The sequence below is a fragment of the Marinomonas transparens genome, assembly GCF_016463975.1.
Taxonomy (GTDB): domain Bacteria; phylum Pseudomonadota; class Gammaproteobacteria; order Pseudomonadales; family Marinomonadaceae; genus Marinomonas; species Marinomonas transparens.
The window spans coordinates 52,721-167,164 of sequence record NZ_JAEMNX010000003.1 but is presented as its reverse complement, the minus strand read 5'-3'; the positions used below and the strand labels follow the sequence as shown (position 1 = coordinate 167,164).

Annotated in this window: 115 protein-coding genes, 1 tRNA gene and 4 pseudogenes (1 of these 120 running past the window's edge); 79 read left to right on the top strand and 41 right to left on the bottom strand. The window is 45.9% G+C overall.

What is annotated here, in order from left to right; all coding sequences use genetic code 11:
- Nucleotides 1–167: 167 nt before the first annotated feature.
- Nucleotides 168–317 carry a type 2 periplasmic-binding domain-containing protein gene (locus tag I8J31_RS21180; protein ID WP_369122882.1) on the bottom strand — a complete coding sequence of 50 codons (150 nt, stop codon included), beginning with the start codon at nt 315–317 and terminating at the stop codon, nt 168–170.
- A gap of 7 nt (nt 318–324) precedes the next feature.
- A complete protein-coding gene (locus tag I8J31_RS05470) occupies nt 325–663 on the bottom strand; it encodes a LysR substrate-binding domain-containing protein (protein WP_199467272.1) in 339 nt (112 codons plus the stop codon).
- A gap of 79 nt (nt 664–742) precedes the next feature.
- Between I8J31_RS05470 and I8J31_RS05465 the strand changes: the two genes are divergently transcribed.
- Nucleotides 743–1,706, top strand: a protein-coding gene (locus I8J31_RS05465) for an IS5 family transposase (RefSeq protein ID WP_233402604.1) whose coding sequence is annotated in 2 segments (ribosomal slippage) — nt 743–1,207 and nt 1,209–1,706 — 963 coding nt in all. Because the reading frame shifts where the segments join, the coding sequence is not laid out codon by codon here.
- A gap of 117 nt (nt 1,707–1,823) precedes the next feature.
- Here I8J31_RS05465 and I8J31_RS05460 read toward each other — a convergent pair.
- The gene (locus I8J31_RS05460) at nt 1,824–2,096 is read right to left on the bottom strand and encodes a LysE family translocator (RefSeq protein ID WP_199467271.1); all 273 of its coding nucleotides are present in this window, start codon (nt 2,094–2,096) and stop codon (nt 1,824–1,826) included.
- A 55-nt stretch (nt 2,097–2,151) separates the two neighbouring features.
- Between I8J31_RS05460 and I8J31_RS05455 the strand changes: the two genes are divergently transcribed.
- The gene (locus I8J31_RS05455) at nt 2,152–2,613 is read left to right on the top strand and encodes an ArdC-like ssDNA-binding domain-containing protein (protein WP_199467440.1); all 462 of its coding nucleotides are present in this window, start codon (nt 2,152–2,154) and stop codon (nt 2,611–2,613) included.
- Here I8J31_RS05455 and I8J31_RS20835 read toward each other — a convergent pair.
- The 4 genes and pseudogenes from I8J31_RS20835 to I8J31_RS05435 form a co-directional block, all read right to left on the bottom strand.
- Nucleotides 2,592–3,089, bottom strand: coding sequence for a hypothetical protein (locus I8J31_RS20835; protein WP_233402623.1), 498 nt, complete (start codon nt 3,087–3,089; stop codon nt 2,592–2,594). The genes I8J31_RS05455 and I8J31_RS20835 overlap by 22 nt on opposite strands.
- A gap of 73 nt (nt 3,090–3,162) precedes the next feature.
- Nucleotides 3,163–3,756, bottom strand: a pseudogene (locus tag I8J31_RS05445) (aldehyde dehydrogenase family protein); the annotation flags it as partial.
- Between the two features lie 167 nt (nt 3,757–3,923).
- A complete protein-coding gene (locus tag I8J31_RS05440) occupies nt 3,924–4,739 on the bottom strand; it encodes an NAD-dependent epimerase/dehydratase family protein (RefSeq protein ID WP_199467269.1) in 816 nt (271 codons plus the stop codon).
- Nucleotides 4,736–5,188, bottom strand: coding sequence for a MarR family winged helix-turn-helix transcriptional regulator (locus I8J31_RS05435; RefSeq protein ID WP_199467268.1), 453 nt, complete (start codon nt 5,186–5,188; stop codon nt 4,736–4,738). Before I8J31_RS05435 ends, I8J31_RS05440 begins: the two co-directional genes overlap by 4 nt.
- Nucleotides 5,189–5,553: 365 nt before the next feature.
- On the opposite strand from I8J31_RS05435, the pseudogene I8J31_RS05430 reads away from it, so the two are divergent.
- A pseudogene (locus I8J31_RS05430) lies at nt 5,554–6,327 on the top strand (SDR family NAD(P)-dependent oxidoreductase).
- Nucleotides 6,328–6,484: 157 nt separating this feature from the next.
- A complete protein-coding gene (locus I8J31_RS05425) occupies nt 6,485–7,060 on the top strand; it encodes an AraC family transcriptional regulator (RefSeq protein WP_199467267.1) in 576 nt (191 codons plus the stop codon).
- 474 nt (nt 7,061–7,534) lie between these two features.
- On the opposite strand, the gene I8J31_RS05420 is transcribed toward I8J31_RS05425, so the two are convergent.
- On the bottom strand, nt 7,535–8,155 hold the full coding sequence (locus I8J31_RS05420) for a LysR substrate-binding domain-containing protein (RefSeq protein WP_199467438.1): 621 nt from the start codon (nt 8,153–8,155) through the stop codon (nt 7,535–7,537).
- Nucleotides 8,156–8,193: 38 nt separating this feature from the next.
- Between I8J31_RS05420 and I8J31_RS20830 the strand changes: the two are divergent.
- Nucleotides 8,194–8,567 (top strand): annotated as a pseudogene (locus I8J31_RS20830) (integrase core domain-containing protein); the annotation flags it as partial.
- Nucleotides 8,568–8,745: 178 nt separating this feature from the next.
- Here the strand turns inward: I8J31_RS20830 and I8J31_RS05410 are convergent.
- The 3 genes from I8J31_RS05410 to I8J31_RS05400 form a co-directional block, all read right to left on the bottom strand.
- The gene (locus I8J31_RS05410; protein WP_199467266.1) at nt 8,746–9,225 is read right to left on the bottom strand and encodes a DUF1097 domain-containing protein; all 480 of its coding nucleotides are present in this window, start codon (nt 9,223–9,225) and stop codon (nt 8,746–8,748) included.
- Nucleotides 9,226–9,607: 382 nt separating this feature from the next.
- On the bottom strand, nt 9,608–10,510 hold the full coding sequence (locus I8J31_RS05405) for an SDR family oxidoreductase (protein WP_199467265.1): 903 nt from the start codon (nt 10,508–10,510) through the stop codon (nt 9,608–9,610).
- 10 nt (nt 10,511–10,520) lie between these two features.
- Nucleotides 10,521–11,258 (bottom strand): SDR family oxidoreductase, encoded by a 738-nt coding sequence (locus tag I8J31_RS05400; protein WP_199467264.1) that lies wholly within the window; start codon nt 11,256–11,258, stop codon nt 10,521–10,523.
- 117 nt (nt 11,259–11,375) lie between these two features.
- Here I8J31_RS05400 and I8J31_RS05395 point away from each other — a divergent pair, with 117 nt between their 5' ends.
- Complete coding sequence (locus I8J31_RS05395) at nt 11,376–12,254, top strand: LysR family transcriptional regulator (RefSeq protein WP_199467263.1); 879 nt, start codon at nt 11,376–11,378, stop codon at nt 12,252–12,254.
- A gap of 375 nt (nt 12,255–12,629) precedes the next feature.
- Here the strand turns inward: I8J31_RS05395 and I8J31_RS05390 are convergent.
- Nucleotides 12,630–13,027, bottom strand: a pseudogene (locus I8J31_RS05390) (transposase); the annotation flags it as partial.
- Nucleotides 13,028–13,270: 243 nt separating this feature from the next.
- On the opposite strand from I8J31_RS05390, the gene mobH reads away from it, so the two are divergent.
- From mobH to I8J31_RS05365, 4 genes are all read left to right on the top strand, one after another.
- Entirely contained in the window at nt 13,271–15,421 is a 2,151-nt protein-coding gene (gene mobH, locus I8J31_RS05380) for a MobH family relaxase (protein WP_199467262.1), read from the top strand.
- A 69-nt stretch (nt 15,422–15,490) separates the two neighbouring features.
- Complete coding sequence (gene traD, locus I8J31_RS05375; protein ID WP_438941487.1) at nt 15,491–17,290, top strand: conjugative transfer system coupling protein TraD; 1,800 nt, start codon at nt 15,491–15,493, stop codon at nt 17,288–17,290.
- 9 nt (nt 17,291–17,299) lie between these two features.
- On the top strand, nt 17,300–17,860 hold the full coding sequence (locus I8J31_RS05370) for a conjugative transfer protein (protein WP_199467260.1): 561 nt from the start codon (nt 17,300–17,302) through the stop codon (nt 17,858–17,860).
- Complete coding sequence (locus tag I8J31_RS05365; RefSeq protein ID WP_199467259.1) at nt 17,847–18,482, top strand: IncC plasmid conjugative DNA transfer DtrJ family protein; 636 nt, start codon at nt 17,847–17,849, stop codon at nt 18,480–18,482. The genes I8J31_RS05370 and I8J31_RS05365 overlap by 14 nt, the downstream gene beginning before the upstream one ends.
- 26 nt (nt 18,483–18,508) lie before the next feature.
- On the opposite strand, the gene I8J31_RS05360 is transcribed toward I8J31_RS05365, so the two are convergent.
- Both I8J31_RS05360 and I8J31_RS05355 read right to left on the bottom strand, forming a co-directional pair.
- The gene (locus tag I8J31_RS05360) at nt 18,509–19,096 is read right to left on the bottom strand and encodes a plasmid-related protein (RefSeq protein WP_199467258.1); all 588 of its coding nucleotides are present in this window, start codon (nt 19,094–19,096) and stop codon (nt 18,509–18,511) included.
- Between the two features lie 13 nt (nt 19,097–19,109).
- A complete protein-coding gene (locus I8J31_RS05355) occupies nt 19,110–19,349 on the bottom strand; it encodes a hypothetical protein (protein ID WP_065870892.1) in 240 nt (79 codons plus the stop codon).
- Nucleotides 19,350–19,384: 35 nt separating this feature from the next.
- Between I8J31_RS05355 and traL the strand changes: the two genes are divergently transcribed.
- From traL to I8J31_RS05270, 17 genes are all read left to right on the top strand, one after another.
- Entirely contained in the window at nt 19,385–19,666 is a 282-nt protein-coding gene (gene traL, locus I8J31_RS05350) for a type IV conjugative transfer system protein TraL (RefSeq protein ID WP_000433889.1), read from the top strand.
- Nucleotides 19,663–20,289 carry a TraE/TraK family type IV conjugative transfer system protein gene (locus tag I8J31_RS05345; RefSeq protein WP_199467257.1) on the top strand — a complete coding sequence of 209 codons (627 nt, stop codon included), beginning with the start codon at nt 19,663–19,665 and terminating at the stop codon, nt 20,287–20,289. The genes traL and I8J31_RS05345 overlap by 4 nt, the downstream gene beginning before the upstream one ends.
- Complete coding sequence (locus I8J31_RS05340; protein ID WP_369122881.1) at nt 20,270–21,169, top strand: TraK domain-containing protein; 900 nt, start codon at nt 20,270–20,272, stop codon at nt 21,167–21,169. Before I8J31_RS05345 ends, I8J31_RS05340 begins: the two co-directional genes overlap by 20 nt.
- A gap of 2 nt (nt 21,170–21,171) precedes the next feature.
- Nucleotides 21,172–22,461 (top strand): TraB/VirB10 family protein, encoded by a 1,290-nt coding sequence (locus tag I8J31_RS05335; RefSeq protein WP_199467256.1) that lies wholly within the window; start codon nt 21,172–21,174, stop codon nt 22,459–22,461.
- Nucleotides 22,462–22,535: 74 nt separating this feature from the next.
- On the top strand, nt 22,536–23,108 hold the full coding sequence (gene traV / locus I8J31_RS05330) for a type IV conjugative transfer system lipoprotein TraV (protein ID WP_199467255.1): 573 nt from the start codon (nt 22,536–22,538) through the stop codon (nt 23,106–23,108).
- The gene (gene traA / locus I8J31_RS05325) at nt 23,105–23,491 is read left to right on the top strand and encodes a TraA family conjugative transfer protein (RefSeq protein ID WP_000180225.1); all 387 of its coding nucleotides are present in this window, start codon (nt 23,105–23,107) and stop codon (nt 23,489–23,491) included. The genes traV and traA overlap by 4 nt, the downstream gene beginning before the upstream one ends.
- 220 nt (nt 23,492–23,711) lie before the next feature.
- Entirely contained in the window at nt 23,712–24,503 is a 792-nt protein-coding gene (locus I8J31_RS05320; protein ID WP_000095577.1) for a type IV toxin-antitoxin system AbiEi family antitoxin, read from the top strand.
- Nucleotides 24,496–25,434 (top strand): nucleotidyl transferase AbiEii/AbiGii toxin family protein, encoded by a 939-nt coding sequence (locus I8J31_RS05315; protein WP_199467254.1) that lies wholly within the window; start codon nt 24,496–24,498, stop codon nt 25,432–25,434. Before I8J31_RS05320 ends, I8J31_RS05315 begins: the two co-directional genes overlap by 8 nt.
- Nucleotides 25,435–25,565: 131 nt before the next feature.
- Nucleotides 25,566–26,258: a DsbC family protein gene (locus I8J31_RS05310; RefSeq protein WP_001228924.1), complete on the top strand. Its 693-nt coding sequence runs from the start codon at nt 25,566–25,568 to the stop codon at nt 26,256–26,258.
- Nucleotides 26,258–28,657 carry a type IV secretion system protein TraC gene (traC, locus tag I8J31_RS05305; RefSeq protein ID WP_199467253.1) on the top strand — a complete coding sequence of 800 codons (2,400 nt, stop codon included), beginning with the start codon at nt 26,258–26,260 and terminating at the stop codon, nt 28,655–28,657. The genes I8J31_RS05310 and traC overlap by 1 nt, the downstream gene beginning before the upstream one ends.
- Complete coding sequence (locus tag I8J31_RS05300; protein WP_011788500.1) at nt 28,650–28,997, top strand: hypothetical protein; 348 nt, start codon at nt 28,650–28,652, stop codon at nt 28,995–28,997. The genes traC and I8J31_RS05300 overlap by 8 nt, the downstream gene beginning before the upstream one ends.
- Nucleotides 28,981–29,493 (top strand): S26 family signal peptidase, encoded by a 513-nt coding sequence (locus I8J31_RS05295; RefSeq protein WP_199467252.1) that lies wholly within the window; start codon nt 28,981–28,983, stop codon nt 29,491–29,493. The genes I8J31_RS05300 and I8J31_RS05295 overlap by 17 nt, the downstream gene beginning before the upstream one ends.
- Before the next feature lie 10 nt (nt 29,494–29,503).
- The gene (locus I8J31_RS05290) at nt 29,504–30,628 is read left to right on the top strand and encodes a TrbC family F-type conjugative pilus assembly protein (protein ID WP_199467251.1); all 1,125 of its coding nucleotides are present in this window, start codon (nt 29,504–29,506) and stop codon (nt 30,626–30,628) included.
- Nucleotides 30,612–31,640, top strand: a complete 1,029-nt coding sequence (locus I8J31_RS05285) for a TraU family protein (protein WP_199467250.1) — start codon at nt 30,612–30,614, stop codon at nt 31,638–31,640. Before I8J31_RS05290 ends, I8J31_RS05285 begins: the two co-directional genes overlap by 17 nt.
- Before the next feature lie 2 nt (nt 31,641–31,642).
- On the top strand, nt 31,643–35,335 hold the full coding sequence (gene traN / locus I8J31_RS05280; protein WP_199467249.1) for a conjugal transfer protein TraN: 3,693 nt from the start codon (nt 31,643–31,645) through the stop codon (nt 35,333–35,335).
- Between the two features lie 265 nt (nt 35,336–35,600).
- Entirely contained in the window at nt 35,601–36,581 is a 981-nt protein-coding gene (locus I8J31_RS05275) for a GlxA family transcriptional regulator (RefSeq protein WP_199467248.1), read from the top strand.
- An 89-nt stretch (nt 36,582–36,670) separates the two neighbouring features.
- Complete coding sequence (locus tag I8J31_RS05270) at nt 36,671–37,816, top strand: epoxide hydrolase family protein (protein ID WP_199467247.1); 1,146 nt, start codon at nt 36,671–36,673, stop codon at nt 37,814–37,816.
- A gap of 137 nt (nt 37,817–37,953) precedes the next feature.
- Here I8J31_RS05270 and I8J31_RS21175 read toward each other — a convergent pair whose 3' ends face one another.
- Nucleotides 37,954–38,091 (bottom strand): helix-turn-helix domain-containing protein, encoded by a 138-nt coding sequence (locus I8J31_RS21175; protein WP_369122884.1) that lies wholly within the window; start codon nt 38,089–38,091, stop codon nt 37,954–37,956.
- Nucleotides 38,092–38,244: 153 nt separating this feature from the next.
- Nucleotides 38,245–39,120 carry a LysR family transcriptional regulator gene (locus tag I8J31_RS05260; protein WP_199467246.1) on the bottom strand — a complete coding sequence of 292 codons (876 nt, stop codon included), beginning with the start codon at nt 39,118–39,120 and terminating at the stop codon, nt 38,245–38,247.
- Nucleotides 39,121–39,248: 128 nt separating this feature from the next.
- On the opposite strand from I8J31_RS05260, the gene I8J31_RS05255 reads away from it, so the two are divergent.
- The 3 genes from I8J31_RS05255 to I8J31_RS05245 all read left to right on the top strand — a co-directional run bounded on the left by I8J31_RS05255 (nt 39,249) and on the right by I8J31_RS05245 (nt 41,278).
- On the top strand, nt 39,249–39,989 hold the full coding sequence (locus I8J31_RS05255; protein WP_199467245.1) for an SDR family oxidoreductase: 741 nt from the start codon (nt 39,249–39,251) through the stop codon (nt 39,987–39,989).
- A gap of 37 nt (nt 39,990–40,026) precedes the next feature.
- Entirely contained in the window at nt 40,027–40,929 is a 903-nt protein-coding gene (locus tag I8J31_RS05250; RefSeq protein WP_199467244.1) for an SDR family oxidoreductase, read from the top strand.
- 94 nt (nt 40,930–41,023) lie between these two features.
- Nucleotides 41,024–41,278, top strand: coding sequence for a hypothetical protein (locus I8J31_RS05245; protein ID WP_199467243.1), 255 nt, complete (start codon nt 41,024–41,026; stop codon nt 41,276–41,278).
- Between the two features lie 30 nt (nt 41,279–41,308).
- Here the strand turns inward: I8J31_RS05245 and tnpC are convergent, their stop codons facing one another.
- The 3 genes from tnpC to tnpA are packed head-to-tail and all read right to left on the bottom strand — an operon-like array spanning nt 41,309 to nt 43,604.
- Nucleotides 41,309–42,844 (bottom strand): IS66 family transposase, encoded by a 1,536-nt coding sequence (gene tnpC / locus I8J31_RS05240; RefSeq protein WP_199467242.1) that lies wholly within the window; start codon nt 42,842–42,844, stop codon nt 41,309–41,311.
- 50 nt (nt 42,845–42,894) lie between these two features.
- Nucleotides 42,895–43,257, bottom strand: a complete 363-nt coding sequence (tnpB, locus tag I8J31_RS05235) for an IS66 family insertion sequence element accessory protein TnpB (protein ID WP_199467241.1) — start codon at nt 43,255–43,257, stop codon at nt 42,895–42,897.
- Entirely contained in the window at nt 43,176–43,604 is a 429-nt protein-coding gene (gene tnpA, locus I8J31_RS21260) for an IS66 family insertion sequence element accessory protein TnpA (RefSeq protein WP_438941486.1), read from the bottom strand. Before tnpA ends, tnpB begins: the two co-directional genes overlap by 82 nt.
- Before the next feature lie 556 nt (nt 43,605–44,160).
- Here tnpA and I8J31_RS05230 point away from each other — a divergent pair.
- Nucleotides 44,161–45,369, top strand: a complete 1,209-nt coding sequence (locus I8J31_RS05230; protein ID WP_199467240.1) for an IS256 family transposase — start codon at nt 44,161–44,163, stop codon at nt 45,367–45,369.
- Between the two features lie 358 nt (nt 45,370–45,727).
- On the opposite strand, the gene I8J31_RS05225 is transcribed toward I8J31_RS05230, so the two are convergent.
- A complete protein-coding gene (locus I8J31_RS05225; RefSeq protein ID WP_199467239.1) occupies nt 45,728–46,696 on the bottom strand; it encodes an MBL fold metallo-hydrolase in 969 nt (322 codons plus the stop codon).
- Between the two features lie 157 nt (nt 46,697–46,853).
- On the opposite strand from I8J31_RS05225, the gene I8J31_RS05220 reads away from it, so the two are divergent.
- On the top strand, nt 46,854–47,750 hold the full coding sequence (locus I8J31_RS05220; protein ID WP_199467238.1) for a LysR family transcriptional regulator: 897 nt from the start codon (nt 46,854–46,856) through the stop codon (nt 47,748–47,750).
- A 169-nt stretch (nt 47,751–47,919) separates the two neighbouring features.
- Here the strand turns inward: I8J31_RS05220 and I8J31_RS05215 are convergent, their stop codons facing one another.
- Both I8J31_RS05215 and I8J31_RS05210 read right to left on the bottom strand, forming a co-directional pair.
- Entirely contained in the window at nt 47,920–48,324 is a 405-nt protein-coding gene (locus I8J31_RS05215; protein ID WP_199467237.1) for a RidA family protein, read from the bottom strand.
- A 55-nt stretch (nt 48,325–48,379) separates the two neighbouring features.
- On the bottom strand, nt 48,380–49,303 hold the full coding sequence (locus I8J31_RS05210; protein ID WP_199467236.1) for an alpha/beta hydrolase: 924 nt from the start codon (nt 49,301–49,303) through the stop codon (nt 48,380–48,382).
- A gap of 70 nt (nt 49,304–49,373) precedes the next feature.
- On the opposite strand from I8J31_RS05210, the gene I8J31_RS05205 reads away from it, so the two are divergent.
- The 3 genes from I8J31_RS05205 to I8J31_RS21170 all read left to right on the top strand — a co-directional run bounded on the left by I8J31_RS05205 (nt 49,374) and on the right by I8J31_RS21170 (nt 51,043).
- On the top strand, nt 49,374–50,318 hold the full coding sequence (locus I8J31_RS05205) for a LysR family transcriptional regulator (RefSeq protein WP_199467235.1): 945 nt from the start codon (nt 49,374–49,376) through the stop codon (nt 50,316–50,318).
- Nucleotides 50,319–50,390: 72 nt separating this feature from the next.
- Complete coding sequence (locus I8J31_RS05200; RefSeq protein ID WP_233402603.1) at nt 50,391–50,717, top strand: antA/AntB antirepressor family protein; 327 nt, start codon at nt 50,391–50,393, stop codon at nt 50,715–50,717.
- Nucleotides 50,718–50,803: 86 nt separating this feature from the next.
- On the top strand, nt 50,804–51,043 hold the full coding sequence (locus I8J31_RS21170) for a trypsin-like serine protease (protein WP_199467234.1): 240 nt from the start codon (nt 50,804–50,806) through the stop codon (nt 51,041–51,043).
- Nucleotides 51,044–51,658: 615 nt separating this feature from the next.
- Here the strand turns inward: I8J31_RS21170 and I8J31_RS05190 are convergent.
- Complete coding sequence (locus I8J31_RS05190) at nt 51,659–52,492, bottom strand: oxidoreductase (RefSeq protein ID WP_199467233.1); 834 nt, start codon at nt 52,490–52,492, stop codon at nt 51,659–51,661.
- A 124-nt stretch (nt 52,493–52,616) separates the two neighbouring features.
- On the opposite strand from I8J31_RS05190, the gene I8J31_RS05185 reads away from it, so the two are divergent.
- Nucleotides 52,617–53,579: an AraC family transcriptional regulator gene (locus tag I8J31_RS05185; RefSeq protein ID WP_233402602.1), complete on the top strand. Its 963-nt coding sequence runs from the start codon at nt 52,617–52,619 to the stop codon at nt 53,577–53,579.
- Between the two features lie 863 nt (nt 53,580–54,442).
- On the opposite strand, the gene I8J31_RS05180 is transcribed toward I8J31_RS05185, so the two are convergent.
- The gene (locus I8J31_RS05180; protein WP_000035787.1) at nt 54,443–55,045 is read right to left on the bottom strand and encodes a hypothetical protein; all 603 of its coding nucleotides are present in this window, start codon (nt 55,043–55,045) and stop codon (nt 54,443–54,445) included.
- A gap of 367 nt (nt 55,046–55,412) precedes the next feature.
- Between I8J31_RS05180 and I8J31_RS05175 the strand changes: the two genes are divergently transcribed.
- The 18 genes from I8J31_RS05175 to I8J31_RS05090 all read left to right on the top strand — a co-directional run bounded on the left by I8J31_RS05175 (nt 55,413) and on the right by I8J31_RS05090 (nt 74,757).
- A complete protein-coding gene (locus tag I8J31_RS05175; protein ID WP_088585952.1) occupies nt 55,413–55,739 on the top strand; it encodes a plasmid-related protein in 327 nt (108 codons plus the stop codon).
- 15 nt (nt 55,740–55,754) lie between these two features.
- Nucleotides 55,755–56,174 carry a single-stranded DNA-binding protein gene (locus I8J31_RS05170; protein ID WP_199467232.1) on the top strand — a complete coding sequence of 140 codons (420 nt, stop codon included), beginning with the start codon at nt 55,755–55,757 and terminating at the stop codon, nt 56,172–56,174.
- Between the two features lie 79 nt (nt 56,175–56,253).
- The gene (gene bet, locus I8J31_RS05165) at nt 56,254–57,072 is read left to right on the top strand and encodes a phage recombination protein Bet (RefSeq protein WP_000414662.1); all 819 of its coding nucleotides are present in this window, start codon (nt 56,254–56,256) and stop codon (nt 57,070–57,072) included.
- Between the two features lie 81 nt (nt 57,073–57,153).
- On the top strand, nt 57,154–57,297 hold the full coding sequence (locus I8J31_RS05160) for a hypothetical protein (RefSeq protein ID WP_199467231.1): 144 nt from the start codon (nt 57,154–57,156) through the stop codon (nt 57,295–57,297).
- 60 nt (nt 57,298–57,357) lie between these two features.
- Entirely contained in the window at nt 57,358–58,374 is a 1,017-nt protein-coding gene (locus I8J31_RS05155; RefSeq protein WP_199467230.1) for a YqaJ viral recombinase family nuclease, read from the top strand.
- A 209-nt stretch (nt 58,375–58,583) separates the two neighbouring features.
- Nucleotides 58,584–59,543, top strand: a complete 960-nt coding sequence (locus I8J31_RS05150) for an AAA family ATPase (RefSeq protein WP_199467229.1) — start codon at nt 58,584–58,586, stop codon at nt 59,541–59,543.
- Nucleotides 59,543–60,310, top strand: coding sequence for a hypothetical protein (locus I8J31_RS05145; RefSeq protein ID WP_199467228.1), 768 nt, complete (start codon nt 59,543–59,545; stop codon nt 60,308–60,310). Before I8J31_RS05150 ends, I8J31_RS05145 begins: the two co-directional genes overlap by 1 nt.
- A gap of 98 nt (nt 60,311–60,408) precedes the next feature.
- A complete protein-coding gene (locus I8J31_RS05140) occupies nt 60,409–61,362 on the top strand; it encodes a DUF3150 domain-containing protein (RefSeq protein WP_000027441.1) in 954 nt (317 codons plus the stop codon).
- 61 nt (nt 61,363–61,423) lie between these two features.
- A complete protein-coding gene (locus I8J31_RS05135) occupies nt 61,424–61,864 on the top strand; it encodes a hypothetical protein (protein WP_022614431.1) in 441 nt (146 codons plus the stop codon).
- A 69-nt stretch (nt 61,865–61,933) separates the two neighbouring features.
- Entirely contained in the window at nt 61,934–63,580 is a 1,647-nt protein-coding gene (locus I8J31_RS05130) for a VWA domain-containing protein (protein ID WP_199467227.1), read from the top strand.
- An 82-nt stretch (nt 63,581–63,662) separates the two neighbouring features.
- A complete protein-coding gene (gene radC, locus I8J31_RS05125) occupies nt 63,663–64,160 on the top strand; it encodes a RadC family protein (protein WP_012368361.1) in 498 nt (165 codons plus the stop codon).
- The gene (locus I8J31_RS05120; protein ID WP_023266667.1) at nt 64,160–64,501 is read left to right on the top strand and encodes a hypothetical protein; all 342 of its coding nucleotides are present in this window, start codon (nt 64,160–64,162) and stop codon (nt 64,499–64,501) included. Before radC ends, I8J31_RS05120 begins: the two co-directional genes overlap by 1 nt.
- Nucleotides 64,502–64,592: 91 nt before the next feature.
- Nucleotides 64,593–65,660 (top strand): DUF7146 domain-containing protein, encoded by a 1,068-nt coding sequence (locus tag I8J31_RS05115; protein WP_199467226.1) that lies wholly within the window; start codon nt 64,593–64,595, stop codon nt 65,658–65,660.
- Nucleotides 65,661–65,749: 89 nt separating this feature from the next.
- Nucleotides 65,750–66,457, top strand: coding sequence for a hypothetical protein (locus tag I8J31_RS05110; protein ID WP_199467225.1), 708 nt, complete (start codon nt 65,750–65,752; stop codon nt 66,455–66,457).
- A gap of 52 nt (nt 66,458–66,509) precedes the next feature.
- Entirely contained in the window at nt 66,510–68,618 is a 2,109-nt protein-coding gene (locus I8J31_RS05105) for an AAA family ATPase (RefSeq protein WP_199467224.1), read from the top strand.
- A gap of 230 nt (nt 68,619–68,848) precedes the next feature.
- Nucleotides 68,849–69,793, top strand: a complete 945-nt coding sequence (locus tag I8J31_RS05100; protein ID WP_024015935.1) for a thioredoxin family protein — start codon at nt 68,849–68,851, stop codon at nt 69,791–69,793.
- Nucleotides 69,794–69,795: 2 nt separating this feature from the next.
- Complete coding sequence (locus tag I8J31_RS05095) at nt 69,796–71,184, top strand: conjugal transfer protein TraH (RefSeq protein ID WP_199467223.1); 1,389 nt, start codon at nt 69,796–69,798, stop codon at nt 71,182–71,184.
- 3 nt (nt 71,185–71,187) lie between these two features.
- Nucleotides 71,188–74,757 (top strand): conjugal transfer protein TraG N-terminal domain-containing protein, encoded by a 3,570-nt coding sequence (locus I8J31_RS05090; protein WP_199467222.1) that lies wholly within the window; start codon nt 71,188–71,190, stop codon nt 74,755–74,757.
- A gap of 30 nt (nt 74,758–74,787) precedes the next feature.
- Here the strand turns inward: I8J31_RS05090 and eexR are convergent, their stop codons facing one another.
- From eexR to I8J31_RS05055, 7 genes are read right to left on the bottom strand one after another with little or no spacing between them, the layout of a single operon-like run.
- Entirely contained in the window at nt 74,788–75,219 is a 432-nt protein-coding gene (gene eexR / locus I8J31_RS05085; protein ID WP_049544963.1) for an entry exclusion protein EexR, read from the bottom strand.
- Between the two features lie 54 nt (nt 75,220–75,273).
- Nucleotides 75,274–75,807, bottom strand: a complete 534-nt coding sequence (locus tag I8J31_RS05080) for a FlhC family transcriptional regulator (protein ID WP_000566753.1) — start codon at nt 75,805–75,807, stop codon at nt 75,274–75,276.
- Nucleotides 75,804–76,103 carry a flagellar transcriptional regulator FlhD gene (locus I8J31_RS05075; protein ID WP_000210563.1) on the bottom strand — a complete coding sequence of 100 codons (300 nt, stop codon included), beginning with the start codon at nt 76,101–76,103 and terminating at the stop codon, nt 75,804–75,806. Before I8J31_RS05075 ends, I8J31_RS05080 begins: the two co-directional genes overlap by 4 nt.
- Entirely contained in the window at nt 76,100–76,648 is a 549-nt protein-coding gene (locus I8J31_RS05070) for a lytic transglycosylase domain-containing protein (RefSeq protein WP_000848909.1), read from the bottom strand. The genes I8J31_RS05075 and I8J31_RS05070 overlap by 4 nt, the downstream gene beginning before the upstream one ends.
- The gene (locus I8J31_RS05065) at nt 76,635–77,297 is read right to left on the bottom strand and encodes a DUF6475 domain-containing protein (RefSeq protein ID WP_001158521.1); all 663 of its coding nucleotides are present in this window, start codon (nt 77,295–77,297) and stop codon (nt 76,635–76,637) included. Before I8J31_RS05065 ends, I8J31_RS05070 begins: the two co-directional genes overlap by 14 nt.
- Nucleotides 77,284–78,153 carry a hypothetical protein gene (locus tag I8J31_RS05060; RefSeq protein WP_031500537.1) on the bottom strand — a complete coding sequence of 290 codons (870 nt, stop codon included), beginning with the start codon at nt 78,151–78,153 and terminating at the stop codon, nt 77,284–77,286. Before I8J31_RS05060 ends, I8J31_RS05065 begins: the two co-directional genes overlap by 14 nt.
- A 55-nt stretch (nt 78,154–78,208) precedes the next feature.
- Nucleotides 78,209–78,460, bottom strand: a complete 252-nt coding sequence (locus tag I8J31_RS05055) for a helix-turn-helix domain-containing protein (RefSeq protein WP_000451746.1) — start codon at nt 78,458–78,460, stop codon at nt 78,209–78,211.
- 117 nt (nt 78,461–78,577) lie between these two features.
- Here I8J31_RS05055 and I8J31_RS05050 point away from each other — a divergent pair, with 117 nt between their 5' ends.
- The 3 genes from I8J31_RS05050 (at nt 78,578) to erpA (ending at nt 81,486) form a co-directional block, all read left to right on the top strand.
- Nucleotides 78,578–79,225, top strand: coding sequence for a LexA family protein (locus tag I8J31_RS05050; RefSeq protein WP_000854920.1), 648 nt, complete (start codon nt 78,578–78,580; stop codon nt 79,223–79,225).
- A 256-nt stretch (nt 79,226–79,481) separates the two neighbouring features.
- Complete coding sequence (locus I8J31_RS05045; protein WP_199467221.1) at nt 79,482–81,068, top strand: peptide chain release factor 3; 1,587 nt, start codon at nt 79,482–79,484, stop codon at nt 81,066–81,068.
- A gap of 70 nt (nt 81,069–81,138) precedes the next feature.
- On the top strand, nt 81,139–81,486 hold the full coding sequence (gene erpA / locus I8J31_RS05040; protein ID WP_199467220.1) for an iron-sulfur cluster insertion protein ErpA: 348 nt from the start codon (nt 81,139–81,141) through the stop codon (nt 81,484–81,486).
- Between the two features lie 73 nt (nt 81,487–81,559).
- Here the strand turns inward: erpA and I8J31_RS05035 are convergent, their stop codons facing one another.
- Both I8J31_RS05035 and I8J31_RS05030 read right to left on the bottom strand, forming a co-directional pair.
- Entirely contained in the window at nt 81,560–82,402 is an 843-nt protein-coding gene (locus I8J31_RS05035) for a hypothetical protein (RefSeq protein WP_199467219.1), read from the bottom strand.
- A 103-nt stretch (nt 82,403–82,505) separates the two neighbouring features.
- Complete coding sequence (locus tag I8J31_RS05030) at nt 82,506–82,808, bottom strand: YhbY family RNA-binding protein (RefSeq protein WP_199467218.1); 303 nt, start codon at nt 82,806–82,808, stop codon at nt 82,506–82,508.
- A 99-nt stretch (nt 82,809–82,907) separates the two neighbouring features.
- On the opposite strand from I8J31_RS05030, the gene rlmE reads away from it, so the two are divergent.
- The 15 genes from rlmE to I8J31_RS04955 all read left to right on the top strand — a co-directional run bounded on the left by rlmE (nt 82,908) and on the right by I8J31_RS04955 (nt 98,737).
- A complete protein-coding gene (rlmE, locus tag I8J31_RS05025) occupies nt 82,908–83,528 on the top strand; it encodes a 23S rRNA (uridine(2552)-2'-O)-methyltransferase RlmE (RefSeq protein ID WP_199467217.1) in 621 nt (206 codons plus the stop codon).
- A gap of 59 nt (nt 83,529–83,587) precedes the next feature.
- Nucleotides 83,588–85,573, top strand: coding sequence for an ATP-dependent zinc metalloprotease FtsH (gene ftsH / locus I8J31_RS05020; RefSeq protein ID WP_199467216.1), 1,986 nt, complete (start codon nt 83,588–83,590; stop codon nt 85,571–85,573).
- A 35-nt stretch (nt 85,574–85,608) separates the two neighbouring features.
- Nucleotides 85,609–86,442 (top strand): dihydropteroate synthase, encoded by an 834-nt coding sequence (gene folP, locus I8J31_RS05015; protein ID WP_199467215.1) that lies wholly within the window; start codon nt 85,609–85,611, stop codon nt 86,440–86,442.
- Nucleotides 86,442–87,785, top strand: coding sequence for a phosphoglucosamine mutase (gene glmM, locus I8J31_RS05010; protein ID WP_199467214.1), 1,344 nt, complete (start codon nt 86,442–86,444; stop codon nt 87,783–87,785). The genes folP and glmM overlap by 1 nt, the downstream gene beginning before the upstream one ends.
- A gap of 94 nt (nt 87,786–87,879) precedes the next feature.
- Nucleotides 87,880–88,629 (top strand): triose-phosphate isomerase, encoded by a 750-nt coding sequence (tpiA, locus tag I8J31_RS05005; protein ID WP_199467213.1) that lies wholly within the window; start codon nt 87,880–87,882, stop codon nt 88,627–88,629.
- A 3-nt stretch (nt 88,630–88,632) separates the two neighbouring features.
- Complete coding sequence (secG, locus tag I8J31_RS05000) at nt 88,633–88,986, top strand: preprotein translocase subunit SecG (RefSeq protein ID WP_199467212.1); 354 nt, start codon at nt 88,633–88,635, stop codon at nt 88,984–88,986.
- 54 nt (nt 88,987–89,040) lie between these two features.
- Nucleotides 89,041–89,126 (top strand) — tRNA-Leu (locus tag I8J31_RS04995).
- 320 nt (nt 89,127–89,446) lie between these two features.
- Nucleotides 89,447–89,908, top strand: a complete 462-nt coding sequence (rimP, locus tag I8J31_RS04990) for a ribosome maturation factor RimP (protein ID WP_199467211.1) — start codon at nt 89,447–89,449, stop codon at nt 89,906–89,908.
- A gap of 28 nt (nt 89,909–89,936) precedes the next feature.
- Entirely contained in the window at nt 89,937–91,427 is a 1,491-nt protein-coding gene (gene nusA, locus I8J31_RS04985; protein ID WP_199467210.1) for a transcription termination factor NusA, read from the top strand.
- Between the two features lie 26 nt (nt 91,428–91,453).
- Nucleotides 91,454–94,006, top strand: coding sequence for a translation initiation factor IF-2 (infB, locus tag I8J31_RS04980; protein WP_199467209.1), 2,553 nt, complete (start codon nt 91,454–91,456; stop codon nt 94,004–94,006).
- Nucleotides 94,007–94,018: 12 nt separating this feature from the next.
- Nucleotides 94,019–94,408, top strand: a complete 390-nt coding sequence (gene rbfA / locus I8J31_RS04975) for a 30S ribosome-binding factor RbfA (RefSeq protein ID WP_199467208.1) — start codon at nt 94,019–94,021, stop codon at nt 94,406–94,408.
- 9 nt (nt 94,409–94,417) lie between these two features.
- Nucleotides 94,418–95,347 (top strand): tRNA pseudouridine(55) synthase TruB, encoded by a 930-nt coding sequence (truB, locus tag I8J31_RS04970; protein ID WP_199467207.1) that lies wholly within the window; start codon nt 94,418–94,420, stop codon nt 95,345–95,347.
- 85 nt (nt 95,348–95,432) lie between these two features.
- Nucleotides 95,433–95,702 (top strand): 30S ribosomal protein S15, encoded by a 270-nt coding sequence (rpsO, locus tag I8J31_RS04965; protein WP_199467206.1) that lies wholly within the window; start codon nt 95,433–95,435, stop codon nt 95,700–95,702.
- Between the two features lie 181 nt (nt 95,703–95,883).
- The gene (gene pnp / locus I8J31_RS04960; protein ID WP_199467205.1) at nt 95,884–97,992 is read left to right on the top strand and encodes a polyribonucleotide nucleotidyltransferase; all 2,109 of its coding nucleotides are present in this window, start codon (nt 95,884–95,886) and stop codon (nt 97,990–97,992) included.
- Between the two features lie 145 nt (nt 97,993–98,137).
- Entirely contained in the window at nt 98,138–98,737 is a 600-nt protein-coding gene (locus I8J31_RS04955) for an LPP20 family lipoprotein (protein ID WP_199467204.1), read from the top strand.
- 79 nt (nt 98,738–98,816) lie between these two features.
- Here I8J31_RS04955 and I8J31_RS04950 read toward each other — a convergent pair whose 3' ends face one another.
- Entirely contained in the window at nt 98,817–99,227 is a 411-nt protein-coding gene (locus I8J31_RS04950) for an acyl-CoA thioesterase (protein ID WP_199467203.1), read from the bottom strand.
- Here I8J31_RS04950 and I8J31_RS04945 point away from each other — a divergent pair.
- Nucleotides 99,226–100,251 (top strand): DUF3080 family protein, encoded by a 1,026-nt coding sequence (locus I8J31_RS04945; protein WP_233402601.1) that lies wholly within the window; start codon nt 99,226–99,228, stop codon nt 100,249–100,251. The genes I8J31_RS04950 and I8J31_RS04945 overlap by 2 nt on opposite strands.
- Nucleotides 100,252–100,254: 3 nt before the next feature.
- Here the strand turns inward: I8J31_RS04945 and I8J31_RS04940 are convergent, their stop codons facing one another.
- Entirely contained in the window at nt 100,255–100,578 is a 324-nt protein-coding gene (locus I8J31_RS04940) for a hypothetical protein (protein ID WP_199467202.1), read from the bottom strand.
- Between the two features lie 316 nt (nt 100,579–100,894).
- Here I8J31_RS04940 and I8J31_RS04935 point away from each other — a divergent pair, with 316 nt between their 5' ends.
- The 4 genes from I8J31_RS04935 (at nt 100,895) to I8J31_RS04920 (ending at nt 105,178) form a co-directional block, all read left to right on the top strand.
- On the top strand, nt 100,895–101,959 hold the full coding sequence (locus I8J31_RS04935) for a GGDEF domain-containing protein (protein WP_199467201.1): 1,065 nt from the start codon (nt 100,895–100,897) through the stop codon (nt 101,957–101,959).
- 101 nt (nt 101,960–102,060) lie between these two features.
- The gene (glk, locus tag I8J31_RS04930; protein WP_199467200.1) at nt 102,061–103,035 is read left to right on the top strand and encodes a glucokinase; all 975 of its coding nucleotides are present in this window, start codon (nt 102,061–102,063) and stop codon (nt 103,033–103,035) included.
- Nucleotides 103,036–103,054: 19 nt separating this feature from the next.
- Nucleotides 103,055–104,530 carry a glucose-6-phosphate dehydrogenase gene (gene zwf / locus I8J31_RS04925; protein WP_199467199.1) on the top strand — a complete coding sequence of 492 codons (1,476 nt, stop codon included), beginning with the start codon at nt 103,055–103,057 and terminating at the stop codon, nt 104,528–104,530.
- Nucleotides 104,531–104,551: 21 nt separating this feature from the next.
- Nucleotides 104,552–105,178 carry a bifunctional 4-hydroxy-2-oxoglutarate aldolase/2-dehydro-3-deoxy-phosphogluconate aldolase gene (locus tag I8J31_RS04920; protein ID WP_199467198.1) on the top strand — a complete coding sequence of 209 codons (627 nt, stop codon included), beginning with the start codon at nt 104,552–104,554 and terminating at the stop codon, nt 105,176–105,178.
- Between the two features lie 131 nt (nt 105,179–105,309).
- Here I8J31_RS04920 and I8J31_RS04915 read toward each other — a convergent pair whose 3' ends face one another.
- The 5 genes from I8J31_RS04915 to rpsU all read right to left on the bottom strand — a co-directional run bounded on the left by I8J31_RS04915 (nt 105,310) and on the right by rpsU (nt 111,769).
- On the bottom strand, nt 105,310–106,716 hold the full coding sequence (locus I8J31_RS04915; protein WP_199467197.1) for a PhoH family protein: 1,407 nt from the start codon (nt 106,714–106,716) through the stop codon (nt 105,310–105,312).
- Between the two features lie 319 nt (nt 106,717–107,035).
- On the bottom strand, nt 107,036–108,871 hold the full coding sequence (gene rpoD / locus I8J31_RS04910; protein WP_199467196.1) for an RNA polymerase sigma factor RpoD: 1,836 nt from the start codon (nt 108,869–108,871) through the stop codon (nt 107,036–107,038).
- A gap of 113 nt (nt 108,872–108,984) precedes the next feature.
- Entirely contained in the window at nt 108,985–110,973 is a 1,989-nt protein-coding gene (gene dnaG, locus I8J31_RS04905; protein ID WP_199467195.1) for a DNA primase, read from the bottom strand.
- Nucleotides 110,974–110,977: 4 nt separating this feature from the next.
- On the bottom strand, nt 110,978–111,424 hold the full coding sequence (locus I8J31_RS04900; protein WP_199467194.1) for a GatB/YqeY domain-containing protein: 447 nt from the start codon (nt 111,422–111,424) through the stop codon (nt 110,978–110,980).
- 129 nt (nt 111,425–111,553) lie between these two features.
- On the bottom strand, nt 111,554–111,769 hold the full coding sequence (gene rpsU / locus I8J31_RS04895; RefSeq protein ID WP_009835737.1) for a 30S ribosomal protein S21: 216 nt from the start codon (nt 111,767–111,769) through the stop codon (nt 111,554–111,556).
- Between the two features lie 390 nt (nt 111,770–112,159).
- Here rpsU and tsaD point away from each other — a divergent pair, with 390 nt between their 5' ends.
- Nucleotides 112,160–113,197, top strand: a complete 1,038-nt coding sequence (tsaD, locus tag I8J31_RS04890) for a tRNA (adenosine(37)-N6)-threonylcarbamoyltransferase complex transferase subunit TsaD (protein ID WP_199467431.1) — start codon at nt 112,160–112,162, stop codon at nt 113,195–113,197.
- Between the two features lie 2 nt (nt 113,198–113,199).
- Nucleotides 113,200–113,565, top strand: a complete 366-nt coding sequence (gene folB, locus I8J31_RS04885) for a dihydroneopterin aldolase (RefSeq protein WP_199467193.1) — start codon at nt 113,200–113,202, stop codon at nt 113,563–113,565.
- A gap of 23 nt (nt 113,566–113,588) precedes the next feature.
- On the opposite strand, the gene I8J31_RS04880 is transcribed toward folB, so the two are convergent.
- A protein-coding gene (locus I8J31_RS04880; RefSeq protein ID WP_199467192.1) for a tRNA nucleotidyltransferase/poly(A) polymerase-related protein crosses the window boundary here: on the bottom strand, nt 113,589–114,444 show its 3' portion. Its footprint extends 239 nt past the window's final position; only the last 856 of its 1,095 coding nucleotides appear in the window; its start codon lies off the right edge, out of view; its stop codon occupies nt 113,589–113,591.

Here is a 114,444-nt window from a genome sequence, read left to right as displayed (position 1 = left end):
AGGTTGAAGCCTCTTGTGGGAGAGTAATAAAGTCTCATACTAGTTGCAACCTAATTGAGCGAGAGTCCGTCCCTCACCATCGTTAAAGCGGTGGTGAGCTATGATCTCACTTCGAGGACTTATTCGAATCTTCTCTTGTAAAAGTGAATATTGGATTTTTTGGTTTATTAATAACGGTCTAAAATAAAATCTAAAAACACTCTTACACATGGGGCATGTTTTTTTTGAGGTTCATAACAAACGTAAAAGCCTGGAAAAGTCCCGCACCATTTATCTAATAGCGGAACAAGGGCACCTGTTGCTATATAGTCTTTCACTGTGTCTTCAACACAAAACGCGATTCCGATACCCTAATGCTGCCTTGAGTGCTGCATTTCTGTCGTTAACGATAAAAGAACCATTAATATTAATCGCAAACCAGAGACCATTAGCATAAAATTCCCATTTATATGGATGAATTGCCTCAGGCCATCGCCAAAGAATACAGTTGTGTTCCAAGAGGTCTTTTGGTTGATTTGGTTTGGTGTACTTTACTAAATATCTCGGCGATGCAACAGCAATCTGACGTAACTCACCACTGAGTTTTACTGCGACCATATCTTTTTCAATGACTTCTCCAATTCGTATCCCAACATCAAAGCCGTTCTGTATGAAGTCTTCCACTTTATCATCTAGGGAAGATGCGAATAAATCCCCCGATGTGAGATCATAGCAGTACAGTAAATCACAGCGTTTAACGTCTATGAGTCACCAGTTAACCTGTGCCGATAGCGAGTTTTCCAGCAAACGCCGCCAGACCCGTAAAGAAATTTTCTTATCCCGGATGGACAATCTGTTGCCGTGGACTCAATTGCTGGGATTGATTGACCCCTTTTATCCCAAAGCAGGCAATGACAGACGCCCGTATGCGCTTGCGACCATGTTTCGCATTCATTGTATGCAGCAATGGTATAGCCTTGGTGATGAAGCAATGGAAGATGCGTTATATGAAATTGCTTCGATGCATCAGTTTGCACAACTTTCACTGGATAAAGCGATTCCAGACCGCACCACCATTATGAACTTCCGGCACTTGCTGGAAAAGCACAAGTGGACTCGCCAATTATTCAAAACGGTCAACCAATGGCTGACGGACTGCGGTGTGATGATGACGCAAGGAACCTTGGTGGATGCCACGATTATTGAAGCGCCAAGCTCCACAAAAAACAAAAAAGAATGAACGTGACCCGGAGATGCATCAGACCAAGAAAGATAACGAGTGGCACTTCGGCATGAAAGCTCATATTGGTGTGGATGCCAAGAGCGGTCTGACTCATACGCTGGTGACCACCGCCGCTTACGAGCATGACCTGAACCAGTTGCACAACGAAGAAGAATTCGCTTCGGGCGATGCCAGTTATCAGGGGGCAGAAAAACGGGAAGAGTTGCAATATGCGAATGTGGACTGGCTGAATGCCGAACGCCCCGGTAAAGTCCGGGCATTGAAAAAACATCCCCGTAAAAACAAAACTGCCATCAACATCGAATACTTAAAAGCCAGCATCAGGGCGAAACATCCGTTTCGGATCATCAAATGTCAGTTTGGCTTTATCAAAGCACGTTATAAAGGGCTGATGAAATATGATTCACAGTTAGCCATGCTATTCACCTTGGCGAACCTGTTTAAAGTAGACCAAATGCTACGACGACAGCCAGGATCTGTCTGAAATCCGGGAATAACCCTGCATAGGGTCGGATTCCGACCGAAATCGGCCGCAAAGTGGTCAAAATTGGAAATTTAGTGTTCAAAAATCAAGCGGGTAGATCTAAGCTTCACTCGATACCTAAATTGTAGGACTTATTCGCAGTTTCCTTAGATAAGCTGCACCTAGATATTTTAAAGCATCGAATGCAGTCGCAGATGTAGTCAGTATAACTCCGAGGCTTGTAGCGGAAGCAGCCGCCACGATAAACGTTCCAGGTGCTATTCCCGCAATGCCGTAAATTGCTTCCTTAGTACCATATTTTACGGTGTTCGAGACAGTCAAAATAACACCATGTTCAGGGCCGAGTACTGCTATACAAGCTCTTGTCAAAAATGCAATGTAGTTAGTCATCCATATGATCCTTAGATTAAGAAATTGTTAAAACTTTTCTGATTTCGCCGTTTTAATCGCCCAGTTTGGTATTTCATCACAGAAAATTTCAGCATCAACATCCTTTGAGAGTTTTGAGTCTAACGCCTCCACCGGCCGGACCTATTCCGGCATCAATATCCTGCTGCTCTGGGGCGCCATCATCGAGTGTGGCATCTCCGGCGAGAGCGGGCTGACCTTCCGCCAGGCGCTCTTTCTCGAGGGAATGTACGCATGGGTGAGCACGGCACCACCGTCGTCTATTCCGACCGCTTCGTGCCGGAAGAGGAAAAGCGCCATGCGGGGTGCATGTCAAACTAATTGCTGTGTACGCAAGCGCGCCGTGCTCCAAGGCGCTCCTATTCCCAGCATTGAGACGCTCTGGGATTTCTGGGGGGCGCCTCTTGGAGGGTGGGAAGGATTTCCGCCAGACGGCAGACGAATCGTTATCCAACGTTCTCAGCGGTTTCTGTGGCGTCAGTTCCCACTTGCGGGCTGAATCACATAGCGCGATTGACGCGAGCGTCCCCATACTTTGGCGATGTCGCTGAGCGGCACTACTTCGTGAGGCGATGCAAATCCCGCTTCCAGTGCCGCAGGCAGAAGCTCTTTGGCAGCAGACACATAGTCGTGCGCAGGAACCGAGCCGATGCCGGACCCCATGAGGATGAGTCCGGAACTTTGCAGTCCGTACCCGGCGATGGGCACCGCCGCACCTCCGATCGTTCCCAGAACGACGTAGCTGCACCGCTGTCTGTCTGCAGGAAATCCGCTGCTGGCTGTTGCCGCCGCAAGAATGCGCTCGGCAATTGGCCCCCAAACGAAGTCCAGCACGATGTCGACGCAGTCATCGAATGCCTTTTTCAGACACTCTGTCCGCATCCGGCGCATCAAGTGCGATGTGGCTTTCGGCTGTGACTCCTTCGAGTTTGTCGATGGAGCGTGCGACTGCAATGGTGCGCCCGGCTGCGCCATTGGCGCCCATGACCAGGACGGTCTGCCCGGCCAGCATGGGGACACTGCGGGTCAACGCGACCCACTGTGCGCCCTCTACACCGAGTTCGACCCCCATTTCGGACTGTTTGGCACCCCGTAGCAATATCGTGGGGTTAATCGCACAGTGCTGGTTGACCCAAACAGTCCCTGTGTCGATGCGCTTTGCGAGGTCAAAGGCTCGTTCGATGTCTTACGACAAGATCGTTCCGGCAAGTCCGTAGATTATATCATTCGCCCGGGCGACGAGGTCATCAAGATCGTCGTATTTCAGAACGGGAAAAGCTGGCCCGAACTGTTCTTCGCGCACCTGAGGTGCGTCGTCGGGCAAGTCGCGAGCGATCGCAGGCGCAACAAAACGTCCAGTGCGCTCTAGGGCCTCTCCGCCAGCGACGATGGTTCCTCTTGCCTTCGAATCCTCGATGAGCTCCAAAACTTTAAAGTACTGATCCTTGCTCTGTATCGGCCCGACCTGGGTGCCTGGTTCAGCGCCATCCCCGACAATCGTCATCTTGGCAAGGCGCGCCATTTCAGCGCAGAATTCATCACACATGGCGGCGGGCACGGGCACATCGGCGGTCTCGCTCCGCCAGGGAGAGGACAGGGCTATCGAAACTGCTGCTTTCGCCAAGCGGGGAGAAAATGACATGATGTACCTCGCAGATGACGGCTGTTCACGGACGAGCGACTTAGTGCCGTGACAACGTGAATCGTCACGAACGCGAGCAGCCGATAATTTTTTTGAAGGAAAAACACAACTTTCCGCTGACGGGCCGCCAGACGACGGCTAAGTCTTAGTAAGCAGTGTCGATAGCTTTACAGAGCGCCTTCTTGCGCGGCCTGCGTGGTCGTCCGTACTTCGGGCCGGAACCCCAGGTCTCGCGCCAACGAGCCGTCCAGAACGCCGGACCATGGGTTTTTCAGCGGCGTTTCGACGGTGTCCATCGGCGAGCCTGCCAATGCGCTCAATTCGAAAATCGTCATGGGCGCTTCATCCACGGTGTTGACGATCCGCTTGTCCATTGCGCCGTTCAGCGCCATGCGAATGCAGGTGGCGATGTCACGATGATGGATCATGCTCAGCCGGTTGGCAGGATGCAACTTGAGCAGCTGTGCGATGTGTGGAATCTGCGCGATATGCCCGTCATCATCGCCATAGACGAAGCCGAAGCGCAGGATTGACCAGTTGAGGCCGCTGTCACGCACCAGCTTCTCAGCTTCCACCTTGCTCGCCGGGTAATCCCGCGTGGGGGCGATGTCGTCATCCTCGCGGGAGGGACGCCGGGCATCGTGATTATAAACGAGACCCGTACTTGCCATGACGAACAGCGCGTCAGGAGCGCTCTTCTTCGCGGCCTCAATCAGATTGCGCGTGCCCTTGACATTGGCCTTCCAGATGTCTTCCGGGTTTTCAGTTCGCAGAACTGCCGCCAGATGAACGATCGCCTCGACACCGTCGAGTGCGGCGGGCAGGGAGGCTGGGTCGAGAATGTCGCCCTTGACGGCGGTCACTCCCTGGGGAACGGGCTTGTCGCCTCGTACCAGCGCGCGGCAGTCGATGCCGGATGCCACGAGGCGGGGAAGAAGGCGGGTGCCGACAAGGCCGGTTGCTCCGGTTACAAGAATTGTCATTTTTGAACTCCTTGAAAAACATGGTTATTGAGACGCTCGGTCGCAGTCCGAAGCACGGTGATGACGGTCTCGAGGGTAGACTCGTCGACACCTTCGAATGCGATATTCAAGATCATGGAAATTGGATCAGGCAGTTCGGCCCACAGTTCTTCGCCGGCCTTAGTCAAGCTCAAGAGACGCTGCCGTCGATCGCTTGCGTCGGCCTCTTGCGTCACGAAGCCCTTGCGGACGAGTGCTGCGATTACATCGCTGAGTGCAGGTCTTTCGATCTGCAAAATCTGCGGGAATTCTCGCTGCAGCGTGGGACCACAATTTGCTAGCTGATAGAGCACATACCACTGAGTCGATCCCAGATCATAGGGACGCAGAATACGTTCAATCATGGCCCTGCTGGCAAGGTGATAGTGTTTCGCCCAAGCGCCTGCGGATGTGTGGTTAGAATTTGCCAAACTAGTCCTCCTTTGTTTCGCTACCAAACGAATAATATACGGTACCGAACTAAATATCAAGGGAAGGCTTGGAGCCGCCAAAGCTGGTTCGTCGGAAAGGCAAAATCCCGCGATTGTCCATGATGTGGCCTGAGGGACCTGGTAGGTATCCTGAAGAATATCGTCGCCGATCTTTCGCTCCGGAAAGCGGTTAGGGTCCCCGGCAAAGCTCGCACCTTACAATTTATGGTGTTCGTTTGCCGGTTCTCATTTACACTGAACTGACAAAAAAGCAGCATTGGGCAAGAAAATACATTTTTTAGGTATTCTCACTCCGTCCCTACAGGTGTAAAAAGACAAGAAACTTATCAACTGGAGACAAAGAGATGGCGGAACAGATTTATACCACCAGAGAACGGAAAATTGCCCTTGTGACTGGCGGCGGACGAGGCCTTGGCCGCAGCACCGCACTCATCCTTGCTAGGCGCGGCATCTCCTCGGTGATCACCTACAAGTCCAACAAAGACGAAGCCGAGAAGGTCGCGGAGTTGATCCGTTAGGCCGGTGCGGCTGTACTTCGACTGGATACCGGGGAAAGCGCCAGTTTTGACGGCTTCGTCGAGGCGGTGAAGGTCGCGTTGACGGAGCTCGGCGCGGACCGCTTCGATTTTCTTATTAACAACGCCGGCAATTCCAGCGGGATGAGCTTCCTCAATGCCACAGAGGAGGCCTTCGACGAGCTCTACAGGATCCATGTTAAGGGCGTTTTCTTCCTCAGTCAGAAGCTCGTGCCGTTGATGAACGACGGCGATCGCATCGTGATGATCTCCTCCGGGCTGACGCGTGTCGTGATGAATAACCGTGCGGCATACGCGACGGTAAAGGGGGCGGTCGAAACGTTGACCAAGTACACGGCCTTCGAACTCGGTGGTCGGGGGATCGCGGTGAACTGCATCGCTCCCGGCGCGATCGCCACTGACTTCAGTGGTGGCGCGGTTCGCGACAATCCAGACGTCGCGAAGGCGATCGGTGACATGACTGCTCTTGGCCGGCCCGGGTTGCCGGACGATATCGGCATGATGGTGGCTGCGCTTGTCAGCGAAGACAATCGCTGGGTCAATGCTCAGCGTATCGAAGTCTCCGGCGGGATGAGGATCTGAACGCTCCTCGTCGGGACACTCCCACACGGGTGAGAATTGGTGGAAGTTGCTACGATCAAGGAGTGGCAGTCCGCCTTGGAAAGAGGATTGAACGATGAAGGATCTTGCAGAAGCGATTGCTGACTGAACCGGGTTGATGCCCGGCCCCAATCCGTGGATGACAGCGATCGATGGGCTCATCCTTCTTCGGTCCGACCACGCAAAACCACCCAGTCACATCATTTCGCGCCCAGCCCTTTGTGTCGTCGCGCAGGGGGCTAAATGGACAAGTTTCCGAGAAGAGCGGCATGGCTATCGCGCGGGTGAAGCCTTAATCGTCACGGTCGAGATGCCCTCCGTCGGCCGCGTTGTCGAAGCTTCTCCCGATCAGCCCTTTCTCGGCGCAGTGATCGAATTCGACCTCGAAATCTTAAGTGGATTACTCGAGGAAATGGGTGCTCTGGCACCGGAACAGATTCGCGGGGACCAGCAAGGTGCCTTCGTGATCGAAATGGACCGCGATGTCACAGATTGCGTCCTGCGCATGGTGCGACTGCTTTCCGATCCGAAGGCAATCCCGATATTGTCACCGATGCTGAAGCGGGAACTTGGCTACCGGCTGCTGACAAGCCCCAGCGGCAGTGCACTGATACAGATGGCTTTTGACAACGGCCATCCCGGCCAGATCCTGCGCTCTATCGGTCTACTGCGCGATCGCTTCTCGAGCCCGCTTCGCATCGCCGACCTCGCTTAAGAGAATCGCTACTAAAGCCTGAAAGCACTAAGTGGATCCGGATTCGGCGGTCTGACGCTTCGAGTCTCTTGAGGCGATACAATCGCCAAATGTCTACAATAACTTTCGCGACGCTCGTGTGTCATGGCGAAAAGTGATAACTTTTTTTTGCGGTATTAAAGATGAGGGGGGCCCTCGGTTTCGGTAGCCAGAATGGGGTCCTTCGGTTTTTGCCCGGCAGATTGCAAAATCCTCTGCAGGTCACGTATGACGGGACCTACATAAGGGAATTAAACTGCTGGTAATGGCCGATAACCAATAATCGGTGCCATCAACTCCTCCAGGTCCGGAAGATCGCCAACCTGCTCCAACGTGTATGTGCCTTTGAAATTGATATTTTCCCAAACTACCGGCGACGGCGTAAGCGTTAAGTGGGATTACCAGGTGCTTACTTACGAACTGTCGTCTATTTATATTTGAAATTATATAAGTCGCTTATAAACGCTGAGCTTTTACTACGTCAAGAAAGGCCCTGAGGCTTCGAAACATATGACGATACTGGGGAAAATACACATGAAGCCCCGGTTCTTCAGGGCACCAATCATCCAATATAACGGTTAACGTACCTGAAGCTATTTGAGCTTTAGCTAAGCTTTCCGGGACGAAAGCAATTCCCAACCCTTGTACAGCGGCCTTAACCATCAGGTTATTATTGTCCAGTGAAATATCGCCTGATACGTCGATTGTCACAGATCCCCCATGCTTGGAAAACTCCCAATGATAGCGCTTGCCACTTGGGAGACGTTGCCGAATACAGTGGTGCTTATGAAGTTCATTTGGCGTTGTTGGGGACGGGTATTGCTTTAAGTATTGAGGTAAGGCCACCGCGATAAAGCGAACTTTGGGACCCATAGGTAGAGCGATCATATCTTTGGGTACAAAGTCTTTGAGACGAATGCCTGCGTCAAACCCGTGTTCAACGATATCACTCAATTTGCCGTCTGAGACAAGGTCTAATTTAATACCCGGATACAGATCTTTTAATGGAGGAACAATAGAGTTCAGTACATACTCTATTGCCGACTCACTCCCATTTATGCGAACCTCACCAAACAGGTGCTCTTCATCGTTACCACTATCAAGCAGTAACTGTTGAACTTAGCAATGAAATGAAAGCGACGGATGTTGTAAAGGCTTTAGATATGGCGATAAGAACACGTCGGTATGGTTGCTCGTGTATCCATCATTCAGATCGCGGGCTTCAATATTTCTCAGGTGTTTATCAAGATAGATTTAAAAAAGCACAATCAAGCAATGAATAACGGATGGTTATGACTGTTTTCAGAATGCGTTAGCAGAAAGAGTAAACGGCATCCTTAAACAAGAATTTTTACTTTATGAGTGTAAGGATATCGTTGAGCTTGAGCAGTTAGTAAAGGAATCAATCAACATCTATAACAATATGAGACCACACCTTAGCCTTGGGATGAGAACCCCGAATGAGCTGCATGAAAAAGCCAACTGCTAACGCAGTTGGCTTAGTGTAAAACTGTCAACGTATTTTAGGACGACACACAACAAGTACAAAGGTTCCTATAGCCACCTTGATATGTAATTTCTTGACCAACACATAGGTTCTGTGGAGGATATTGCTGCCGCTGTGGCTTTTCTCGTTAGTCCACAACCCTTTGTGTCTACATTGCATCCTAGACAGGTGCTTTTACACTCATATGCTTTTGGAGCACACCAGTACAAAATGCCGCGACGACGCCTAATGCGGTTGGCAATATCAACGACACTGTAGCGGAAACTCCTAGTGGCAAATACGCGGCAAAGAACGTGATTAAACCCAGAAAGTAAGCCGGGATATTGTTCAAAACCGGCACCCCACGTAATGATACCACCACCGTAGCCACCACAAAAACCACCGGACTAATCGCCCAGAACCCCGCTTTTGGCGCTAACAGGCCGATACAAATGCCTGCAACATTGCCAAGCACTAAGCCTATCGCCAGACAACCGAATGTTGCCGCCGCACCTGACAAAGAACTTTTGCCGAAGAAAAAGGCCACCCACCCTATAAACATGGCCCATACCGGCCAGCCAAGACCATTGGAAACTGTTGCCGCGATGGTTGCCATAATTGCAGCAACCGCACTGATTAATATGTATTTTCCATCAAACATTACTTTTACCTTCTCTGTAGAATTATTCGCTCATTGGTCAGCTATTTCTTTACCACTGCAGTCCCGTTTCACAGCCAATACATGATGGCCAGAGCCAGGCAAACCGGAGGGAGAAACACTTGTGGGAACACCAACGCCTCTTCGTAAAGCGAGTAGCCTGCGGTGACTACACCTATCCACAGGTTCCAGCCCGAAATACCGAACCACACAGGAATAAATAACTTGAGCATTTTTGCGCTAGGGAATGGCGTCATGTGCCATAACCACCCGAATGACAGGAACACCCCCAGCAGTATCACGCCGCAAACCAAGACGAGTATTGTGTGCATTTTTCACCTCAATGGCGGCTGTCATGATGTCGCAATCACGGCAGCCTGAAAGGTCATGGCTTTGTGCTTGGTACCAGCAAATCAGCCAGTCCTACGCGATGTAGCATCTCTGCTCTGACTCGATCCAGCACCGCAAATCCGATGTCTGCGCCATCTTGCGTAGGGTCGAAATGAATGCGAAACGGTTTGCTGCCGAAAGGTTGCGATACGGCATCGACAATCATGTCGGCAACCGGTGCCGGATCTGCATCATCAGGCACAATCTCAGCAAAAGACGATTTCACCACCTCACCAAAGTTGGCGTAAGGGCCATTCTCGTATTCAGCAACCCGCTGCACATCCTGCGGTTGACCGGCATGGGCGAAGTGATTTGTCCCCTTAGTAAACGCACCGGGCACAACGATAGTGGTTTCAATTCCCCAGCGACTCAGCTCCCTTGCATACTGCACGGCCAAAGAATCCATCGCTGCTTTGGCGGCAAAATAAGGCGCCAGATAGGGTGGCGTGCCACCGGCCGAACTGGAGCTGGAAATCCAGATAAGATAGCCTTCCCCACGTTTACGCATAAAGGGTAATGCCGCCCGGTTCAGTCGTTGCGTGCCCAACACGTTAACATCATACTGCTGGGCAAATTGCTCAGGTGTGAACGCTTCGGCTGGTCCAAACATCATGTGACCAGCATTGTGTACGATGATATCAATCGCTCCGCGTTCATTGATGACCGTGTTGACTGCCTGCGAGACGGAATTCTCCGACTGAACATCCAGTTCCAACGGCGTAATGGTGATCCCTTCGTCACGGCTCAGCGCGCTGAGTTGCCGGGCGTTGTCAGCATTTTTACCTTCTACATCACGCATTGACGCGTAAACGTGGTGCCCCGCCCGGGCAAGCGCGACTGAAATTAGACGGCCAAATCCACTGGATGAGCCTGTTACGATAACGGATTTCTTTGACATAACCTTCTCCTTAAATAACACCGCCGTTTGCTCTGATCACCTGACCATTTATCCAACCACTGTCGGTACTCGCCAGCATGGAAACCACTGCCGCAATATCTTCGGGTGTACCCAGTCGTTCCAGCGGATTCATTTTCGCCATGCGCTCAATCAGTTCGTCCGACTTCCCTTTTAAAAATAGGTCTGTTGCCGTGGGGCCAGGGGCGATGACATTCACCGTAATTTCCTTACCGCGCATCTCTTTCGCCATAATGGCTGTGAGTGTTTCAACGGCCGCTTTGGTAGCCGCATATACACCATAGTTTTCGAGTTTCAACCCTACTACCGAGGTGGAAAAGTTGATCACCCGACCGCCGTGGTTTAGCCGTGTTGATGCTTCACGCAGGGTATTGATAGTGCCTTTCAGATTGATATCGATTTGTCTGTCAACGTGTTGTTCATCAGCTTTCGCCAGCGGCTGCAGATCCATGATGCCGGCGTTATTAACAAGAACATCGATACTGCCAAATACGTTTTCAACCTGGTCAAACATCGCCCGCACGGCGTTCGCATCAGATACATCAGCCTGATGTGCTATCGCCTGACCGCCAGCCTCGGTGATCCGGGTGACGACCTGTTCAGCCGCACTTTTATTTCCCGCATAATTGACAACAACGGTAAAACCGTCCTTGGCCAAGCGAAGAGCAATACTGGCGCCGATTCCTCTGGACGCGCCAGTCACTAATGCCACTTTATTACGTTCTGTCATACATCCTCCTAAGGATTGTTAATCGTTTCGTTGGTGACTGATGACTAAGGTAACAATTTTTTTTTTACGGATAATCAGCTAATATTCGATAACTGAATCCGAAAAAGACGAACAATAATGGACAGAATAGAGGCGATGCGGGTGTTTACCCGCGTACTTGAAAGACAAAGTTTTACGCTGGCCGCCGAGGATTTAAATATCCCCCGCTCAACGGTTACTGATGTCGTAAAGCGGCTTGAGCAAAGGATTGGCGTTGTATTGCTTGAAAGAACCACCCGGCAGGTTAACCCCACCATTGATGGTGACGCCTTTTACAAACGCTGCTTGTCGATCATTCAGGAAGTTGAAGATGCAGAAACCGCCTTTTCTGGTGCAAAGCCTAAAGGCGCGTTGCGCGTAGATGTTCATGGCACGCTGGCACGCCATTTTTTACTGCCGAAACTTCCTCAATTCCTGGCTGACTATCCTGAAATTGAGATGTTCATGAGTGAAGGCGATAAACTTTCAGACGCGGTAAAGGAAGGTATCGACTGTGTTATACGCGTCGGCGCGATAAAGTCAGTAGATCTCATCGCACGCCAAATTGGTTTGTTGGAAGAGATTACCGTCGCTTCGCCTGAGTATTTGCAAACCCATGGCACCCCCATGCGTTTGAACGACCTAGAAAATCACAAGATGATTGGCTTTCGGGCCACGGGCAGTAGTGTGGCCATGCCGCTGGAATTTGCTTCAGATGGAAGCCTCATCAATTATTCTGCCCCCGTTTCACTCATGGTAAATTCCGCGGAAACGCTGGTTACTGCAGCACGTCAGGGCTTGGGAATAATACAGGTGCCGCGCTACCATGTGGAGCAAAGTCTTCGCGATGGTTCATTGGTGGCAATACTTGAGTGTTACCCGCCGGAACCCAGCCCTGTTTCCGTACTTTATCCACGTAACAGACAATATTCAGCTAGGGTTAAAGTCTTTTTAGAGTGGCTTTCAACGGTCTTCTGAATAGACTGCGAATAAGTCCCCCGGTCATGAGGCAATCCATTCCGAACCAGGTTAACTCTTATAGGGGAGGGGCACAAAACCCCATATAGGTTCGCTTATGGCCGAAGCCGGGCTAAAATTAACTGGCTCCCTAAATATTTTCAACTTAGATCATGCTCGTTCCTTTTTTGAACTAATTAAACATTGATAAACCCCCAGCTCAGCTGGGGTGACTCGCATAGGTTTGACCGTGACAACGGTAGGGATACTACGAACAAGTTAGATGATTTTGATCTGGCTTGCTCCGCATCCAACCATTATTAAAAAGTACCAATTAGCCGCAGTTTTCCGCTATTACGCTGCTTTAAGCAGCTAAATACCCGTCATTTGGACGGACTATCCCCGCGCAGACCGTATCATCTGATCCACTCGTAACAAATTTCCAAGTGCAAACAGCACCGCGAGCTTATTGTCATTTTTAGTCAGGCCTTTGTAGACGGCTTTGCGGAACCCAAACTGACATTTCAAAATTCTAAACGGATGCTCAACTTTCGCTCTGATACTCGCCTTTAAGTATTCCGTTCGGATCAGCTGCTTATTGAGACGGGGATGCTTTTTCCAAGCACGTATCTTGCTAGGCATCTCCGCCACTAACCAATCGACTTTCTTATCCTTGGTCTCTGTGCGCTTTTCTACACCATGGTAGCCCGAGTCCGCCGATACAAATGATTCGTTACCATGAAGAAGTTTTGGCAACTGGTTTAGATCGTATCATTGGCTGATGTGGTGGTGAAGCTGTGTACGACTAGATGCCCGTATAGCCAAGTTAGCTATTCACTCAGCAAGTACCGCAGCGTTATTTCTAATTGAAACATGGCAACTAAAGTATCCATCAAAAGAACTCGTAAAACATTGACCGCAGGTTGTTAGCCTCTTGGTGGCCTGAAAATGATATGGCAGTTTGATGCAAGATTCTTGAAGCTATCGAACTAAACAACTCTGTTTAAACCTTCACACTATCGTGTCGGAGGTTCACTGTGTTCAAAAACCTATTTTTTCAAACCAAAGTACTACCAGAGCTGTCATCGCAACTGGATACAGAAATTCCGCGCTATCCGCCATTTCTGAAGGGGTTGCCAGCTGCCTCACCTGAAGATTTGCAGTCCACACAAGACGAGCTAATTGCCAAACTGCGCCAGGTACTTGGCTTTAACCAGCCTGATTTTCAACGGTTGATTCAGCCCTGTATTGACCATCTGGCTGCTTATGTCCACTTGCTGCCAGCTTCTGAGCATCACCACCACAGTGGTGCGGGTGGTTTATTACGTCATTCTTTGGAAGTTGCTTTCTGGGCGGCACAGGCAGCTGAAGGGATCATCTTTGTTGCCAGTGGCACACCGGTTGAGAAAAAAGAGCTGGAACCAAGATGGCGTGTTGCAGCGGCTCTTGGCGGTTTGTTCCATGATATTGGTAAGCCTGTTTCAGACTTGTCCATCACAGACGAAGATGGACGCTATCAGTGGAACCCTTTTTTAGAAACACTATCCCAGTGGACCTCTAATAACAGCATTGAACGCTATTTCATTCGCTGGCGCGACGGACGGTGTAAGCGGCACGAGCAATTCTCAATTCTGGTGTTAAACCGGCTGATGACACCTGAGTTGCTCGCCTGGTTAACCCAACCTGGCCCTGAGATTTTGCAAGCCATGCTGGAGGCAATTGGCAATACCGATCCCGAGCATGTCCTGTCTAAACTGGTTATTGAAGCTGACCAAACCAGTGTCCAGCGAGACCTGAAAGCGCAACGAATTTCCGCTGACGACAATGCCCTTGGTGTCCCTGTCGAACGCTATCTACTTGATGCTATGAGGCGATTGCTTGCCAGTTCGCAATGGCTGGTCAATCAGCGAGACGCCAGAGTCTGGGTACGAAAATCGAATCAATCAACCCATCTTTACCTGGTTTGGAAAAGTGCGGCTAAGGACATCATTGAGCTGTTGGCCAAAGACAAGATACCTGGCATTCCAAGAGATCCCGATACCCTTGCGGACATCCTCATTGAGCGAGGATTGGCCACTAAATCCGCCTCAAATGAGCGATATGAAAGCTTTGCCCCTGAAGTGCTGATCAAAGACGGCAAGCCAATCTGGCTACCCATGCTGCATATAGTTGAGGCCGATTTATTGTTCAGCTCGAATGTACCAAGTAGCGTGAGACTGTTTAACAAATCTGAGTGGGAAGCAACACAGCAAACACAAGCAGAGCCACAGAGTCGCTCCAGTGAGCATTCAGACTTGCCTGAAGCTTCATCATCAATCGAACATAGCAATTCGGCTGAGTCGCCATCGTCAAAATCGTCCGACCAAGATGATGAACTTCGTCTTGCCAGTGATGTTAATCACCTTCAGGCAACTGAAAATGCTCCAGGTGATGAATGCGAAAAGCCTAACAATTCATATGATGGCGCTATCTCAAATAACGTAAACCAGCACGATGCAGAAGCATTGAATCTGCCTGAATCTTTGGCGTGGCTCCAAGAGGCCAGCAGTGCGTTGATTATGGTTGGTGAACAGCTTCTGATCCGCTATCCCGATGCCGTAAGACCTTGGTGTGCACCCCGAAAACTGCTTGCTGAACTCAGTCGATTAGATTGGCTTGAATTAGATCCCGCAAACCCGACACGTAAGGCCAGAACTGTGACTACGAATGATGGCGTTCAGGAGCAAGGGTTACTGCTGAAAGTATCGATTTCTAAAGGGCTTACTGCACTGATTGACCTTCCCAAACAAGACGCAGAACCGGCGGCAGCAATTCAGAACGAAGAGGCTTCACAGCGTCCGAGTCGAACTAAGACAACCAATGCCCAAGCAAAAGAGCCTGCCACAAGAGCGGAGCGTAAGCAAAAGCCGATTGTGGCCAATGCGAACTCAAGTACAGACCCCAAACACGCGCAGCGGCAACAGATGGTTAGTTTTGTGAAAGATTTGCCCATCTTACTGACCGATGGCGATTACCCAGACGTGGATCATAGTGCCGATGGTATTCGCGTCACGATTCAAACCTTACGCCAAGTCGCCAATGAGCATGGCATTCCAGCCGGACAGCTGCTTCGGGGGATCTCGGCCAGTGACCAATGCCAGTTTGATGAGGGGGAAACGGTTCTGTTTACCGCTCACGCTAAACGTTAATCCATTTGAAGTTAAGCGGATTGTAAACGGTTATTTTGCGGAGCATGAATGAAAGAAAACGCATATGAGATGCCCTGGCGCACGAACTATGAAGCCATGGCAGCAGCAGGTTGGCTGGTTGGTGCAACTGGGGCATTTGCCGCAGAAATGCTGACTGAGCTACCACCTGAGCCATTTTGGTGGATGACAGGGATTTCCTCGGGCATGGCGTTGTACCGCCTTCCTGAGGCTTATCGCCTTTATAAGTTGCAGATGGGGCTAAAAGGCAAACCATTGGCATTTATGGAGCTGTCGCATTTGCAAAAGGTGATGGCAAAACATCCAGATGAATTGTGGTTAGGGTATGGCTTTGAGTGGGATCAACGTCATGCCCAGCGCGCTTATGAAATCCTAAAGCGGGATAAGCAAACCTTGCTTAACCAAGGTCATGGCAAACAAATGGGTTCGACCTGGATTCATGGTGTCGAGCCCAAAGAAGAAGATGTGTACCAGCCAGTTGGTCACACCGAGGGGCATACCTTAATTGTCGGTACGACCGGTGCCGGAAAAACCCGATGCTTTGATGCGATGATCACCCAGGCCATTTTGCGTAATGAAGCCGTGATTATTATTGACCCTAAGGGAGACAAGGAACTTAAGGATAATGCGCAGCGAGCCTGTATTGCCGCCGGTAGTCCTGAGCGCTTTGTGTATTTTCATCCGGGCTTTCCTGAGCATTCAGTACGACTTAATCCCCTGAGGAACTTTAACCGGGGCACTGAAATTGCCAGCCGAATTGCGGCCTTAATCCCATCCGAAACCGGTGCTGATCCATTTAAAGCCTTTGGCCAAATGGCACTGAATAACATCGTGCAAGGTTTGTTGCTTACGTCACAACGTCCTGATCTGAAGACTCTGAGACGATTCTTGGAAGGCGGCCCAGAAGGCTTGGTAGTAAAAGCTGTCACGGCTTGGGGTGAGCAGGTATATCCGAACTTTAGTGTGGAGATTAAGCGCTTTACCGAAAAGGCCAATACCTTGGCAAAACAAGCTATGGCGATGCTGCTTTTTTACTACGAACGCATTCAGCCCGTTGCCGCCAATACCGATTTGGAAGGCCTTTTGAGCATGTTTGAGCATGACAGAACCCACTATTCCAAGATGGTGGCCTCATTGATGCCGGTGCTCAATATGCTCACATCAAGTGAACTAGGTCCATTGCTATCACCGATTGCAAACGATGTGGATGACAGCCGGTTAATTACGGATTCTGGCCGTATTATCAACAATGCCCAAGTGGCGTATATCGGGTTGGATTCATTGACCGACGCCATGGTTGGCAGCGCCATTGGTTCGTTGCTTTTATCCGATCTCACCGCCGTGGCCGGTGACCGCTATAACTATGGTGTTGATAATCGTCCCGTAAATATTTTCATCGATGAGGCGGCTGAAGTCGTCAACGATCCCTTCATTCAACTGCTCAACAAAGGCCGTGGCGCAAAAATGCGTTGTGTGATTGCTACTCAGACCTTTGCTGACTTTGCAGCTCGTACAGGCAGTGAAGCTAAGGCTCGCCAGGTGTTAGGTAACATCAACAACTTGATAGCCCTTCGGGTGATGGACGCCGAAACGCAGCAGTACATTACCGACAATCTGCCTAAGACTCGGTTGCAGTATATCATGCAAACTCAAGGTATGTCGTCCAACTCGGACAGCCCCGCGTTGTTTACCGGCAATCATGGCGAACGCTTGATGGAGGAAGAAGGCGATATGTTTCCACCGCAGTTATTAGGCCAGCTTCCCAACCTGGAGTACATCGCCAAGCTTTCAGGTGGCCGCGTGATCAAAGGCCGCATTCCTATTTTAACAAGCTCTACACAGGCAGCATAAGGAGTCTGTATGCATCATTCAGTCTGTCTGAAAATGACAACACTTACCAGTAAAGAAATGCTCGCTCAGTGGCAGCAACATAACCCCCAGTTCAAGGAAGCCTTAAGACTGCTTGAAACCGACTGGCCTCATGCTTTGGCCTCGGTGTATTGCTTGGCGGACTATTTAACGGATGCGTTCACGTTAGATGGCCACTCCATCTTTGATTTGTGCCTTTGTAATGGCTTGGGCAGTTATGAAGAAGTCAGTTGTGATGATGACAGTGTACGACTGTGGCATTTCGTTGAGGCACTGACCTGGACTGCCGCCAGTGCTTTAACGGGGATTCGCCTGCGTGATCCTGACCATTTCGAGTGGGCCGCCGTGGATGGTGTGTATTTCTACTCCTGGATTCGTAATCGTCCAAATCGGATGGCGTATTTGGCTGAAGGACGCATCGATGTGCGTTATGTCAGTGGCCATACGACGACAAAGCGGCTTCAACAAGTGATTAAAGCCCGGATTATGACGCCAACCGTTGCAGCCATGCTGGCGCGAGTAGAAGAGGAAGTTTGGCATGAGCAAGCATAAGTCCGTTTGGCTGCTGTGTCTGGCACTGATGCTGGAGATTATTGCCATTGGCGTGTTAGTGCCTGGTGATTGGACTGGCCGGGTCATTAGTAAAGAGAAGCAGATGATCCAAAATCAATTGGGCGCACAAACAAGCTATTGGATTGGTCAAACTAGCCATCGCTGGTATCAGTCATGGATTGTGGATACACAGATGGAGCAATCTGTGCGTGATTTTCTAATCCCCACTGAAGAGCAGCGACTTCGTTCTAAAGGGATGGAGAACATGGGAGGCTTTTGGTTTGTGTGGGTAGAAGACCGCATTCAGGCATTTTTTGATGTGTTGTACCAAGTGTTCACTCGATTTGCTTTGCTGATGGTCTGGTTGCCCTTTGCGCTTATTCTCATGTTACCGGCGCTGTGGGACGGCTTGATGACCTGGAAGATTAAGAAGACAACCTTTGATTTTTCGAGCCCTATCATTCACCGCTACAGCATGATTATCCTGGGCTCAGGCGTCATTTTGCTGTTTATGGGATTGTTCGCCCCGCTGGCTATTCCACCGGTGGTGATACCGTCGCTGATCATCGGCTTGGCATTGATGGCAGGGTTGGCGTTAAGCCACTTGCAGAAGAAGATATGAGGCCTGTCAGGCCTCATCTTGTAGAGCTAAAACCTGACGCCTACGGTATTGCCGTTCTCGTCTTCAGCTGACAAATGGTAAGTATCAATAAGGTGACCTTGAAGCCAAATATATTGCGGCATCCAAAACGAGTACTGTCTTATAAGAGCCAATATTTCTTTCAGCGGTTTGTCTGCATGAGGTTCGGCAAGACGAAAGTACATGAGTGAACAATCATCTCGAAAATACTCATGAAGCTCTGAATCTGATAGCGTTTCTTTTAGCGGTCTGTTTTGTTCGTCGTCCTCATAAGGGGAATTGGCATAAATTTCAAATAGCTGCTTTTCAGTGAGCATCTCCAAGAAGTGGTCTTCAATTAAAACTCCATCACTGGTATCGACATCCATACCATCTTTGACATCAAAAGCCATGACACATCCTGAAGATAACGCCACTTCTGATGGCTTCAGTAAGTCATTAGCTTGTACAACTTGATGCCAATGATTAAAACCAACAGAGATTGCAATTTCATCGAGTGCTTGAGTGTGTGGAATAGATTTTTCACGTTTAAGCTTTCGTGCTTTTTGCTTTAAACGTTCAACCGTGGCAGAGGAAATGATTTTAGTAATTTGCATTGAGTTTCTCCTATTAGCGAATACGGTGCCCACTGCCGAGGTCGCAGAAAAAACCTAAGCAAAAAATAAATTTGATATGCATGTCGTCCCGTCCGGGTTTGCTAAAGTGGGCAGCTGGTCTCGACACGACCAATATCCCCATCATATCAACCGCATCAAAAAGATCAATTGTTAGTATTGTCTGAGTAGAACCCTCAAAACCTTCAAGAATTCGGCATCTAGCTGACCACTGAAGCTGCCAATCCCGAGGCATCCTTCACTTCTCAATTCAAACAACGAGGAGTGACTATGGAACCTGTAAATATTCCATCCTATATCGATGACCCGCCGCACTTCCTGCTTTGGAGTGCCGATGAGATGGCTCCCATTCTGTTGGGGCTAGTGATCGGCATTTTTACCGGTAATGCCTTGGTTTTATGCCTATTGGGGTTGGTGACAACCAAGCTCTATCGGCGTTTTCGTGATGGTCGCCCAGATGGTTTTATTCTTCACGCCATCTACTGGGCCGGACTGTTGCCAACCAAAGCCAAGACGATCCCTAATCCATTTATCAGGAGCTATCTGCCGTGAAGTTCGACGTGTTTTTAAAATCATGGCAAGGCACGCAATTAGAGAACCGATGGCAACGGTTTCTGATTGCGGTGCTGGTGCTATCTAATTTGCTGCTTGCGGTAGCGGCATTTTCTCGCAATACCGTAGTAGCTATTCAACCACCAACCTTGTCTGAAACGGCTGAAGTGTCACGAAACCAAGCCACTCAACCTTACCTTGAATCCTGGGGACTCTACCTAGCTGAGCTTATGGGCAACGTGACGCCGGGCAATGTGTCTTTCATCCGGGTTGCCATTGAGCCGCTACTTTCTCCAGCGGTGTACCAGCAAGTGGTCGATGCACTGGAGATTCAGGCAAGACAAATCCGCGAAGACCGAGTCACGCTCAAATTCCAACCCAGACAAGTGGAGTACGAGTATGAAACCGGCCATGTCTTTGTGACCGGTTATTCCTTGGTTTCTGGATCATCTGGAGATGAACAGCGCCAAACTCGCACCTATGAGTTTGACATCGATATTGAGCAATACCGTCCAAAACTTAGCTGGATGGATACGTATGAGGGGAAAGCTAGAACGAAGCGAGTTCGTGAAAAGTTGACCCAAGAGCAAAACCGGAGGGTGAATGATGCGAACCAAAATTAGTCGATGGATGACACCAAGCTTAATCGCAATGAGCTTGAGTGGCGTCCTGTTATCTCAAGCGTCGTATGCAGACGTGGAATTGCCGATTGTGCCAGCCAGTGTGATGAAGCAGTCTGCTACTGCAAATCCACCGGTTCAAACCAATACGGTTTCAACGGATGTGCCAACAACGCTACTGATGACACCGGGGGTTAATGAACTGATCCCTGTAGCTCTTGGTCATCTGAATCGGATTGTGACGCCGTTTGAATCGCCTCAGGTGAGAACAACCAGTGATGCTCAGACGCAAATCAAGGGGAATGTTGTATATGTAGCCACGGACAAAGAATCACCGGTTTCACTTTACATCACTCCGCCTGGTCAGGAAGCGCCCGCATTATCTGTCACCTTAGTACCTCGTCGTATTCCACCGCGTGAAATCACCTTAGCTATTGATGGTCAGCAGTGGCCTATTAAGGGCGTCGTGAACCGAAAAGCCGCCACTTGGGAAACGGCTCAGCCATACGTCGATAGCTTACGTGATTTACTCAGACGCCTTGCACTAAATGAGTTACCACAAGGCTATGACATCCGTTTGGCTGGCCAAACTGACACAAGCCCGAAATGTTTTCAGCCGGGCTTAAAGTTTGGTTTTAAGCAGGGGCAAATTGTGACGGGACATTACTTCACCGTCTATGTAGGACTGGTTGAAAGCTTTGCCGATGAGCCGATAGAAGCCAGTGAGATAGCCTGCAACGCACCAGATATAGTGGCAAGCGCCTACTGGCCTCGCAATATCTTGTTGCCGGGTGAAAAGACTGAGTTGTATGTGGTTGTTCGCAATCATCGTGAAGAAGCGGTGGAAAGTCAGCGACCTTCGCTTCTTGTGGGAGGTGAATAACGATGAAAGCACAATGGGAACAAATGAGCCCGAACATGAAGCGGGGTCTATCGGTTGCTGGTATTGCTGGTGGTCTCATCCTTATGGTGATGGTGTTTTCACCTAATCCTGACGATGGCTCAAGCAGTCGGAACCGGCAGGAAACGATCCGGCACATTCTTACGGATACCAATACTCGTGATGTTGGGGTCGATAGTTTGGCTGCGAACGTAAAACTACTCAGTGAGCGCAATGAACAGTTACGTCGTGAAGTTGAGCGCTTGCGTCGTGACGTCGATTCAGGACGGCTAAGCCCAGGTTCGCCTTCTATACCAAGTGAGGTCAATGCGGAGCTGGCCCGCCTTAGAGCGGAACTAGATGATGTTCGCGCTGGAGGTGATGCAGCAGTTGAAGGCACAAATAGCCGTTTTGAAGTGCCTTTATCTGCCATGGAATTACCTAAAGACGAAAAGCCACTGCCGTCTAACCCAGACGATTATTTTGCCAATGCGCCGCTGCCTGATCCGCTCTATCAGCAGCCAGCCAATGGCCAAGGTACACGAGCACGAGATGTTCCATTGCCGCCAATCACGATTCGTATGATTGAGCCTGAAGTGGTTGCCGAACCAGACGTTGTTGTGCAAGAAGCGCCGCCATTGTATCTACCGGCGGGCAGCATCATCTCAGGCACTTTGATCACGGGTTTGGATGCTCCTACTCACGAGTCCGCAAGACGCGAGCCTTTTCCTGCATTGCTGAGGATTCAAAAGGAAGCCATCTTACCCAACCGATTTAGAGCGGATATCAAAGAGTGTTTCTTGATCGCCGCAGGTTACGGTGATTTGAGCTCTGAGCGTGCCTATTTGCGAGGCGAGACCATTTCATGTGTGAGAGAAGATGGTGGCGTCATTGAAACACGACTGGATTCTTATGCCGTGGGTGAAGACGGCAAAGCCGGTATTCGTGGCCGATTAGTGTCGAAACAAGGCCAGCTGGTGGCCAAATCGATGATGGCCGGGTTCCTTCAGGGGTTGGCTGGCGCATTTGATGTAAATCCTGTGCCGACGATTCAGACGGGTAATGCCGGTGATACTCAGTTGTACCAGCAAGTCATGAGTCAAGAAGCATTACAAGGTGCTGCGATTAAAGGCACCGGTAAAGCATTGGATCGAGTGGCCAAGTTCTATTTGGACATGGCTGAAAATATGTTCCCAGTCATAGAGGTAGACGCTGCAAGGAAAATTGAAGTCATAGTCACTCGTGGTGCCTCGTTGTCGTTGGCCACTTCGCAAGGGGGAGGTGCAAGAAGATGAAAAAATCCTGCATGTTGCTAACCGATCGAAGTCCGTTTCAGACAATAAGATGTGTATCCAGAGGAGAGTTAACCATGACGACATCAATGCAGAACAACTCAAAGCACCAGCCAAAACAGTGGTCTAAAGCTGGATTACTTTTATTGGCAGTCGGCTCAACCTTATTGTCTGGCTGTAGTTCATTGGGTCTTGGGAGTAGTGAATATGGATGCCCAGGTATGCCTGACGGTGTGCGCTGTTTATCCGCTCGTGAAGTCTATGAGCTTACCAGTAATGGCGCTGCACCCAAGACGATTGATGCTGTGGCGACTCGAATTGGTTCTCCCTCTGGGTATTCACAATCTGATTTAGAGACAGGACTGCTGAGCCATCCGGCATTACCCGAGACGCAGCAATCTGCACCTATTCGCATTCCTTCAAGGGTAATGCGGATTTGGATTGCGCCTTGGGAGGATGACCGTGGGGATCTGAATTTATCCAGCTACGTGTTTACCGAAATTGAACCGCGCCGGTGGGATATTGGGGTGTCAGCACCTCGAACGGTTTCGCCAGTGCTACGTCCACTTCAGACTCAAAGCGATTCTGCCTCAGCGGGAGCTGATGGTAAGCGCGATAACTTGAGTATCTACGGAGAAACTAACGAATGACAAATGCAGTTCGCACCATTCAAACTCAGCGCCTAATGACTATTGGTGCGCTTGGTTTAATGGCGTTAATGATTTCGGAGCCCTCATTTGCGGGCACCGGTGGTGATGCTTTCACCGATGTGTGGGATACCCTAAAAGATTGGACCCAAGGTACTTTGGGACGGATCGTAGCGGGAGCCATGGTTCTGGTGGGTATTGTGGGCGGTATCGCTCGCCAAAGCTTGATGGCTTTCGCTCTGGGCATTGGTGGTGGTATGGGTCTCTACAACACACCAACAGTCGTTGAAAGTGTTATGTCTGCAACTTTACCTGTCGTTGCCAGCACTCAAGAAGTCATTGGCACAACCGTTCCAGCAATCAGTGCCGTTTTACTGGGCACCTGAATGTGAGCCATATTAGGCAGTTCACTTAAGGCAATCAAACTTAGGTCTACACAACATCGGGTTATTGGTGATGTTGTGTAGACCTTTTCATTTCAGCGACGCCACATTAACGAACTTGGTTTACATTATTTGGTATATTAATACCTAAGGTGTTAAAATTCCTATCGTAATAAACTATATGGTTTATACTGTTTGTGATATTCATACTTTGGGTGTTAAAATGTCATCTAAAATAAACTGGCTTGTTGCTCATACTTCTCCTGGTGCGCTAGTACTTCAGCAATGGCTGACTGAAAACGGCGTGAGCTACTCGTTGGCTCAAAAGTACGCGCAGAACGGTTGGCTGAAGAAGCTTAGTTCTGGTGTGTACTATCGTCCAAATGCGCAGGGCGATATAAAGCCAACTTGGGTTGATGCCATTCAAGCATTGGATGTGCAATTGGGCGTTCCAGTTCATTTGGCTGGACTGAGCAGCTTAACTCACCAAGGACTGAGTCACTATTTACAGCTGAACAAAGAGCAAGTTTGGATTTGCGTTAAAAACAAGTCGTCCTTACCGAAATGGTTTCGTGAATTCCCTTATCAGAATTGGTTTTACTGTGGAAACCATAAGCTTGAAGTGAATCCCGAGAAAGATTTGAAAAGGATCACGGTTAAAGAGAAAGAACTCACTGTCAGCTGTGCAGAACTTGCTGCCTATGAAGTGGTAGATGCGATTGGAAAGCTGATTTCATTTGAGCATGTCGCAGAATTATTTCAGGGTTTAGTCAATCTTAGCCCTAGAAAAGTACAAGATATTCTTGAACGAAGCAGCTCTGTTCAGGCAAACCGAATATTTCTATTTCTGGGTCGATACTACGATCACCAGTGGGTCAATCGCATAGATGAAACAAGAATTAAATTGGGGGCAGGAAAGCGGCAGGTTGTCGAAAAAGGACGTTTTGATGAGCGATATCAAATCACAGTGCCAGAGATATTAAGCGTCAAAAAAGGTGAACAACATAATGGATAAAGATAGCCCATATTACAAACAGGTTTCTTTGCTCATAAGAATGCTGCCTGTGGTAGCAACAGAGACGGTTTTTGCACTTAAAGGTGGCACCGCCATTAATTTATTTGTGAGAGATTTTCCTCGGTTATCTGTAGATATTGATCTTGCTTATCTTCCACTTGAACCAAGAGATGAGGCTTTGATTAATGTCAGGGCTGCATTGCAGCGCATTACAGACAGAATCAATACTCAACCAGATATCAGAGCGGCATTTCAGGATAATAAAGCTGATGAACTGAGAATAGTTGTATCAAGTCCGGTTGCGACGATCAAAATTGAAGTGTCGCCCGTCGCCAGAGGTACATTGCATAGTGCAGAAATAATGGCAGTTCAAGAGTCTGTTGAATACGAGTTTGGTTATGCTGAGATTCAGGTAGTCAGTCTTCCCGATCTGTATGGTGGGAAATTGTGTGCTGCAATGGATCGCCAACATCCTCGCGACTTATTTGATGTGCGTATGTTACTTGACAGTGAAGGGGTTTCGAGAGAGATTTTAGTGGGTTTTTTAACCTATACATTAAGTCATCCTCGGCCTATTAATGAAGTCATGTCGCCAAACTGGCAGCCGCTGAATGAGAAATTTCAGGCAGAATTTGATGGAATGACTTTTGAAAAAGTTGAATGCGAAGACTTAGCTTCTGTTAGGCCTATGATGTTAACTTCGCTGCAAAAACATTTCACAGAAAGGGATTATGCTTTCCTTATGTCATTCAAAAGAGGGCAACCTGACTGGGCATTGTTTGACTATCCTAATGCAGCAGACTTGCCAGCGATTCGTTGGAAGTTGCAGAACATAAACAAATTGGCAAAGAATCAAGCAAAACATCAAGAGCAATTAGATAAATTGAAGCAAGTGCTTGATGATTGGCTTGTTAACGCAAACGCCGAGTAATTCGTTTATAACAAACCTCAACGAGCTATAAGCCCCCTAGTTAGATTGCGATTTCTTCAATCTATCTAACCGAGTCCACATAGGACAACTGCATAGACTGGAGCCTCGATTTACATTAACGAGGACTCCTCATGCGAAAACTATCTCCAATCATTCTAGCGCTTGCGCTTTCTCCTTTGGTTCAAGCTGAACCTGTGTCTGAAGTGTCGCCCGTTGGCAAAATTGACGGCATGGTTTCTTTGCCGGTCACGGGTATGAAAGCGGTCGAAAGCAATGGCCGTATTGTTTTCATGTCAGACAGTGGCCGGTTCGTCATTGATGGGACGCTCTATGATGCCTGGTCGAAAAAGCCGCTTACTAGCCTTGAAGAAATTCGAGAAGCGGGAAACACGCTGGACTTAAGTCGTCTTGGCCTAAAAATGGATGATTTGAACCCACTGACGCTGGGCGAAGGCAAAAAGAAAGTGGTGGTCTTTGTTGACCCACGATGCCCGCATTGCCATGAGCTTTTGAAACAAGCTTTACCGCTAACCAAAGAATACACCTTCCAAATACTCCCTGTGCCAGTGCTTGGTCCAGATTCAGAGCGTCAGGTCCGCCAGCTTGGCTGTGCGCGTGACAAGAAAGCGGCCACCGATGCATTGCTGAATGGCCGGATTGGTAACCTAGAGCAGGATGATGCCTGCAACTTAGAGCCAATGCAGCGTACCTTGGTGACGGCTCAAATTCTGGGAATTCAAGGTGTGCCTTTCATCGTCGCCAATGATGGTCGCATCAGCCGAGGCCGTCCTTATGATCTTTCTGCTTGGTTGGAGGGGCGTTAATGAAAGCCTCTCTGTATTCAGGGCAACGCGCTTCAGAGCTATTGCCAGTATTGGCCTATTCAGACGATGAGCAACTGTTTTTCATGGAAGATCAAAGTGTTGGCTTTGGTTTTCTATGTGACCCATTGCCGGGTGGTGATGAGTCTGTTGCAGACAGGGTTAATGTTCTTCTCAACAACGACTGGCCAAAAGACACTTTGCTGCAATTTGGCCTGTACGCCTCGCCTGATATTCAAACCGACCTTCAGCGCATGATGGGCTTACGGCATCGTCAATCCGACCCATTGCTCAGGGCGTCGATACGCAAACGTGCGGATTTCCTCGATGGGGGCACGGTTCGACCAATAGAGGAATCGACCCAGACACAGGTACGCAACTTTCAACTGATCGTCACCTGCAAATTGCCTTTGGAAAGTCCTATACCGACGGAGCGTGATTTGAGTCGAGCATCCGCGCTGCGGGCTTCTTTCTCTCAGGCGTTGGCAACGGTTGGTTTTCGCGTCACGGAGATGACTGACCGCAACTGGCTCGCGGCATTAAGTGCGCAGCTTAACTGGGGAAAAGATGCTTCCTGGCGCAATCCATCACCAATCCGCAGTGAGGCAGATAAACCACTTCGAGAGCAAGTGTTGGATTATGACCGAGCTATCAAAGTGGATAGCCAAGGTCTGATGCTGGGTGATTACCGAGTTAAAACCTTATCATTTAAGCGCTTGCCTGAGCGGATCTGGTTTGGTCATGCCGCAAGTTTTGCGGGCGATATGATGACGGGTAGTCGCGGTTTACGCGGAAGCTTTTTGCTGAATGTCACCATTCACTTTCCCTCAGCCGAGGCGATGAGATCTCGTCTAGAGACGAAGCGTCAATGGGCGGTCAATCAGGCCTATGGCCCGATGCTCAAGTTTGTGCCGGTGCTTGCAGCCAAGAAAAAGGGGTTTGATGTTCTTTTTGAAGCCTTGCAAGAAGGTGATCGTCCTATTCGGGCAAATATGACCTTAACGCTGTTTTCCCCAACGGAAGAAGCGTCGATCAGCTCTGTTTCAAATGCTCGAACCTATTTCAAAGAACTTGGATTTGAGCTGATGGAAGACAAGTACTTCTGTTTGCCCATTTTCCTGAATGCCTTGCCATTTGGTGCTGACCGCCAAGCGATGAACGACTTGTTTCGATTCAAGACCATGGCGACACGGCATGTGATCCCTCTGTTGCCTTTGTTTGCAGATTGGAAAGGCACGGGCACGCCGGTGATTAACTTTGTTTCCCGTAATGGCCAGATCATGAGTGTGTCCCTTTATGACTCGGGCAGTAATTACAACTGTTGCATAGCGGCGCAATCGGGATCGGGTAAGTCATTCCTGGTGAACGAAATCATCTCCTCCTACTTATCAGAGGGTGGCCAATGCTGGGTGATTGATGTTGGCCGCTCTTATGAAAAGCTGTGTGAAGTCTATGACGGGGAGTTTTTACAGTTCGGGCGGGACAGTGGCATTTGCTTGAATCCGTTTGAAATCGTTGAGGACTATGACGAAGAAGCTGATGTACTGGTTGGGCTATTGGCCGCAATGGCCGCGCCTACGCAGTCATTAACCGATTTTCAGATGGCCAATCTAAAGCGTCAGACCCGTGAACTATGGGAGAAAAAAGGTCGTGCCATGTTGGTTGATGATGTGGCAGAGGCCTTGAAAAATCACGAAGACCGACGTGTGCAAGACGTGGGTGAGCAGCTCTATCCGTTTACGTCACAGGGAGAATATGGCCGCTTCTTTAATGGTCATAACAATATTCGCTTCAAAAACCGTTTCACCGTTCTGGAGTTAGAAGAGCTAAAGGGGCGCAAGCACCTACAACAAGTGGTGTTGCTTCAGCTTATCTACCAAATCCAACAAGAGATGTACTTAGGTGAGCGGGATCGTCGCAAGATTGTGTTCATTGACGAAGCCTGGGATCTGCTGACTCAAGGTGATGTCGGTAAGTTCATCGAGACGGGTTACCGTCGATTTCGAAAATATGGCGGCAGTGCTGTAACGGTAACGCAGTCGGTCAACGATTTGTATGACAGTCCTACAGGTAAAGCCATCGCTGAAAACTCGGCCAATATGTACCTGCTTGGCCAAAAAGCTGAAACCATCAACGCGCTCAAAAAAGAAGGCCGCTTGCCACTAGGTGAAGGCGGTTATGAATACCTGAAAACCGTTCATACCGTCACTGGTGTCTATTCCGAAATTTTCTTTATTACCGAAATGGGCACCGGGATTGGCCGCCTCATCGTCGATCCGTTTCACAAGCTGTTGTACTCGTCCCGTGCAGAAGATGTAAACGCGATTAAACAGTTAACGCGCAAAGGCCTTTCTGTTGCTGATGCCATCTCTCAGTTGTTGAAGGAGCGAGGCTATGAATAAGTCCACGCTTTGGCCATTTATGGCCTCTATTACTTTGTCTATTGCTGGTAGCGGTTTAATGACCAGCTGGCTCTTAATGAAAACACTCGAACCCATCCACAGCCAGTTGGCGTTAAGTACGCCCATTGCAGTCGTGGATTTTGGGGAGGCGGTGTTGTCACTGGGCCCCAATGCCAGTGAACAAGACATCGAATCCAGGTTGCTTCAGACCAATCAGCAAATTGAAAAGCTAAAAGCAGCCGGTTTTATCGTGCTGGATGCCCAAGCGGTGGTGGGTGCTGATGATTCCATATTTGTGCCAGTAGGCTCAAAGGAGGTGTCTCATGCAGATACTCCGTAAAAGAATGCCTTGGCGGCCATATCTCATCCGGTTGGCCGTTCTTGCGTTAATCATGGCCTTGGTAGGCACCTACGCCATGATGCGCTACCGAATAGGTATTGATACCCAGCAAGAGCGCTGCCTGCCTGATACCACGGTGTATTTGATTGACCTATGGAATAAAGAGCCCGTTAAGTATGGTTTGTATGCCTTCCACTCAAAAGGACTCGCTCCGTTATATAACGACGGTACTCGTATGCTGAAACGCCTAACAGGGATGCCTGGGGATGAAGTCAATGTGACTCCTGAGCATGTGCTAGTGAACGGTGCTGAAGTCTCTACCGGCATGGCATTAGCCCAGCGTCTTGGTGTGGCGGAATCACAATTTAGCCGCTCATTGACGCTGCAAGAAAACGAATATTGGTTTTCCGGCGAGGCTGCTACGAGTTTCGACTCCCGCTATTGGAATGCCGTTAAGCGCGAGCAGATTGTCGGTCGCGCTTGGCCGCTTTGGTAGGAGGTGGAAGATGAGAAGACTATGCCTCTTATTTTTGTTGGTTGCTCCATTGGCTTTTAGTCAAGTGTCCTGGGCACAAGAGCCTTATCCGTTGTCTGACGAGGACAAAAAGATCGTCGAAATGAGCCGCAGCATTTTACAAAGTGCTGTGGATGGTTCATCTGAATTTATCGAGCCTTTTTCACCGATTGAACAACCTAAGTCGCGCAAATACAACGATGAATGGTTGATATTTGCGTCGTCCTCACTGGGGGATTCGTCACTGAAGCAGCTTTTTAAAGAGGCCAGTGCTACCGGCGCTATTGTGTTGTTTCGGGGAATTCCTGAAGGAAAGACCTTGGGGGCGGCTATCCGTTATTGGCATATGCTGATGACAGGGCTTGATCCTGTTCCTCAGGTTCGAATCGATCCGAAAGCCTTTGTGCACTGGCGGGTGACTAGCGTGCCTGCCATTTTCCGCATAGAAGATAACAAGGTGACTGCAAGTGCACTAGGGGTTTACAGCAAGGACTGGTTGCAGCGTCAAATTGAAACAGGCAATACCGGTTCATTGAGTCAACGTGGTCCAATTCATTCGATTATAGAACCTGATTTGATGCAAGTGGCGATGCAGCGTTTACAGTCGATTGACCTGAGTGCGTTAAAGAAAAAAGCCATTGAGCGTTTCTGGTCTCGCCAAACATTTACTGATTTACCCAAAGCCACGCAGTATCGGATAAGAATGGTTGATCCAACCATCGTCATGCAGCGGCCACTATTGGATGCCAATGGCCGAACATTGATCCCAGCAGGAACGCGTATTAACCCGCTAAAAGCCTTGCCGTTCACTCAGCAGCTTGTTGTGTTTAATGCGTCGAACGCTGAAGAAGTGGACGCAGTAGCGCATTGGCTTGAGACGCAAGATAGGACACTGCGCCGCATTACGCTTATCACCACGCAGCTCGACCGTGCCCAAGGCTGGAATCGCCTCAATGCGCTCGAAAAGACATTGGATAGTCCGGTTTACCTTCTCAATGCCTCGCTAAAGCAGCGCTTTGATCTGCAAGTCACCCCATCGTTTGTTCAAGCGAAGGGGCTCGCGTTTGAAATAGAAGAAATTCCAGCAAAGGAGCTTGTTCATGAAAACGCTCAATAATACGTATCGTCTGATGCGGACTCTCGTTGTCATGTTTGCCCTAAGCGCATCTATTCCTGCAAAAGCCGAACTGACCTGCCCAGACGCGGGGTTATTGTCCGGCAAGTTGCTGACGGATGTTTGCTGGTCATGCATTTTTCCTATCCGGGTTGCCGGTCTTCCTCTTGGCTCTGGCAATGTCCCAAGCGGCGCATCAAACAAGTCATTTTGCTTATGTGAAGACAACTTAGGTGTGCCAAGGCCAGGTATTGTTACCAGCATGTGGGAGCCAGCGCGTTTGATTGAACTGGTCAGAACGCCAGGTTGTTCGCCTTCACTGGGAGGGATTCGCTTACCGTTAGGTGATAGGCGATTGCAAGGTGGTCATGGTGAGGGTGAATACGATACCGGTGATCTTGCTTTCTACCATTACCATTATTACGCCTTTCCGCTTTTGGTCATGCTCGATTTGTTCATGGATGGCAATTGCAATGCCGATGGTTACATGGACTTTGACTTGATGTATTTGTCGGAATTGGACCCAACATGGCTGAACGATGAACTGGCCTTTTTTACTCAGCCTGAAGCGGCTGCCGTTGCCAATCCATTGGCTATTTCGGCTTGTACCGCTGACGCTGCTTCATCAACGCTTGGTAAACCTATCGACCAGTTGTTTTGGTGTGCTGGCAGTTGGGGCCATCTCTACCCGTTATCTGGCCACACCTTAGCCTTTGGCTCATTAGCAGAAAACACCAGCCATTTAGCGGCGCGTGCAATCGCGGCTCAACACAGGCGTGGTCTTGCTAGGCGAACAATGGGGAACAGTGCGCTATGCCGACCTGTTATCGAACCCATGCTACCGAAATCCCAATACAAGATGAGTATGTTCTTCCCTGTACCAGAAACTGAAAGTGCGCATGTCATCGGTGAAAGCACCATGAAATGGGGAGAGTGGCGAACAATCCCAGGTGCTGGTGAAGATGCGCTCTATATTTTGTGGCGCTGGCAAGACTGCTGTAACTCGGGAGGTTAACTATGAAACCAACATTTTTTACCCGAGTGTTAGCGGGTATTTTATCTATCACTATGGCGTGCTTGCCCTTACATGGTGTGGCCGCTGATGTGCAGCGCCAATCCGGCCTAAGCGGACAACAAGAAGGTAAGCAATTACTGCAAAACTGGACGATGCCCGCACTCAATGGCAATACATTGTCGGTGCCGACTGGCAGTGGTAATGAGACGATTAACTTGCAAGAGCTTTTCCCTGGTATGGATCAGGGCTCATTGGATGTCTTAACGGGCGTTTATGGCTCTGATGCCAGCATGAATCAATTGGGGACGCAGCGCCAAGAGAGCATGGCATCCGAAAGTAGCGCTACGGGTGAGGCGTTTCGCTCGCTCCAGCAAATCAAAGACCGGTCTCGGCCAGATATGGTCAATGATCCGCTTTGGGCATTAACTGATGCGGTTCAAACTGACCCCAATCTATTAACCCAAAGCTTCCCCGGCTGTGAGTCTCAAGGTGAAGGCAGCCCAAATTACCAGCAATGTGACAGGCTCAATACAGCGGTTAACAGCTGCACTATTACTCACGATTACACGGCAGGCATTATTGAGCATGTTTCAGGACCAATGAACCTTCGCTCTTGTGGTGAGGGATGTCTTGAAGTTTGGATTGGACGAATAGGCGACAACTACTGGAGTGGCCGTTGTAAAGTGTTTGAACAGGCCATCACACTCAAAGTCGTGAACCCCGATGCGATTACCTCAGCCGTTCTTGAATACGCCAAATGGGATGACTACATGCAAGTGTGGCTTGGCGATCAGAAAGTCTGGTCTGGGCCGAACAATAACTTTCCACCAGAAACGGCAGGTCGCTGCGAGCTCAGTACCAGTTGGGAGCGCAATCCAAATACCGATCTCACTGCCAGGCTAAAAGCGGTAGATCCCGGTTTAGAAGTGCCGGTAAAAATTCGCGTATCGGTTACGGGTAGTGGTGAGGGGTATGCACGCATAAAGGTGCGCTTTGATCCAACCAAGGTAGTGATGAATGATAGTTGGTCGCCACAATCCTGTATCGAACAAGCAGCGGATATCCCGACGAAGTTTTCAGACTACAGCATTCAATGCACGGATCAGCCTTCTTCAACCAACGGATGTACGGTGGTCAATGGTGTTTCAGTTTGTGAATCCTACTTTGCCCCTAGCCCTGTGGCTGGCATATCGCCTTTGTGTCAGCGTGTACAAGTCAGTGTGGATGATGAAAGCTATAAGGGGATTGAAAATCAGGCCTGCCAAGTGCTTGAAGCGAATCCTTCCTGTGGATTCATGTCGTCAGAATGTGCCGAGACCAATGATAAAGGTGAATGCATTCGTTTTACCGATACCTATGACTGTGGATTGCAAACCAGCGATCCAAAGTGTGTGGTAACCAACCTTATGCCAAGTAGTTTTGAGGCCTGTGAGCCTACTCAGACGATTACGCCATTTACTGAAACCAAGCATGTACCGGATTACCAGGTGTGCGAGAAGATCAGCACGCTTACTGAGTGTCAGTTAGAACGACGTGTATCCGCTGAAACCCATCAACAAAGCTGGTCTATTGAGCGTGGTTGCTTTAGCTCTGAAACGCTCAGCTTTGTTCCACAGCACAGCAGTACTATGCAAACTGGGAACGCGATACTGAGAATTTTTGATAATCAAAATACTGAGATAAAAATCACCGAGTCGCCGTCCAAGGCAAATGGTTGGAAAACGACACTCTCACTGACGGGCAATAAGGAAACGGTGACTGAGACGAAACCGTCCATTAAATACCCTGAAATGACCTGTCCAAAAGGAACCTTGGTTGGTTCATTGTGTAAAGTCGTCAATGGGTCGATTATTTCGTGGCATGAACCTCAGGAAGTCACTCGTTCCAGATGTGAATCCGGCTGGAACAAAGTCGATTTCGATACTTGCAGCCGAGAAGTTCAGAAGTGTTTGGCTCCTGCGAAACTGAGCGCTTCATTGACCTTCTCTGGCAAGTACTTAGATCAGGAGGTTGTTCATCAATCAAGTGATCCAGGCATAGACCAATGTTTGATGCAAACGGATCAGTTTACTGCGGTGCAGTGGCAGTGTTTAGATACGGACACAAAACGAATCGACGGATTAACGGTTGGTAGTGGAGAGTTGGCGAATCTTGAAAGTCTTTATCCGGCGGTTGTTTCGTCTCCTGCTCATTTAACCAGTCGCGGCAGTTCTGATGGACTGGGGCTCTCATGCTGGAGGGCAAGAGCGACCTACAATGCTTCGACTGCTCATCCAGAGTTCAACATGGGCAACTCAGATAGCTGGGTAGATGCCAATGGTAATACACAAACCATCGTCAATAACGGACAAAACACGACCACCAATACGTGTGCCGCGCTAGAGCAAAACCCGGCCTGCCAGTATGTCAGAACCGAATGCACTGAAGGCGGGGCTGGTCATGAAGGCTTCTGTTATATCCAAAGTTTGGTGTATGACTGCGGACAAAGCGTTGAAGTGCAAAATGCTCGAATGGAAACTCAATACAACTGTGAGGGGCCAGTTCGCTGTATGGGCACAGATTGTTTAGAGCCAGAGTCAATCAAGCAGGCTAACTTTGCAGAAGCCGCTGCGATGCTTAATGCGGCGCAGTTTATGACCAATGATATGTCATGCACGGGCGCTGATGGCCAAGATAACGTCGAGTGTACGGTCTTTAAAGGTAATGCTGGCCAGTGCAAAAAAGCCGTTGGCGGCATAGTGGATTGCTGTGAAAAGCCAAGCGGAGTGTCGTTATCGGACTACATCACGATGATCGTGGCGGTTAACAAGCTTGATACGGCAGTCATGGCCATGAATCCGTCTTCGGCAATCTATGGTTCTTGGAATACGCTCAGGGAACCAATAACGAGTACCTGGAGTGCGGTCAAAGAGCCCTTTGTGTCTGCATGGGACTCTCTTATGGGGGCTGGGCCATCAACGGCTGCTGGCGCGGGAGCGGAGCAAGCTGCGACTGGCTTCATGCAGGTGCTGACCAACAAAACGGCTGAATGGGTAGGCACTACCTTTGGCTCGGGGGCGCAATCGGCACTGTTTAGTAACGTTGGTGGTGCTGTCGGAGCCGATGGTGTTGTTTCGGGTGGCAACTTTGCCTTGGGTGGCGCTGCGGGCGCGGTTCTGAGTACGGTTATGACGGCCTACATGATTTATTCAGTCACCATGATTCTCATTCAGCTTATCTGGAAATGTGAGCAGAGTGAGTTTGAAATGAACGCTAAGCGGGTATTGAAGAGTTGCCACTACGTGGGCTCTTACTGCAAGTCTAAGTTTTTAGGTGCCTGTGTTGAAAAACGGCAGTCATATTGCTGCTTTACTTCGCCACTTTCACGGATCATTCAGGAACAAGTGCGTCCGCAATTGGGCCTTGGTTGGGGCAGTGCGAAATCTCCCAACTGTGAAGGATTGACCGCGAGTCAGTTAAACCAGGTAGATTGGAGCCAAGTCAGTCTGGATGAATGGATAGGTATCTTATCGATCACGGGCAACCTACCTGAAATACCGTCACTGGATCTGGAACGACTCACCGGCTCAGGAAGTACGCTAAACGTGGATGGAAACCGTCAAAGTGCCGCAGACAGAGCCATTGAACGGCTAAACGGAATGGATGCCCAGAAACTGCGTCAGGAGGCGACGGAAGAAATTTCGGGAAATAATTGAGCGTATCCTTCTCAAATAGCTCCGCCAATAATATTCCATTTTGGTTACTTTAATGAGCTCTTTCTGCAATAGGTGACCATTTTGGCACTTCGTGATTACAGCTTGATCATGCTTCAGTTAAAGAGTTCATGCCCATTTCCGCGTTTGCGCAATAAAACCGAGAATAATTTAATTTGAGAATTGCCCAACTTTTACTAATCCTTTCATTCATTGGCTCAATATGTTGTATATTACAATTAAAGCCAAATGTGACTGAGGACTTATAATGAAAGATATTCTTATTATCGTACCTGAAGGTGGGATGTTGTTTGAAGCTGCGGGAGTAGTGGATATTTTTCAGCGAGCTAATCACTTTGTTGTTTCTGAAAATTTAGAGCCTCATTACTCTATTACAGTAGCCACTACACAAAAGCACCATGTCATCCACGGACAGTCAAATCTTAAGCTACTAGCTGATAAGCGTCTTTGCGATCTGAAACCTGATTATAAGAGGCATTCTGTTATTGTGACTGGCAGGGGACTTTCGACAGAAGAAAATACAGAAGTAGCTGAATGGATAAGTCTGTCTAAACCTTATAACAACAGAATTGTATCCATATGTGGTGGTGCTCTTATACTTGCTGAAGCGGGCATTCTTGACGGACTAAATGCAACAACTCACTGGCGGTTAGCACATGAATTACAGTCTCGTTTCCCTAGTGTAAAAGTTGATAACGGCCCTATCTTTGTAAAAGACCAAAATATATGGACATCTGCTGGGGTTAGTGCGGGGTTTGATTTAACACTTGCTCTAGTTGAAGATGACCTTGGGTTTGAAATAGCTCGAGATATTGCTCAAGATTTGGTGATGTTTTTACGTCGTCCGGGCAATCAGTCACAGTTTAGCCGATCGCTTATTAGCCAAGTCCCGAAATCAAGTCGAATTAATAATATTCATCATTGGATACTTAATAATTTGGCTGAAGATCTTTCTATTAACGCTTTGTCTGAGAGATTTTCCATGAGTCCGCGTAATTTTACTCGAGTATTTACAAAAGAATCCGGCTTGACACCGGCAAAATATGTGGAAGAAGCAAGGTTAGAAGACGCAAGGCGACGTTTGGAACAATCCTCTTCAACACTTAAACAAGTGGCTCTTGAGGCTGGATTTGGATCCACTACAAATTTGCGACGTGTTTTTGAAAGGCATCTGAAAGTTACGCCAGAAGAATACCGTTATCGATTCTCTCCACGAAATCTGTCCTAATTTGTCGTTTATATGTCCTTTTAGTCATTTCTATCAATTTCTATACTTTTCGTAAAAGCTGAATTACAGATTATAAGAAGAAGGTTGGTATGGGCATAAAACCATTTAAAATTGCTATCCCTCAAATGCAGTTAGACGATTTATACAAGCGTTTAGAAGCGACACGTTGGCCAGTTTTACCTAAAAATGATGATTGGAAACGTGGTACTCATTTGGACTACTTGCAGTCTGTGGTTAGATACTGGGTCGATGACTTTGACTGGCGAAAAGAAGAAGCAGAGCTAAATCAGTTTTCTCATTATCAATGTGAGGTCAAAGGTGAAAAATTGCATTTTATCTATCAGAGAGGCAAAGGTAATTCACCGACACCACTAATTCTAACGCACGGGTGGCCAGATTCATTTTATCGTTATCATAAAATCATCCCAATGTTGACAGATCCTGAACGATTTGGCGGCAGCAATGCTGACTCTTTTGACGTAATTATTCCATCTATACCTGGTTTTGGGTTTTCCGAGCCTTCAAATAGTTCTGGTCTGAACAATTCCCAAGTTGCTGAATTGTGGCACGAGTTGATGACGATGATACTAGGATATAAAACTTACATGGCAGGAGGTGGAGATATTGGTTCTGGAGTTTCTCGTTACCTTGCTGCTAAATACCCAAATAGTCTTATTGGTTTGCATCTAACAGATGTTGGTATTATTAGGGACCTGTTATCTACTCAAGACTCTCATTGTTCTGATGAAGAATTGAACTACAAAAAATCAGCGATGAATTGGTTAAATCAGGAAGGTGGCTATATGTCACTTCAAGCGACTAAACCTTCAACTTTGGCATTTGGTTTAAACGATTCACCTGTGGGACTAGCATCATGGATAATAGAGAAATTCAGAAGCTGGAGTGACTGTGATGGACATTTGAATAAAAGTTACAGTAAAGATGAGTTACTTACAAATATCATGATTTATTGGTTTACTGGAACAATAGGCTCATCAATAAATATGTATTATGAAAATATGCATGGTTTACCATCGCTAGACGATTTTAATGTCCCTTGTGCAATAGCTAGGTTTGGTGCCGATATTTTATTGCCGCCTAAGATATGGACTGAAAAAAAATATAATGTCGTTCAATGGAATGATATAGCCAAAGGTGGTCATTTCACGGCAATGGAAGAACCTATATTATTTGTTGAAGATATAAGGCGTTTCTCTCGAGCGCTAAAAAAATAATTTTTATGTGTCGGTTAAGGAGTTGCATTCGGGAATAAGTATTTTTATCTTTGTTGATGAGTATATTCATATCCAACACGCATACCTGGGAAAGGCAAGGCGATAGCGTGAATGCTCAACTTTTAACTGTATTACTTTTAATTAATGCAATTAGTATAAGTCCATCTAAACAGATATCGAAGAAAACGACTTCTCCGCTTACACACGGTTTGATTCGAAGTAGAAAGCCTCTCGGCAACAACGGTGTTACTTCGCCCTTGCGCGCACTCTAGAATGATTCTAGCTCGAAAAGCGAGTGCTTGCGACGACGAGTCCAGGGCTCTAGCTGATCAACGTCATCGCATTTGATATCAATTCAGCGAGCAGACGACCAGCCGTAGTAGGCTCCATGAAGGAAAGGAAACAGCCAATACAATACCACCTATTATTTACTGAATTTCGGAGCTAAAAACGTTTTGTAACCATTCGGTAAATATACGCACTCTTGCTGAATGACTTCGATGTGGTGGATACAAAAGATGAACCGGCGATGAGGGAGGGAGATAATCATCTAATAAGGTAACGAGTCTTCCTTCAACTAAATCCTGCTCAATATGATAGCGAGGTACTTGAATAATCCCCAGCCCCAACCGGCAAGCTGCAACTAATGTTTCGGCTGAATTGACTTTCATCGATGATTTTAACGTTTTTGAAACGACTTTTCGGCCAATCGTGAACTCCATTGGTAACGGTTCATTAACGCTTGAGGATTGAAAAGCGACCGTCTGATGATGGACGAGTTCCTCTACATTTTCTGGGTGGCCGAATTGCGCTAGGTATCCCGGTGCGGCGACGGTGATTTCTTCCAATAGTGCAATTTGTTTAGCCACCAAATATTCCGACTTAGGTGTGCCGACCCTGAGAACACAATCGATACCCTCACTGACCAGGTCAACCAATTTATCACCCTCGCTGAGATAAAGCTGAATATCAGGATAGGCCGCTAGAAATTCAGGGAGGCGGGGAAGGACAAAATGCCTCCCAAGGGTGCCATGAACGTCTACTCGTAAGCTTCCTTTGGGTTGAAGCCCTGAAAAGTAATTTTCCATATCTTCAAAATCAGCCAGTAAGGAAAGACAACGCTGATAGTACGCTTCTCCATCAAGTGTGGGAGTGACTTGACGTGTTGTTCGTTCCAGTAGTCTGACCGAAAGATGCTTTTCTATTTGTTTGATAGCATCCGTTACCGTGGAGCGTGGCAGATTCAAATCTTCGGCTGCCTGAGAAAAACTTCGCCTTTCATAGACGCGTGTAAAAACACGCATACTCTCTATTCGATCCATATTGTTTGTGATTGTCGGATTATGATGACGGATTTTAGTTGATTATCCGAAATATACAAAGTGCTAAGCTTATCCTCAATCTTAATACTTGGTTAATATAGGTGGCTAATATGAATGAACAAGACAAGAAAATCGCTATTGTTACTGGCGCATCACGAGGTATCGGCGCAGAAATCGCCAGACGTCTGAGTAAGGATGGTTTTACCGTCGTGGTGAATTACTCGGGTAGTGAAGCTGCGGCACAAACAGTTGCCAGCGAAATACTGGCACAAGGTGGTAGCGCTCTCGCTGTGAAAGCAGATGTCTCGAACTCAACTGAGGTAAGCGCCTTGTTTGACAAAGTGGAAGAGACCTATGGTGGGGCTGATATTTTAGTCAATAACGCTGGTGTCATGGAGTTGGCGCCCTTGGCAAACGTTGAGGATCACAGTATCGAACGTCAGATCGATATCAACCTAAAAGGCACTATTTACGCTTTAAGAGAAGCGTCAGCTCGTTTACGTGACGGTGGTCGCGTCATCAACTTCTCTACCACGGTTGTGGGTTTGAAGCTTGAAAACTACGGTGTGTATGCGGCGACTAAAGCAGCGGTTGAGACATTGACAGGCATTATGGCAAAAGAAATGCGTGGCCGTAACATTAATGTGAACTCAGTGGCTCCCGGTCCAACGGCAACGGAGTTATTCCTTAAAGGCAAGCCAGATGAGTTGATTGAGCGTATGGCAAAAATGAACCCTTTGGAAAGATTGGGCACACCGGAAGATATTGCGTCTGTTGTGGCTTTCCTTGCAGGTCCTGATAGTGGTTGGATCAATGGTCAAGTGCTGCGTGCGAACGGTGGCGTAATTTAATGTCACTTGATTATCAAGCTCACACGAGGGCATTGCTATGTCACAAAAAGTTATTTTAATCACGGGTGCATCAAGTGGCTTTGGTCGTTTAACGGCTGAAGCCTTAGCACGCGCTGGACACATCGTTTATGCGTCCATGCGTGATGTAAACGGACGTAATGCGCAAAACGCGCAAAAAATGAAAGATCTAAGTGTGAGCGAGAAAATCTCGTTACGCCCTATAGAGCTTGATGTGCAGTCTGAGGTATCTGTTAATTTAGCCGTTGAGCAATTGGTGGCAGAAACCAATGTGATTGATGTTGTCGTTCATAATGCGGGTCACATGGTATTTGGACCGGCAGAGGCTTTTACGCCTGAACAACTAGCGCAGCAGTACGATGTAAACGTGTTGGGAACACAGCGAGTTAATCGTGCCGTGTTACCGCATATGCGTAGGCGTCGTGAAGGTTTGTTGGTATGGGTCTCCAGTTCCAGTTCGGCAGGGGGGACGCCACCATACTTGTCTCCATATTTTGCAGCCAAAGCCGCAATGGATTCGTTGGCTGTGCAATATGCGCGTGAATTGAGTCGTTGGGGTATTGAGACCACGATTGTGGTTCCTGGTGCTTTCACCAAGGGGACTAACCACTTTGCTCACTCTGGCATACCAGTGGATGCTGGTCGTGCAGAAGAATATGAAGCAGGTCCGTACGCTAATTTTGGTGACACCATTAAACAGGCTTTTGATGCGATTGTTCCAGAAGACGCTGAACCGGGGCCTGTTGCGGATATGATTGTGGATGTGGTGGCACAGCCTTTTGGTACTCGCCCATTCCGCATCCACTATGATCCGGCTCAGGATGGTGCAGAAGTTGGTTTTGCAGTTTTGGATCGATTACGTGCAGAAATGCTTCATCGTGTTGGCATGTCCGATTTACTGACACCACATGTAGCAGGTTGACCTTTGTCACCGATAACGTTCTCCGTCGTTCATTTCAAAAAGATAACGGTATGTATCGATTGGGGTGCACGCCGTTTTTTCGAGTGAATCTATTATGCATACAGTAATGGTTATTGCTTGTGGTGGAGTGATACTGGCTTTATTTGTTACGTTAAGCAAACTCTGGCATTTGGATATTACCGCTACCCCTTGGGGGTTAGTCCTATTTTGCGTTATCTGGATAGTGATATCACTGATTAACATGTATATGGGGATCAGTAAAGCAGGCTATTCCTTGCAAGATGAGCTGTACGTATTGCCTCAGGTGCTATTGACTCCTATTGTATTAGCTTATCTTAATCTTCGCTAAAAAAGTAGTAAGCGATCCATAAACTCCAGCCTATATTTCTCTCACCATCTCCCGTACTGTACTCACATTCAGATGCCAGGGCAGTAAGGCTTCGTAGTCTTCCACACAGGTCGCTTTGGGCAGGGCTTTAAAAAGATATTTCAGGTACGCATACGGCTCATGGCCATGAAACTTGCACGTTTCAATAAGGCTGTAAAAACGGGCATTGGTCTGCGCACCCCGTGGGGTATCGGCAAACATCCAGTTCTTACGGCCGGTGGCGAAGGGTCTGATGGCGCGTTCATTGGCATTGTTGTCGATGTCCAGGAAACCGTGTTCACAGTAGCGGATCAGTCTGGGCCATTGCTTCAGGGTGTATTGGATCGCTTTGCCCAGTGTCGATTTTGGCAGTACCGTCTGTGCCTCCAGCCAGGCTTTGAACTCTGCCAACAGAGGCACGGCTTTGTCCTGACGCTGTTGATAACGCTGATCATCAGTGAACGATTGATCCCGGGCGTCGGCTTCGATCTGGTACAACGCCTTAAAGTAGGCAATGGCGGTGGCCGCTTTGCTTTTGGCAATGGCTTCCTGTCGGGACAGTTGTTTCAGCGCATCGGTGAATTTTCGGCGGGCATGAGCCATACACCCGACCAGGGTGATACCCTGTGTTTCCAGACAATGGTAGGCGGCATAGCCATCGCATTGCACGAAGCCTTGATAGTCTTTGAACAGGGATTTGGCCACCTCGGAAGACCGATGCGGCGAATAGTGGTACAACACCACGTCCTGTCCGGGTAACCCGCCCTGACGGACCCAGACCCAGGAGGATTTGGAGACATCCCGGTCCGGCTCTTTGAGTACCTGGATCGGTGATTCATCACAATGGGTATAAGGCCCTGCGCGAATGCTGTCTTCGAACAGGTTGAGCAGAGGTTGAACCTCATCGCTCAGGTGTATCAGCCAACGGGCCATGGTGTTGCGGGGCAGATAAATGCCACCCCGGTCATGCTGGGCCTGCTGTCGGTGCAATGGGGTACCATCGACATATTTGGCCGTGACAATCTGTGCCAGCAGCCCCACAGTCGCATTGGTTTTAGGCAGAATCTGAAGGGGCTTAGGGGCGGTTTTTAAGGCTGAGGGCGCATGACAGGCACAGCAACCGTAGCGGTGTTGTACCTGTTCTATGACAATATACTGCGCCGGAATAAATTCGTATTGTTCGGTCACGGTTTCGCCGATTTTGACCAGCGTTTCGCCACAACCACAGAGGCGTTCGGATTCCGGCAGTTCATACTCAATGCGATGACGCGCCAGAGTGTCATCACAGCGGGCCCATTTGCCACGTCGTTTTTGAGGACGCCTGACAGTGATCGTATCGTCATCTTCGAGTGTCGATGGATCCGTCTGAACGTCCGGCACCGATTCCGGTTCAAATAACGCCAACTGATCCTCGGACAATTGCTCAGAAGACGGCTGGTATTTTTGCCGCAACAGCAAACGTAATTGCCGTTCCAACACGGCAATCCGTTCGTTCTGCTGCTGTACCAGATCCATCAGAGCCGGTTTGTCTAAATCCGTTATGGTCATGATGCGCAGTGTATCGTTACTGTCCGCATTCGACCAGTGTTTATGCATCGTCAGCGAGTGGTCATACCCGATACCGATTTCAACGGCGCATGCGGCTTGAAGCGGAAAATATCATACCCGTCCAGCAACATATTCAGTTCCTTAACCGACACCTGAGCCGGCTCACCGGCTTTGGGCCAGCAAAAGCGATTATCTTCCAGGCGTTTATGCCAGATGACAAAACCGTTTTTCTCCCAATAGAGGATTTTCAATTTATCCTTACGTTTGTTGACGAACACAAACAAGCTTTTACTGAACGCAGAGACGGTCATACTCTGTTCCACCAGGGCGCTCAAACCATCGATCTGCTTGCGCATATCCACGGGTTGAGCGTACAGATAAACCTGAAGAGAGCTGTTACCGGGACGAACCATAAGGCCTCCTGTAGCAATCGCAGGCAGCGCAGAAACAGTTGGCCGTCGGTCTGGGCGTGATAGTGCAACTGTATCTGACCCATGGACAACATAATCCCATCCGTATCGGAGACAGGATCAGGCCTGACCAGTACCGGCAAAAAAGCGTCCTGTGCCAGGGGATGTTCTGTGGTAGATGGCTGAGCGTGTAATCGCTGTTTCTTTTTAAGCGTGTGTTTCCAGGCATAAAACAGATCGGGGTTGATGTCTTGCTGGCGACAGAATGCCGCCATGGACTGTCCACTGACCGACCATTGGTGGATCAGATAAGACCAGTATTGTTGTCTGGGTGTGAGTGATGGAGTCATCTGTGCCTCTGATGTGTTGGGAGGCTGGTAGTATTGCGGATGTCTCAGCTGGTTGGCAGACTGGGGTTTGTGGATCGTTTACAAAAAGTATGCGATTAAGTAGTTAGCATGAGAAGACTTCGCTAACTTCAACCAACTGTGATTCCTATCAAAGCAACTGAAGTGTCATACCTTCCCTTGCGGAGCAGCTCTTCCGACAGTCCTAGACTGTTGGCGATCTGGCGCAAAGAGATTTCGGCAGCAAGGAACAGCCGAAGTATGTCTTGAAGTTTAATCTTGGAAATCCTCTTGCTCATCGCGCGCTTCATTAATCAAAAAAAGAAAGGCGCAGATTACGGGTTCAAAAACTCTCAACAAGAGGTTGCAGTGGGAATTTTGCGAAGCATGAACACGAATTTTGTGACGAGAAAAAAAGGTGTTCTTGTATAATGCCCCTAATGGTAGAGAAAATGTTCGGAGTCAATTTATCTTGATTACCCATGACCTTCAGTTACTGAGACTGTAACTAAAACTGTGTAATTGCTTATTATAAATCCTGACTAGGAGAAGGTAAGCAATGAACCCAAAAGACCTTGAAGCTTTCGCAAAGGAAGCAGCTAAATCAATCAAAACCGAATCTGACTTGGATGCATTCAGACAAATGCTGACCAAAGTGACCGTTGAAGCCGCGCTGAATGCCGAGCTTGATGAGCACCTTGGTTACGATAAGCATGCACAGTCAACGAATCCCAATAGCCGTAATGGCAAATCTCGTAAGACAGTTAAAACGGAAGCTGGCCAATTTGAATTAGAGACACCACGTGATCGTGATGGCAGCTTTGAGCCCCAGCTAGTACAAAAGGGTCAAACGCGCTTCACGTCCATGGATGACAAGATTTTAAGCCTTTATGCCAAAGGTATGACTACGCGGGAAATCGTAGCCACATTCAAAGAAATGTATGGCGCAGATGTTTCACCTTCATTGATATCGCGTGTCACCGATGCTGTTATTGAGCGTGTTGTTGAATGGCAATCTCGTCCTCTCGACCCTGTTTACCCCATTGTCTACCTGGACTGTATTGTTCTTAAAATTAGGCAGGATAATCAGGTAATCAACAAGTCTGTTTACCTTGCTCTGGGCGTGACAATGGAGGGTCACAAAGAACTGCTGGGCATGTGGATCTCAGAAAATGAAGGCGCTAAATTCTGGCTAAACGTCTTAACTGAGCTACAAAATCGTGGTCTGCAAGATATTTTGATTGCCTGTGTAGATGGTTTAAAAGGTTTCCCAGATGCAATCAACAGCGCTTACCCCAATACACGCATTCAGCTATGCATTGTGCACATGGTCAGAAACGCTGTCCGGTATGTTCCCTGGAAGGACTACAAGGCCGTCACCACTGATTTAAAACGAATTTACCAATCAGCAACAGAGGATGAAGCTCTGCTCGCGCTAGATCAGTTCTCGGAGCGTTGGGATACCAAATATCCGCAAATATCGCGTAGTTGGCGAAGTCATTGGCATAATTTGAACACACTGTTTAGCTATCCGCCAGAAATACGTAAAGCGATCTACACAACCAACGCGATCGAATCGCTCAACAGCGTTATACGCAAAGCGATTAAAAAACGGAAATTATTTCCCACCGACGATTCGGCTAAAAAAGTCGTCTTTTTGGCAATTATGGATGCCTCAAAAAAATGGACGATGCCGATTAGAAATTGGAAGGCTGCACTTAATCATTTTATGATTGAATTTGACGAACGATTAAGTGATTATGTTTAAACCGCAGTTACACAGAGTTATTTACAGTCTCCAGTTACTCAGAGTTTAGTTCTTCTTCAGCATCACCACTTTTTCGATTATCAATGTCATTGCCAAGCAACACATCTATTTGATATGAGCTCATGATAATTGAAACCAACTTAATAATCATGAGTGGAAAAATGATTATTTGTTCCACAGATTTATATCAAGCCCACTTAAGTAAACGATTGTATTCACATCTTATGGTCAAAGAATGGATACCCTGATGCTTATGCATTAGGGTATCTAGCTAGTGTATTCTTTCTGTTCGAGCATAAAGAATATTTGATTAGAAAAACACTATGCTAACGAAAATACATGTGTAATGTACGAAACTTTAATATGCGTCATTAACATAAGTAATAGGAATCCATGTATAACGACCACCTTCTCGTTTTAATCTACCCAAACCAGGGAATGAAATATGTGCTGGCGCGACTAGATAACCCTTTTCAGCTGCGTCTTCGAAAGCCTGAGCACGTTGCTGTCGGGCCATTTGGGGGTTCACATCAAACTGAATTGTAACCGATGGGTCAATAAACTGCACGGGACCAACGTGAAGAATATCACCCCAAAATACTAATTTTTCTCCTTTGCTGGATAGCTCAAAGAATGTGTGTCCAGGAGTGTGTCCAGGAGAATTAATTGCTTTGATATTGGGAAACAATACATCCCCACCAATAAAGGTTTTGACTTGGCCTGATTGTACATATGGATTAACTTTTTTGAAGGCTTGCTCAAAATATTGTTTCTGGCTTGCTATAGCCGATGCTTTGTTTTTGGCATCTAGCCAGTAATTAATCTCCTTCTTGTGTATATGTATTGTGGCATTGGGAAAAACTTTCTTGTTTCCATTCATTAATCCTCCAGTGTGATCAGTATGTATGTGGGTTATCAATACATCGGTAATATCTTCTACTTTGTACCCAATGGCATTCAAGCTTGAAGGAAGCTTGTCTAGCGTAGGTCCATACAACTCTGCCGTTCCTGCGTCAACTAGTATCAACCTGTTCTCAAGTTCAATCAGAAAAGCGTTAACTGACGCATCAATAGGGCTTTTTAAATATGATTTTGCTAATAGTCGACCAATATACTCTGGTTGCGCATTCAGTACTGCTGTGTCCAATGGCACAGTTCCATCCGACAAAGCCACTACATCAACTTCTCCCACCCTAATCCGATAGTAGCCTGCTTGTTTTTGATTCAGTTTCGGCTTGGAGACATTATCATCAGCAGCTGTATAAAAAGCGACCAAGAATAAAAGCAAAAAAAAGATAGCCTGCGATAAATGTGTATTGTATTTCATAATAATTCCAATTTAGTCCAAAACTTGACAATATCTCTTAACCAAGAGGAGATAAATGCTCTTTTAAGTCATTTAATATTTCTATTAAGTTGAGAATGATCGATCTTTACTTTTGAAGAAGAGTAATCAAGCTGTTAATTGCCTGGGGGAGTTTATAGTGATAGATAGTATCTTTGACATGAAAGTTTTTACGACGGTTGTAACTACAGGTAGCCAAACAGCTGCTGCAAATAAACTGGATGTTTCACTTGCTGTCGTCAGTAAACGAATAGCCTCACTAGAAAAGCACTTGAAGTTACGATTACTAAATAGAACGACTCGGAATCAATCTCTAACTTCTGAAGGCCAAGTCTTTTATGAACACTGCACACGGATACTAAACGAGGTAGAGAAAGCAGAATTATCTTTGACTCAAGCCAAGTCAGAGGTAGCTGGCCTGTTGTCTGTTACAGCTCCACGGATTTTTGGGCAAAACTATGTTGTCCCTTTGCTAACATCATTTAAAAAACTCCATCCAGATTTGCAGGTTCGGCTTATTTTGTCTGACAAGAACGTTGATCTTGTCGCATCAGGGATCGACATTGCATTTAGGTTTGGTGAACTAAATGAGTCGACGATGTTATCACGAAAACTTGTATCAAACTCAAAAGTATTCTGTGCCTCACCCAGTTATATAAAAAGCTATGGTTTACCAAAAGAACTGATCGATCTCGAAAATCATAGCTGTATTCTTTATGGTAAAAACCCAAAACAACAGTGGGATATTCACCAACATGATAGTCATCTTTCTGTGCGCATAAACGCTGCTTACTCAGTCAATGAAGGAGATACAGCACTTTCATTTGCTTTAGAGGGCGCGGGGATTCTGTTCAAGTCGATTTGGGATGTTAGACAACATATAGCCGAAGGAAGACTTGCCATAGTTTTGCCTGAATATTCAAGTTTAGCTGGAAATATCAATATAGTTATAGCGAGTTCAAAGCAACTCATACCAAGAGTTCGTAAGTTTATTGATCATGCTGAGGTTTCGTTACACAGCATCGTGAAAAGTTAAAATATTACCTAAAAATTTTGTAAAAATCTCGTGAGTGAGGGAGTGCCATTAAATAATTTGATAGCTAATGGCCCCCTCCCCCGGATTTCAGGCAGATTGGCTGTCGTTTTTACAGGATGTCAGTTACTAAGAGTCCAGCAAGAACACGCAATGCTGGACTCTTAACTTCTTATACGTTTGGTAGACTTACTACCATTTCCATCTCAACTAAAAATTCCGGAGAAGCTAATGCTTGAACACCAACACCCGTTATACACGGCTTTTCACCTTCAAAAATAGACAGTAATACTGGCATCAGAATCTCCATTTTATCAGGATTCAGGTCAACTGCGTAGACCCTCGCCTGTACAATATCCTTTGGTGATGCACCCACGGCAGTGAGTGCCTCTTTTATGTTTTCGGATACAATTTCCATTTGCGAATGTAGGTCACTGGGTATCTCATCACTATTCGGTCGTGTTGCAACTTGTCCTGATACATAGGCCATCCTTCCCGGGTCGACTATCGATATTTGCGAATAACCAATGGCTTCGCTATTTGGCATTGTTGATGGGTTTAATCTTTCGATACACATAACTGTCTCCTGATACTTAAGCAATGGAATATTTATATATTAACGTAGGGTGGCACTAACTTATCTGATGATTTTTAATAAATGCCACAGCACTATCTATTGCCTGATCGGACTCTGGCAGTATTCCAGCGAAAAGGTGCCAGACATGAAACATTCCCGGCCATATCTCAATGGAAGTACGAACTCTTGCTTCGGCTAGGTTGGTTCCCAGACGTAATGCATCACTCAGCATGACTTCATTCTCACCCAACTGAAGCAGTATGGGAGATAACCCCTGCACATTCGCATAGACAGGCGAAGCATCTGGATGGGTTGCGATTTCGTCGCCTAGAAACAAGCGCCCGAGTTTATTTAAAAACTCAACATTACATATCGGATCGACACCATCACGAGTCACGGCAGATCGTCCACTATGAGTTAAATCAACCCATGGCGAGAACGCAACACCTGATGAAGGAAGCGGTAACCCTGCGTCACGCGCTTTTCTCATAATTGTCACAACCATTGCGCCGCCGGCAGAGTCCCCAATCAAACTAATGTTTTTAGGATTATGACCTTTTTTTATTAAGCCTTTGTAGGCTGAATAGACATCGTCAATAGGTACTGGAAATGGATGCTCCGGTGCTTGTCTATAATCTGGAATATAGACCTTGGCGCTGAGTTTTTTAGCTAAATGCCCAGTGAGCGCTTTATAAGCCTCGACACCACCGTGAACATACCCACCGCCATGGATATATAAAATGATACGATACTGCTCTGACAGATTACGAGGTGTGCAAACTAGAGAATCAACCGATCCCATACGCTCTGTTTGATAATCTACGTCTTCGGAAGCTGGAAATAATGCTTCTAAACCAGACATATACCGTTCACGTACATCTTTCCAAGACACGTCTGATTTGTTTAATACTTTAGCTACAACGGGTGCAGCAGTTGCAATCCAACTATTTAAAGCCTCTTTTGCTTTTTGAGGTAACATATAGAAACTTCCTCTCAATTAATTCTACAATTAAGACTATAAATGATATATTGACGAATGGTTTTCCCTTATGAATAACAGAAAATTCCCGAATAAACCCCCTTACGGTACGTCTTTAGACTTAACCGCTATTCGTATTTTTGTTGCCATTGCAGAAACAGGAAGTTTTGTTGCTGCTGGAAAAAGCATTGGATTAACTCGCTCCGCAGCAGGCAAAGCGTTAACCCGCTTAGAAGAGTATTTGGAAACCCGGCTTTTTCACCGAACGACTCGTAAAGTGACCCTGACAACTGAAGGCCAAGAGTTCTATGAACGATGTTTACAGATACTTCACAGCATAGAAGAAGCAGAATCCAGTCTACGTGCGCAGCCAACGCAACTGAAAGGTATACTACGAATTACGGTTTCGGAAGGATATGGGAAAATGGTCATAATCCCATTTGTTTCTGAGTTTCAACAACAATTTCCTGAACTTTCTTTTGATATCAGTTTTACTGACCGGATTGTTGATTTAGTCGACGAAGGGGTTGATTTAGCAATCAGAGTCGGCGATTCATATACAAGTACACAATATATTACCCGGGTTATTGATCGGTCGAGAGTGGATCTATATGCCTCACCTGGCTATTTGGAAAAAAATAACGCGCCAATAACCCTCGCTGATTTAAACGCGCATCAGTTATTAATTTACGGTTCAGGTTCAATAAGCCATTTTCAATTGAAAAACATTAATAATCATATGGTTAAGTTGCAAGGTCAGTCATTTATAAAATTTGATAATGGTGATGCAATTCGTGTCGCTTGCTGTGCAGGAATGGGGATTAGTTTATTACCTGAATTTTTAGTTAAAAATGATGTAAAAGCAGGACGGCTTATCCCTTTAAGTATCGATGAACTATCCCTAGACGAGGTTGCAATTCATTCGCTTTATCCTAATCGCCAATTTCTTTCCAATCGTGTACGTATCTTTCTTGATACATTGATAGAATATCTTGAGCGGAATCCTCGAAGTTGAAAAGGTGATCAAGAAACCTTACAACAATAGAAGTTGTTAATATAGGAAATACAAAAAGGGATACTCCCTCTTTTGTTAAATGCGAGCGCAAAATCTAGGACGCAAAAAGTAAAAGAGTATTTCGTCACCCTAGACATGGCAAAAGAACTGGCCATGGTCGAACGTAACGAGAAGGGCAAACAAGCCAGACGTCATTTCATCGACTGCGAAAAACGACTCCACCAACAAAAACACCTTCCCGCACCAGCTAACCAAACACACCACTTCCAAGATCTCGAAAAATACCAAGTCCTCAACAACATGATCAAAGCCATGAAACTGGAAAGCAACCCAGTGGTGGTTACCTCGAAAGAACTCGTCGACCCTATCCAAGCCGTGCGCACTTTCCTTGAAAAATAAGCAAACCCAAATCGCCCAGCTCCGCACACCCGACTGAGTGAACGACAACATCACCCGCGTCAAAGACCTCGCCCAACGTAACTTCGTTGATTTCTAAGCCGTATACACAACAAAGCCCACGAAAGTGGGTTTTTTTTCATGCAAGTAACAACACAAGTACAGCGCCAGGTGACTCTGGAGGCCCTATGTTTTGTGCTCATAATGGAAATCTATATCTGTTAGGTGTAACGCTTGGTTCGAATTTCCGACCTAATCAGATGATTGCTGATGATCCTATTGTTAGTAATGAAGCAACTTTCCTGTGCCGTAATGGAGAGTTATTTTAAGAATGATGTGAATTTAGTTGGCTGGTATTGATTTAAGAGCGGCAATAACGTGTTCGTTGGGAACTTCGCGTAAAAACATGCTCCCCATATATGCTGAGTCGGGTTCGAATGAACGGTTTTCTATCCATTTTCGAGCGGAAAAAGCATTTTTTACTCTTTTGTCACAGGCGTTATACCAATTCCAGCCATACTTTTTGACTAGCTTCTGTTTGATAATGTTAAAGCGATTCCTTTGAGTTTTACTATCAACAGAGGCTATAACGCTCGCCCAAATCATTTGCTTCTGTATGGCATTCGATTGCCAATCATTCGCTTTTAGATCTGCAATAACATCCTACCTGCTGGATGACTCTATTGGGAGATGGGGTTCGATTGGCGCTTACTGTTAAATGACCATAGCCTGACAAATTTCACTGATTCGGTTTTCATTAATAGCTAACCTCATATCTGGTTTCAATAGCAAATAATCGTTCCTAATTGTAGGTCAAGGCAGATATCGAACACAGACACGCATGCCCCATTCTTGGGGCTCTGCCGCGCCTACCCTGGCGCGGAAGGTCTGCTTATCGATATCTGCTTCGTCACCAAAAGTGGTACATATTTAGGAACAGCTATCTAGCCATCCGTAGAACAAGTTAAGTCTTCCCAATCATCCATTAATTTGTGCATATCGGCTAGCTGTGAACGCACCAATGACAAAGCATCACTCCCTAGCAATAAGTGGCTGGGTGGATGGGGGCTGTCGATGAGTTTAAGCATCGCTTTCGCAGCTTTCACTGGATCACCTAACTGCTTACCGTTTTTATCTTCTCTTGCTTTTCTGACAGGATCGAAGCTTTCATCATAATCACGAATCATTCTCGGCGTTCGAACCATTGAACGACCAGCCCAATCGGTGCGAAAAGAACCAGGAGCAACCGATGTAACAAAGATATTGAACGGTTCAAGTTCCTTTCCTACGGCTTCAGAAATACCAACCAAAGCAAATTTACTACCACAGTAGTCAGAAATTCCAGGCATCGTGATATAGCCTCCCATAGAGGTTATGTTTAATATTCTACCTTTACGTCTTTGACGCATAAATGGCACAACACATTTCATCAATGCAACTGCGCCAAATACGTTCACTTCGAATTGCCTTTTTATTTCCTGCATTGACGACTCTTCAAGTAAACCTTCATGCCCATAACCAGCATTATTTACTAACACATCAATAGGAGCTATGTGTGATTCTATGTCCCTAATCAGTCTATCGATATCTTCATGGTTCGTCACATCCAGAATACGCCCGATGGCTCGATGATGGTCGAGCATCTCAAATGCAATTTTGTCTGCTTCGTTACGAACTGTACCGATAACGCGATGGCCAGCTTGTAAAGCTTGTTCGGCTAGTGCGCGCCCAAATCCGCTACTAACCCCGGTAATAAGAATGGTGCGATAAGATAACATATGATTCCCTCTCTTGTTCTGAGAAATGCATATTATTATGTTGATTTGATGGATATCAGGTCGAAAATACTTAAATTATTGCCTATAATTATGAATCCGTTAGCTGGCCGCTTAGCGAGTCTCTATGAACGCTTCACTTTATATGCCCGAGCATCAACATATTATCCATCAACGTATTATCGGACAAATGCAACAGCTCGCTCCGAAGGAAGGTTATAACCTGACGTCAATGAAGGACGTACGCTTACTTCGCTCCAACCGTAAATTAACCAAAACACCAGTCTTATACGAACCAGGAATTGTGATTGTTTGCCAGGGAAGAAAACACGGGTATTTTGGCGATCAATGTTATATATACGACGAGAGTCAGTATCTGGCGGTATCGATACCTGTGCCATTTTCCATGGAAACCGAAGCGAGCTTCAATAAACCGTTGTTGGCCATTTATATCACTCTCGATTTTAAACTGGCAGCGGAGTTGATACTTCTCATTGAACAGCAAGACCCAGATCGTCCAACGGAATTAACGCCAGAAAGTATGATCGCAAGCCCAATGACACCCGAACTACAAGATTGTGTGACGCGCTTTTTACACGTTTTAGACAAACCCCTTGATGTCGCTGCACTCGGGCAATCATTACTTCGAGAATTGTATTTTCATTTTCTGACGGGATCACAAGGAAATGTGATACGTTCAGCGGTCAGTATGCGAGGTCAATTTGGTAAAGTCAGCCAAGTATTGAAGTATATTCATTCTGAGTACTCAAATGTACTTAATTTGGCGACCTTAGCTGCTATAGCACAAATGAGTGTCCCCACGTTCTGTACTCATTTTAAGGCGATAACTCACATGACACCGATGCAATATGTAAAATCTGTTCGTCTTCATCAAGCCAGAATGATGATGCTTCGCCAAGCGATACCTGCGAGCACCGCGTGTCATGCAGTGGGATATGAAAGCCCTTCTCAGTTCAATCGTGAATTCAAGCGCTTGTTCGGATTACCGCCTGCAACAGAAGTAAAAAGACTCAAAGAAAACTTTTCCTACCCCCCAACGCAAAATATAGATTATGTATCATCACATTAAGATATTCGACAACTCCCGCACAAGGTACAGACATGATAGGGGTCAAAATAAAATATGAATCACAATTTATTGATACGATGGCTACACAGCTAGTGTATTTTTAAACCTACTCGATATTCAAGAGTATGCGCCGCTTGCTTTTGCCTCTCCACCTGTTCCTGATGTCATACATATCTTCGTATAATAATGGTGATTTAAGGCGTCTAATAATTGGTACAGGGAGCGAAATCACTGATAAGGCATATTTGGCGCCGATAGCAAGCGGGATAGTCAGGTGGCTATCACTGAGTAGAATCACTGCTTGAGCATAAGCACCGAAACAAGGTAGCGATCACTTTGGCAAACAAAATGACCCCTATTGCTTGGGTGATCCTGACTCGAGAAGAGCATTACCGTTGTGCAATAGCATTGTGACAGTTCATAAGAAGCAGGCACGATAGAAAATCGTCCATCCGATTACAGAAGTTATGAATGGCGAAATAGGTCGAACCACAGCAGACCAAACCCGAGGTACCTCTTGGCACATGATGCTATTTTTCAGATAGGTTCCTGCTGGCAAATTCCATAATGGCCAAGTATGAAATACCCGTAGATAGGGCGAATGTAAGAGTGCAATCGAACCTATGAGCTATTTGTGACTTGGCAAACGGGCGGTGTTCATGTAAAAGGAGCCCTAACTCTTTAGAAACCCTTTGCAAAGCGTTCAACAAGCCTTATCTAACGGTTACTTAACCCATGCATTAACCAGTAGCACCATCCTTGTTAATTCTAAGATGATCTGATCATGGAACAAAAATTTAGTTCAACAAATCCCCAATCAGGGGCTTGGGGACTTGTGTATAAGAGACAGGTTTGATAGCTGGCTAGTTGGAGGGAGTATCTGTCTCCTCTTCAGTGATATCGTCATCGGTTGAAGGCACCGCTTGTTCAACTTCTGCTTCTTTACCCTTAGCTTGGGCTGATTTTCGTGCTCGAATTTCGATATCAATAATGCGCCTAGCCAGTTTGATGATGCGCTGTTGCCATGCGTAGTTACCATCAACACGTTGCTTATTGCTAAGCACGCTAGATAACCAGAGTGTGTCCATTGAGATCATCAACGCATCGAGTTTGCGAACTAAGCCGACAAACTGGCCAACCTGGGGCGAGCTGATTTTTGCGTTGAAGGTTATCGGGTCGGTGTAGTCAGGTACTTCATCGATACCGTTGGACTCCATCAATTTGTCCAAACGAGCTTGTTCGTTGTCTACCGCCTTAGCGCAATCCTCGATCAACTGGCTAATGATCTGTTCCACTTCATCAATTTCGTTCTCATCGCCAATGATGCGCAGGATGACATCGATTCCGTAAAGCGCACTGACCGTCCGTCTAAAAACACGGTCAACGACACGTTGCGCCTGTAAGCTATTAATTGTGAATGATTGTTCAAAGATGGGTTTTGAGTAATTGGGTTTTGCTTGGGCCATAAGTTTGCTCCTGATATGACAATAATCAGTCCCTAGCCTAATCCTCTGTGAGGTAATGGCCTTTCAGCTAGGTGGAAGAATTGAGCATCTTTCTAACTACCCTGTCTGGATAAGACGGTTACACTGACTATCAAATATTGCTGATCTGTTTCAGTGATATCTGCGCCTGAGAGCATGAGCTCAAAGGAAGCCCGCCGCTGAGTTTTCTCAGTGGCACTAAGAGGTAGCTAGCCTCCTTAAACAAATAGCCTGCATGTTTCTACATGCTCAACCATGCGTTCCTTACGGTTCGCCTTTTCACCACCCAACTGGGGGAGTTTTCCCCAGTTGGGGGTGACTCCTTCAAAACCAAATTAAGGAGTCACCAATGGAATATATCTTCGGGTTTATTATCCAAATCGCAGGCATTATGTTGCTTGCAAAACTGAGCTGGTCGCTTTTGCGATTGCTTGCTCGTCAATGCGTGCGCCCGTTTCGATTTGTACTTACTCAAATCAAGCGATTGCTCACACCAACACCAAAACGTCGTCCAATGGCAGTGCCTAAAGCTCCTGGTATGCCCCGTTTGACATCTGCGTTTTACAAAGAGCCACATCAGTACGACATGGCTTTACTCGAAATACCAACCTATCTGCGTCGTCAGTCTTCTTTGCCCAGCCGGGTAGAAGCGACTGTGTGCACAGAGTTCAACTAAGACGAGGAGAACATCATGAAAAACCAAGTAACACTCATAGGCTACGTTGGCGCTGAGCCAGAGACGCGAGCCTATCCATCAGGTGATTTGGTGACCAGCATTTCGCTGGCCACTTCTGAGAAATGGCGCGACCGTCAATCCAATGAGCTCAAAGAGCATACGGAATGGCATCGGGTCGTTTTTCGAGATCGTGGTGGATTTAAGTTAGGGCTGAGAGCAAAAGATTTGATCCAAAAAGGAGCGAAGCTTTTTGTTCAAGGGCCTCAGCGCACGCGCTCATGGGAGAAAGATGGCATTAAGCATCGATTGACCGAAGTGGACGCGGACGAGTTTCTGCTACTGGATAGTGTGAACAAAGCATCTGAGCCATCAGCGGCGGATGATGCAGGCTCCCAAACTAATTGGGCACAAACTTATCCTGAACCAGATTTTTAACCGAGCAAAAACGCTTTAACCCAGCCGGGAGTACTTTCCCGTCAGGGGCAGACTCCCACTTTGATTGTCGGAGTCCACAATGGAAAAACCAAAGCTAATCCAACGCTTTGCTGAGCGCTTTAGTGTCGATCCAAACAAGTTGTTCGATACCCTAAAAGCAACAGCATTCAAGCAACGTGACGGTAGTGCACCGACCAATGAGCAGATGATGGCGCTCTTAGTGGTTGCAGATCAGTACGGCTTGAACCCTTTCACCAAAGAGATTTTTGCGTTCCCTGATAAACAAGCTGGAATTATTCCAGTGGTAGGTGTCGATGGATGGTCTCGCATCATCAATCAACACGACCAGTTTGATGGCATGGAGTTTAAGACTTCAGAAAACAAAGTCTCCCTGGATGGTGCGAAAGAATGCCCGGAATGGATGGAATGCATCATCTACCGGCGCGACCGTTCGCACCCAGTCAAAATCACTGAGTACCTGGATGAAGTCTATCGACCGCCTTTTGAAGGTAACGGCAAAAATGGCCCTTACCGTGTGGATGGTCCATGGCAGACGCACACTAAGCGAATGCTAAGACATAAATCCATGATCCAGTGTTCCCGCATTGCGTTTGGCTTTGTGGGAATTTTCGATCAAGACGAAGCGGAGCGAATTATCGAAGGCCAAGCAACACACGTTGTTGAGCCATCGGTGATTCCACCTGAGCAAGTTGATGATCGAACCCGAGGGCTTGTTTACAAGCTTATCGAGCGGGCGGAAGCTTCAAACGCTTGGAATAGTGCATTGGAATATGCCAATGAACATTTTCAAGGTGTTGAACTGACGTTTGCGAAACAAGAAATATTTAATGCACAGCAACAAGCAGCCAAAGCGCTCACACAGCCTTTAGCTTCTTAGCGCCACGCATTCATTTTACTAACCCTGGCGGGATTATTCTCCCGTGAGGGGGAAGGTCTCGTCATTTTTTGGAGATCTTCCATGACTAAATCAGCCTCACTTTTTCGCTTGGTATTGGTTGTTGCCCTTGTCTTAGGTTCGATTCAAGCCGGTAAAGCGGCAATTGATTCGGTTCAAGCAAGTGTTATTCAGCCCCAAACAGCGTTAGCACAAGCTGCAAAGTAACCACTTAACCCTGAAGGGGAGTTCTCTCTTTCAGGGGAGTCTCCCCTCAAAGGAGGCAATATGAAGGTTATCGACCTATCACAACGTACTCCTGCATGGCACCAGTGGCGCATTGCAGGGGTTACGGCATCTGAAGCCCCAATTATTATGGGGCGTTCACCCTACAAAACACCTTGGCGATTATGGGCAGAAAAAACCGGATTCGTATTACCGGAAGACCTGTCGAATAATCCAAATGTGCTTCGCGGTATACGGTTGGAGCCTCAAGCAAGGCGAGCATTTGAGAATGCGCATAATGACTTTCTTCTGCCGTTATGTGCAGAAGCCGATCATAACGCAATCTTTCGAGCCAGCTTTGATGGCATCAACGATGCGGGCGAACCCGTTGAACTGAAATGTCCTTGCCAGTCAGTTTTTGAGGATGTGCAAGCTCACCGAGAACAAAGCGAGGCGTACCAGTTGTATTGGGTGCAAGTACAGCATCAAATACTGGTCGCCAATAGCACGCGAGGTTGGTTGGTTTTCTATTTAAAGGATCAACTGATTGAGTTTGAAATACAACGAGACGCGGCGTTCTTAACTGAGTTGCAAGAAACAGCGCTTCAGTTTTGGGAGTTAGTACAGACCAAAAAAGAACCGTCAAAATGCCCTGAGCAAGATTGTTTTGTTCCCAAGGGTGAAGCCCAATACCGTTGGACATCGCTGTCTCGACAGTATTGCTCAGCACATGCCGAAGTGGTCCGACTGGAAAATCACATTAAATCTTTGAAAGAGGAAATGCGAGACGCCCAGTCAAAATTGGTCGCCATGATGGGTAACTACGCTCATGCCGACTATGCTGGGGTCAAACTCAGCCGCTACATGATGGCGGGCACGGTGGACTATAAGCAATTGGCCACCGATAAGTTAGGCGAGCTGGATGAACAGGTTTTAGCCGCTTACCGAAAAGCGCCACAAGAGCGGTTGCGCATTAGCACCAATAAGCCAGAGCAGCCCGTTGAAACACCACTCAAAATCAGTCTTGAGCAAGATAACTTGGTTCTGCCAGGTGACTCGCCGAGCTCATTTTACTTTTAACGTTCACTTGGAGCCGATTTCGGCTCCTTTCTCATGCGCTTACATCGAGTGCATCAGAAAGCAGTTTCACTCGTAGCCAATGCTGGGTACGAATGATAGAGCGAGCTGAACTCTTACATACACAGCCATACCACAATCAACACACCACCCGACGGGGACTTCATTCCCTGTTGGGGCATGGGGCCTCGTTAAAACTAATGAGGTTTACCATGACAGAACAATCCCCATTTTTGGTTCAAGTGAATCAAGCGTTTAATGTCCCGGCTCCTGATGCTTTCGTTCTGGAAGGATATGGTGCCGACACTACCCATCCAAACATTCCCGTTCGCAAGGACGAGTATGTTTTTAGAAAAGAAGACTTACGTGACGTATTGGCGTTCTTGTCTCACCCAGACGGTGACGGTTTGTATATTACAGGCCCCACTGGATGCGGTAAGACCTCGCTAATTTGCCAAGTTGCTTCTCGATTGAATTGGCCTGTTCAGCAAATTACTGCGCACGGTCGATTGGAGTTGTCCGATCTTATCGGTCACCACACACTGGTTAATGGCAATATGACCTTTGTGTATGGGCCGCTGGCACTGGCTGTTAAGCATGGCCATTTGCTGATCATTAATGAAATGGATCTTGCTGAGCCTGCTGAACTGGCTGGGCTCAATGACATTTTGGAAGGTGCCCCGTTGGTCATCGCACAAAATGGCGGAGAGATCATCATGCCACATAACAAGTTTCGTTTTATCGCTACCGGTAACAGTGCGGGCAGCGGTGACCAGACGGGCTTGTATCAAGGTGTGCTTCAACAGAATTTGGCTTTCCTTGATCGCTTTAGAATCATTGAAGCGACCTATGCAGAGCCATCTGTAGAGGAAGCCATTCTGGAGAATTTTGCGCCGGGCTTGCCAGAAGTCTTTCGCCAAAAAATGGTGAAAGTAGCCGGTGACATTCGTCGTCTTTTTATTGGGGGCGCGGATGGCGGAGCAGAGCTTAGTATCACGATGTCCACTAGGACCTTGGTGCGCTGGGCAAAGTTAACACTTGCTTTTAAAGGCGCTCCTAACGCAGTGGAGTATGCACTGGTTCGGTCTTTGACGGCTCGTGCTGAGTTGGAGCAACGAGAAGCCATTCACCGTATTGCCGCTGATGTCTTCGGTGACCATTGGGAGGATTGATGATGGAAAAGTGCTTTGCTCTTTACCGTTACAGTCATTCTGATGGGACAGCCAAAGAATGGGCCATTTACGTTGGATCAGATACCAAGGAGATTGAAGTTCGGTTTGGAAAAGCCGGTCAATTATCGCAGCAGCGATTGATTGATTCGACTGATCCTAACGCTGAAGCAGACCGACGAATCAATGAGAAAATCAACAAGGGTTATCGATTTGTTGGACACGTCGGTATTGATCATCAAGGGCGGCCATTTGAACTCTCAAATGCGCTAGATAGTGTCGCGTGCGCCAATAACGTCAGTTGGGAGTTTCGTGCTCGCAAGGACGTCAATGGCCAAATATCGCTGGCGCAAAAAGCGTTGTTCGATATGGCAAAGCTGCTTGAAGCCTATGGCTTGGCTGTTATTGATGATAACCAGGTCAGGATTGGAGAATGGTCATTAGGGTTTTGCAAAAGCGGATTACCTAGTACCAATCAAATCAGCATGGTGTCAGGTGAAGGCGCTGGCATTGTTAACACTGATGATGGCCCGTGGCCATTGTTGCTGTTACTGGCCTTTAAGCGTCAATTACCACCACTGTGTTCGCTCACAGTAGCGAGTCCTGAAGGGATAGAAGTATCCGACCAACTGAAGTTGGAAAAAGATGTATTGCGGTTGCTAGGCAGTGATTTAGAGCGGGTTCGCCCGATAGCTGAAGCACTGGACTTAATGCCTGTGAAAATCGATCTCAACCAATCGTCGCCAGATTCGCAAAATTACTATTTCTGATAGTGATGTTGCCATTAGCGCGTCAACTACTACCACCCAAATGGGGGCCATTGCTCCTGTTGGGAGTGGTGCGTCCCCATCTCGCATGAGGAAGCACTATGAGTATTCAAACCCTCGACAAACTTTTGATTTGTCACATCGACTGTTCCATCTGGAGCGGTAGAAAAAAACTAAGGCCTGAAGATTTCAGACTAGCCAATGGCAGCCAACTTCCACCGAAGGATGTTGCCAGCTTAGGGAGTAAAAAAATTTGCGACCCTGAGGCATTGGCGAACTTTGAAAGGCTTAAGAAAGAAGCGCAGCGCTTGTGTGAGCAAGTCGGTGTGCGGTTTTTAGGTGGCTATGCCGTCCCTGAAGACCGAATTGATCAGATTGTTCCAGAGCTTGACCGGATCGGTCAGGAGTTTGCGCAGTGTAAGCAGTTGTTCTTGGACAACTATGATCAGGTGACGTTTGACTGGGTTGCGAAACACCCGGAATTTGCAGATGCAATCCGACGTGCATTATCGCCCATCGAAGACGTGGAACAACGGCTTCAGTTCGATTATGCCATCTATCGAATGCAACCGGCTGAACAAGCTGGAGGCTTAGATGACAAGGTCAATGGTATGGGACACACCCTCTTTAGGGAGGTGGCTCGTGATGCCAATGAACTGTTTGAGCGTTCCGTTGCAGGCAAGAATCAAATCAGTCAGCGAGCTCTTAATCCGCTCAAGCGATTAAGAGACAAGTTGGATGGTTTGTCCTTCCTGGATCATCGAGTTCAGCCGATGGTTGAAGCGATGGACAATTTATTTGTTCGTCTGCCGAAGACCGGCCCTGTGACAGACAATCTCTATCACGAACTGATGGCGACCATTTTAATTTTGTCTGATCCAGACAAGATGAGAATGCACGGTGAAGGTCAATTGGATATCAGACAACTGATGCCCAAACCTGAACCTAAACCCGCACAGCCAGTATCTGCTCAGGCAGATAACTTACGTGCAATACCACAACCAACCGTCAGACCAAACCTTGGTTCGACTGTACCAAACTCATTTTATTTCTAACGTCCTTGAGGGCATGTTGCCCTTAAGGGCGCATGTCCTCTGAACTATGTAAGAGGAAATTATGCAATCAACCATCCATAACCCCAGCCAACTGAACCAGTTTGAAGCACATTTTCGTGGTGTGACTGATGCGGTTGAAAGTGAATCGATACCAGAAGTGGCGTGTTGTCGAACGTTAGTACAACGGTCGTACTCAACACATAGTGTCTTGATCCCCAAGAACCCTGTTTTGATCGCAGATGCGGACGCACAAGGAGTTTGGGTAACGGCCATGGTATTTGTTCCAAACATGGCATTGCAGCAAACCGCTTATGAGCGGGCCTGGCTGCAATATCAACACGAGGTGTCTACTCAGTTACAAGACCAGTACGGTCTGACATTGGATGACATCCTGAGTTTAGACCAGCTTAAAACGTCATTTGAGCAGCACGAGAGTCCAGCTCAATTGGTGGCTTGGTTAGGTCAAAAATACGACCTGGATAAGCTAAAAGCACAGGTTTAAACACTTACATTCCCAGCGGGGAAACGCTCCCGCTGAGGGAGTATTCCCCCTAATGATTAGGAGACTCCCATGAATCATCCATTAAAAAACGCACTGCCAATCGTTGCCGCCGCTTATGGCGAAAAGTTTGGTGTGAAGGTGCTTATTCAAGGACAAGATGCGTTTACCGATGGTGAGCGGATTGTGATCCCAACAGCAAACCCAGACGACCCACACTATCAACAGATAGCTTGGGGTTATCTGGCTCATGAAGCGGCGCATATTCGGCATACCAATTTTGACATGGTGAAGAAGGCGTCGTCTAAGCCGATCCGTAAGGCACTTCTCAATATTATTGAGGATGTGCGCATTGAAAACGAATTGGCAAAGGATTACCCCGGAACCCGGCGCAGTATTTCGCAAGTGATTGAGTACATGGTGGACACACAGCAAATGTGTGTACCTAAACAGCCTGAGCCTGCATCTAACTTGCAAGCCTGGTTGTTGTTTCGCTTGAGATGCCATTTTCTGGGCCAGAAAGCGCTGACGCCTTTGTATCAAGCTGTTGATGAAAGAGTGAGACAACTCTTTCCTGCCGCAGCGATGAGCCGGTTAAGCGCCATGCTGACAGCAGTGCCTAGCCTGGCATCTACAGGTGAAGTGCTGAAACTTGTCGATGCCATCGTTGCCATGTTGGAAGAAGAATCTCGTCCACCACAGGATGAGTCTGATGCTGATGACATTGGACAAGATGCGAGTAATGACAGCAATAGCAGTAGTGACAGTCAAACCCCGGAAACAGGTTCGTCTGTAACAGGGGATGCTGCTGAAACGAGTGATTCTGATAACTCTGATCAAGCTGACAATTTGCGACAAGCCTTAGAGGCCAGTGCCGCTCAGTTTGAACCCGATACCTTTGCCCAAGTGGCAGAAGTGTTGTCGGAACAAGCTGAAGGACATCAGGGCGTCACACCTCTCAGTTTGCCCCAAGCAGAGCAAGCTATGTTGGGTGATGAGGCCATCTTGACCTTATCGGCGTCTGAGTCGGCTCAAATTCGAGCCCGACTTAGGGGCATGGTTCAGTCCAGTCAGGACAATCGGAATCATGCCAAAAGGCACGGTCTTCGAGTTGCAACTCATCGTCTTGCCGCTTCACAAACAGGTGAGTCGAGATTGTTTATTCAAAGGCAACCTCGCATTGCGCCCAATGCTGCTGTGCACTTGCTTGTCGATATATCGGGCTCAATGGGTAAGCCCATTGGCGAAGGTAATCGAAAGTACTTTCATGTTGCTAATGAAGCCGCTTTGGCTTTGGCCATGGCACTGGAAGGCATACCGGGTGTTGTACCTGCGGTCAGTTATTTTCCTGGTATTCATCAGGAAGTTTCTATCGCGTTATTGCCCAAGCAATCGGTTCGACATCGGGCCGCCTGTTTTGACCAAAGACCACGAGGTTGTACGCCTATGGCACAAGCGATGTGGTTTGCGGCAAACAGTTTGTTAGCGCAAAAACAGAAGCGAAAGCTAATGATAGTGCTAACGGATGGTGACCCAGATGATTGGGCTGCCACGCATGACATTGTTGACCGGTGCAGACGAAGTGGCTTTGAGCTGCTGGGAATAGGGATTCAAACACGCAGTGTTGAGAAATTCTTTCCTCAAAGCATCGTGATTAACGACGTCAAAGATCTGAAGCGTGAGTTATTCGAAGTAACACAACAACTGTTAATTCAGTAACCACATCAATTTTACCACCCTGCGGGGACGATTCCGTCCCCTTCAGGGCATGGGTTCGTCTCCGTTTTTTCTGGAGACTCCTATGAAAAACAAAAAATTCTTAGCTGGCGAAGAAGCCGGTACTTACATCGTTCCTGAGCAAGTGACTGAAGCGGATATCTTAGATATGGCGCTCAAGCTTGCCCGTGGTCGATTGAGTAAAGGTCGCAAAATTGAACAGCCATCATCGGCGTTCTCATACCTGCAAACACTGATGCACGAGTATGAGCACGAAGTCTTTGGCGTGCTGTTTCTTGATACAAAGCATCGCGTTATTCGATTTGAAGAGCTGTTCAAAGGCACTTTAGATGCAGCAAGCGTGTATCCAAGGGAAGTAACAAAGCGGGCGTTAGAATTTAATGCGGCAGCAGTGATACTGGTTCATAACCATCCATCGGGTGATCCTGAACCCAGTGAAGCTGATAAACGCATCACTCATCGACTTCGTGACGCCTTGTCACTTGTTGATATTCGAACGCTTGACCATGTCGTGGTCGCATCCGAGGGCTGCGTTTCGCTTGCCGAACGCGGTTATCTGTAATGAATGGGCGTATTGCCCATTCTCCTACATCACAAAAGCAGTCCCATCAGCACACATCAGCACAGCTCGAATTTCTATTTGAGTTTGATGATGCCCCTGTCACTTGGTCTGACACGGAAATCTGGCAGTTACGCGAAGGCATTCTATTGGATGCGATCCGTGTATTGCTAGACGGTCGTGTCAGTACTCGATTGCGAAAGGATGTGTTGTCGTGGATTCAAAATGACGAATTAACGCCATTTTGCTTTCGTGTTTGCGCAATGGCTGCGGTTGTCGATCCTGATGTGCTTCGTGATTCCATCATGTGGCTATTAAGACGACATGGTATCCAGCTTGACTAACGTTCCTGCATTAACCAAACGGCTCAATGCAGGCCCAGAGCTGACTTTTATCACTTGTGGTAGGAGTCGGCTTTTTACTTAAGGAGGTTATATGGCGTTACCTTTACAAATTGAAACTGTAAGGCCATATCTTAATGGCCAGTGGCTTCAAATACTGGCGGCGTTGGTGCCAGAACTTGATGCCGCTATTGCTCGAAAAGGCCGTCATGTGGCTTGTCCTGTTCATGGCGGTCGTGATGGCTTTAGGCTGTTCAAAGATGCTGAATATACCGGTGGTGGCGTTTGTAATACCTGCGGTATCTTTCATGATGGCTTTGAACTGTTGTCTTGGATTAATGGATGGAACTTTGCTCAGTCTATTGAAGCAATCGGTCAAGTTCTAGGTATTCAACCCGGACAAGTACCAACTCGGGTAATACCGAGTAACGCTGTTGACTGGAAGACTAAAAAGCAGGACGAGGACAAAGCGATTATCCATCGCTTGAATCAAACCTGGGGAGAAACGCTATCTCTTGCAGATACTCGTGCGCAACCAGTTTGGAACTACTTGCATCGTCGTGGCATTGTTACGCGGCTTCGTCCTGAATGGGATTCGGTGCTGAGGTTTCATCCAAACTTGCCTTACCATGATGAAGATGGTCTGTTTATCGATAGCTACCCAGCGCTGCTAGGTAAAATCGTTACTCAACAAGGGCGTTCGGCTACGTTCCATCGGATCTACCTAAGTGAAGATGGATTCAAAGCACCGGTCGAAAAGCCTAAAAAGATGATGCCGATACCAAGTGACAGAACAATCACTGGTGGTGCCATTCCGATAGGTGAGCCTGGTGAAGTACTAGGTGTTTCTGAAGGTATAGAAACGGCCCTAGCGGTAACCAGAGCAACGGGGCAAACATGTTGGTCGGTTGTGAATGCAACGCTACTGGCTAGGTTTGAACCACCAAGTAATGTGAAAATGCTGTACATCTGGGCAGATCACGATCTCTCTGAGACCGGCCTGAATGCAGCGAATGAACTCAAGAAAAAAGCCTGGCAAAAAGGCATTCTGACACAAGTGTTGATCCCTCCGATACCAACGTCACTTGGCGTGAAAAGTTGGGATTGGAATGATGTGTTGAATGTTTACGGTGCCATGGGCTTTCCTAAAGTTCATATCTGATCCAAGGGGCTTCGGCCCCTTTTTTTGCGCCTTGCATATTTGAAAAAACATGGAGAATGAAAAATAGATAACCAATAGGAGAAACAAACATGATGGTATTAACTCTGTTAACAAAGCAGATTGATGGTGAGTTTACGGTTTACTGGAAGACCGGCCTTCGAAGAGGTGGTGAGCTAAAGGTCGATTTAGGTGAGCAATACGACAAGCTACCCGAGCAGCAAAAGCCAATTGCAGCTGAGCTTTATGCTATTCATCACCTACTGTCAGTGAAAGAGGTGATGGGGAGTAACCGAAGCGGTAATGGGCTTCAAATCCGAGTCAGTAAAGGAGCTATCAAAAAGTTACAGAAACAACGCTCAACTAAGCATTCACTTTATAGCCTGACTAGGTTTTTGCTCACTCGATACCAGGAAGCACAGATCTCGGTAGAGAAGCGGGACGATTGGCTCTCACATTCCTTCGAAGAATACAGCGTCGATAATGCTACAGTGAGAGAAATCGATGAGGTCATCAACGTTCCGAACATTGGACCTGTCGTGGTGACTCGTCATGCACTGGAACGGTTTGTGGAACGGCTTTCTGATGGAGTGCCCAAGCATCCTTGGAAGGCTTTGATTTCAAAGTTATTTAGCTCATCATTGACAAAAGCAATTTTGCCTGAAAAGGTAACACTTCATAAGAACCAAAAATATAATAAAAAAGCTGATACTTGGCGGCATCATGGTAGCGGTATGCACTTTGTTTTTGTACCAAATGGATCAACAAAAACGCTGGTTACTGTTTTCGCATTACAGTAACTTGTTAAGCCTGCAATTTATATTGGCTTTACAAAGGATAAGGGGAAAATGGATGTCTAAAATTACGATTAATATTCAAAACTGCAACAGCATCGAAAGTGCTGAGATCCAGATCGTCAAAGGAACACTTAATATAAAGTATGGGCCTAATGGATTGGGGAAAAGCTCAATTGCAAAAGCAATATTGGCATCCGTGAGCGATGAAGAATCGCTTCAAAATTTGAAGCCGTTTAAATATCGTGCACTTACAGGCCAATTTAATCCATCTGTAGTCGGGGTTGAGGATATCGACTCAGTTTTGGTATTTGACGACACTTATGTGTCGCAATTTGCTTTCCAGCGGGATGAGGTTCTGAAAAATAGTTTTGAAATATTCATAAAGACGGATGACTTTCTTGCTGCTATGCAAGAGATAGAAGCACTATTCCAAGGAATTAAAGAAGCTTTCCATGGTAACGAAGACTTGGATAATGCTATATCAGATTTGAAGGAACTTCGTGATGCCTTTGGGGTTACAAAAACCGGAGCTCTTTCCAAGTCGAGTAAAGGTTATAAAGCATTTGGTTCAGGAAATAAAATAGAGAATATTCCTAATCATCTCAAGCCATTTGAAAAATTTATAAAATGTGATCAACCGGCGACATGGATAGCTTGGCAGACGAAAGGTAACTCTTTCTTAGAATTGTCGGATAATTGCCCATATTGTTCTTCGAGTTTTGAAGGTACTGATAAAAAGGACATCGCGCAAGCAGTTGCAAAAGAATATGATTCAAAGTCTGTTGAGCATTTGAGTATGTTACAGATAGTCATTGAAAGACTAGGTAAATATTTTGATGATGCTTGCCGTGACAGTTTGGAGAAAATTACTAAATCGAAGGTAGCGCTTTCCCTAGAAGAAACTAATTTCCTGAGTGCCCTCAGAGGTGATATTGAAACGCTCATTTCTAAGCTAGAGGGTTTGCGAGCTATATCGTTTTTTGTGCTTCGAGATGTTGAGGAAATTAATGATGAAATAAGTAAGCTGAGAATTGATCTCAGTCTTATTGCAAGACTTAATTCGGTTGATACAAAATCTGTAGTTGATCCCGTAAATACCAAACTCCAAGAGTTGGCTGAAAAGGTGGGTGTACTCAAAGGTAAGATCAACAAGCATAAAAAGCTCATTGAAAGGACTGTTGAAGAAAATCAGGATGGAATTAATGGTTTTCTTAAGTCAGCTGGTTATAAATATAGTGTAGTTATCAAGTCTGAAGCTGAGTCATACAAGATGAAGTTGGTGCACCAGGAGCATGATCAACATATTGAAGCTGCTACGCAACATCTAAGCTATGGAGAAAGAAACGCTTTTGCGCTTATTTTGTTTATGTATCAGGTTTTAAGAGAAAAACCTGGATTGGCAGTCTTGGATGATCCCGTTTCAAGTTTTGATAAGACAAAGAAATTCGCCATACTGAATGAATTGTTTAGAGGTAAGGCAAGTCTGCGTGACACAACAGTGCTTTTGCTAACCCATGATATTGAACCTGCAATAGATGTTATAAGGGGCGTCAAACGATTATTCCAACACCCTAAACCAACAGCATATTTTCTGGCATCAAAGTCTGGTGTTGTTTCCGAAGTAGAGATCAGAGAAGAAAATATTCAAACATTCGCACAAATATGTATGGAGAATATTCGAGAGCTTGAGGATGAAGTTATTAAGTGCATATATTTGAGAAGGCACTTTGAGATAATTAATGATTTAGGCTTGGAGTACAATTATTTAGCTAACCTCTTACATGCTAGGGATATTCCAATCTTAAGATCTGATGATGGGGATGTTGATATGAACGCTGGACAGATTGCTGATGCGGATGTTGGTATTAAGAAATTCATCTCTGACTTTGATTATGCAAGGGTTATAGCTGTGATTAAGGATAAGGTAGAGATGAAGCGTCGATTCACTGAAGCTACTGTTGGGTACGATAAAATACAGCTCTACCGCATCTTTAAGGAAGTGCATGGACCTGCAAATGGGCAACAGGATAGCATTCTACAGAAATTTGTTAACGAGTCATTTCACATAGAGAATGAATACGTGATGCAACTTAATCCCCACAAGTTTGACAATGTACCGGAGTATGTGGTCTTAGAGTGCGATAGGATTATTCAGGCTTCTTAAGCTTGCTCGACTCTTTATAAACATGATGATTTTCTGACAGGTTTGTTAATTTTCTTGCTATTGGCTCTAAAGTAGGAAAATTGTAAATTCAAATTTTATCTTGCTAAGAATTAGCTTTTACGGTTCGCAGCAGTTAGTCAGAAACACACACGATTCATTCATCTATCTGGCCTATCGCTCTAACGGGGATCTTTAGCATGTTAGCTCTATGAAATTTTCTGGAGCTGACAATGAGAACCCCCTTGTTCCCTTGGTTCATCCTATGGGTGACCATCCCAATCATTATTTTCTTGCTATTCATCTTGCCCGCCCATGCCAGTGATGGACCATTCTATCAGCGTGGTCAGGAAGGCTGGTTTTGGTATCAGGTTATTCCTGAACCTGAGCAGCCTGATGAGCTGATAGAGCCGGAAACTGGTGTCGTGGAGTCCAGTCAGAGCGAACTAAAGCCCTTCAGTGCCGCATGGTTCCGAGAGCATATGCAATCGTTCATGGACAAGGCAATTGATGAGCCGACGAATGAGAACGTCAGAGCCTATCTGTATCTCCAGCGCGTCATGATGGATAAGGGCTCACAGTTTGCTGATGTTAGTCAGCAGGTGGTCATGGGCGATCCTGTTTTGGATGAAATCAGTCGCAGACCCTTGGCGACCTATGCTGCCAATCGGATGGATCGAGAAGCTGGCGCTCAACGTGATGTAGCTTTAGGTGAAGTAGCGAAGCGGGCTGGTTTGTTCTTTTTCTATCGTTCGGATTGCCCTTATTGCCATGCTCAAGCGCCTATCATCGAATCTATGGCCTTGAACTATGGGTTCGAGGTGTTTGCTATTGCTGTCGATGGCTTGCCTTTACCCGGTGGAGAGTTTCCCAATTACAAAGTCGATTCAGGACAAGCACAATCCTTGTCCGTTACGACTGTCCCTGCCGTGTTCTTAGTTGACCCGCCTAACGTTATTACTCCGATTGGACAAGGCGCAATGAGCCTTGATGAGCTCAATAATCGAATCATTCTCGCAGCCCATCAAGCCGGTTGGATTGACGATCAAACTTACTATGCCACCAGACCTGTTCAACCCGGCGTGTCACTCGCGATGTCAGCCCAAGAGCTTAACGAAAAGATATTACAGGACCCTGAGTTCCTTGTTCGCTATCTGCGTGCACAAGGAGGGTTATAACAATGAAAAAAGTAATCCGAATATCGCTAATCGCCTGTGCGATTGGTTTTTCATCTATGAGCCAAGCAAGCTTGCAACAGGAGATGAACCAGTTGTTTGGTTCAATGACCAACACCACTGCGCCTGGTGTATTCGAGAGTCAGCGGCGTGGCGTTATATCTGGAGGAAGCGTTGTTGTTCGTAACAGGATCATGAACGAGAACCTCGTCTCTATGGTGCCACCGTCATTCCAAGCCGGTTGTGGCGGCATTGATATGTTCGCGGGAAGTTTGTCATTTGTTAACGCGGATCAGTTTGTTCAATTACTTCGCTCTGTTGCTGCAAACGCCAAGGGGTATGCATTCCAATTGGCGCTCAGTGCTATGTGTGAGAAATGCTCCCAGCACATGGAGACACTGCAAAAGAAAATCCAGCAGTTGAACGAGTATTTTGGTAATTCCTGTCAAATGGCTCAGGGAGTCGTGAACGATACCCTGGCTGCTTTTGGTAAAAAGGGGCAAACAGAAGCCAGCATGTTGAGCTCACTTAAAGGGGCTGGGGACATTTTTACCAGTTGGAGTGAGTCCAATGGTAAGAACCCATATGAGAACGCTTCGAGTGTCGCGGCATCTGATGTAAACAGAACGATTAAAGGTAATTTGGTTTGGCGAGCACTGAAACGTCATTCGGCATCAAGCTGGTTTGCATCGGGGGATGACCGTTTTCTTGAAGCAGTTATGTCGGTGACTGGTTCGATCATTGTTGGTAATCTAGCTAATGCCGCTGATGGCCAAGGTAAAGCCCCGAAACTGACCAGACTGAATGGCAATAAAGTGACTATTGAGCATCTAATTCATGGCGGTAACGTCGCTATGTACCGATGTGACACAGTGACACAAGACGGCTGTCTGAATCCGACAATTACTATCGTGACTCTTACCGGGTTATCAACTCAGGTAGAAAATTTACTTCTTGGTACAGGTTCTAGTAACGGCATTATTTTTAAGTTTGCTCGAAATACAGGGGCTGCTAGCACCACCGAAAAGGCTTTTATGACCTCGGCTCCTGCGAGCATTGGCGGTATGATTCGAACACTTTCTGCATTAAATGAAGGGGCCGCTAGGTCGTTTGCTTCAAGAGCGGCACCATTTATTGCTGTTGAGATGGCCCGAGCATTGGTTGAAGACATGCTCAATGCAGCTAGAAGTACCTCCGGTGTGGAAGATCATGCCTATGCGAAGTTGTTAACCGAAGACCTTGAACGTGCACGTCGCCAAATCAATGAGGAGTACGCTGCGTTGCAGCGAAGATACGGCTCAGAGCAAGAATTGCTGGCGCATTTTAACCAGGTGATTCAGACCATTCGCAAACAGCGTTATTACACCGTTAAATCTACGGCGCTGGGGGAATAGGTCATGTGGGAAATCTATTCCATCGGGGATTCGGCTTTTTTAGAGCAGGTCCTGAACGCTGTCGCGATGATCACTGGTACAGGCGACTTTACTTCAATGGTTCGCATTGGCTTGCTCATTGGGGTATTGATGGTCTCTGTTCAGGCCTTAATGCAAGGTGGTCGTGGGATTAACTTTCAACATGTTTTAGTCTCATGGCTAGTCTTTGCAACCATGTTTGGGCCCAGTACCCGAGTGAGCATTGAGGATGCGTACACGGGACAAGTTCGAGTGGTTGATAATGTGCCCATCGGTGTTGCTGCCGCAGGTAGTACGATTTCGACTGTTGGCTTCCAAATCACGCGATTGTTTGAAACGGCGTTCTCAACTCCCGCCATGACGGAATACGGCTTTGCATCCAGTTTACAGTCACTGATTAAAGTGAGAAAACAGGTGATGGATCGCTCTGGGTTGGGTGATGCAAATCGTGTCGGTGGCTCAGATATCGAGCAATCGTGGTTTAACTACATCAAAGAATGCACCTTGATTGGCATCGACATCGGCCAAAAGGACCTAGATCAGGTGCTGAGTGATCCTAACCCGATGACTGCGATTAGGTTTGATTCGCGCATATATGGCACACGCATCATGCTCAGTGGTAGCAGTAGCGATCTGGACTGCACCGATGCCTATAGCCAACTGAAACTCATGACAGAATCAACCTTCATTCCGAGGCTTAAACAGGTTCTGTCAGCCTCATTGGGGACTTCGTCAGCCACTGACACTGATGACGTGATCCGAAATGCACTGAATAACCTTGGTTTGGCTTCGGTTAACACCCAAGAGTACATGACCGCGTCAGTGCTTTTGCCTATTTATGAGCAAAGCGTGACGGGCAAGTATATGGATGATCAAGCTTTCACCGCCGCCGTTATGGTTAATCAAGCGATTGAACAGCGCAATACACAATGGGCGGCGGAGCAGACTCTTTTCCAAAGTATCGTTCGTCCGATGATGACGTTTTTTGAGGGTTTCATTTACGCCATCACCCCTTTGATGGCCTTTGTGATAGCCCTTGGCCAAATCGGGATGCGAATGGCTGGGAAGTACTTGTTAATCCTGCTTTGGATTCAACTTTGGATGCCTGTCATGGCTATCATTAACCTGTATATTCATTTAACCGTTGCAGGGAAAATGTCGGCTCTTGATGCCTTTGCAGGTACAGAAGTGCCATCTTTTGCTGGGATGATGCAGATGGATTCAGTGCTGCAAACCTGGATAGCTACTGGCGGCATGTTGGCGTCGAGTGTTCCGGCAATTTCGCTCATGCTCGTGTATGGCTCAGCAATAACTGCAACCCACTTGGCTGGACGTCTTCAAAACGGTGATGCCATTGATGAAAAGATGGCAAGTCCAGATGTCGTGAAAAATGCCCCGGTAATGCAATCACAGTCAATGTTCCAGAATTCAGCCCTTACGGGTTCTGCTATGACCGGAGCGTCAAACCTACTAAGCAGTTTCTCTGTAGGAAACGCAGTGGGTTCAATGGTCGGCTCTGCAAAAGAATCCATGACTCAGGCAACCCAAGCCTTTAGTCGTCAGGTTGGGAATACTATGAGTCGAACTTTTGGTGAAAAGCTAAGTTACGACAACCTGTCTTCGGTTGGACGTCAGATCGGCTCATCTAACTCCGCATCTAGCGCCGTTGTTAATCAGGTTACTGATGACCTGCAAACTCGGTATGGTTTTGGAGACGATAAAAAAGATGCTGTACGTGGCTTGGTATCTGGCGTGTTATCGGGAGGCTTAAGGGTCGGTGGCGATGGAACCATTACAAATACCGATGATAAAGAAGTAGCAGATAAAGGGTTCTTGGGAAGATTACTTGGTACAGGGGGGAATGACTCCCCACAGGGCAACTTGCCAGGAGTCGATAAGCCAGACGCATCTCGTGTACCAAAAATATCACGGTTACGAGCAGGCTTGGATTTAGGTGGTAACTTTAGTGGCCAAGTTGAGTCATCAGAAGGCAGTTCTCGATCTACGACCGCAAATACGCTCACTGGGGAGATGCAAAGCTTGGCATCAAGTGATTCACGACGTGCTGAGTATCGCGATGCAATGGTTAAGGACCTTTCAGATTCAAGACGTTCTGGCGTTGAGATGTCCTTGTCTAACCAAGACTATCAGTCTCTTCAGAGTTCAGCACAAGACGTTGTCACGGCATCAAACCGCTTTAGTGAGCTTGATCAGGCCAGCTACAGTCTATCAGGACAAAGAAATACTGATGGTGCGACGTTAACCCGATTAGCGGCGGATAATCCTGAAGTCATGGATTATTTAGGTCGCTATATGAACCAGCATGTTGAAGCCGGTAACCGATTACGTGAAAACCTTCCAATGTATCAGCGTTTGTTACCTGATGATAATCAGGCATATGTGGCCGCAGCTATGGAGTCTTTAACCTATAGCAATTCTTCAACGCCCGCTGAACGGGACAATGATTATCAAGCAGCAATGACTGTTATGGCCATGGCTACCGGAGCCGATTTACGATCAATTCAGCCGCGCTCAAATGAAGGCTTGTCATCAACTGCACCTACTTTTGGTGGTACTCAAAGCCAAGTTGAATCGGGTGTATTGGGCGGCTACGAAGATGCAGCAACAGTTCAAACTCAGTTCAACGCAGCTCAATCGGCTTACCAAACCAATCTGTCTGGTATAGATGGACAGTTGAATGCGCATCAGCAGCAAGCTCAGCAGGCCGTAGCTACTGACACAAGTACCTATCAATCTGGACTAAACAGTGAAGCTGGATCTCAGTGGCGATCACGCATTATGGCTGATGATAGCGGAGTTTCTGGTGCTGAAATGTTCTTCAACAGCGCCAGTGCTATTGGTGATTTCAGTGGCAAGCATACTGATGCAGCACTGCATACCTTGAATCACTTTGGCGAAGACTATGAGAGTTACAAAGAACAAGCGCTTGAAGATCCTGGCTCACGAGGTTTCTTGCACAACGCTACGGTGGCCAGCAAATCAACCTGGGATGGCTTAAAAGCCGCCGTTGATGCAGGAACCTCTTTGGAAAACCCATTGACGGCGTTTAATGATGCATACAGTGGATCGAGTTCGCAGTATGCTTCCGAAGTAAACTGGGGCACTAAGTCTGAAGCCATGTTGGCGGGGGCATTCGGTGCGGCAGTTAACAATCGATATGGTGAGTTCCTAGAGCAGTATGCTGATGATTTTAAAAAGGAAGCATACAGCGAAGGGCAGAGAATGGGATTGACCCCGATTCAAAGCCAAGTGTTCGCTCAAGCTTTCAATGAAGGTTTGGCGGGGCGCGTATTCAACTCTGAAGACTCATCGAGTTGGTCGCCTGAAATGCTTGGCCTAAGGGAGCAAATGCTAAATGAGTATCGTCAAAAGGATGAGAGTGGCGCTTACATCCCTGACAGTGTGTCTGAAGAAGATAAAGCATTTGTGGATAAGCAGATAGCGGTGATCTCAAATGCATCCCTTGCGGGAGATTATGCTCAGAACAACTTGATTGATATTAGGGCCTATAACCAGGCATCAGGAAGGAACTAGAAATAGAAGGTAGCCAGCGTGATAGGCTGGCTACTTTTTTGGTTTTTTGGGGAGAATAGATGAGCGACCATCTGCAAATTCGTTTACCCAGTACCAATATTTTTTTTCGCTCAGGCTTAGTTCTCGACCGGTATCTTTCAGTTGCCTTTGAAACAAACGGATTAGACCGCTTAAGCCTAAGAAAGCTAAGCCGACACAGAAAATTGTCCAACTCACTTGCCAATATGCGATTGCTAAAAACATAGTGGTGATGGCTATAAGGCCGATGGGGTTGCAGGTCGCTTTGAATCCCAAGTAGCTGAAAAAAACGACGGTGCAGAACAGAAATGGCAGAGCCGCTAACTTGGCAGATGCCGTTAATATTTCTGATGGAAAAAAATGAGCCGCAGCCAAAGTCGCCAGAAAAAGCCCCAGTGATATAACCCAGCAGCGTGCTGGTAAAGATTTAAGTAAGTTTGTCATCTTAGTACTCTCAAAGTGCACGGGCGGTGCACAATCAAATCATGTATCAGCATGTTAGTTCTCAAAAAGTGCTCTAGTGGTTTGCTCGGCCATAATCTCGCACACAGGACATTTAAGCTGAATGCGCTGTTGAGATACCGTCAAATACAGACTACCGCATCGACACCGGTGTAAGGATGCAAGCTGTGATCTTAAATCACGAGCTAGAACCCAACCTTCATTGATGGTCAGTTTTTTCCAGGGGATCTCAGCTGGAAGGTCTGCCTCTTCTCTTGCAACCAAGTACGCATCGTAAGCCTTCATCAAAGCATCGATATTTAATTGCTTGTAGACATTATCACCACCAATATTGACATAAAGCGCCATCAGCAGGGAGCCTTCAACTAGGGCTCTTCTGCTTTTAACGATGGCATCAGATTCTGGCAATTGACCAGGACAAGGTGACTTGCCAGTCACTTCTTTGTGCAGCCTTCTGATAATGTGGATTGGCAAACCTGTATCGAGCGCGATAATGGTCGTTCGAAATCCGTACTTAATAAGCAGCGAGGCTCGGGTAAACAGCTCACTTTTGGACAGGTTATCAATCATGCATCCCCCTTGTTGTTTAGGGTTGATAATAAATAAGCGATTCTTGGGATACCTGTGCCTTTGCTCTTCACCATCTCAATCAGTTGGCTTTGGTTACCCCTTGGTTGAAACAGCATGAATGATGAGGTCGCCACTCGTTGCAGGTCGTCAACACCGGCATTAATCAGTGCATCCACCACGTCGCGTGTAAGTCCAAAGCGCAAGACCGCCTCTTGCGGATCAATTCGCGCTAATTCACGTGCTGCGTGTAGGTACGCCAAATTTAATTGATAGAAGTCTTGTTGATTGGTTGTCATTGACGGACCTCCAGTTCATGTAAAATATTGCGATAGATAGAAAGCACTCTTTGCCCATACCAGCGTGCACGCTCTTCGTTCCAACTGTGATAGCGGCCTATGCCAAGCTCTAAATCGTTTGGTGAAGACTTGATTGCTTCGGCCAAAATACTGGAGCCGACAGTAAGGTTGGTGATGGGGTCTAGCAGTTCAGCTGCTGAGCTCACTCGATGCCCATGCCAATGCAAATTGATTTGCATAAGGCCAATATCGAGCTGGTATTTTTCACTCTCTTGAAGTGCCTGGTTTAACAGTTGCTCCGCTTCTGTCTTAGATTTGGCGTAGGTTGCGTTTGAACCATTGCGAATTGCGTATGGCCATGGACTGGTCATGTTAAGACCTCGATGTGAGGCTGACTCAGCCAAGGCAACGGCGTAGAGCATGACTGGATCAATACCAACACTTTGTGCTGCTTTTTCCCACTGATAGCCCGGAAACGCATAGACTGAAGTGCTTGCGGACATGGCTATCACTAGGGCAACGGTTTTTGCTTTAATCGTTTTCATTTTTGTCCTCTAATTGATTTCCGAGAAGCGCCTGAATGGCTTTCGGGCTTATTCTTTTCAAAGGCACTGCGCTAAAATTGGCGATGCCTCTCGTGTAAACTTGTGCCGCTTTTGACCAGTCACCCACGGCAACAGGCGCTTGCATATCAAATCCTTTTTGCTGGTTCTGATGGTCTGCAATACCCTGTAATAGCCTTGGGTATTCACCCACTTCGTCCCGCAGCAAGTAAGCCTGGTAGCGTGTTAAAAACTCTTTTTGCTTAAAGGGGTATTCCCTGTCATCAACTTTGCAGAGTTCAACCCATCCCCCCATGTCTGAAATCACGCGGTGGATAAGTGCATCGTCAAACATCACGGATGTCCAAGCGCCAACCTGACGAACAGCCTTGTCAACTTTGTTCCAAGCAACCATGGCTCTTGAACCCGAGTTGCCATCGATATGCTTGATGACGTCAGCGGGCTTTGGAAAAAATTGCCCAGTATCCGGTGATTGAATATGCCGAGTCAGACCGATTCGCACTTCTTCAATGCTATAAGCACGAAGGGCTTCAAATGCGATGGATAGCAATTGCGGTGATACGCTTTTGCCATACATGGCCCAAGCTGCTCCCCAAACTTCAGCAAACTCGCGTTTATCAACCTCCTGCACTTGAACGAACCTCCCGAATACCTGGTCCGGCCCAGCTTTCAGCGATGCGACGATTGCTTTCTTCAATATTCAATTGGTGATTGCTGCCCTTTAGGCTCGTCGATGATTGCTGTACTTCATCAATGCGAACGTACTCGTCTTCCCATTGCCGGTTTAAAAGCCAGTTATGTGGCATAGGGGTCTTAGTCCGATCTTGATACTGCAATCGGTTGTCTCGTTGCTCTTTCCAGCGTGTTAGCACTTCCAAGGCGAGTTCATGGTCTTCATTGAGGCCCATGCGTAGCCATTCTTCTTTGGCTTTCGCTTTTTTTTCTTTGCGTATTTGTACATCCCAGAAGTCTTCAAACTGTATGTGGTCAACAGTTTTAACTGTTGGTTTATTGCTTCTCTCAGAGTCATCCGACCGTTGAGAGTCCCTTACCGGGTTGCCATCAGGCATAAACAATGATGAAAATTCTTCTGGTAGCCGAGCTTGAAAAGCGGCAAGAGATTTCAAAAGCGATGCCATACCAACGAAGTCGGCAGGTACATCTTTAAGCAACCGAAAGGCTGCCTTACCTTGGTTTGGGTTTTCGATTGGGTTGTGCTTCAGAAAGCTTCGAATCAAAGTCCAACCGGATTCCTCGCAACGAATCAGGAACTGATCTTGTTCTAACTCACTTAACGCCTTGGCAACCTGTTGCTCATCCCAGTTCAAGTCAGAAGCAACGTAACCAATCGGCAGTCGAAAGCAGCCAAGCAAATTACAATGTGGGCATGTAAGCAAATACAGTCCTAGCAACTTCGCAGAGTCACTCCAGGACAAAACGTTTTGCTTTAGCCAAAAGCGGGTATAGACCTTGCCATAATCACGCATGGAGGTACTCGCTTCTGTGTTTACGTAAAATGCTGACCATTACTTGCCCTTAATCCTACTGGTTACTGGCTTTCAGCTCGCTTGGGCATTCGGGGTAGATGTCCGGTCTTAACTGAGATCGGGTTACCTGTCCTTGCGTAGCTTGTTCGATGGGTAAAACGAATTCAGCGGGAACACGCCCTGATTTATTCAACCAAAACCAGACGTTTTGCTGTTTTGAGTTGATGGCTCGTGCTAATGCTGATTGCCCGCCGACCAAGTCAATGGCACGGCGGAGATGTTTTTGTGTTGTGTTGAACACTTCCATACCGTCTCCTGTTACAATAATAACTGTTACAAGATTGAATGTTACAGTTTAAACTGTAGATTAGTCAACAGTTAAAATTGTTGAAAGGCTACAGTTTTATTTGTAGAATACGGGCTTATGAAAACTTTATCCGAACGACTAAACCATGCCTTGCAGCTTACTGGGGTGACTCAGTCTGAGTTGGCTCGCCGCATTGGTATCAAACAGCAGTCGATCAGCCAGATTTGCTCTGGTAAATCGGCTAGGTCTCGTTACACCATGCAGATCGCGGAGGCGCTTCGCGTGAATGCTCATTGGCTCGCCACAGGTGATGGCGAGATTGGCTTGGGGGTCGGTAATGTAGAAGTCGGGCCTGATATTAAGGGAAGAATTCCTCTCATTAACTGGGTTCAGGCCGGTGATTGGACTGAAATAGCGGAGGGATTTGCCCATGAAGATGCTGAGGAGTGGCGTGAAGTCACTGGGAAAGCACATGAGGGTTGTTTCGCACTTCGCGTAAAAGGCGACAGTATGGAAAATCCAAGCGGAAAAAAATCCATACCTGAGGGGGCAGTGATCGTTGTTGATCCTGAGTTACCGTACTCTTCAGGTTCATTGGTTGTTGCGCGTTTGGATGATTCGAAAGAAGCAACCTTTAAGCAGTTAGTTATTGATGGTGAACAGAAGTACCTAAAACCTTTGAACCCGCAATACCCTGCAATACCGATCAACGGCAACTGCACCATCATCGGTGTAGTACGACAAGCTATCATCGATTTCTGGTAGCGAAGGAATTTGTGGTTTAGCCACAGTTGTTCATGAGCTGAAGAAGCAACGATTGCAAACAGCTACAACTGAGCATTGGCGCACGCTGAGAGTAAATGGTAACCGATTAGATAACCATTGATTGTTTATAAAGTCAAGATCAGCGAAAATAGCGGCCAATTACGATTAACACGACGGATTTGACAAGCGAAGAACTGAAAAGAGAGTACTTCCAAAAGTGTGTACAAATCCGTGTACAAACTAAAAGAATTTATACATGGCAAACCAAGATTTTCTCAATGAAATCAATAAGCGAAGGACCTTTGCTATCATCTCTCACCCTGACGCTGGTAAAACCACTATTACCGAAAAGCTCTTGTTGCTCGGCCAGCTTATTCAGACAGCGGGCTCAGTAAAAGGCCGTAAGGGTGATAAACATGCAACCTCGGATTGGATGACGATGGAGAAGCAGCGTGGTATCTCGATTACCTCTTCTGTGATGCAGTTCCCCTATAAAGATCGTACGGTTAATTTGCTTGATACCCCTGGGCATGAGGATTTTTCGGAAGATACTTACCGTACTTTAACCGCAGTTGACTCTGTATTGATGGTTATTGATGGCGCGAAAGGGGTGGAAGACCGAACCATTAAGTTAATGGATGTCTGTCGCTTGCGTGATACGCCTATTTTGACCTTCATCAACAAGATGGACCGTGACATTCGAGATCCTATTGAATTGTTGGATGAGGTGGAGGATGTTCTTAAAATTGCCTGTGCGCCTATTACTTGGCCAATCGGCATGAGCCACTTTTTTAAAGGTGTTTATAACCTTTATACGGATACCATTCATGTCTTTACCCGTGGTCGTGGTCATACTTTGACGGATGATATTCGCATTGAGGGCTTGCAGTCTGACGAGGCAAAAGAGCTGCTTGGCGATGACTGGGAAGCCTATCTTGATGAGGTTGAGTTGGTGCGTGGTGCGAGTCATGAATTTGATTTGGATGCTTATTTAGCGGGTGAACTATCGCCTGTGTTCTTTGGAACGGCACTGTCTAATTTCGGTATCCGTGAGATGCTGGATGGTTTTGTGGAGTGGGCTCCGCCGCCGATTGGCCGAGAAACTCATTCTCGCAATGTGGAAGCGAAGGAAGATAAATTTTCTGGTTTCATTTTTAAAATACAAGCCAATATGGATCCTAAGCATCGTGACCGTATTGCTTTTATGCGCGTGTGTTCTGGTACCTACCGGCGTGGCATGAAGATGCGTCATTGCCGTATCGGGAAGGATATAAAGGTGACGGATGCTGTGTCTTTCACGGCAGGTGATCGTGAAGGCGTTGAAGAGGCGTTTTCTGGTGATATTATTGGTTTGCATAACCACGGTACGATCCAAATTGGTGACACTTTTACGGAAGGTGAGGAGCTGAAGTTTACCGGTATTCCTCATTTTGCTCCTGAGCTTTTTCGTCGCGTTCGTTTGAAAGACCCGATGAAAATGAAAGCGCTGCAGAAAGGTTTACAGCAGTTATCCGAAGAAGGCTCTACACAATTATTTATGCCTCAGCGTAATAATGAGCTGATTGTTGGTGCGGTTGGGCAGTTGCAATATGAAGTGGTCGCTTATCGTTTGAAAGATGAGTACAAGGTTGAGTGTATTTATGAACCTGTTAATGTGAATACGGCTCGCTGGGTAGATTGTGACGATGCTAAGAAGTTTGAAGAGTTTAAAAATAAGTGTAGTGATAATCTTGCTATTGATGGTGGTGGTCATTTGACTTATTTAGCGCCGACACGAGTGAATTTGATGATGGCAGAAGAAAAGTGGCCTCAGGTTCGTTTCCGCTCAACTCGTGAGCATTGATCAATACTTGACTGAAATACTAGGTTAAGCGGATAATTCATTTATTCAAAATAGTTTTAGTGGTGTCAAAATGAGTGTGGTTGAATCAGCAGATCCAATAGAGTTTACAGAAGCCGCTGCGGCGAAGCTGCAAACTTTGATTGAGGAAGAAGAGAATGATCGACTCATGTTGCGTGTTTATGTAACAGGGGGTGGCTGCTCTGGCTTTCAGTATGGTTTCACTTTTGACGAAGAGCATCAGGAAGATGATACCGAAGTAAAACGCCATGGTGTTACCTTGGTCGTTGATCCGTTGAGCTTTCAGTATTTGGTTGGCTCTGAAGTGGATTACAAAGAAAACCTCGAAGGTTCGCGTTTTACGGTGCAAAATCCGAATGCTACATCGACTTGTGGTTGTGGTGCCAGTTTCAGTATCTAACTGTTTGTTGAATGGTAAACCAATAAACCCTTTATGATTTTTCATAAAGGGTTTTTTATTGTCTAAATGCGCTTCAGGCTTTGGTGTACAGCTTGTTAGATTGTCGCTGCCTTTCTTCTAGGCTTATGTTGCTGCTGTCTAGGGGGTGGTAATGGCCAAAAAAGAGCATGCCGATTCGATTGTCACCTAGGACGACAGGGTTGAGTATGTTGCCTTTTGCGCGCCATATTCTTAAACCCGATAGTAGCGGTTGTGAGGCATGTTCATCGATGATCCGGCTTTGATTCACATAGCTGTAGAGAGGTGATAGCTGATCTGCCTCACCATCTTGATCTAGCAAAACATGATAATGAGTGATTTGCTGGTCAATAAATTCTGGGGTATAGGGCGTATTAAGTGCCGGAAGTTGATTTTCTTTTGGGAACAGGTGAAACAGCTGCGGAATTTCTGGTGAGCCGTGGTGAGCTGATAGCAGAAGCGTCATTTCAATTGTTTTACCATATGCCGGTTTAACAGGGATATGAAAAATGAGCTGTTTTGCTGGCGGCTGCCGATGGATTGCAGGGACAAGGTAGCTGCCTTGTTTTTTAGTATTCTCGGTATTGACTGGTGGTACTTGTAAAAAAAGCTGCCAATCATTTTGTTCTAAATTGAGTTCCTCTGGCGAGTGGAGTGTTAGCTTTGCGCCAGTTAAGTAGTTAATGACATGTTCAATAAGGTTGGCGAAAATACTGTTTGAGGGGGTAAGTGGTGTTTTTTCTCGACTATCTAAATGAATTTCTTTCACCTGATGGGCGGCAGAGCTTAGCGCGACAGAGTCTCTGTTGCTAATAATAGTGCGATTTTTTCTTTTGTTAATAAGCGGCCTTGTTTTTGGCTGGCTATTCGCTTTACTTAACGCCTCGATAAACAGCATACGACGGCTCCTTTATTATAATGCAAAGGGTATCGGCCACATTGTTGAAGAGTTTAGAGATAGTCTGTTTTTTGATCAAAAAGACTATCTCTTAGTTGTACTTTTAACGTAATAAATTAGAGAGCTTTGGGTTGGGTTCTAATGCCGCACGGTAAAAAAGTGCCACTTTACCTATGGTTTGTACGACTTCACATTTCATTATTTTGCTAATTTCAGCAATAAGAGCGGTGCGTACTTCACGGTCTGTGATGCTGATGCGAACTTTGATGAGCTCGTGGTCTTCTAGTGCTCGGTCGACTTCTGTCAAAACCGTTTCCGTTAGGCCGTTGCCTGCAATCATAACCACTGGGTTAAGTGCATGGCCAATTAGGCGGTATTGCTTTTTTTGGGCGTTTGTAATGCTCATAGTAAATTTTTCTCATCTTAGTTAACCCTCTTTATTGGAGGCTTTAGAGGTTAAGGGATATTATAGCGGAATATTGACTGATTTAGGTATGATGAAGACGTGGCAAGATCAAAAAGTAGTAACTCTTGGATGAAGGAACATTTTGACGATCAGTATGTCAAAAAATCCCAGCAAGATGGTTATCGTTCTAGGGCAAGTTATAAATTGCTGGAGCTGAATGATAAAGATAAACTGTTTAAGCCTGCCATGCGTGTGGTGGACTTAGGTGCTGCACCTGGAGGGTGGTCTCAAGTAGCGGCTAAAATGATAGGTGATAAAGGGACTATTGTTGCTTCTGATATATTAGAAATGGCTCCGCTCCCCGGGGTGACTTTTGTTCAGGGCGATTTTACTGAGCAGGAAGTTTATGAGGCAATATTAAGTGAAATGGGGAATGAGAAAGCGGATCTTGTAATTTCAGATATGGCCCCCAATATGAGTGGTAATGCTTCTGTGGATCAGCCGCAAGCTATGTATCTTGTGGAGTTGGCGCTGGATATGGCGGCTCAAGTGCTACGTCCGGGCGGAAATTTTTTGGTAAAAGTGTTTCAAGGAGAAGGTTTTGATGACTATCTTAAAGCCATGAAAGCTCAGTTTGGCTCCGTTGTAACACGTAAACCAGACGCGTCACGTGCAAGAAGCCGTGAAGTTTACTTATTAGGAAGACAATACAAAGGTTAATGAGAGATGTTCTGGTATTATACTGGCTACATTAAAAATAACCGTTAAGAGGTGTGCTCTTGAACGATATGCTAAAAAATATACTGTTGTGGCTGGTTATTGCGGCTGTACTGTTAACTGTATTCAACAACTTTAATACAACGCCGGATACCAATCGTATCTCTTATTCTGAGTTCGTCAAAGAGGTACACGACGGTCGTATCGCTAGAGTGATTGTGGATGGCTATACCATTAGTGGTAGCCGTACCAGTGGCGATACTTTTGATACTGTTCGTCCTGCAGCGGCAGATCCTAAAATAATGGATGATCTGCTTAGCAATAATGTCATTGTTGAAGGGCGTATGCCTGAACAGCAAAGCATCTGGACTCAGTTGTTGGTGGCGAGTTTTCCTATTCTGCTTATTCTTGCAATTTTCATGTTCTTCATGCGCCAAATGCAAGGTGGCGGTGGTGGTAAGGGTGGACCAATGTCGTTTGGTAAATCTAAAGCGCGCCTGTTGCCTGAAGATCAAATTAAAACCACCTTTGCTGATGTGGCTGGTTGTGATGAAGCAAAAGAAGATACTGAAGAGTTAGTCGACTTCTTACGTGAGCCGAGTAAGTTTCAGCGATTAGGGGGCAAGATTCCTCGCGGTATTTTGATGTGCGGCCCTCCAGGTACAGGTAAAACCTTGCTAGCGAAAGCGATTGCTGGTGAAGCTAAGGTGCCTTTCTTTACTATTTCTGGTTCAGATTTTGTTGAGATGTTTGTGGGTGTGGGTGCCTCTCGTGTACGTGACATGTTTGAGCAAGCTAAAAAGCACGCTCCTTGCATTATTTTTATTGATGAGATCGATGCGGTTGGTCGTAATCGTGGTTCCGGTATGGGCGGCGGTAACGATGAACGTGAGCAAACGTTAAACCAATTGCTTGTCGAGATGGATGGTTTTGAGGGTAACGAGGGGATTATTGTTATCGCAGCGACTAACCGCCCCGATGTATTGGATCCTGCATTGTTGCGTCCAGGTCGTTTTGACCGTCAAGTGCAAGTTGGTTTGCCTGATATTCGTGGACGTGAGCAAATTTTGAAGGTGCATTTGCGTAAAGTGCCATGTGATGACGATGTAGAGCCTAAAAACATTGCCCGTGGTACACCTGGGTTCTCTGGTGCGGATTTAGCTAACTTGGTTAATGAGGCAGCCTTGTTTGCCGCTCGCTCCAATCGCCGCTTGGTGAATATGGAGCAGCTGGAGCTAGCAAAAGATAAAATCCTCATGGGCGCTGAGCGTAAAACCATGGTGATGAAAGAAGAAGAGAAGCTTAATACGGCTTATCACGAAGCAGGGCATACTATTATTGGTTATCTCATGCCTGAGCATGACCCTGTTTATAAAGTGTCGATTATTCCTCGTGGCCGGGCTTTAGGTGTCACCATGTATTTACCTGAAGAAGATAAATACAGTGTCAGTAAACGTGGTCTTGAGAGTCAAGTATGTAGCCTTTATGGTGGCCGTATTGCCGAAGAAATGATTCATGGTTTTGATGGTGTTTCTACCGGTGCATCTAATGATATTGAGCGAGCTACAAGTATTGCTCGTAATATGGTCACTAAGTGGGGATTATCTGAGAAATTAGGGCCATTTGCTTATGAAGAAGATGATAATAGCGGGAGCTATATAACTGGGCCAACGGGAAGTAAAGCGAACTACTTTTCTCCAGAGACGGGTAAGATTATTGATGCTGAAGTGCAGGATATTATTACTCGTTGTTATGCCACAGCGACACAAATATTGGAAGATAATCGTGCTAAGTTAGAAGTTATGGCGGAAGCCTTGATGCAATATGAAACGATTGATGCCAAGCAAATTAAAGAAATTATGGATGGTAAACAGCCATCTCCTCCAGAAGGCTGGTCAGACCCTAGTGTAAATAAACCTAAAGATGATGACGGGAAGGAAGAGGGTATCGCTGAAGAAAATTCTTCAGGAATGGATTCTCCTTCAGGATCTGAAGACCTTGGCAGTGCGCCTAATCAAGCTTCATCATCTAAGCCTGCTGGTGAGTAGTGATTTGTGTTGATAATTTTTGATCTGGCTTTTTCATGTCGTTAATGCTCTTTGGGGACAAGTCGCTTGACTTGTCCCTTCCTCATGTTATGGGGATACTGAATGTCACCCCTGACTCATTTTCTGATGGTGGGTCTTTTTCTTCTCTAGATTCTGCTCTTTTTCAAACTCAAAAAATGATTCGAGAAGGCGCTAGCATAATAGATGTCGGGGGAGAGTCGACTCGACCTGGTGCGACGCCAGTAACCATGTCTCAGGAGTTAGATCGTGTTTTACCTGTTCTGGAAGCGATAAAAGAGCGTTTTGACATCATTGTATCTGTTGATACAAGTACGCCGGAAGTGATTCGTGAATCAGCCACTTTAGGTGCGGGGTTAATAAATGATGTTCGAGCTTTAGAGCGTGCAGGGGCGCTAGAGGCCGCTGCTCAAGCGGATTTGCCTATTTGCTTAATGCATATGAAGGGCGTACCTCAAACTATGCAGGTAAAGCCTGATTATTCCTCTGTTGTTGCTGATGTGTCTGATTACTTGATGTCTCGAGTAGTAGTATGCGAAGCGGCAGGGGTTGAGCGGTCTCGTTTGATTTTGGATCCGGGTATTGGCTTTGGAAAATCTCTAGAACATAACCTCGTTTTACTTAGTCATACTGAGCATTTTAAGCGATTGGGTTTTGACGTGCTTATAGGTGTTTCGAGAAAGACCATGATTGGCGATGTTTTAAATTTACCTGTTGATCAGCGCTTGTATGGAACAATGGGAGCAAATGCGGCAGCCTATACCAAGGGTGCTCGAATTTTTAGGGTTCATGATGTTAAGCCACATGTTGAAATGTTGGAATTAATGTCTCGTATTGAGAGAGAAGTTTGATGCGTAAGTATTTTGGTACAGATGGAATTAGAGGCAAGGTAGGCGTAACGCCTATTACACCAGAGTTTATGCTTAAGCTTGGTTGGGCAGCGGGCCAGGTTTTTAAAGAACATGGTAAAAAGATTCTTATCGGAAAAGATACTCGCATATCGGGTTATATGTTTGAGTCGGCGCTTGAATCTGGAATTGTTGCAGCAGGCGTTGATGTGCGTTTGGTTGGGCCTATGCCGACCCCTGCCATTGCTTATTTAACGCGTACTTTTAGGGCGAGTGCGGGGATTGTAATTAGTGCGTCGCACAACCCTTATACGGACAATGGCATTAAGTTTTTCTCCGCTGAAGGTGGCAAAATATCAGACGAACTTGAAGAACGCATTGAATATTACTTAGAGCAACCAATGGAGGTGGTTGAATCTAATCATATTGGCCGTGCTAAGCGGGTTGATGATGCGGCTGGTCGTTATATTGAATATTGTAAGGGCACTTTTCCAATTGGCTTGCAGTTGAGCGGATTAAAAATTGTTGTCGATTGTGCGGATGGTGCAACTTACCATGTGGCGCCACGAGTGTTTTCTGAATTGGGTGCGGATGTCGTTATTATAGGTGCAAATCCAGATGGCCTTAATATCAATGAAACCAGTGGTGCGACTAAACCTGAGTTACTGCGTAAAAATGTATTAGCTGAAAAGGCCGATATAGGGATTGCTTTAGATGGTGACGGGGATCGTTTGATCCTTGTTGATCGACATGGTGTGGTACGTGATGGGGATGATATTTTATACATTATTGCTAATCACCTGATGCAAACAGGCCGCTTTAGTGGCGGTGTTGTAGGTACTCTGATGAGTAACTTCGGCTTGGAACTAGCTTTCTCTGAAAGTGGTATTGGCTTTAGTCGTGCAGCTGTTGGTGATAGGTATGTTAATGAAAAGCTAGTGCAGCATGGTTGGGTATTAGGTGGTGAGCCATCAGGTCATATTGTATGTCGTTCCATTACCACAACAGGAGACGGTATTGTCGCTGCGTTGCAAGTGCTCAGGGCGATGATTGAAGAAGAGAAAACTTTGGATGAGCTCTTAGTTGGGTTGGTTAAGTTTCCTCAAAAATTAAAAAATATTCGTGTGGCGAAGCGCTTTATACCGAATGAGGAGCCGGCTTTGCAAAAGGCTATTTCTGTTGCCAATGAACGTTTAAATGGTTTAGGTCGAGTGCTGCTTAGGGCTTCTGGAACTGAACCTCTCATTCGAGTGATGGTAGAGGGCCGGGATGATAAGACAGTGGATGAGCTGGTTGACTATCTGGTTGAGCAGGTGAATGAAGTTGTTTCTCAAAAAATGTCTTAATATGCCTTACTTTAAAGGAGTGGAGCAAAATAAGTACTTGAAACCAATGGGGGCTTTCCATAGAATAGGCGCCTCGAATTTAGGGGGTTAGAATATGACTCGTCAAAAGATCGTAGCTGGAAACTGGAAAATGAATGGCTCAAAAGAGTCGATTTTGTCTCTTGTGAATGGCTTGCTTGAGATGAAAAATGCTAACTCTGAAGTGGTTGTTTCTCCTTCTTTCCCATATTTGTCCATGGTGTCTGAACTTATTGGCGAAAGTGATCTTGTTCTTGCTGCGCAAAATGTTAGCGATAAAGAACAAGGAGCTCATACGGGAGAAGTGTCGGCTTTGATGCTGTCTGAGCTTGGGGTTAAGTATGTATTGATTGGCCACTCTGAGCGACGTTCTCTCTATGCTGAAACTGATGCCTTTATAGCTTCGAAAGCGAAAGCGCTCTTGGCAGCAGGCTTAACGCCAATGTTGTGTATTGGTGAAACTTTGCAAGAGCGTGAAGCTGAGCAAACATTCGCAGTTTGTATACGTCAGATTCAGGCCGTTATTGATGTTATCGGTATTGATGCATTTAATAATGTCGTTATTGCCTATGAACCCGTTTGGGCGATAGGAACAGGTTTGTCCGCAAGCGCAGATCAGGCCCAGGAAGTACATCAAGAGATCAGGGCTTTTTTGGCTCAGTCGTCTTTGTCTGTTTCTCAAAAGGTTCAGATCTTGTACGGCGGAAGTGTTAAAGCATCAACCAGTGCGGCTTTATTTGAAATGCCTGATGTAGATGGTGCTCTGGTTGGCGGTGCATCACTTGATGCAAAAGAATTTATAGCAATTGTAAAAGCAGCAGGTTAATTGATGGAAGCACTTATTTTAGTTTTGCATGTATTGGCGGCAGTAGCGATTATTGCGTTGGTATTATTGCAGCAAGGTAAAGGTGCAGACGCGGGTGCCTCTTTTGGTGGTGGTGCGTCTCAAACTGTGTTTGGTAGCCAGGGCGGTAGTAGCTTCTTTGGCCGTATGACGGCAGTTTTTGCACTGGTTTTCTTTTTGACTAGCTTTGGTTTGGCATTTTTTGCCAGCGAGCAAGCGAAAAGTGTTTCTGGGGCTCTTGATTTTGTTCCTTCAGCTCCTCAGGTTGAAGAAACGGTAGGGCTTCCTGAGCTAGGTGATAAAAAAGCGACTGGGTCTGACCTTCCTGTCACTGAGTAATGCTTGGTTTTGATATTTGGAAAGTCGTTGGGTTGTGTTCGGTAAAATAGTTTTGCGGATGTGGCGGAATTGGTAGACGCGCCACCTTGAGGGGGTGGTGAGCTATGCTCGTGGGGGTTCGAGTCCCCCCATCCGCACCAATCTTGAATTGGTGTTGTATTTTGTGTATAATACCGCGCTATTGATGCAGAGTAATATGGTTTGTTGAAGGCGATCTATTTGTTAGTCTTTCTTCAGGTAGATATCTTTTAGGTATCTGTACCAGTTTATTGTTGGTGTTGAGTGTCAGGATTGACAACCTTCTTAGTTGAAGGGGGCTCTCTCAGGTATATTGAGTTGAGTGCTGAGAACCCCTATATGGGGTTTTTTGTTATCTGTACTGTTACTGTTTATAAATGGAAATGGGCCTTGAGCCCGTTTTTTGTTTCTGCGTTTTATAAAAAGTTTTCGGAGAAAACGATTGTCAGCAAAATATACGATTTTAGAAGAACTTATTCGACCAGTCGTTGAAGGGTTAGGTTTTCAATTTTGGGGGATGGAATATTTATCTTTAGGTAAAGATTCCGTGCTGAGAATATATATTGAAACTGATGCCGAGAAAGGTATTGATGTTGAGGACTGTGTTCAAGTCAGTCGACAAGTGAGTTCTATTCTAGATGTTGAAGACCCTATTACTGGGGAATACAACCTGGAAGTTTCATCTCCAGGATTAGATCGACCACTTTTTGACTTGGTTCAGTATCAAGCTTATGTGGGGTCTATTGTTTCCCTACGTTTACGAGTGCCTTTTGATGGTCGCCGTAAATTTAAAGGACAGCTTATGGGTATCGAGAACGAAGATGTCGTTATCCGTGTTGATCAAGAAGAATACTTATTGCCAGTCGATCTAATTGACAAGGCAAATGTTGTTCCACAATTTTAAAAATTAACCTTGAAGAGAGGCTAAAAGGATGAGCAAAGAAATTCTTTTGGTAGTCGAAGCCGTTTCCAACGAGAAAGATGTTCCGAAACAAGTTATTTTCGAAGCTGTTGAGATTGCTTTAGCTAGTGCTGCCAAACGTCGATTTGAAGAAGATGCGTTAATTCGTGTTTCTATTGATCAACGTACAGGTGACTACATTACATACCGTCAGTGGAACATTGTTGCCGATGAAGATTATTCTTCACCTGCTTCTGAGTTAACTATTGATGATTCTGAAGAGCAAAACCTTGGTATTGCTATTGGTGGCGTCTACGAAGAAGAAGTCGAGTCGGAAGCTTTTGGTCGTATCGCTGCGCAAACAGCAAAACAAGTGATTGTACAGAAGGTTCGCGAAGCTGAACGTGCTAAAGTGATTGCTCGCTATAGTGAAAAAGTGGGCAAACTTGTTCACGGTCAGGTGAAAAAAGTGACTCGTGATAGCTTGGTTGTAGACTTAGGTGAAAATGCTGAAGCATTGCTACCTAAAGATCAGCTTATTTCTCGAGAGAGCTTTCGCATGAACGACCGTGTGCGCGCGTTATTACTAGAGATTCGTGATGATAGTCGTGGCCCACAGTTAATTCTGTCACGTAATGATTCCAATTTTATGGTTGAATTGTTCCGCTTAGAAGTACCTGAGATTTCTGAGGAAATGATTGAAATTCGTGGCGCTTCACGAGACCCCGGCTTGCGTGCAAAAATTGCAGTTAAGACAAATGACCGTCGTATTGATCCTATCGGCGCTTGTGTCGGTATGCGTGGTGCTCGTGTTCAAGCGGTTTCTAATGAAATGAATGGTGAGCGTGTTGATATTGTCCTATGGGATGATAATCCAGCTCAATTAGTGATTAATGCAATGGCGCCTGCGGAAGTAGATTCTATTGTGATTGATGAAGATGCGCATTCTATGGATGTTGCTGTTAAGAGTGATAATTTAGCACAGGCAATTGGTCGTAATGGCCAAAATGTTCGTCTTGCCTCTACCTTAACTGGTTGGTCTTTAAATGTGATGACCAGTGAAGATGCCGAAGCGAAACAGCAGGAAGAATCACAGAAAATGATCGATCTGTTTGTTGCTGGATTAGACATTGATGATGATTTAGCCGCCCAAATGGTTGATGAAGGCTTTGCTTCACTCGAAGAAGTAGCCTATGTCCCAATGGAAGAAATGTTAGACATTGATGGGTTTGATGAAGATTTAGTGAATGAATTGCGTTCACGAGCAAAAGAAGCATTGTTGAATCAAGCTCTTCAAGCAGAAGAGCAATTAGATGGTGCTAAACCGGCTGCCGATTTATTGGAAATGGAAGGGATGGATAATCATCTCGCTCTAGTTCTAGCCTCCATAGGTGTAGTTACCATGGAAGACTTGGCAGAACAGTCGGTTGATGAATTGCTTGAAGTTGAAGGTATGACAGAAGAGCGTGCGGGAAGTCTGATTTTGACTGCTCGTGCACCTTGGTTTGCTGAATCTGAATAAAATCTGAGTACATAAGGGGGAACTTAATGACAGTTCAAACCGTAAAGATACTATCCGAGCTGGTAAATACGCCAGTCGATAAGCTACTAACTCAGATGAAAGATGCTGGTCTTCCTCAAAAGAGTGAAAACCAAGAAGTCTCTGAAGTTGAAAAAGAAGTATTGTTGAACTATCTGAAGCGTCAACATGGCGAAGAAGAAGGTGCTCAGCGCATTACTTTACAGCGCAAAAAAACCAGCACCTTGTCTCGTGATGGTGGTAAAGCTGTTAATGTTGCGGTGAAGAAGAAGCGTACTTATGTTAAGCGTGATGACACCGGAGATGATGCGCAGAAGCAAGAAGAGTTAGTGGCTAAGCGTTTGGAAGAGGAGCAAGCTGCTCGTCTGGAAGCAGAGCGTAAGTTGGAAGCTGAAAAGGCTGCGAAAGCGCAGGCTGAAGCGGAAGAAAAAGCCCGTGCTGAGGCCTCTGTTAGTGATGTTGTTGCAGATTCAGGTGTGAAGAGTGTGGAGCCGAAGGCCTCTGATATAGAAGCGGTAGCTCCCGTGGAAGCACCTAAGCCACAACAGCCTAAAGCGACAAAGAAAACGTCTCAGCCAGCTATGGACAGTAAAAAATCGCCTGTAGCACCTAAAGGTAAGAAGGGTGCTCCTATGAGACAGGATGGGGATAATAATAAACCTCGTGGTCGCAATAGTTCTGACAACAAGCGTTCTCGCGTTAATGTAAATGGCGACGAAGAGTTTTCTCGTCGTAATAAGTTAGGTCGTAAGCACAAAAAACCTTCTGTGAAACAAGAACATGGTTTTCAGAAGCCGACAGCGAAGATTATTCATGAAGTGGGTTTGCCAGAGAGTATTACTGTGGCAGATCTTGCTGAAAAAATGTCGGTTAAAGGCGCTGAGGTTATCAAGGTTATGTTTAAAATGGGCGCTATGGCGACTATTAACCAAACAATTGACCGAGATACAGCAACACTTGTCGTCGAAGAAATGGGTCATACTGTTGTATTGATTGATGAAAATGCAGTCGAAAATGACATGATTGAAGCCATTGACTACGAAGGTGAAGCGATTAAGCGAGCACCTGTGGTTACCGTAATGGGTCACGTTGACCATGGTAAAACATCATTGCTTGATTATATTCGTACCACTCGCGTTGCGGCTGGTGAATCTGGTGGTATTACACAGCATATTGGTGCCTACCATGTAGAAACGCCTCATGGAATGGTGAGCTTCTTGGATACTCCTGGACATGCTGCCTTTACCTCTATGCGTGCTCGTGGTGCTAAAGCGACTGATATTGTTATCTTGGTATGTGCTGCTGACGATGGTGTCATGCCGCAAACCATTGAGGCGATTCAGCATGCTCGTGCAGCTGATGTGCCAATGGTTGTTGCCATTACTAAGGTGGATAAAGAAGGCGCGGATCTAGATCGAGTTAAAAACGAATTGGTTGCTCAAGAAGTCGTTCCAGAAGAGTGGGGTGGTGACATTCAGTTTGTTGGTGTTTCTGCGAAATCTGGCGAAGGTATTGAAGAGCTTCTAGAGGCTATTCTACTGCAATCAGAGGTGCTTGAGTTAACAGCTGTTCCTAGCTCACCAGGTAAGGGTGTTGTTGTTGAATCTCGCCTTGATCGTGGTCGTGGTTCGGTTGCTACCTTATTGGTGCAAAATGGTACCCTGCGTAAAGGTGATATCGTTTTGGCTGGCCTACAGATGGGCCGTGTACGCGCTTTGTTGGATGAAAATGGTAAAGCAATTAGCGAAGCTGGTCCGTCTATTCCGGTTGAGATTTTAGGTCTTGATGGTACGCCTGAAGCGGGTGAAGAGTTTATTGTGGTAGCGGATGAGCGTAAAGCTCGTGAAGTAGCTAACTTCCGTCAAGGTAAATACCGTGAAGTGCGTTTCGCTCGCCAGCATACAGCGAAACTTGAAAACCTATTCTCTGAAATGGGTAAAGATGAAGTTCGTACCTTGAACGTGGTTCTTAAAGCTGACGTTCGTGGTTCTCTCGAAGCTTTGATTAAGTCTTTGGTGGATCTGAATACAGACGAAGTTCAGGTGAATATTGTTTCTAGCGGTGTTGGTGGTATCACTGAAACGGACGCAACGTTAGCCTTGGCTTCTGAAGCGGTAATTTTTGGTTTCAATGTTCGTGCCGATAATTCTGCGAAACAGTTTATCGAACGTGAAAGCATTGATCTTCGCTACTACAGTGTCATCTACAATATTATCGATGACGTGAAACAAGCGCTTTCAGGTATGTTGTCTCCTGATTTACGTGAAGATATCCAAGGTACGGCTGAAGTGCGTGATGTATTTAATTCACCTAAATTTGGTCTTATTGCTGGTTGTATGGTTGTTGAAGGTACCGTGTACCGTAACAAGCAAATCCGTGTACTGCGTGAAGACGTTGTTATTTACGAAGGTGAACTTGAATCTCTTCGTCGCTTTAAAGATGCGGTTAACGACGTCAGCAAAGGTATGGAATGTGGTATCGGTGTGAAAAATTACAACGATGTCAAAGTAGGCGACAAAATCGAGGTTTTTGAAACCGTCGAAGTTGCGCGTACGCTTTAATAGGACAAGATCATGGCAGACGGTTTTAGTCGTACTAGTCGGATTGGTGACCAGCTCCAAAAGGAGCTGGCGTCCTTGATCCAGTTTGAAGTAAAAGATCCGCGTTTAGGGTTAGTTACTGTCAACGAAGTACGTGTAGCAAAAGATCTTGGTTATGCAGATATTTATTACACGGTTCTTGGTAAAGACGATCAGCCAGAAGTATTGGCAGAGAATCAGGCAGCATTAGATAGTGCAAAAGGATTTTTACGTCGTCGATTGGCTAAAGAAGTGAAGCTTCGTGTCATGCCGTTATTGCGTTTTCATTATGATGAAAGTGTTGTCAATGGTTCTCGCATGTCGAGCCTTATTGATGAAGCTATTCTTGATGATCAGGCAAAAAACGGTAACGAAGGCGAGTAATAGGTCTGTATGTCAAAAACAAAATGGCGTTCGGTAGACGGCATCGTTCTACTGAACAAGCCCATTGGTTTAAGCTCCAATCAAGCATTACAGCGAGTCCGACGTTTGTATCGAGCGGCGAAAGCGGGTCATACTGGCGCGTTGGATCCTCTTGCAACAGGCATGCTGCCACTATGTTTGGGTGAAGCGACCAAGTTCTCGCAATTTTTATTAGACGCCGATAAACGTTATTTAACCTGTATTCAGCTGGGTATTAGAACGACAACTGGAGATAGGGAAGGTGATGTGTTGACGGAAGCGGCGATTCCAAATCTCTCCGGGCAAGAGCTTGAAGTGATTTTTGACCGATTCCGCGGTGAGATAGAGCAGATTCCTCCCATGTATTCTGCGTTAAAACACGAAGGTAAGCCTTTATATGAATATGCTCGTCAGGGCATTGTTATAGAAAGGAAACGCCGGCGTGTCACCGTTGCTAATCTGACGCTTGTTGCAAGAACCGAAGATACACTGACTTTAGATATTCAATGTACAAAAGGGACTTATATTCGCACTATCGGTGAGGATATTGGCGAAGCGTTGGGGTGTGGTGCGCATTTGAAATCCTTACATCGGATTTCAACCGCTGGTTATCAGCCAGAAAACATGTTGTCTCTGGAAGATTTTGAGGCTTTAGCAGAGCGAGGTGAGGCGACATTAGATGGTTATTTAATGTCAATGGATACTGCCGTTGAGCATATGAATAAGGTAGAATTGTCGCCGTCTGATACAAAAGATATGCTGCATGGTCGTAGCATCGCGAATACCACCTCTTTTGAGGATGAAAGTTCGGTTAGATTATACGATCAAGACACGCAGCGCTTTTTGGGTCTAGGGCGAATAAAAGCTTCTTTTATTAAGCCTCAACGACTCGTAAATACCAGTGAGTTAACTCGCATTTAATGTTAGACTAGCTGGCTTAGGGTAACTGAAAATATGCTCGGCTATCCTTTATTTTTTATAGCATATTAATTTGGAGATATAGATTATGGCATTGTCTGCAGAATCAAAAGCAGCGTTGGTTAAAGAGTTTCAAGTAGCGGAAGGCGACACAGGTTCTCCTGAAGTTCAAGTAGCATTGTTGACTAAGAACATTGAAGGTCTACAAGGTCACTTTAAATCTCATATCCATGACCACCATTCTCGTCGCGGTCTAATTCGCATGGTAAACCAACGTCGTAAGTTGTTGGATTATCTTAAGCGTAAAGACGCAGCACGTTACACTGGTTTGATCAAAAAACTAGGTCTGCGTCGCTAAGACTGAAGGAAAGGGCCATAGGAATCTATGGCCCTTTTTTTATTGGTCTCCCAAGGGACAGCCTGTACTTCATATGAGTTTTGCTCTTTGTTAAAAAAGAGGCAAAAAGAATTCATATGAGTACTGGCTTAAAAAGATGGTCTTTGGGAGAAAGCAATTTTTTTAATGAAAAGGAATACTTGTGAGTATTACGACTAAAACTTTCCAGTTTGGTAACGACACCGTTACTTTAGAAACCGGCCGCATTGCTCGTCAGGCGACTGGTGCCGTGCTTTGTACTATTGGCGATGCACAAGTGCTTGCTACTGTTGTGGGTGCTAAATCAGCAAAAGCTGGTCAAGACTTTTTCCCATTATCTGTACATTATCAAGAGCGTGCTTATGCTGTTGGTAAAATCCCAGGTGGTTTTTTAAAACGTGAAGGCCGTCCTTCTGAAAAAGAAACACTGACTTCTCGCTTAATTGACCGTCCGATTCGTCCATTATTCCCTAAAGGCTTCATGAATGAAGTTCAGGTCGTTTGTACTGTTATGTCGACTAATACAAACTTGGACGCTGATATTGCGGCCATGCTTGCGACCTCTGCGGCATTGACTATCTCTGGTATCCCATTCAACGGTCCAATCGGTGCTGCACGAGTTGGTTTTAATGATGAGTCTGGTTATCTACTAAACCCAAGCTACTCAGACCTAGATGCTTCTTTACTAGACATGGTGGTTGCAGGGACAAAAGATGCTGTATTGATGGTTGAATCTGAAGCGCAAGAGCTTACTGAAGATGAAATGCTAGGTGCGGTTCTTTTCGCTCATAAAGAAATGCAGGCGGCGATTACTGCGATAACTGAATTTGCTTCAGAATGTGCTAATCCTCGTTGGGATTGGCAAGCGGAAACGGCTAATGTTTCTTTAACTGAAGCTGTTGCGTCTGGTTACGCTGATCAAATTGAAGCGGCTTACGGTATCAGCGAGAAAATGGCTCGTTATGCACAACTGGGTGAAGTTCGTAACGCTGCGGTAGAAGCTTTGGTAACCGAAGAAGGTGAGTTTACAGAAGTCGATGTAACTGGTGCTTTTTCTAAACTTGAAAAGCGTATCGTTCGTCGTCGTGTAATTGATGGTCAGCCTCGTATTGATGGCCGTGATAATAAAACCGTTCGTCCAATCAATGTTGAAGTGGGTCTACTGAGTAAAACTCATGGCTCTGCACTGTTTACTCGTGGTGAAACTCAAGCGATTGCAACCTGTACTCTAGGTACTAGCCGTGATGCACAAATGAGTGATGGCCTAGCTGGCGAAAACAAAGACAGCTTCATGCTTCACTATAACTTCCCTCCTTATTCTGTTGGTGAGTGTGGTCGTATGGGTGGTGTTGGTCGTCGTGAGATTGGTCATGGTCGTCTAGCTCGTCGTGGTGTTCAAGCGGTATTGCCAAGCGAAGAAGAATTCCCATACACCATTCGTATCGTATCTGAGATCACTGAATCTAATGGTTCAAGCTCAATGGCGTCTGTATGTGGTGCCTCTTTGTCTATGATGGACGCGGGTGTTCCCCTTAAAGCACCTGTTGCTGGTATCGCAATGGGTCTGATTAAAGAAGATGATGGTTTCGCTGTATTGACTGATATCCTAGGTGATGAAGATCACTTGGGTGATATGGACTTTAAAGTGGCTGGTACTGAAGAAGGTATTACAGCACTGCAAATGGACATAAAAATTGAAGGTATCAATGAAGAAATCATGGATATCGCTTTAACTCAAGCAATGGAAGCTCGTAAACATATCTTACGCGAGATGGCGCAAGTTATTGGTTATGCCCGTCCAGAAGTGTCTCCAAATGCTCCTTCGATGGCGACCATTAAAATTGATCCAGAGAAAATTCGTGATGTTATCGGTAAAGGCGGTTCTATGATTCGCTCGATTACTGAAGAAACGGGCGCATCTATCGATCTAGATGATGATGGTACAGTACGCATTTATGCAGCGGATAAGTTGTCTTCTGATGCGGCTTTGCTGAAAATTCATGAAATCACCGCTGAAGCAGAAGTGGACAAACTTTACAAAGGTAAAGTGGTTCGCCTTGCTGAGTTTGGTGCTTTCGTTAACATCTTGCCTGGTAAAGATGGCTTGGTTCATATTTCACAAATTGCTGAAGAGCGTATTCGTGCTGTGACGGACTTCCTTGCTGAAGGTCAGGAAGTTATTGTTAAAGTGCTAGATGTTGATGCGCGTGGCCGTATTAAATTGTCTATGAAAGATGTGACTGAAGAAGAAAAAGCGTCTTACACTGAGTAATTCTTAGATGTATGTTGGTTTAAAAGGGCGCAATTGATAGCGCCCTTTTTTGTGTTTAATGGTACGGATCTACTATTATAGACTCTGTTAATAACACACGTTTTGAAAGTTTTCGATTGATGACTATTTTAAGAGGGAAGAAAAAATGAGATTAAAACTTGCTGGTATCTTGGTTGCTAGTATTGCTTTAGCAGCTTGTAGTAAAGATAAGGAAGTTGTGAACACGCCTGCACCTGTCCCGGTTCCTGATTGTGTATTTGCTGATGGTTCTAATCGCGCTGCGCCACAGTGGGTTTGTGGTACACCTGTTGAAGGTGTTGCTTTGTCTGCGGTAGGTTACAGTGAAAAATCGGCGGCGGGTCCAAATTACATGAAGCAAATGGCAGCGACTGCAGCGCGAGTTGAATTGGCTCAAGTGCTAAGTTTAGACCTGCAAAATATGGTTAAGCAATATGTAGAAACAACAGGGGCTGGAGATGCGGAAACCGTAGATCGTGTAAACAGTGTTGTCACCAAGCAAGTGACAGATCAAACCTTGATTGGCTCTAAAGTAATTCGTCAGATGCCAACGCCGAGTGGTGGTTTGGTTGTCTTAGTTGGGCTAGATCCTGAGCAAGCAGGGAAAGTAGCGCAAGATATTTTGCGTACTTCGATGAAAAATGAAGAAGCCTTATATCAGAAGCTGGAGGCCGAAAAAGGCTTCGAAGAGCTAGCCTCAGAAATTGCCGCGCGTAGGGCTAAGTAGGTTTCTGTGGGTCATGATGCCTTTTCGCAGAGGAAAGGTATCATGACTTTTTATTATTATAGTAAAGATTAGCTAAAGGCTAGTTGATGGTGTCTTCGCTAAAGATTGGCGTTGGTTTTTTATTTTCATCCACGGCAACAAAATTGAAGTGACCTGTGACCGCTTTGGTACGTTTGTCGCTGTCTAATTGTTCGAGAAAAATAGACACTTCAACTTTTAAAGAGGTTCGGCCAACGTGGACGACTCTTGCTACTAGTTCAACTAAAATCCCTGAAGGGATGGGGTGTTTGAAGTCAACTTGTTCGGTTGAGATAGTCACCATGGGTTTTCTGGCGAAACGGGTGGCGGCAATATAGGCAACTTCATCCATCCACTGTAAAGCGATGCCACCGAATAGGGTGTCATAATGGTTAGTTGTTGCAGGAAAAACCATCTTGGCAACCCGTGTTTCTGATATTTCCTCACGTTTTTGAATGAGTAGCTTGTTCATGGCAATAAAACCTTTCAATAAAATGATTCTGTTATGCAGCATTATACTCATTGGGGCCACTGCCTGTGATACTCGTTTTAAGCCAGAGGCTGTTTTATCTGTTTATATTGAAGATTTAAATCGTTCCCAGTTTATTTCGATTCATGTTCCTCCTGTGGTTATGCCGAAAAGCTTGCCGTCATTGCGTGATAGGCAACAGAGGTTGACGCAATTTGATATTGGATTATTAGACTTTTTATCTCTACAGCACTGTGATGTTGGCCTAATTGTAGGGCAAAAAAATAGTATTCTAGGAAAAGTGATGCCAGACAGTCAGCGCTTTTTGTATGAATTAACTATTATAGGTGCGATTGAATCTTGTGATATTAAGAATGCAGAATTGTTAGCTGAGTTAAGACAAGTGGCAAAGCAAAAACGTAGAGAGTTGCCCAAGGCCTTTAGTAATGCCATTTTTCATGGTCCCGAAAGCAGTGAGTTTTTTAGTTTATCTAACGGCTTTATTCCAATGAACTATTCAACGGCTAATGAGCATAAATTACTGTCTTCGTTGAATCAATTAGTCGATATTGCTCATCAGCTTGAGCAGTTACCAGAAGTAGATGGGGAAATATTTGAAGCGAGTTTGAAGGTCTTATCTGATAGCGAGTATGCTGGTCGAGCTTTATATTCATTCATGCAAATCACACGTTATTTGAATCAAGTTTCAGAGCGTCTAATACTGTTGGATGATCTAGTCTGTGGTGCACCGCTTACTTATCTTAAACGGCAGTTTAAGCGTCATTATGTTGATGTTATTCAGCCTTATATGGCGCGCTTGAACCGTAGTGCTTATCAGGTTTTTCCGCTTATGAATCAGTTATCTAAAGAAGGCATTCCTTTAAGTAAGGAGCTGAAGGGGTTTCTCGATCAATTTTCATTTTCGGAAAAAAACAGTGTTTGGCATCAGTATCAGCAAGCATCTCAACATCATGCAAAAGCGTGGAGTGAATTGTTTGTTCGCTGTGCTGTGCCATTGAATGGCTAAGACTTAGATTTGAGTATTGATTTGATTTTCAAGGTTTTCGACCAGATCATATTGATAGGCCGGTCCGGGTGCTAAGGGCTCTTCACTTAATGCTTTCAGAAGCGCGATATTGGCACTCGGGTTTCCACTAATATTATGGGAAAACTGAATAGGGCGAGTTAGCGCATGGGGCTCGTGGAGGTTTTGGGTGTCTGGTGTGTCAATCAACGAAGGCCCAGGCTGATTGAATAAACTCATCAATAAAGCGAATTGAGCGCTGCCAGATACCGGTTTACCCGCTTTACTGCCTTGGGTGACCTGTACCTCAACAATATCTCTTATATTCATCTTTATGCCCATTAATTTCGCTATGATTGGGTTATCGGCATGAGTTTTTTTTTCTTAATGAAAACAGGAAGCTAATTCGAAAAGAGTGCTTGTTAAGATTTTATTGCTATACCGCATGGACAGATAGGTTTAAGGCATAGCTTATGTTTTGGTCGTCATTGTTACTTTTTGTATAATGCTTTGCCAATTTGTCTGTGACATATGGCTCCAAACCGCTGGGCATCGTACTATAATGTATTACAGATCAATTGCTTCTATGGTCTGACTTCATTAAGGAAAAGCAGCTGCTGAACTGTGGCGCGGTAGGGCATAATACATGCACGACATCAATGAACTGATAGATAACGTACGGCGTAATGAAGAAATTGCCCGTAAGTTTTTTGAAATAGAACGCTGTATCCTTTCTATTGGCCGTTGTGATCAGTTCGTTTCTACTTTGACTAAAGAAGTGCAAAAGCAGTTTAATGTTCCTTATGTATGGGTGAACCTGATTAATGAAGCGCCCCTTTCTCACCTTATTGAAAGCTTGGAAAAAATGCCTGACTTACGGGATCGGGTATTGTTCACACGTCGCCGTTCTATGATAGATATCATCAAGTCGAGTAATAAGACGGTTTTAGTGAATGCTAATTTGATCCGGTGCCGAGATATCATTCCTTCTGTGTACCAGGATATTATTTCCTCCGTTGCTATTTCACCTTTGACTATTGATGGTGAGCTAGTTGGCTTATTTTGTCAGGCTGACTCGGATAGTACCCGCTATGATGCATCCACCAAAGACACATTTTTATTGGATCAGTTGGCTATTAAAATCTCGATTTGCCTGAGCAATGTGACTGCTAGGGAAAAGTTGGAATATTTAGCAACCAGAGATCCATTGACTGGGTTGTTAAACCGCCGCCAATTAGAGCTGATGTTAGACCGTGAGTTTGCACGTTCCAAGAAGCAAGAACGTGATTTGACCGTGGTGTTTATTGACTGTGATGCTTTTAAATCAATAAACGACACATTAGGTCATAACTGTGGTGATGAGGTTTTAGAATATATTGCTAAGCGTTTATTAAAGTATGTGCATAAGCAGGGCTTGGCTTTTCGCTTTGCTGGTGATGAGTTTGTTTTTGTTATGCCAGGGAAAAATTACGAACAAGCAATTTTGATTGCTGAGTCTATCCAAGAATACTTGCATTCGAATCCTTTGAGGTATAAATCCAACCTTGTTCCTATTACTATTAGCTATGGTGGCGCCAGTGTTATGGCTGATAGGCCAGCTAACTATAAGAATTTGCTTAAGTTGGCAGACGAACGTCTTTATGATTATAAAAACAACAAGAAGCGATTAGTTCCAACTAAAGTATTTAAGTTTCTGAATCGTCTAAGATAAAATGTAATTTTATTACATTTTCAATTCCATATTTATACCGTTTGGTATTTTTTACGTTTATATTGTTGTAAAATTTCATGAAACTTTATTAGGGTTCGTTTATGTCCCATGCTTTGATTGCCGATTTGGGTGGTACGAATGCGCGTTTTGCTTTAGTTCCTATCCATCAATACGTACCCCAAGAAGTTCGGGTGTTGCCTTGTAAAAATTACGATGGCTTTTTTGATGCCGCTGCGGATTATGTTGAAAATTGCAGTATCAGTATGGATAACATTGATGCGGTTGTTTTAGCAATTGCTGGACCTGTTAATCAGCCTGTCATACGCTTTTCTAATAATTCATGGCATTTTACCCGTGAAGAAATACAAGCTTACTTTGGTGAGGGAAAAGCGGTTTCTCTGTTAAATGATTTTGATGCGGTTGGTCACTGTCTTGAAATTCTTAGCCCTGAAGATGTGGTAGTGATTGGCGATAAAACATGGGTAGATCTGAAAGCGCCAGCATGGGTAATTGGGGCGGGCACAGGATTAGGTGTTTCTTGTGTTGTTCCTCAAGACAATGGTCCTAATATGATTTTGCCAGGTGAAGGCGGGCATGTAGATTTGTCTTCTTGTAATGAGTTGGAGGATGATATTTTACGTTTTTTGCGAGCCCGTCATAAGCGAGTGTCTGCTGAGCGTGTGTTGTCTGGAATGGGGTTGGAGAATATCTATGAGGCCTTGGCTTTTCGTGAAGGTATTGAAAAGCGTTTGACGGCCCCTGAAATTGGCGAAGCGTTAAAGTCAGGCAATGATCCTATTGCTAACGCCGCACTAGAACAGTTTTTTGTGTTTCTAGGTCGTGTTATTGGTGACCTAGTGTTATCGGTTGAGTCCCGTGGTGGTGTGTATATTGCAGGAGGAATTGTTCCGCGATATGTGAATGAAATCCTTAACAGTGGTTTTCGTGATGCGATGCAAGAAAAAGGTCGTATGAAAGAGTTTGTTTCGCCCATTCCGACTTTTGTTGTTATGTCTGAATACCCAGGGCTGATGGGGTGTGCGTGTTACGCCTCCTATCTGGTATCGAAAGCCTAGTTTAGTTGGAGAATGAAGAATGAAGGCCAGTTTAAAAGCTTGTGATGTTGTTATCTTCGGTGGTGGCGGTGACCTTGCTATGCGTAAGTTGTTACCTGCTTTATATCATCTGGATATGGATGGTTTGCTTGCACCGACTACACGCATTATCGGCGCTTCTCGTCGAGAAGTGAGTGCTGAGGATTACCAAGCTAAAATCCGTGCTGCTCTGGATGAGTTTGTTCCCTCAAGTGTTGGAGATAAAGAAATTTGGCCTCGATTTAAAGAGCGCCTTAGCTATGTTTCTGTGGATGCTCAATCTGAGTCTGATTTTGCTCGTTTAAATGACCACAAGGTAGGTGGCGATGATCGTGATGTGGTTTTCTATTTAGCAACATCCCCTGATTTGTTTGGCTCTATTTGTTCATCGTTAGCAAGTCATGGCTTGAATAATGAGCGTATGCGAGTGGTATTAGAGAAACCTCTTGGTCGTGACCTTGTTTCTTCTCGTGCTATTAACGATGAGGTGATGAAAAATTTTACCGAGCAACAGGCTTTTCGAATAGATCATTATCTAGGTAAAGAGACAGTACAAAACCTATTAGCCATTCGTTTCGGTAATACGCTTTTTGAGCCGCTTTGGTCTAGTGCGCACATTGATAATGTTCAGATTACGGTATCTGAAACCGTTGGTGTTGAAGGGCGTTGGGGGTATTACGATAAAGCAGGTGCCATGCGAGATATGGTGCAAAACCATTTGGTTCAGCTGTTGTGTTTGGTCGCTATGGAGCCTCCTGGGCGTATGGATGCAGACTCCGTTCGCGATGAAAAAATTAAGGTTCTTAAAGCATTGCGCCCGATTGAAGGAGCGAATGCTTATACTAAGACCGTTCGTGGTCAGTATGCAAAAGGCATGATTAAAGGTAAGAGCGTACAGGGTTACTTTGATGAAGAAGGAAGTAATCCGGAATCCAGAACCGAAACCTTTGTTGCTTTACGTGCTGATATTGATAACTGGCGTTGGGCTGGCGTACCTTTTTACTTGAGAACAGGTAAGCGATTAAGTCAGCGTTATTCTGAAATTGTTATTCAGTATAAAGCGGTACCGCACAGTATTTTTAGTGATGAAAGCAATCGTCAATTACAACGTAACCAGCTAATTATTCGTTTGCAGCCGGAAGAAAAAATTTCGTTAACAGTAATGAATAAGGTGCCAGGGGCGAGTGAAGGGATGAACCTACAGCCTGTTGATTTGAACTTGAGTCTGACTGAAGCCTTTAATGATAAGCGTAGCCCTGAAGCTTATGAGCGTCTTTTACTTGATGTTATGCGTAATGATGCAACCTTATTTATGCGTTATGACGAAGTGGAAGCGGCTTGGAAATGGGTGGATGGCATCATGTCTGCTTGGAGCCAAACCAGTGAGCGTCCTAAAGAGTATGCTTCTGGTTCATGGGGGCCTGCGGCATCCATGGCGTTACCGATCAAAGATGGCCGTAACTGGCAAGATTATTAGGTCTTAAAAAAGGAAAAGAGTATGACGACTTCTTATACTGCTGAGCAGGTAATGACGGCGACGCCAGTTGTTCCTGTGATTGTTGTTGATAATGTCGAGCAAGCTGTTGCTTTAGGTAAGGCGCTAGTCGCTGGTGGTGTGCCGGTATTGGAGGTGACACTTCGTACTCCTGCTGCTTTAGAGGCGATTAGCGCATTGCGTAAAGAAGTGCCTGAAGCCATTGTTGGCGCAGGTACTGTCTGTTCCCGTGCACAATATGTTGAAGCGATTGAAGCTGGTTCACAGTTTGTTATTAGTCCTGGCATGACGCCGGATTTATTAGCAGTAGGTAAAGAGTACGACGTACCTTATCTACCTGCGGTGGCAACCATTTCAGATATTTTGTTGGGAATGGAATACGGTTATGACCGTTTTAAATTCTTCCCTGCAGAAGTCAATGGTGGTGTTAAGGCGTTAAAAGCTTTTGGTGGGCCTCTTCCTCAAATCAAATTTTGCCCAACGGGTGGCATTGGTGCCAATAATTTCCGTGACTATTTGGCATTGCCTAATGTGCTTTGTGTGGGCGGCTCTTGGATTGTACCAACTGATTTGGTTCAGGCTGGTAAGTGGGATGAAATTACAGCGTTAGCAAAATCTGTCGCTCAGTAATTGCTTATTCTCAAAATGCTGTTCTTATTACTCTGATTTTCAGGTGGGGTTTTGAACTAGGACTAGGCAATTTTTCAGCATAAAAAGGGAAAGACAAATGTCTTTCCCTTTTTGTTTTTACAGCTTAAGGGTTAAAGATTTTCTTCGGCAAATTCAGCCAAACGGCTACGTTCTATGCCATTCACATGCATGATGCTGGCGTATTTAAAAGGTTTAGACTTTTCCACTAAATAGGTCAATCCTGAGGTGAGTGGGGTGATGTACTTGTTATCAATTTGTGCCAAATTCCCTAAGACGATGATTTTCGAATTGCTGCCTATGCGAGTGACGATGGATTTTAATTGGAACTGAGTGAGCCCCTGTGCTTCATCGATAATAATCAAAGCGTTGTTGAAAGATCGGCCACGCATGAAGTTTAATGATTTAAACTGGATGTTGGCCTTTTGTTTGACGTAGTCGATGCTGCTAAAGGCATGTTCATCGGCACCATGGAGTATCTCCAAGTTATCATCAAAGGCGGCTAACCATGGTGCCATCTTTTCCTCTTCTGTGCCGGGTAAAAAACCAATATCTTCTGCCATAGGAGGGGTTGAGCGAGCAACAATGATCTTATTAAAGCGTTTCTCTTCCATTGTGACTTGCAAGCCATAAGCTAGCGCTAATAAGGTTTTTCCTGAGCCTGCTGGGCCTGTCATGACCATTAAGTCTGAGTTGTCATGGCGTAATAAGTAGAAAGCCATGGCTTGTTCCAAGTTGCGCGGATGAATGCCCCAAAAGCCTTGGTTCATTAGGTTTTGTTTATTGATATCGAGCAGATAGACAAACTCTTTATCAATATTGACGACAAAGCCAATAAAGTCTTCGTCATCGATGATAAACATATTCAAATAAAGAGTAGGGAGGCTTGCTTTAGCAATCACATGGACAGTGTGTCGGCCGTGAGCTTCACTTTTTACGCTATCTACGGTTGACCAAAAGCTGTTTTCAAATTGAATGTAGCCTTTTGTCATCAGGTCTAGATCATCTAATACACGGTCTTTTTTATAGTCTTCTACTCGTTCTAGCCCTGAGCCTTTTGCCTTAATGCGCATATTGATATCTTTGGTAACAAGGCAGACAGAGGCGCGAGGGTGAGTGGCTTGTAAGCTGAGAGCGACATTGATAATGCGGTTGTCGTTAGCGTGGTCATGGTTGCCATTTAAAAAGGGGATATTGTCTGTATGGGTAATTTTCTGGTCCGGAAAGACAGCGAGAGAGCCTTCTACTATTTTGGAGTCATTTTCGTCATCGTCATCACCTATTACTCTAATAGGAACCCCTGATTGCAACTCTCTTGGAGAGGCGTCTCCGACCATTTTATCTATCGTGTTGATGGCAAGTCTGGCTTCACGGCTTACATCTTTATCGCGCCTATCTTTAATAACGTCTAGTTCCTCCAGTACTGTCATGGGAATGACTACCTTGTGTTCGGCAAAAGCATAGATAGCAAGGGGATCATGTAACAACACATTAGTATCAAGGACGTAGATTTTTTCCATAGAGTATTTCTCCAGTTATGAATATGAAGTTTTTAGTTGCGGATTGAATGAACGAACGAAATAGGTTGTGCTTGATGATATTGCTGTGGATAAAGCTATGCAGGTGCTGGTTTGCTAGGCGCATTTCTAAGCAGAAGGCGATTGATGTTGAGTTTTTTGGGTGGTGACTATGGTCTTCTGGCAAGCTAAGCCTCACTGTCTTTATCCATACTCTAACTAGAGTGTATGACAGATTTATTGCTTATGCTTGTTTTAATAGGCTTTTTTGAGAATAAAAAAACCGCTGTCTGTGCAGCGGTTTTTCATTGGCTCTTTTTACTTATTCATCCAAAAAGCTTCTGAGGTGTTCAGAGCGGCTAGGATGACGTAGTTTACGAAGGGCTTTTGCTTCAATTTGACGAATACGCTCACGTGTCACATCAAACTGCTTACCTACTTCCTCAAGGGTGTGGTCGGTATTCATATCGATGCCAAAACGCATACGTAAGACTTTTGCTTCGCGGGCTGTTAATCCTGCTAGCACTGTCGTTGTTGATTCTCGTAAGCCTTCAATGGTGGCTGTATCGATAGGTGATTCAGCACCATCATCTTCAATGAAGTCACCTAGGTGAGAATCTTCGTCATCACCAATAGGGGTTTCCATAGAGATTGGTTCTTTGGCAATTTTCAGTACCTTGCGGATTTTATCTTCAGGCATGTCCATGCGAGCAGCTAGTTCTTCAGGCGTTGCCTCACGACCCATTTCTTGTAGCATTTGACGAGAGATTCGATTCAATTTATTGATCGTTTCAATCATATGTACAGGAATACGGATAGTGCGTGCTTGGTCTGCAATAGAACGTGTAATCGCTTGGCGAATCCACCAAGTGGCATAGGTTGAGAACTTATAACCACGGCGATATTCAAACTTGTCAACGGCTTTCATTAGGCCAATGTTGCCTTCTTGAATTAGGTCCAAGAATTGTAAACCACGGTTGGTATATTTTTTAGCAATCGAGATAACCAAGCGTAAGTTAGCTTCAACCATTTCTTTTTTGGCACGACGTGAACGAGTTTCACCAATAGAAATACGGCGATTAATTTCTTTTAACTCAGCAATGGTCAGGCCTGTATCTTTTGCAACCGCGCGCAACTTGCGTTGGCTACGCATGAATTCAGCTTCGTTTTCTTCCAATCCAGCCGCATAGCTAGCGCCTGAAGCGATCTGCTCAGATAACCAATTTTGGTTAGTTTCATTGCTTGGGAAACGTTTCAAGAATTCAGTGCGAGGCATGCCAGATTTACGCACACAAACCTGCATGATAAGGCGTTCTTGATCACGAACTTTTTCCATGCGTGAACGAACACGATAAACAAGCTCATCAAAGATTTTTGGTACAAGTTTGATTGGAGCAAAGCTGATGCTAAGCTCTTCTTGTTTACTTTTTACAGCTGGATCTTGACGATTGCTTGTTTCAAGTAAAACTTTAAGTTCTTCGTAAATGCGTGAGATATCATTGAAGCGTAAGGCCGTTTCTTCTGGATCTGGGCCATTATCCGTTTCTTCTTCGTCCTCATCATCACCATCAGTATCGTCGTCGGTATCAGGTGCTTCTTCTAGAATAGGCTCTTCTGGAGCTGTTTCTTCAAAAATAGGCTCTTCGCCATCGCCATCAATAAAGCCGCTGAAGATATCGCTTAGTCGACCTTCTTCTTCTAGTACCTTGGCATAGGCATCAAGCAAGACGTCAACAGCACCGGGATAGTAAGATAGGGACGCCATGACTTCACGGGTACCTTCTTCAATTCGCTTAGCAATAGCGATTTCGCCAGCGCGAGTTAACAGTTCAACGGTACCCATCTCGCGCATATACATACGCACTGGGTCAGTAGTACGGGTTATATCACCTTCTACTGCTGCTAATGCGGCAGCAGCTTCTTCCGCGGCGGCTTCGTCCGTTGAATCGCCTTCTTCCATGATGAGGCTATCTTTATCAGGAGCAATTTCAGAAACCGTGATGCCCATGTCGTTGATCATGGCAATGATTTCTTCTACTTGCTCTGGGTCAGAAAGGTCATCAGGGAGGTGGTCATTGACTTCGGCAAAAGTTAGGTAACCCTGTTCTTTACCTTTGGCGATCAGCTCTTTGAGACGCGACTGTTGAGTGTCTGGCATTCGACAACCTATCGTTAGAAATTATTTGGGATTTTGCAAGCAGCGGATTATAACAAAAAACATCAGTTTTATCCAGATAATCGTATCTTATTAGGGTGAAAATCAGGTAATAATTATGATTTTTTTCGTCTGATTAAATCCATTAAATTTCGTAGCTCCTGCTTGCTGTCATTATCCTTTATGGATTCATTGCCCTTACTTTTCAAGCGTTCAATGCTGCTGTTTAACCCTAAATTATTTTCCATGGTTGAAATCATATCGAGCACTTCTTGATTTGCATTGATGATTTTTTGTTTGGTAGTGGCATCTTGATGATTTAATAATGCATAAATGGCATTTGTAGTGGCAGTATCTGTTATTTCTCCGATTAGGTGGCCTGTATTGTTTTTGGGATATTTTGAAAAATAGCGCCATATTTTACAAAAAATCTGCAGTTCATCATCGGCTTGATTAATAAGTGGATCGGGTAAATCAATCGTTTTTGCGATATGAGGATGGAGTAATAGGCATAGGCTTGCTTGCTTTATTTGGCTTAGGCTGGAGGGAGCAGGAGGGAAAACCAGCTCTTTTTCTTTGAATTTATTATATTGGCCATTATTGTTGCCAAATTTGCTCTTTTTCTTAAATTTTCTTGGTTGGCTGGTTTCATAGGGCGCATGTGTCGTGTGATCATCACCATGGTAGGCATCATAATCATCGTACTCTGGTGGGTAACCGTAATCATGAGTGTGTGATGTGGCTTGTTCTATTGGAGCTTGGTTTTGCTGCCCTGACACATCTGGCTGAGAGGGCCTGTGTTTAGGTGTGGCGGTATTACCTAGCGTGTCACTATCGATACCTGACTGGTCGCTAAGTTGTTTAATAAGCACAGATCGAAAGGTCAGCTCTTTAGGGATCTGCTGAATCATTGTCATGGCATTGCGAGCAAACTGAGCTTCGCCTTCTTCATCACCTAGAGTGACTTGGTTTCTCGCATGATCGAACAGCACATGAGATAAGGATGAAGCATCTTCTAGTCGGCTATTGAAGGCTTCTTTGCCTTCTTTTCGTACCAAAGAGTCTGGGTCTTCTCCTTCGGGCAAGAATAAAAAGCGGACTTGTTTTTCGTCCTGCATGACTGGTAGTGCTGCTTCTAATCCGCGTATCGCGGCAGAGCGCCCGGCCTTGTCGCCATCAAAGCAAAGTATGACTTTACTGACTAATTTGAATAGTTTGCGAATGTGTTGACTGTTGACGGAGGTGCCTAGTGTCGCCACGGCATTAGTAATGCCGTGTTGAGCTAACACAATCACGTCCATATAGCCTTCAACGACAATGATTTGTTCAAGGGTGGGGGTATTTTGTTTGGCTTCAAAAAGGCCGTAGAGTTCTTGGCTTTTTTGGAATACTGGTGTTTCTGGTGAATTCAGATATTTGGGCTTTTCGTCCCCAAATGCCCGTCCACCAAAAGCAATTACTCGGCCACGAGAATCGCGAATGGGAAAAATGATTCGATCACGGAAGCGGTCATAGTAATGCCCTGGCTGATCTTTTTTCTCAATCAGCATGCCGCCGTGAAGTAGTTGTTCTTGGCTTTCGGCTCGTGTGCCGATTTTTTTTAGAAGGTTATCCCAGCCAGCCGGAGCGAACCCTAAACCGAATACCTTGGCTATTTGGCCTGACAGTCCACGTTCTTTCGATAAGTAATCTGTTGCTTTAGTTTTTTGTGGGCTTTTTATGAGTTGTTCTTGATAAAACTGTGAGCTTTCAGACAGGCGTTTTAACAGTTCTGCGTTTTGTTCATATCTATCGGGAGCGCCTTGCTCTCTTGGCACTTCCATACCTGCATCTTTAGCTAGGGTTTCTATGGCATCGACAAAATCTAGGTGGTCATGCTCCATCACAAAAGAAATGGCGTTACCACCAGCCCCACAGCCAAAGCAGTAATAAAACTGCTTATTAGGGTTTAAACTGAATGAAGGGCTTTTTTCATTGTGAAAAGGGCAGAGGGCACTGTAGTTCTGTCCGGTTTTTTTTAGGCTGATGCGAGACGCAACCACATCGGTTAGGTCGGTTCGAGCTAAAAGCTCATCAATGAACTGATCTGGGATGCGTCCCGCCATAGTGTTAGCCTAGTTGTGCTTTTACTTGCTTGCTGATTTGTGCCATGTCGGCACGACCTTGTACCTGCGGTTTAACAATAGCCATGACGGCGCCCATCTGCTGCATAGAGGTTGCGCCCGTCTCTTCGATGGCCGCTTTTACAATAGCAGCAACTTCGTCATCGGTCAGTGGTGTTGGAAGAAATTCGCTGATGATCAGCATTTCTTCTTGCTCTACTTTTGCTAAATCTTCGCGACCACCATCAATAAATTGCTGATTGGAGTCTTTACGCTGTTTATTCATTTTATCGAGAATGGCAAGAACACGTGCGTCATCTAATTCAATGCGTTCGTCAACTTCGACGCGTTTGCATTCAGATAAGATAGTGCGAATGACGGTCACGCGCTGTTTTTCTTTGGCGCGCATGGCTGTTTTCAATGTGTCTGATATTTTCTTTTTAAGTTCTGACATAGGGTCCTCTCTGGAATTATAAGCAAAAAAAACGGCTAGTTAATCAACTAGCCGTTTTTATAAGCCTAAAAGCGCTGAGCGTCTAGGCAAACATTTGTTGTAGAGCAAGTTGCCAAACGGCAGATTGGCCTAGTACAAACGTTGGAATTTTTTCTGCTCACGAGAAACTTTCTTAGCGTGACGCTTAACTGCAGCTGCTGCAGCGCGTTTGCGAAGTGTCGTTGGTTTTTCGTAGCATTCACGACGACGAACTTCAGCCAAAACGCCTGCTTTTTCACAAGAACGTTTGAAGCGACGTAGAGCGATGTCAAATGGTTCGTTATCTTTTACTTTAACTGCTGGCATGTATTTACCTTTAAAATGTGTTTTTAAGTTTAAGTATTCACAAAAACGGCGTGAATTATACCCGGATTTATTGGGCTTTCAAAGCGCGCTTTTGTTGAACAGAGTGAGACCCAATAGTGGATCCATTTTCTTACCCTGAACAGACTTGATCGCGTCTGTTACTGTGCTAGTTTTTACATAGGGTGTCTGGTCGCCTTCGCTGCCTACGAGCTCTGGTCCAAACTGAAAAAATCACCTGCCTTTTATTTAAACATTGAAAACGCGCGCATTATAGTGCTTTTGTAATGCCCTGTCTAACGCAAATTATAGGAAACCTATCTGGCAGCCTGCAACAGAGCGGTGAGATGGGGTACAATGCGCGCAAATTATTTATTGATAGAGATCGCTTCCATGAAAGTCTTGGGATTAGAAACGTCTTGTGATGAGACGGGGATTGCCATCTATGACACTGAAAATGGCTTGTTGGCACACAAAATTTATTCTCAAATTGCTCAGCATGCAGAATATGGGGGCGTTGTTCCGGAACTCGCTTCTCGTGATCATGTGCGCAAGACTTTGCCCTTAATTGACGAAGTATTACAAGAAGCTGGGATGGCTAAAAATCAGCTAGATGCAATAGCTTATACGAGTGGGCCAGGTTTAGTGGGGGCTTTGATGGCTGGTGCTACTATTGGGCGTTCTCTTGCCTATGCATTGAGTATTCCTGCTTTAGGGGTGCACCATATGGAAGGTCACCTTTTGGCTCCCATGCTTGAAGAGTCTCAGCCTGAGATGCCTTTTGTTGCTTTGCTGGTGTCGGGGGGACATACACAGTTAGTTCGAGTGGATGGTATTGGTGAGTATCGTTTGTTGGGACAATCCCTTGATGATGCTGCCGGTGAAGCATTTGATAAAGCGGCTAAGATGATAGGTTTGCCTTATCCGGGTGGACCGCAAATTGCGGCGTTAGCCAAGCAGGGGAACCCTCAATCTGGTTTGAAATTCCCTCGTCCTATGACAGATCGTCCGGGCTTAGATTTTAGTTTTAGTGGTTTGAAAACGGCCTTCTTGACTGCCATACACGCGGCGCTGGATGAAGAGCGGTGTGATGAGCAGTTTAAAGCGGATGCCGCGTTGGCGTTTGAAACCGCTGTAGTCGATACCTTGGTTATTAAATGTCGCCGTGCATTGGAGGCGGAAGGCTTAAAACAATTGATTATTGCTGGCGGAGTGAGTGCTAACCTACGTTTGCGTGATCAGTTAGAAAAGCAGTTGAGAAAAATTAACGGGCGTGTGTTTTATGCTCGTCCTGAGTTTTGCACTGATAACGGCGCTATGATTGCTTACGCGGGTGCTCAGCGTTTGATGAATGGACAGTCTTCTGGGTTAAGTCTTTCTATTCGTGCTCGTTGGCCCTTGTCTGAACTCCCTTCTATTAAGGCGTCTTAACTATGAAAGATTTGGTTTTTATTGAAGGCTTAAAAGCCAATGCGGTGATTGGCGTTTATGAGTGGGAAAAGACGATTCAACAAGAATTAGTTTTTGATTTGGAAATGGAGCATGACAACCGCATTCCTGCCACAACGGATGATCTGGCCAAAACGTTAGACTATGAAGCAATTTCTAACTTCATTGTGGCTTTCTGTGCAGAGCGTCAGTTTGAGCTGATTGAAACTTTAGCAGAGCATTTGGTTGCTGATTTAATCGCTGCGTTTAAATTGAGCGTCATTAGCTTAACACTACGTAAGCCGAGTGCCATTGCTGCTGCGGCTTCTGTCGGCGTAAAGATACATAGAAAGTCAGATTTGACTTATTAAGGCTTAAATCCGCTTTAGTATAATTAGCAAATAAACGGCGAGACTTGTTTATTCAGGGCTTCTATTCTTGATGCTTTGAGAGCACCACCGAGCTCCGCGCCGCTGAACCCTTGCTTCATCAAACTTGCTGCACTAATAACAGCAATGGTATTGCGCAGCTTTTGCCATTCTTCGGGCTTGGTGGCTGTCAGATAGCTTAGAACCTCAATTAGTAAAATAAAGGGCTGAGGTTTTTTTATGGCATTAACAGACATCAACCAGCTTTCCCAAGTCGCAGCATTCATCGGAATCGTATGTCGCTCAATAAAAGTTCGCACCTGCTCTGCGAGTGTTTTGAATTGATTTGGGCAACGTATGCGCTGATGTAATACAGCAAGCTTTTCTAAGGGGGTTTGCTGGCAGAGAATGGCCCAGCGCTGTGCAGGCGTAAGGTCTCTTTGATTTAGTATATGAGTATTTTCCGGTGTATCTTGCCAGATAAAATCAGGAAAAAGTTTACCGAGTGCATTCGCTTCTTCTAGTACTCTAAAGAATACATCTGCATGTTGTGTATTTAGGGCTTTTTCCAGCTCCTTCCAAATGCGTTCAGCGCTTAATGTAGCAAGCTCTTCTGATGCGCTGATAGTTTGCATTAAGGCCATGGTTTCAGGCGCTACCTTAAAACCAAATTCTTGAAAACGAGCGGCGAAGCGTGCCACACGTAATACTCTTAATGGATCTTCGATAAAAGCTAAAGAAACATGACGTAATAGTCGATTTTTTAGGTCGCCTTGTCCATTGAATGGGTCGATTAAGACATTATCTGATGTTTTTGCTATGGCATTGATGGTGAGGTCGCGACGTGCTAAATCTTCTTCGAGGCTAATGTCAGGTGAAAAG

What these genes read in the sequence shown, in the direction of transcription:
- tpiA (WP_199467213.1), top strand. Translation starts at nt 87,880, where the DNA reads ATGACTCGTCAAAAGATCGTAGCTGGAAACTGGAAAATGAATGGCTCA.
- I8J31_RS05160 (WP_199467231.1), top strand. Translation starts at nt 57,154, where the DNA reads ATGACTAAATCAGCCTCACTTTTTCGCTTGGTATTGGTTGTTGCCCTT.
- erpA (WP_199467220.1), top strand. Translation starts at nt 81,139, where the DNA reads ATGAGTGTGGTTGAATCAGCAGATCCAATAGAGTTTACAGAAGCCGCT.
- I8J31_RS04900 (WP_199467194.1), bottom strand. Translation starts at nt 111,424, where the DNA reads ATGTCAGAACTTAAAAAGAAAATATCAGACACATTGAAAACAGCCATG.
- eexR (WP_049544963.1), bottom strand. Translation starts at nt 75,219, where the DNA reads ATGACAAACTTACTTAAATCTTTACCAGCACGCTGCTGGGTTATATCA.
- I8J31_RS05055 (WP_000451746.1), bottom strand. Translation starts at nt 78,460, where the DNA reads ATGGAAGTGTTCAACACAACACAAAAACATCTCCGCCGTGCCATTGAC.
- I8J31_RS20835 (WP_233402623.1), bottom strand. Translation starts at nt 3,089, where the DNA reads ATGGCGCAGCCGGGCGCACCATTGCAGTCGCACGCTCCATCGACAAAC.
- I8J31_RS04950 (WP_199467203.1), bottom strand. Translation starts at nt 99,227, where the DNA reads ATGAACAAGCTACTCATTCAAAAACGTGAGGAAATATCAGAAACACGG.
- rpoD (WP_199467196.1), bottom strand. Translation starts at nt 108,871, where the DNA reads ATGCCAGACACTCAACAGTCGCGTCTCAAAGAGCTGATCGCCAAAGGT.
- I8J31_RS05250 (WP_199467244.1), top strand. Translation starts at nt 40,027, where the DNA reads ATGTCACAAAAAGTTATTTTAATCACGGGTGCATCAAGTGGCTTTGGT.
- I8J31_RS05115 (WP_199467226.1), top strand. Translation starts at nt 64,593, where the DNA reads ATGGCGTTACCTTTACAAATTGAAACTGTAAGGCCATATCTTAATGGC.
- I8J31_RS05210 (WP_199467236.1), bottom strand. Translation starts at nt 49,303, where the DNA reads ATGTTACCTCAAAAAGCAAAAGAGGCTTTAAATAGTTGGATTGCAACT.
- I8J31_RS04945 (WP_233402601.1), top strand. Translation starts at nt 99,226, where the DNA reads ATGGCAATAAAACCTTTCAATAAAATGATTCTGTTATGCAGCATTATA.
- I8J31_RS05340 (WP_369122881.1), top strand. Translation starts at nt 20,270, where the DNA reads ATGATGCGAACCAAAATTAGTCGATGGATGACACCAAGCTTAATCGCA.
- rpsU (WP_009835737.1), bottom strand. Translation starts at nt 111,769, where the DNA reads ATGCCAGCAGTTAAAGTAAAAGATAACGAACCATTTGACATCGCTCTA.
- traN (WP_199467249.1), top strand. Translation starts at nt 31,643, where the DNA reads ATGAAACCAACATTTTTTACCCGAGTGTTAGCGGGTATTTTATCTATC.
- I8J31_RS05185 (WP_233402602.1), top strand. Translation starts at nt 52,617, where the DNA reads ATGAACGCTTCACTTTATATGCCCGAGCATCAACATATTATCCATCAA.
- I8J31_RS05300 (WP_011788500.1), top strand. Translation starts at nt 28,650, where the DNA reads ATGAATAAGTCCACGCTTTGGCCATTTATGGCCTCTATTACTTTGTCT.
- I8J31_RS05035 (WP_199467219.1), bottom strand. Translation starts at nt 82,402, where the DNA reads ATGCTGTTTATCGAGGCGTTAAGTAAAGCGAATAGCCAGCCAAAAACA.
- rpsO (WP_199467206.1), top strand. Translation starts at nt 95,433, where the DNA reads ATGGCATTGTCTGCAGAATCAAAAGCAGCGTTGGTTAAAGAGTTTCAA.
- I8J31_RS05095 (WP_199467223.1), top strand. Translation starts at nt 69,796, where the DNA reads ATGAAAAAAGTAATCCGAATATCGCTAATCGCCTGTGCGATTGGTTTT.
- traV (WP_199467255.1), top strand. Translation starts at nt 22,536, where the DNA reads ATGACGACATCAATGCAGAACAACTCAAAGCACCAGCCAAAACAGTGG.
- tnpB (WP_199467241.1), bottom strand. Translation starts at nt 43,257, where the DNA reads ATGGTTCGTCCCGGTAACAGCTCTCTTCAGGTTTATCTGTACGCTCAA.
- tnpC (WP_199467242.1), bottom strand. Translation starts at nt 42,844, where the DNA reads ATGACCATAACGGATTTAGACAAACCGGCTCTGATGGATCTGGTACAG.
- I8J31_RS05135 (WP_022614431.1), top strand. Translation starts at nt 61,424, where the DNA reads ATGCAATCAACCATCCATAACCCCAGCCAACTGAACCAGTTTGAAGCA.
- I8J31_RS05105 (WP_199467224.1), top strand. Translation starts at nt 66,510, where the DNA reads ATGTCTAAAATTACGATTAATATTCAAAACTGCAACAGCATCGAAAGT.
- I8J31_RS05170 (WP_199467232.1), top strand. Translation starts at nt 55,755, where the DNA reads ATGAAAAACCAAGTAACACTCATAGGCTACGTTGGCGCTGAGCCAGAG.
- I8J31_RS05315 (WP_199467254.1), top strand. Translation starts at nt 24,496, where the DNA reads ATGGATAAAGATAGCCCATATTACAAACAGGTTTCTTTGCTCATAAGA.
- I8J31_RS05295 (WP_199467252.1), top strand. Translation starts at nt 28,981, where the DNA reads ATGCAGATACTCCGTAAAAGAATGCCTTGGCGGCCATATCTCATCCGG.
- I8J31_RS04935 (WP_199467201.1), top strand. Translation starts at nt 100,895, where the DNA reads ATGCACGACATCAATGAACTGATAGATAACGTACGGCGTAATGAAGAA.
- I8J31_RS05245 (WP_199467243.1), top strand. Translation starts at nt 41,024, where the DNA reads ATGCATACAGTAATGGTTATTGCTTGTGGTGGAGTGATACTGGCTTTA.
- bet (WP_000414662.1), top strand. Translation starts at nt 56,254, where the DNA reads ATGGAAAAACCAAAGCTAATCCAACGCTTTGCTGAGCGCTTTAGTGTC.
- I8J31_RS04920 (WP_199467198.1), top strand. Translation starts at nt 104,552, where the DNA reads ATGACGACTTCTTATACTGCTGAGCAGGTAATGACGGCGACGCCAGTT.
- traC (WP_199467253.1), top strand. Translation starts at nt 26,258, where the DNA reads ATGAAAGCCTCTCTGTATTCAGGGCAACGCGCTTCAGAGCTATTGCCA.
- I8J31_RS05310 (WP_001228924.1), top strand. Translation starts at nt 25,566, where the DNA reads ATGCGAAAACTATCTCCAATCATTCTAGCGCTTGCGCTTTCTCCTTTG.
- folP (WP_199467215.1), top strand. Translation starts at nt 85,609, where the DNA reads ATGTCGTTAATGCTCTTTGGGGACAAGTCGCTTGACTTGTCCCTTCCT.
- I8J31_RS05150 (WP_199467229.1), top strand. Translation starts at nt 58,584, where the DNA reads ATGACAGAACAATCCCCATTTTTGGTTCAAGTGAATCAAGCGTTTAAT.
- I8J31_RS05460 (WP_199467271.1), bottom strand. Translation starts at nt 2,096, where the DNA reads ATGACTAACTACATTGCATTTTTGACAAGAGCTTGTATAGCAGTACTC.
- I8J31_RS05255 (WP_199467245.1), top strand. Translation starts at nt 39,249, where the DNA reads ATGAATGAACAAGACAAGAAAATCGCTATTGTTACTGGCGCATCACGA.
- tsaD (WP_199467431.1), top strand. Translation starts at nt 112,160, where the DNA reads ATGAAAGTCTTGGGATTAGAAACGTCTTGTGATGAGACGGGGATTGCC.
- I8J31_RS05060 (WP_031500537.1), bottom strand. Translation starts at nt 78,153, where the DNA reads ATGCGTGATTATGGCAAGGTCTATACCCGCTTTTGGCTAAAGCAAAAC.
- I8J31_RS05290 (WP_199467251.1), top strand. Translation starts at nt 29,504, where the DNA reads ATGAGAAGACTATGCCTCTTATTTTTGTTGGTTGCTCCATTGGCTTTT.
- I8J31_RS05400 (WP_199467264.1), bottom strand. Translation starts at nt 11,258, where the DNA reads ATGACAGAACGTAATAAAGTGGCATTAGTGACTGGCGCGTCCAGAGGA.
- tnpA (WP_438941486.1), bottom strand. Translation starts at nt 43,604, where the DNA reads ATGACTCCATCACTCACACCCAGACAACAATACTGGTCTTATCTGATC.
- I8J31_RS05070 (WP_000848909.1), bottom strand. Translation starts at nt 76,648, where the DNA reads ATGAAAACGATTAAAGCAAAAACCGTTGCCCTAGTGATAGCCATGTCC.
- I8J31_RS05230 (WP_199467240.1), top strand. Translation starts at nt 44,161, where the DNA reads ATGAACCCAAAAGACCTTGAAGCTTTCGCAAAGGAAGCAGCTAAATCA.
- glk (WP_199467200.1), top strand. Translation starts at nt 102,061, where the DNA reads ATGTCCCATGCTTTGATTGCCGATTTGGGTGGTACGAATGCGCGTTTT.
- I8J31_RS05225 (WP_199467239.1), bottom strand. Translation starts at nt 46,696, where the DNA reads ATGAAATACAATACACATTTATCGCAGGCTATCTTTTTTTTGCTTTTA.
- I8J31_RS04915 (WP_199467197.1), bottom strand. Translation starts at nt 106,716, where the DNA reads ATGGAAAAAATCTACGTCCTTGATACTAATGTGTTGTTACATGATCCC.
- I8J31_RS05425 (WP_199467267.1), top strand. Translation starts at nt 6,485, where the DNA reads ATGACAGCGATCGATGGGCTCATCCTTCTTCGGTCCGACCACGCAAAA.
- traL (WP_000433889.1), top strand. Translation starts at nt 19,385, where the DNA reads ATGGAACCTGTAAATATTCCATCCTATATCGATGACCCGCCGCACTTC.
- I8J31_RS05440 (WP_199467269.1), bottom strand. Translation starts at nt 4,739, where the DNA reads ATGACAATTCTTGTAACCGGAGCAACCGGCCTTGTCGGCACCCGCCTT.
- traA (WP_000180225.1), top strand. Translation starts at nt 23,105, where the DNA reads ATGACAAATGCAGTTCGCACCATTCAAACTCAGCGCCTAATGACTATT.
- I8J31_RS05075 (WP_000210563.1), bottom strand. Translation starts at nt 76,103, where the DNA reads ATGACAACCAATCAACAAGACTTCTATCAATTAAATTTGGCGTACCTA.
- I8J31_RS05405 (WP_199467265.1), bottom strand. Translation starts at nt 10,510, where the DNA reads ATGTCAAAGAAATCCGTTATCGTAACAGGCTCATCCAGTGGATTTGGC.
- I8J31_RS05180 (WP_000035787.1), bottom strand. Translation starts at nt 55,045, where the DNA reads ATGGCCCAAGCAAAACCCAATTACTCAAAACCCATCTTTGAACAATCA.
- I8J31_RS05155 (WP_199467230.1), top strand. Translation starts at nt 57,358, where the DNA reads ATGAAGGTTATCGACCTATCACAACGTACTCCTGCATGGCACCAGTGG.
- I8J31_RS05130 (WP_199467227.1), top strand. Translation starts at nt 61,934, where the DNA reads ATGAATCATCCATTAAAAAACGCACTGCCAATCGTTGCCGCCGCTTAT.
- I8J31_RS05175 (WP_088585952.1), top strand. Translation starts at nt 55,413, where the DNA reads ATGGAATATATCTTCGGGTTTATTATCCAAATCGCAGGCATTATGTTG.
- I8J31_RS05140 (WP_000027441.1), top strand. Translation starts at nt 60,409, where the DNA reads ATGAGTATTCAAACCCTCGACAAACTTTTGATTTGTCACATCGACTGT.
- I8J31_RS05045 (WP_199467221.1), top strand. Translation starts at nt 79,482, where the DNA reads ATGGCAAACCAAGATTTTCTCAATGAAATCAATAAGCGAAGGACCTTT.
- I8J31_RS05360 (WP_199467258.1), bottom strand. Translation starts at nt 19,096, where the DNA reads ATGCAAATTACTAAAATCATTTCCTCTGCCACGGTTGAACGTTTAAAG.
- I8J31_RS05205 (WP_199467235.1), top strand. Translation starts at nt 49,374, where the DNA reads ATGAATAACAGAAAATTCCCGAATAAACCCCCTTACGGTACGTCTTTA.
- I8J31_RS05270 (WP_199467247.1), top strand. Translation starts at nt 36,671, where the DNA reads ATGGGCATAAAACCATTTAAAATTGCTATCCCTCAAATGCAGTTAGAC.
- I8J31_RS05370 (WP_199467260.1), top strand. Translation starts at nt 17,300, where the DNA reads ATGCATCATTCAGTCTGTCTGAAAATGACAACACTTACCAGTAAAGAA.
- dnaG (WP_199467195.1), bottom strand. Translation starts at nt 110,973, where the DNA reads ATGGCGGGACGCATCCCAGATCAGTTCATTGATGAGCTTTTAGCTCGA.
- secG (WP_199467212.1), top strand. Translation starts at nt 88,633, where the DNA reads ATGGAAGCACTTATTTTAGTTTTGCATGTATTGGCGGCAGTAGCGATT.
- I8J31_RS05335 (WP_199467256.1), top strand. Translation starts at nt 21,172, where the DNA reads ATGAAAGCACAATGGGAACAAATGAGCCCGAACATGAAGCGGGGTCTA.
- I8J31_RS05145 (WP_199467228.1), top strand. Translation starts at nt 59,543, where the DNA reads ATGATGGAAAAGTGCTTTGCTCTTTACCGTTACAGTCATTCTGATGGG.
- I8J31_RS04940 (WP_199467202.1), bottom strand. Translation starts at nt 100,578, where the DNA reads ATGAATATAAGAGATATTGTTGAGGTACAGGTCACCCAAGGCAGTAAA.
- traD (WP_438941487.1), top strand. Translation starts at nt 15,491, where the DNA reads ATGCCCTGGCGCACGAACTATGAAGCCATGGCAGCAGCAGGTTGGCTG.
- I8J31_RS05410 (WP_199467266.1), bottom strand. Translation starts at nt 9,225, where the DNA reads ATGTTTGATGGAAAATACATATTAATCAGTGCGGTTGCTGCAATTATG.
- nusA (WP_199467210.1), top strand. Translation starts at nt 89,937, where the DNA reads ATGAGCAAAGAAATTCTTTTGGTAGTCGAAGCCGTTTCCAACGAGAAA.
- I8J31_RS05050 (WP_000854920.1), top strand. Translation starts at nt 78,578, where the DNA reads ATGAAAACTTTATCCGAACGACTAAACCATGCCTTGCAGCTTACTGGG.
- I8J31_RS05395 (WP_199467263.1), top strand. Translation starts at nt 11,376, where the DNA reads ATGGACAGAATAGAGGCGATGCGGGTGTTTACCCGCGTACTTGAAAGA.
- I8J31_RS05080 (WP_000566753.1), bottom strand. Translation starts at nt 75,807, where the DNA reads ATGATTGATAACCTGTCCAAAAGTGAGCTGTTTACCCGAGCCTCGCTG.
- I8J31_RS05190 (WP_199467233.1), bottom strand. Translation starts at nt 52,492, where the DNA reads ATGTTATCTTATCGCACCATTCTTATTACCGGGGTTAGTAGCGGATTT.
- I8J31_RS05110 (WP_199467225.1), top strand. Translation starts at nt 65,750, where the DNA reads ATGATGGTATTAACTCTGTTAACAAAGCAGATTGATGGTGAGTTTACG.
- rbfA (WP_199467208.1), top strand. Translation starts at nt 94,019, where the DNA reads ATGGCAGACGGTTTTAGTCGTACTAGTCGGATTGGTGACCAGCTCCAA.
- I8J31_RS05100 (WP_024015935.1), top strand. Translation starts at nt 68,849, where the DNA reads ATGAGAACCCCCTTGTTCCCTTGGTTCATCCTATGGGTGACCATCCCA.
- I8J31_RS05215 (WP_199467237.1), bottom strand. Translation starts at nt 48,324, where the DNA reads ATGTGTATCGAAAGATTAAACCCATCAACAATGCCAAATAGCGAAGCC.
- folB (WP_199467193.1), top strand. Translation starts at nt 113,200, where the DNA reads ATGAAAGATTTGGTTTTTATTGAAGGCTTAAAAGCCAATGCGGTGATT.
- I8J31_RS05285 (WP_199467250.1), top strand. Translation starts at nt 30,612, where the DNA reads ATGAAAACGCTCAATAATACGTATCGTCTGATGCGGACTCTCGTTGTC.
- I8J31_RS05365 (WP_199467259.1), top strand. Translation starts at nt 17,847, where the DNA reads ATGAGCAAGCATAAGTCCGTTTGGCTGCTGTGTCTGGCACTGATGCTG.
- truB (WP_199467207.1), top strand. Translation starts at nt 94,418, where the DNA reads ATGTCAAAAACAAAATGGCGTTCGGTAGACGGCATCGTTCTACTGAAC.
- radC (WP_012368361.1), top strand. Translation starts at nt 63,663, where the DNA reads ATGAAAAACAAAAAATTCTTAGCTGGCGAAGAAGCCGGTACTTACATC.
- I8J31_RS05090 (WP_199467222.1), top strand. Translation starts at nt 71,188, where the DNA reads ATGTGGGAAATCTATTCCATCGGGGATTCGGCTTTTTTAGAGCAGGTC.
- I8J31_RS05030 (WP_199467218.1), bottom strand. Translation starts at nt 82,808, where the DNA reads ATGAGCATTACAAACGCCCAAAAAAAGCAATACCGCCTAATTGGCCAT.
- infB (WP_199467209.1), top strand. Translation starts at nt 91,454, where the DNA reads ATGACAGTTCAAACCGTAAAGATACTATCCGAGCTGGTAAATACGCCA.
- zwf (WP_199467199.1), top strand. Translation starts at nt 103,055, where the DNA reads ATGAAGGCCAGTTTAAAAGCTTGTGATGTTGTTATCTTCGGTGGTGGC.
- I8J31_RS05355 (WP_065870892.1), bottom strand. Translation starts at nt 19,349, where the DNA reads ATGCCTCGGGATTGGCAGCTTCAGTGGTCAGCTAGATGCCGAATTCTT.
- I8J31_RS05120 (WP_023266667.1), top strand. Translation starts at nt 64,160, where the DNA reads ATGAATGGGCGTATTGCCCATTCTCCTACATCACAAAAGCAGTCCCAT.
- I8J31_RS05320 (WP_000095577.1), top strand. Translation starts at nt 23,712, where the DNA reads ATGTCATCTAAAATAAACTGGCTTGTTGCTCATACTTCTCCTGGTGCG.
- glmM (WP_199467214.1), top strand. Translation starts at nt 86,442, where the DNA reads ATGCGTAAGTATTTTGGTACAGATGGAATTAGAGGCAAGGTAGGCGTA.
- I8J31_RS05260 (WP_199467246.1), bottom strand. Translation starts at nt 39,120, where the DNA reads ATGCGTGTTTTTACACGCGTCTATGAAAGGCGAAGTTTTTCTCAGGCA.
- I8J31_RS05275 (WP_199467248.1), top strand. Translation starts at nt 35,601, where the DNA reads ATGAAAGATATTCTTATTATCGTACCTGAAGGTGGGATGTTGTTTGAA.
- I8J31_RS04955 (WP_199467204.1), top strand. Translation starts at nt 98,138, where the DNA reads ATGAGATTAAAACTTGCTGGTATCTTGGTTGCTAGTATTGCTTTAGCA.